This window comes from Mycobacterium zoologicum, assembly GCF_020181635.2.
GTDB classification, from domain to species: Bacteria; Actinomycetota; Actinomycetes; order Mycobacteriales; family Mycobacteriaceae; genus Mycobacterium; species Mycobacterium zoologicum.
On record NZ_JAYJJS010000012.1, the window covers coordinates 1 to 112,587 of the forward strand.

114 protein-coding genes and 2 tRNA genes (1 of these 116 only partly in view) are annotated in these 112,587 nt (G+C 68.4%); 74 read left to right on the plus strand and 42 right to left on the minus strand.

What is annotated here, in order from left to right; translation table 11 throughout:
* Positions 1–356: 356 nt before the first annotated feature.
* Positions 357–1,337 (minus strand): outer membrane porin GjpA, encoded by a 981-nt coding sequence (gjpA, locus tag K6T84_RS11510; RefSeq protein WP_224861406.1) that lies wholly within the window; start codon positions 1,335–1,337, stop codon positions 357–359.
* A gap of 255 nt (positions 1,338–1,592) precedes the next feature.
* Positions 1,593–2,714, minus strand: coding sequence for a PQQ-dependent sugar dehydrogenase (locus tag K6T84_RS11515; protein WP_224861404.1), 1,122 nt, complete (start codon positions 2,712–2,714; stop codon positions 1,593–1,595).
* A gap of 158 nt (positions 2,715–2,872) precedes the next feature.
* Here K6T84_RS11515 and K6T84_RS11520 point away from each other — a divergent pair, with 158 nt between their 5' ends.
* The 6 genes from K6T84_RS11520 (at position 2,873) to ilvC (ending at position 8,856) form a co-directional block, all read left to right on the plus strand.
* Positions 2,873–3,673 (plus strand): DoxX family membrane protein, encoded by an 801-nt coding sequence (locus K6T84_RS11520; protein ID WP_224861402.1) that lies wholly within the window; start codon positions 2,873–2,875, stop codon positions 3,671–3,673.
* A 71-nt stretch (positions 3,674–3,744) separates the two neighbouring features.
* The gene (locus K6T84_RS11525; RefSeq protein WP_224861400.1) at positions 3,745–4,404 is read left to right on the plus strand and encodes a TetR/AcrR family transcriptional regulator; all 660 of its coding nucleotides are present in this window, start codon (positions 3,745–3,747) and stop codon (positions 4,402–4,404) included.
* Positions 4,401–5,255, plus strand: a complete 855-nt coding sequence (locus K6T84_RS11530) for a metal-dependent hydrolase (RefSeq protein WP_224861398.1) — start codon at positions 4,401–4,403, stop codon at positions 5,253–5,255. The genes K6T84_RS11525 and K6T84_RS11530 overlap by 4 nt, the downstream gene beginning before the upstream one ends.
* Before the next feature lie 196 nt (positions 5,256–5,451).
* Positions 5,452–7,302, plus strand: coding sequence for an acetolactate synthase large subunit (locus tag K6T84_RS11535; protein WP_224861396.1), 1,851 nt, complete (start codon positions 5,452–5,454; stop codon positions 7,300–7,302).
* Complete coding sequence (ilvN, locus tag K6T84_RS11540; protein ID WP_224861394.1) at positions 7,302–7,808, plus strand: acetolactate synthase small subunit; 507 nt, start codon at positions 7,302–7,304, stop codon at positions 7,806–7,808. The genes K6T84_RS11535 and ilvN overlap by 1 nt, the downstream gene beginning before the upstream one ends.
* A gap of 34 nt (positions 7,809–7,842) precedes the next feature.
* Positions 7,843–8,856, plus strand: coding sequence for a ketol-acid reductoisomerase (gene ilvC, locus K6T84_RS11545; RefSeq protein WP_526025540.1), 1,014 nt, complete (start codon positions 7,843–7,845; stop codon positions 8,854–8,856).
* Positions 8,857–8,939: 83 nt separating this feature from the next.
* Here ilvC and K6T84_RS11550 read toward each other — a convergent pair whose 3' ends face one another.
* Entirely contained in the window at positions 8,940–9,584 is a 645-nt protein-coding gene (locus K6T84_RS11550) for a hypothetical protein (RefSeq protein ID WP_225400332.1), read from the minus strand.
* A 260-nt stretch (positions 9,585–9,844) separates the two neighbouring features.
* On the opposite strand from K6T84_RS11550, the gene serA reads away from it, so the two are divergent.
* Both serA and K6T84_RS11560 read left to right on the plus strand, forming a co-directional pair.
* Complete coding sequence (gene serA / locus K6T84_RS11555) at positions 9,845–11,431, plus strand: phosphoglycerate dehydrogenase (RefSeq protein WP_224861381.1); 1,587 nt, start codon at positions 9,845–9,847, stop codon at positions 11,429–11,431.
* 2 nt (positions 11,432–11,433) lie between these two features.
* Entirely contained in the window at positions 11,434–12,444 is a 1,011-nt protein-coding gene (locus K6T84_RS11560; protein WP_224865858.1) for a 3-isopropylmalate dehydrogenase, read from the plus strand.
* A gap of 76 nt (positions 12,445–12,520) precedes the next feature.
* Here the strand turns inward: K6T84_RS11560 and K6T84_RS11565 are convergent, their stop codons facing one another.
* The 6 genes from K6T84_RS11565 to K6T84_RS11590 all read right to left on the minus strand — a co-directional run bounded on the left by K6T84_RS11565 (position 12,521) and on the right by K6T84_RS11590 (position 18,337).
* Positions 12,521–13,678 (minus strand): MFS transporter, encoded by a 1,158-nt coding sequence (locus K6T84_RS11565; protein ID WP_224861379.1) that lies wholly within the window; start codon positions 13,676–13,678, stop codon positions 12,521–12,523.
* A 118-nt stretch (positions 13,679–13,796) separates the two neighbouring features.
* Positions 13,797–14,687 (minus strand): ectoine hydroxylase, encoded by an 891-nt coding sequence (gene thpD, locus K6T84_RS11570; protein WP_224861377.1) that lies wholly within the window; start codon positions 14,685–14,687, stop codon positions 13,797–13,799.
* Complete coding sequence (locus K6T84_RS11575) at positions 14,684–15,091, minus strand: ectoine synthase (RefSeq protein WP_224861375.1); 408 nt, start codon at positions 15,089–15,091, stop codon at positions 14,684–14,686. Before K6T84_RS11575 ends, thpD begins: the two co-directional genes overlap by 4 nt.
* A complete protein-coding gene (ectB, locus tag K6T84_RS11580) occupies positions 15,088–16,365 on the minus strand; it encodes a diaminobutyrate--2-oxoglutarate transaminase (RefSeq protein ID WP_225400331.1) in 1,278 nt (425 codons plus the stop codon). Before ectB ends, K6T84_RS11575 begins: the two co-directional genes overlap by 4 nt.
* Positions 16,366–16,553: 188 nt before the next feature.
* Positions 16,554–17,060: a diaminobutyrate acetyltransferase gene (ectA, locus tag K6T84_RS11585; RefSeq protein ID WP_225400330.1), complete on the minus strand. Its 507-nt coding sequence runs from the start codon at positions 17,058–17,060 to the stop codon at positions 16,554–16,556.
* Positions 17,057–18,337: an MFS transporter gene (locus tag K6T84_RS11590; protein ID WP_225400329.1), complete on the minus strand. Its 1,281-nt coding sequence runs from the start codon at positions 18,335–18,337 to the stop codon at positions 17,057–17,059. The genes ectA and K6T84_RS11590 overlap by 4 nt, the downstream gene beginning before the upstream one ends.
* Before the next feature lie 67 nt (positions 18,338–18,404).
* Between K6T84_RS11590 and K6T84_RS11595 the strand changes: the two genes are divergently transcribed.
* The 4 genes from K6T84_RS11595 to K6T84_RS11610 all read left to right on the plus strand — a co-directional run bounded on the left by K6T84_RS11595 (position 18,405) and on the right by K6T84_RS11610 (position 20,989).
* Positions 18,405–19,193, plus strand: coding sequence for a fumarylacetoacetate hydrolase family protein (locus K6T84_RS11595; protein ID WP_225400328.1), 789 nt, complete (start codon positions 18,405–18,407; stop codon positions 19,191–19,193).
* Positions 19,190–20,653: a glutamate--tRNA ligase gene (gene gltX / locus K6T84_RS11600; protein WP_225400327.1), complete on the plus strand. Its 1,464-nt coding sequence runs from the start codon at positions 19,190–19,192 to the stop codon at positions 20,651–20,653. The genes K6T84_RS11595 and gltX overlap by 4 nt, the downstream gene beginning before the upstream one ends.
* Positions 20,654–20,771: 118 nt before the next feature.
* A tRNA-Gln gene (locus tag K6T84_RS11605) sits at positions 20,772–20,843 on the plus strand.
* Positions 20,844–20,916: 73 nt separating this feature from the next.
* A tRNA-Glu gene (locus K6T84_RS11610) sits at positions 20,917–20,989 on the plus strand.
* A 455-nt stretch (positions 20,990–21,444) separates the two neighbouring features.
* On the opposite strand, the gene K6T84_RS11615 is transcribed toward K6T84_RS11610, so the two are convergent.
* The 4 genes from K6T84_RS11615 to K6T84_RS11630 form a co-directional block, all read right to left on the minus strand.
* Entirely contained in the window at positions 21,445–22,539 is a 1,095-nt protein-coding gene (locus tag K6T84_RS11615; RefSeq protein WP_224861364.1) for a hypothetical protein, read from the minus strand.
* Entirely contained in the window at positions 22,539–22,844 is a 306-nt protein-coding gene (locus K6T84_RS11620; protein ID WP_224861362.1) for a hypothetical protein, read from the minus strand. The genes K6T84_RS11615 and K6T84_RS11620 overlap by 1 nt, the downstream gene beginning before the upstream one ends.
* An 88-nt stretch (positions 22,845–22,932) precedes the next feature.
* A complete protein-coding gene (locus K6T84_RS11625) occupies positions 22,933–23,433 on the minus strand; it encodes a pyridoxamine 5'-phosphate oxidase family protein (RefSeq protein WP_224861360.1) in 501 nt (166 codons plus the stop codon).
* A 35-nt stretch (positions 23,434–23,468) separates the two neighbouring features.
* Positions 23,469–24,170 (minus strand): IclR family transcriptional regulator, encoded by a 702-nt coding sequence (locus K6T84_RS11630; RefSeq protein ID WP_225400326.1) that lies wholly within the window; start codon positions 24,168–24,170, stop codon positions 23,469–23,471.
* A 56-nt stretch (positions 24,171–24,226) separates the two neighbouring features.
* On the opposite strand from K6T84_RS11630, the gene leuC reads away from it, so the two are divergent.
* The 3 genes from leuC to K6T84_RS11645 all read left to right on the plus strand — a co-directional run bounded on the left by leuC (position 24,227) and on the right by K6T84_RS11645 (position 27,108).
* Positions 24,227–25,657 carry a 3-isopropylmalate dehydratase large subunit gene (gene leuC / locus K6T84_RS11635; protein ID WP_224865856.1) on the plus strand — a complete coding sequence of 477 codons (1,431 nt, stop codon included), beginning with the start codon at positions 24,227–24,229 and terminating at the stop codon, positions 25,655–25,657.
* 29 nt (positions 25,658–25,686) lie between these two features.
* Entirely contained in the window at positions 25,687–26,283 is a 597-nt protein-coding gene (leuD, locus tag K6T84_RS11640; protein ID WP_224861357.1) for a 3-isopropylmalate dehydratase small subunit, read from the plus strand.
* A gap of 189 nt (positions 26,284–26,472) precedes the next feature.
* On the plus strand, positions 26,473–27,108 hold the full coding sequence (locus tag K6T84_RS11645) for an HU family DNA-binding protein (RefSeq protein ID WP_329786683.1): 636 nt from the start codon (positions 26,473–26,475) through the stop codon (positions 27,106–27,108).
* A gap of 51 nt (positions 27,109–27,159) precedes the next feature.
* Here K6T84_RS11645 and mutT1 read toward each other — a convergent pair whose 3' ends face one another.
* Genes mutT1 through cofC form a run of 3 tightly spaced genes read right to left on the minus strand, consistent with a single transcriptional unit; the run spans position 27,160 to position 31,048 of the window.
* On the minus strand, positions 27,160–28,092 hold the full coding sequence (gene mutT1 / locus K6T84_RS11650; protein ID WP_304621268.1) for an 8-oxo-(d)GTP phosphatase MutT1: 933 nt from the start codon (positions 28,090–28,092) through the stop codon (positions 27,160–27,162).
* A gap of 50 nt (positions 28,093–28,142) precedes the next feature.
* Positions 28,143–30,371, minus strand: coding sequence for an RNA degradosome polyphosphate kinase (locus K6T84_RS11655; RefSeq protein WP_224861353.1), 2,229 nt, complete (start codon positions 30,369–30,371; stop codon positions 28,143–28,145).
* A 32-nt stretch (positions 30,372–30,403) separates the two neighbouring features.
* Positions 30,404–31,048 (minus strand): 2-phospho-L-lactate guanylyltransferase, encoded by a 645-nt coding sequence (gene cofC, locus K6T84_RS11660; RefSeq protein ID WP_224861351.1) that lies wholly within the window; start codon positions 31,046–31,048, stop codon positions 30,404–30,406.
* 85 nt (positions 31,049–31,133) lie between these two features.
* Here cofC and K6T84_RS11665 point away from each other — a divergent pair, with 85 nt between their 5' ends.
* Together K6T84_RS11665 and K6T84_RS11670 are read left to right on the plus strand one after the other, a co-directional pair.
* Positions 31,134–32,162 carry an NAD(P)H-dependent glycerol-3-phosphate dehydrogenase gene (locus K6T84_RS11665; RefSeq protein ID WP_224861349.1) on the plus strand — a complete coding sequence of 343 codons (1,029 nt, stop codon included), beginning with the start codon at positions 31,134–31,136 and terminating at the stop codon, positions 32,160–32,162.
* 92 nt (positions 32,163–32,254) lie between these two features.
* Positions 32,255–33,373, plus strand: a complete 1,119-nt coding sequence (locus K6T84_RS11670) for a D-alanine--D-alanine ligase family protein (RefSeq protein ID WP_224861347.1) — start codon at positions 32,255–32,257, stop codon at positions 33,371–33,373.
* Here the strand turns inward: K6T84_RS11670 and K6T84_RS11675 are convergent.
* Positions 33,370–33,933 (minus strand): DUF3515 domain-containing protein, encoded by a 564-nt coding sequence (locus K6T84_RS11675; protein ID WP_224861345.1) that lies wholly within the window; start codon positions 33,931–33,933, stop codon positions 33,370–33,372. The genes K6T84_RS11670 and K6T84_RS11675 overlap by 4 nt on opposite strands.
* Before the next feature lie 60 nt (positions 33,934–33,993).
* Here K6T84_RS11675 and K6T84_RS11680 point away from each other — a divergent pair, with 60 nt between their 5' ends.
* Positions 33,994–34,905 (plus strand): thiamine-phosphate kinase, encoded by a 912-nt coding sequence (locus K6T84_RS11680; RefSeq protein ID WP_255612540.1) that lies wholly within the window; start codon positions 33,994–33,996, stop codon positions 34,903–34,905.
* A gap of 19 nt (positions 34,906–34,924) precedes the next feature.
* Positions 34,925–35,605 carry a uracil-DNA glycosylase gene (locus K6T84_RS11685; RefSeq protein ID WP_225400324.1) on the plus strand — a complete coding sequence of 227 codons (681 nt, stop codon included), beginning with the start codon at positions 34,925–34,927 and terminating at the stop codon, positions 35,603–35,605.
* A gap of 97 nt (positions 35,606–35,702) precedes the next feature.
* Here the strand turns inward: K6T84_RS11685 and rpmB are convergent, their stop codons facing one another.
* Positions 35,703–35,894, minus strand: coding sequence for a 50S ribosomal protein L28 (rpmB, locus tag K6T84_RS11690; protein ID WP_085266574.1), 192 nt, complete (start codon positions 35,892–35,894; stop codon positions 35,703–35,705).
* Positions 35,895–36,069: 175 nt separating this feature from the next.
* Here rpmB and fakA point away from each other — a divergent pair, with 175 nt between their 5' ends.
* From fakA to K6T84_RS11710, 4 genes are read left to right on the plus strand one after another with little or no spacing between them, the layout of a single operon-like run.
* Positions 36,070–37,713 carry a fatty acid kinase ATP-binding subunit FakA gene (gene fakA, locus K6T84_RS11695; protein ID WP_225402036.1) on the plus strand — a complete coding sequence of 548 codons (1,644 nt, stop codon included), beginning with the start codon at positions 36,070–36,072 and terminating at the stop codon, positions 37,711–37,713.
* Positions 37,714–37,715: 2 nt separating this feature from the next.
* Complete coding sequence (gene recG, locus K6T84_RS11700) at positions 37,716–39,959, plus strand: ATP-dependent DNA helicase RecG (protein WP_225400323.1); 2,244 nt, start codon at positions 37,716–37,718, stop codon at positions 39,957–39,959.
* A complete protein-coding gene (locus tag K6T84_RS11705) occupies positions 39,956–40,669 on the plus strand; it encodes an HNH endonuclease family protein (RefSeq protein ID WP_224861336.1) in 714 nt (237 codons plus the stop codon). Before recG ends, K6T84_RS11705 begins: the two co-directional genes overlap by 4 nt.
* Positions 40,670–40,692: 23 nt before the next feature.
* A complete protein-coding gene (locus tag K6T84_RS11710; RefSeq protein ID WP_224861334.1) occupies positions 40,693–41,340 on the plus strand; it encodes a GNAT family N-acetyltransferase in 648 nt (215 codons plus the stop codon).
* 7 nt (positions 41,341–41,347) lie between these two features.
* Here the strand turns inward: K6T84_RS11710 and K6T84_RS11715 are convergent, their stop codons facing one another.
* Together K6T84_RS11715 and K6T84_RS11720 are read right to left on the minus strand one after the other, a co-directional pair.
* Positions 41,348–42,187: an aldo/keto reductase gene (locus K6T84_RS11715; RefSeq protein WP_225400322.1), complete on the minus strand. Its 840-nt coding sequence runs from the start codon at positions 42,185–42,187 to the stop codon at positions 41,348–41,350.
* 1 nt (position 42,188) lies between these two features.
* Positions 42,189–43,010, minus strand: coding sequence for an aldo/keto reductase (locus K6T84_RS11720; protein WP_408066098.1), 822 nt, complete (start codon positions 43,008–43,010; stop codon positions 42,189–42,191).
* A gap of 22 nt (positions 43,011–43,032) precedes the next feature.
* On the opposite strand from K6T84_RS11720, the gene K6T84_RS11725 reads away from it, so the two are divergent.
* The 6 genes from K6T84_RS11725 to coaD all read left to right on the plus strand — a co-directional run bounded on the left by K6T84_RS11725 (position 43,033) and on the right by coaD (position 49,992).
* Positions 43,033–44,133, plus strand: a complete 1,101-nt coding sequence (locus K6T84_RS11725) for an alpha/beta hydrolase (RefSeq protein ID WP_225400320.1) — start codon at positions 43,033–43,035, stop codon at positions 44,131–44,133.
* 65 nt (positions 44,134–44,198) lie between these two features.
* Positions 44,199–44,945, plus strand: a complete 747-nt coding sequence (locus tag K6T84_RS11730) for a DsbA family protein (protein WP_304621267.1) — start codon at positions 44,199–44,201, stop codon at positions 44,943–44,945.
* Positions 44,946–44,989: 44 nt separating this feature from the next.
* The gene (locus K6T84_RS11735; RefSeq protein ID WP_225402034.1) at positions 44,990–45,547 is read left to right on the plus strand and encodes a vitamin K epoxide reductase family protein; all 558 of its coding nucleotides are present in this window, start codon (positions 44,990–44,992) and stop codon (positions 45,545–45,547) included.
* Positions 45,548–45,557: 10 nt separating this feature from the next.
* On the plus strand, positions 45,558–48,941 hold the full coding sequence (locus tag K6T84_RS11740) for a pyruvate carboxylase (RefSeq protein WP_225400319.1): 3,384 nt from the start codon (positions 45,558–45,560) through the stop codon (positions 48,939–48,941).
* On the plus strand, positions 48,938–49,492 hold the full coding sequence (rsmD, locus tag K6T84_RS11745) for a 16S rRNA (guanine(966)-N(2))-methyltransferase RsmD (RefSeq protein WP_224865850.1): 555 nt from the start codon (positions 48,938–48,940) through the stop codon (positions 49,490–49,492). The genes K6T84_RS11740 and rsmD overlap by 4 nt, the downstream gene beginning before the upstream one ends.
* Before the next feature lie 23 nt (positions 49,493–49,515).
* On the plus strand, positions 49,516–49,992 hold the full coding sequence (gene coaD, locus K6T84_RS11750; RefSeq protein ID WP_224861324.1) for a pantetheine-phosphate adenylyltransferase: 477 nt from the start codon (positions 49,516–49,518) through the stop codon (positions 49,990–49,992).
* Positions 49,993–49,995: 3 nt separating this feature from the next.
* Here coaD and K6T84_RS11755 read toward each other — a convergent pair whose 3' ends face one another.
* Positions 49,996–50,655 carry a TetR/AcrR family transcriptional regulator gene (locus K6T84_RS11755; RefSeq protein ID WP_224861322.1) on the minus strand — a complete coding sequence of 220 codons (660 nt, stop codon included), beginning with the start codon at positions 50,653–50,655 and terminating at the stop codon, positions 49,996–49,998.
* A gap of 73 nt (positions 50,656–50,728) precedes the next feature.
* Here K6T84_RS11755 and K6T84_RS11760 point away from each other — a divergent pair, with 73 nt between their 5' ends.
* Genes K6T84_RS11760 through K6T84_RS11770 form a run of 3 tightly spaced genes read left to right on the plus strand, consistent with a single transcriptional unit; the run spans position 50,729 to position 54,029 of the window.
* Positions 50,729–51,463, plus strand: coding sequence for a DUF1989 domain-containing protein (locus K6T84_RS11760; protein ID WP_224861321.1), 735 nt, complete (start codon positions 50,729–50,731; stop codon positions 51,461–51,463).
* Positions 51,457–52,062 carry an urea amidolyase associated protein UAAP2 gene (locus K6T84_RS11765; RefSeq protein WP_224861319.1) on the plus strand — a complete coding sequence of 202 codons (606 nt, stop codon included), beginning with the start codon at positions 51,457–51,459 and terminating at the stop codon, positions 52,060–52,062. Before K6T84_RS11760 ends, K6T84_RS11765 begins: the two co-directional genes overlap by 7 nt.
* Entirely contained in the window at positions 52,059–54,029 is a 1,971-nt protein-coding gene (locus K6T84_RS11770) for a 5-oxoprolinase/urea amidolyase family protein (protein WP_225400318.1), read from the plus strand. The genes K6T84_RS11765 and K6T84_RS11770 overlap by 4 nt, the downstream gene beginning before the upstream one ends.
* On the opposite strand, the gene K6T84_RS11775 is transcribed toward K6T84_RS11770, so the two are convergent.
* A complete protein-coding gene (locus K6T84_RS11775; protein ID WP_225400317.1) occupies positions 54,026–54,580 on the minus strand; it encodes a DUF4334 domain-containing protein in 555 nt (184 codons plus the stop codon). The genes K6T84_RS11770 and K6T84_RS11775 overlap by 4 nt on opposite strands.
* A 44-nt stretch (positions 54,581–54,624) precedes the next feature.
* Positions 54,625–55,530: a formyltetrahydrofolate deformylase gene (purU, locus tag K6T84_RS11780; RefSeq protein ID WP_225400316.1), complete on the minus strand. Its 906-nt coding sequence runs from the start codon at positions 55,528–55,530 to the stop codon at positions 54,625–54,627.
* A 142-nt stretch (positions 55,531–55,672) separates the two neighbouring features.
* On the opposite strand from purU, the gene sepIVA reads away from it, so the two are divergent.
* The 4 genes from sepIVA (at position 55,673) to mutM (ending at position 58,637) form a co-directional block, all read left to right on the plus strand.
* On the plus strand, positions 55,673–56,410 hold the full coding sequence (gene sepIVA / locus K6T84_RS11785) for a cell division protein SepIVA (protein WP_224861311.1): 738 nt from the start codon (positions 55,673–55,675) through the stop codon (positions 56,408–56,410).
* A gap of 92 nt (positions 56,411–56,502) precedes the next feature.
* Positions 56,503–57,087, plus strand: a complete 585-nt coding sequence (locus K6T84_RS11790; protein WP_224861309.1) for a YceD family protein — start codon at positions 56,503–56,505, stop codon at positions 57,085–57,087.
* Entirely contained in the window at positions 57,084–57,794 is a 711-nt protein-coding gene (gene rnc / locus K6T84_RS11795) for a ribonuclease III (protein WP_225396568.1), read from the plus strand. Before K6T84_RS11790 ends, rnc begins: the two co-directional genes overlap by 4 nt.
* A 6-nt stretch (positions 57,795–57,800) precedes the next feature.
* Positions 57,801–58,637 carry a bifunctional DNA-formamidopyrimidine glycosylase/DNA-(apurinic or apyrimidinic site) lyase gene (gene mutM / locus K6T84_RS11800; protein WP_224861305.1) on the plus strand — a complete coding sequence of 279 codons (837 nt, stop codon included), beginning with the start codon at positions 57,801–57,803 and terminating at the stop codon, positions 58,635–58,637.
* Between the two features lie 156 nt (positions 58,638–58,793).
* Here mutM and K6T84_RS11805 read toward each other — a convergent pair whose 3' ends face one another.
* The gene (locus tag K6T84_RS11805) at positions 58,794–59,570 is read right to left on the minus strand and encodes a PIG-L deacetylase family protein (protein ID WP_224861303.1); all 777 of its coding nucleotides are present in this window, start codon (positions 59,568–59,570) and stop codon (positions 58,794–58,796) included.
* A 38-nt stretch (positions 59,571–59,608) separates the two neighbouring features.
* Between K6T84_RS11805 and K6T84_RS11810 the strand changes: the two genes are divergently transcribed.
* The 3 genes from K6T84_RS11810 to smc are packed head-to-tail and all read left to right on the plus strand — an operon-like array spanning position 59,609 to position 63,900.
* Positions 59,609–60,019 (plus strand): OsmC family protein, encoded by a 411-nt coding sequence (locus tag K6T84_RS11810; protein ID WP_224861302.1) that lies wholly within the window; start codon positions 59,609–59,611, stop codon positions 60,017–60,019.
* Positions 60,012–60,287 carry an acylphosphatase gene (locus K6T84_RS11815; protein ID WP_224861299.1) on the plus strand — a complete coding sequence of 92 codons (276 nt, stop codon included), beginning with the start codon at positions 60,012–60,014 and terminating at the stop codon, positions 60,285–60,287. The genes K6T84_RS11810 and K6T84_RS11815 overlap by 8 nt, the downstream gene beginning before the upstream one ends.
* A gap of 19 nt (positions 60,288–60,306) precedes the next feature.
* Positions 60,307–63,900 carry a chromosome segregation protein SMC gene (gene smc / locus K6T84_RS11820; protein ID WP_225400315.1) on the plus strand — a complete coding sequence of 1,198 codons (3,594 nt, stop codon included), beginning with the start codon at positions 60,307–60,309 and terminating at the stop codon, positions 63,898–63,900.
* Here smc and K6T84_RS11825 read toward each other — a convergent pair.
* Positions 63,897–64,466, minus strand: coding sequence for a Uma2 family endonuclease (locus K6T84_RS11825; protein WP_224861295.1), 570 nt, complete (start codon positions 64,464–64,466; stop codon positions 63,897–63,899). The two genes, smc and K6T84_RS11825, sit on opposite strands and share 4 nt — an antisense overlap.
* 122 nt (positions 64,467–64,588) lie before the next feature.
* Between K6T84_RS11825 and ftsY the strand changes: the two genes are divergently transcribed.
* From ftsY to K6T84_RS11845, 4 genes are all read left to right on the plus strand, one after another.
* Complete coding sequence (ftsY, locus tag K6T84_RS11830; RefSeq protein WP_224861293.1) at positions 64,589–65,812, plus strand: signal recognition particle-docking protein FtsY; 1,224 nt, start codon at positions 64,589–64,591, stop codon at positions 65,810–65,812.
* A 62-nt stretch (positions 65,813–65,874) separates the two neighbouring features.
* Entirely contained in the window at positions 65,875–66,846 is a 972-nt protein-coding gene (locus tag K6T84_RS11835; RefSeq protein ID WP_224861291.1) for a glycoside hydrolase family 6 protein, read from the plus strand.
* Between the two features lie 40 nt (positions 66,847–66,886).
* The gene (locus K6T84_RS11840; RefSeq protein ID WP_224861289.1) at positions 66,887–67,606 is read left to right on the plus strand and encodes an NUDIX hydrolase; all 720 of its coding nucleotides are present in this window, start codon (positions 66,887–66,889) and stop codon (positions 67,604–67,606) included.
* A gap of 36 nt (positions 67,607–67,642) precedes the next feature.
* Positions 67,643–68,035, plus strand: a complete 393-nt coding sequence (locus tag K6T84_RS11845) for a DUF4267 domain-containing protein (protein ID WP_224861287.1) — start codon at positions 67,643–67,645, stop codon at positions 68,033–68,035.
* Positions 68,036–68,273: 238 nt separating this feature from the next.
* Here K6T84_RS11845 and K6T84_RS11850 read toward each other — a convergent pair whose 3' ends face one another.
* Positions 68,274–69,050, minus strand: coding sequence for an SDR family NAD(P)-dependent oxidoreductase (locus tag K6T84_RS11850; RefSeq protein ID WP_224861285.1), 777 nt, complete (start codon positions 69,048–69,050; stop codon positions 68,274–68,276).
* A 370-nt stretch (positions 69,051–69,420) separates the two neighbouring features.
* On the opposite strand from K6T84_RS11850, the gene K6T84_RS11855 reads away from it, so the two are divergent.
* A complete protein-coding gene (locus K6T84_RS11855; RefSeq protein WP_224861283.1) occupies positions 69,421–70,560 on the plus strand; it encodes a PE-PPE domain-containing protein in 1,140 nt (379 codons plus the stop codon).
* Positions 70,561–70,577: 17 nt separating this feature from the next.
* Entirely contained in the window at positions 70,578–72,089 is a 1,512-nt protein-coding gene (locus K6T84_RS11860; protein WP_225402094.1) for a hypothetical protein, read from the plus strand.
* Here K6T84_RS11860 and K6T84_RS11865 read toward each other — a convergent pair.
* Positions 72,086–72,928, minus strand: a complete 843-nt coding sequence (locus tag K6T84_RS11865; RefSeq protein ID WP_225400314.1) for an enoyl-CoA hydratase/isomerase family protein — start codon at positions 72,926–72,928, stop codon at positions 72,086–72,088. The genes K6T84_RS11860 and K6T84_RS11865 overlap by 4 nt on opposite strands.
* Positions 72,925–73,503, minus strand: a complete 579-nt coding sequence (locus tag K6T84_RS11870; RefSeq protein ID WP_224861279.1) for a TetR/AcrR family transcriptional regulator — start codon at positions 73,501–73,503, stop codon at positions 72,925–72,927. Before K6T84_RS11870 ends, K6T84_RS11865 begins: the two co-directional genes overlap by 4 nt.
* A gap of 96 nt (positions 73,504–73,599) precedes the next feature.
* Here K6T84_RS11870 and K6T84_RS11875 point away from each other — a divergent pair, with 96 nt between their 5' ends.
* The 5 genes from K6T84_RS11875 (at position 73,600) to K6T84_RS11895 (ending at position 79,763) form a co-directional block, all read left to right on the plus strand.
* Positions 73,600–75,009: a phytoene desaturase family protein gene (locus tag K6T84_RS11875; protein ID WP_224861277.1), complete on the plus strand. Its 1,410-nt coding sequence runs from the start codon at positions 73,600–73,602 to the stop codon at positions 75,007–75,009.
* A gap of 185 nt (positions 75,010–75,194) precedes the next feature.
* Positions 75,195–76,616, plus strand: coding sequence for an ammonium transporter (locus tag K6T84_RS11880; protein ID WP_408066099.1), 1,422 nt, complete (start codon positions 75,195–75,197; stop codon positions 76,614–76,616).
* Entirely contained in the window at positions 76,522–76,860 is a 339-nt protein-coding gene (locus K6T84_RS11885) for a P-II family nitrogen regulator (RefSeq protein WP_224861273.1), read from the plus strand. Before K6T84_RS11880 ends, K6T84_RS11885 begins: the two co-directional genes overlap by 95 nt.
* Positions 76,861–76,892: 32 nt before the next feature.
* Complete coding sequence (locus tag K6T84_RS11890; RefSeq protein WP_225400312.1) at positions 76,893–79,238, plus strand: [protein-PII] uridylyltransferase; 2,346 nt, start codon at positions 76,893–76,895, stop codon at positions 79,236–79,238.
* Positions 79,239–79,418: 180 nt separating this feature from the next.
* A complete protein-coding gene (locus K6T84_RS11895; protein ID WP_329786684.1) occupies positions 79,419–79,763 on the plus strand; it encodes a hypothetical protein in 345 nt (114 codons plus the stop codon).
* Here K6T84_RS11895 and K6T84_RS11900 read toward each other — a convergent pair.
* A complete protein-coding gene (locus tag K6T84_RS11900; protein ID WP_225400311.1) occupies positions 79,726–80,883 on the minus strand; it encodes a PPE family protein in 1,158 nt (385 codons plus the stop codon). The two genes, K6T84_RS11895 and K6T84_RS11900, sit on opposite strands and share 38 nt — an antisense overlap.
* Positions 80,884–80,918: 35 nt before the next feature.
* Complete coding sequence (locus K6T84_RS11905) at positions 80,919–81,740, minus strand: PPE family protein, SVP subgroup (protein ID WP_225400310.1); 822 nt, start codon at positions 81,738–81,740, stop codon at positions 80,919–80,921.
* A 229-nt stretch (positions 81,741–81,969) separates the two neighbouring features.
* Between K6T84_RS11905 and ffh the strand changes: the two genes are divergently transcribed.
* Together ffh and K6T84_RS11915 are read left to right on the plus strand one after the other, a co-directional pair.
* Positions 81,970–83,532 (plus strand): signal recognition particle protein, encoded by a 1,563-nt coding sequence (ffh, locus tag K6T84_RS11910; protein WP_225400309.1) that lies wholly within the window; start codon positions 81,970–81,972, stop codon positions 83,530–83,532.
* Between the two features lies 1 nt (position 83,533).
* Entirely contained in the window at positions 83,534–84,601 is a 1,068-nt protein-coding gene (locus K6T84_RS11915) for an amidohydrolase family protein (protein WP_225400308.1), read from the plus strand.
* Positions 84,602–84,671: 70 nt separating this feature from the next.
* On the opposite strand, the gene K6T84_RS11920 is transcribed toward K6T84_RS11915, so the two are convergent.
* Positions 84,672–85,547: a D-alanyl-D-alanine carboxypeptidase family protein gene (locus K6T84_RS11920; RefSeq protein WP_225400307.1), complete on the minus strand. Its 876-nt coding sequence runs from the start codon at positions 85,545–85,547 to the stop codon at positions 84,672–84,674.
* A gap of 38 nt (positions 85,548–85,585) precedes the next feature.
* On the opposite strand from K6T84_RS11920, the gene K6T84_RS11925 reads away from it, so the two are divergent.
* The 5 genes from K6T84_RS11925 to trmD all read left to right on the plus strand — a co-directional run bounded on the left by K6T84_RS11925 (position 85,586) and on the right by trmD (position 88,115).
* Complete coding sequence (locus K6T84_RS11925; RefSeq protein WP_224861259.1) at positions 85,586–86,005, plus strand: nuclear transport factor 2 family protein; 420 nt, start codon at positions 85,586–85,588, stop codon at positions 86,003–86,005.
* A 124-nt stretch (positions 86,006–86,129) separates the two neighbouring features.
* Positions 86,130–86,642, plus strand: a complete 513-nt coding sequence (gene rpsP, locus K6T84_RS11930; RefSeq protein WP_224861257.1) for a 30S ribosomal protein S16 — start codon at positions 86,130–86,132, stop codon at positions 86,640–86,642.
* 8 nt (positions 86,643–86,650) lie between these two features.
* Entirely contained in the window at positions 86,651–86,893 is a 243-nt protein-coding gene (locus tag K6T84_RS11935) for an RNA-binding protein (RefSeq protein WP_083024146.1), read from the plus strand.
* A 10-nt stretch (positions 86,894–86,903) separates the two neighbouring features.
* Positions 86,904–87,425 carry a ribosome maturation factor RimM gene (gene rimM, locus K6T84_RS11940; RefSeq protein WP_224861255.1) on the plus strand — a complete coding sequence of 174 codons (522 nt, stop codon included), beginning with the start codon at positions 86,904–86,906 and terminating at the stop codon, positions 87,423–87,425.
* Positions 87,426–87,428: 3 nt separating this feature from the next.
* The gene (gene trmD / locus K6T84_RS11945; protein WP_224861253.1) at positions 87,429–88,115 is read left to right on the plus strand and encodes a tRNA (guanosine(37)-N1)-methyltransferase TrmD; all 687 of its coding nucleotides are present in this window, start codon (positions 87,429–87,431) and stop codon (positions 88,113–88,115) included.
* Here the strand turns inward: trmD and K6T84_RS11950 are convergent.
* Positions 88,112–89,008, minus strand: coding sequence for a serine hydrolase (locus K6T84_RS11950; protein WP_224865848.1), 897 nt, complete (start codon positions 89,006–89,008; stop codon positions 88,112–88,114). The genes trmD and K6T84_RS11950 overlap by 4 nt on opposite strands.
* Before the next feature lie 339 nt (positions 89,009–89,347).
* On the opposite strand from K6T84_RS11950, the gene rplS reads away from it, so the two are divergent.
* The 9 genes from rplS to dprA all read left to right on the plus strand — a co-directional run bounded on the left by rplS (position 89,348) and on the right by dprA (position 96,377).
* Positions 89,348–89,689, plus strand: coding sequence for a 50S ribosomal protein L19 (rplS, locus tag K6T84_RS11955; RefSeq protein WP_224861251.1), 342 nt, complete (start codon positions 89,348–89,350; stop codon positions 89,687–89,689).
* A gap of 50 nt (positions 89,690–89,739) precedes the next feature.
* Positions 89,740–90,564, plus strand: coding sequence for a signal peptidase I (gene lepB / locus K6T84_RS11960; RefSeq protein ID WP_224861250.1), 825 nt, complete (start codon positions 89,740–89,742; stop codon positions 90,562–90,564).
* Between the two features lie 2 nt (positions 90,565–90,566).
* Complete coding sequence (locus tag K6T84_RS11965; RefSeq protein WP_224861248.1) at positions 90,567–91,226, plus strand: ribonuclease HII; 660 nt, start codon at positions 90,567–90,569, stop codon at positions 91,224–91,226.
* Positions 91,223–91,528 carry a DUF2469 domain-containing protein gene (locus K6T84_RS11970; protein ID WP_012393608.1) on the plus strand — a complete coding sequence of 102 codons (306 nt, stop codon included), beginning with the start codon at positions 91,223–91,225 and terminating at the stop codon, positions 91,526–91,528. The genes K6T84_RS11965 and K6T84_RS11970 overlap by 4 nt, the downstream gene beginning before the upstream one ends.
* Before the next feature lie 51 nt (positions 91,529–91,579).
* Entirely contained in the window at positions 91,580–92,239 is a 660-nt protein-coding gene (locus tag K6T84_RS11975; RefSeq protein WP_224861246.1) for a GNAT family N-acetyltransferase, read from the plus strand.
* Between the two features lie 9 nt (positions 92,240–92,248).
* A complete protein-coding gene (locus tag K6T84_RS11980) occupies positions 92,249–93,289 on the plus strand; it encodes a putative PII-like signaling protein (protein ID WP_224861244.1) in 1,041 nt (346 codons plus the stop codon).
* Between the two features lie 72 nt (positions 93,290–93,361).
* On the plus strand, positions 93,362–93,730 hold the full coding sequence (locus tag K6T84_RS11985) for a YraN family protein (protein ID WP_224861242.1): 369 nt from the start codon (positions 93,362–93,364) through the stop codon (positions 93,728–93,730).
* Positions 93,730–95,241, plus strand: a complete 1,512-nt coding sequence (locus K6T84_RS11990; RefSeq protein ID WP_224861241.1) for a YifB family Mg chelatase-like AAA ATPase — start codon at positions 93,730–93,732, stop codon at positions 95,239–95,241. The genes K6T84_RS11985 and K6T84_RS11990 overlap by 1 nt, the downstream gene beginning before the upstream one ends.
* Positions 95,238–96,377, plus strand: a complete 1,140-nt coding sequence (dprA, locus tag K6T84_RS11995) for a DNA-processing protein DprA (protein WP_224861239.1) — start codon at positions 95,238–95,240, stop codon at positions 96,375–96,377. The genes K6T84_RS11990 and dprA overlap by 4 nt, the downstream gene beginning before the upstream one ends.
* Positions 96,378–96,447: 70 nt before the next feature.
* Here dprA and K6T84_RS12000 read toward each other — a convergent pair whose 3' ends face one another.
* Positions 96,448–96,648: a hypothetical protein gene (locus K6T84_RS12000; RefSeq protein WP_225400306.1), complete on the minus strand. Its 201-nt coding sequence runs from the start codon at positions 96,646–96,648 to the stop codon at positions 96,448–96,450.
* Positions 96,649–96,698: 50 nt separating this feature from the next.
* On the opposite strand from K6T84_RS12000, the gene K6T84_RS12005 reads away from it, so the two are divergent.
* The 4 genes from K6T84_RS12005 to K6T84_RS12020 are packed head-to-tail and all read left to right on the plus strand — an operon-like array spanning position 96,699 to position 100,503.
* Entirely contained in the window at positions 96,699–97,547 is an 849-nt protein-coding gene (locus K6T84_RS12005) for a siderophore-interacting protein (protein ID WP_225400305.1), read from the plus strand.
* 4 nt (positions 97,548–97,551) lie between these two features.
* Positions 97,552–98,712, plus strand: a complete 1,161-nt coding sequence (locus tag K6T84_RS12010; protein ID WP_224861233.1) for a lactate 2-monooxygenase — start codon at positions 97,552–97,554, stop codon at positions 98,710–98,712.
* 31 nt (positions 98,713–98,743) lie between these two features.
* Positions 98,744–99,643, plus strand: a complete 900-nt coding sequence (locus K6T84_RS12015) for a tyrosine recombinase XerC (RefSeq protein ID WP_224861231.1) — start codon at positions 98,744–98,746, stop codon at positions 99,641–99,643.
* Between the two features lie 2 nt (positions 99,644–99,645).
* The gene (locus K6T84_RS12020; protein WP_224861229.1) at positions 99,646–100,503 is read left to right on the plus strand and encodes an alpha/beta fold hydrolase; all 858 of its coding nucleotides are present in this window, start codon (positions 99,646–99,648) and stop codon (positions 100,501–100,503) included.
* A gap of 29 nt (positions 100,504–100,532) precedes the next feature.
* Here the strand turns inward: K6T84_RS12020 and K6T84_RS12025 are convergent, their stop codons facing one another.
* Positions 100,533–101,024, minus strand: a complete 492-nt coding sequence (locus K6T84_RS12025; protein ID WP_224861227.1) for a M23 family metallopeptidase — start codon at positions 101,022–101,024, stop codon at positions 100,533–100,535.
* Between the two features lie 232 nt (positions 101,025–101,256).
* Between K6T84_RS12025 and rpsB the strand changes: the two genes are divergently transcribed.
* The 3 genes from rpsB (at position 101,257) to K6T84_RS12040 (ending at position 104,392) form a co-directional block, all read left to right on the plus strand.
* Complete coding sequence (gene rpsB, locus K6T84_RS12030) at positions 101,257–102,087, plus strand: 30S ribosomal protein S2 (RefSeq protein ID WP_225400304.1); 831 nt, start codon at positions 101,257–101,259, stop codon at positions 102,085–102,087.
* 16 nt (positions 102,088–102,103) lie between these two features.
* Positions 102,104–102,919, plus strand: coding sequence for a translation elongation factor Ts (gene tsf, locus K6T84_RS12035; RefSeq protein ID WP_224861223.1), 816 nt, complete (start codon positions 102,104–102,106; stop codon positions 102,917–102,919).
* A 66-nt stretch (positions 102,920–102,985) separates the two neighbouring features.
* Entirely contained in the window at positions 102,986–104,392 is a 1,407-nt protein-coding gene (locus K6T84_RS12040; RefSeq protein WP_225400303.1) for an amidase, read from the plus strand.
* 4 nt (positions 104,393–104,396) lie between these two features.
* On the opposite strand, the gene K6T84_RS12045 is transcribed toward K6T84_RS12040, so the two are convergent.
* The 8 genes from K6T84_RS12045 to K6T84_RS12080 are packed head-to-tail and all read right to left on the minus strand — an operon-like array spanning position 104,397 to position 112,173.
* Positions 104,397–104,816: a MarR family winged helix-turn-helix transcriptional regulator gene (locus K6T84_RS12045; RefSeq protein WP_224861219.1), complete on the minus strand. Its 420-nt coding sequence runs from the start codon at positions 104,814–104,816 to the stop codon at positions 104,397–104,399.
* A 37-nt stretch (positions 104,817–104,853) separates the two neighbouring features.
* The gene (locus tag K6T84_RS12050) at positions 104,854–106,332 is read right to left on the minus strand and encodes a hydrogenase large subunit (RefSeq protein ID WP_225400302.1); all 1,479 of its coding nucleotides are present in this window, start codon (positions 106,330–106,332) and stop codon (positions 104,854–104,856) included.
* On the minus strand, positions 106,329–107,798 hold the full coding sequence (locus K6T84_RS12055) for a proton-conducting transporter transmembrane domain-containing protein (RefSeq protein ID WP_224861215.1): 1,470 nt from the start codon (positions 107,796–107,798) through the stop codon (positions 106,329–106,331). Before K6T84_RS12055 ends, K6T84_RS12050 begins: the two co-directional genes overlap by 4 nt.
* Positions 107,798–108,469 carry a hypothetical protein gene (locus tag K6T84_RS12060; protein WP_224861213.1) on the minus strand — a complete coding sequence of 224 codons (672 nt, stop codon included), beginning with the start codon at positions 108,467–108,469 and terminating at the stop codon, positions 107,798–107,800. The genes K6T84_RS12055 and K6T84_RS12060 overlap by 1 nt, the downstream gene beginning before the upstream one ends.
* Positions 108,466–109,419, minus strand: a complete 954-nt coding sequence (locus K6T84_RS12065) for a respiratory chain complex I subunit 1 family protein (protein ID WP_225402033.1) — start codon at positions 109,417–109,419, stop codon at positions 108,466–108,468. The genes K6T84_RS12060 and K6T84_RS12065 overlap by 4 nt, the downstream gene beginning before the upstream one ends.
* Positions 109,420–109,424: 5 nt before the next feature.
* Positions 109,425–111,380, minus strand: a complete 1,956-nt coding sequence (locus tag K6T84_RS12070; protein WP_408066097.1) for a proton-conducting transporter transmembrane domain-containing protein — start codon at positions 111,378–111,380, stop codon at positions 109,425–109,427.
* On the minus strand, positions 111,377–111,847 hold the full coding sequence (locus tag K6T84_RS12075) for an NADH-quinone oxidoreductase subunit B family protein (RefSeq protein WP_224861211.1): 471 nt from the start codon (positions 111,845–111,847) through the stop codon (positions 111,377–111,379). Before K6T84_RS12075 ends, K6T84_RS12070 begins: the two co-directional genes overlap by 4 nt.
* Positions 111,844–112,173: an ArsR/SmtB family transcription factor gene (locus tag K6T84_RS12080; RefSeq protein ID WP_224861209.1), complete on the minus strand. Its 330-nt coding sequence runs from the start codon at positions 112,171–112,173 to the stop codon at positions 111,844–111,846. Before K6T84_RS12080 ends, K6T84_RS12075 begins: the two co-directional genes overlap by 4 nt.
* Positions 112,174–112,378: 205 nt before the next feature.
* On the opposite strand from K6T84_RS12080, the gene pyrH reads away from it, so the two are divergent.
* Positions 112,379–112,587 carry the 5' portion of a UMP kinase gene (gene pyrH, locus K6T84_RS12085; RefSeq protein ID WP_224861207.1) on the plus strand. 535 nt of this gene lie beyond the right edge of the window, so 209 of the gene's 744 nt are visible here — the first part of the coding sequence; it begins with the start codon at positions 112,379–112,381; the stop codon falls past the right edge of the window.

Here is a 112,587-nt window from a genome sequence, read left to right on the forward strand (position 1 = left end):
TCGGCAACCCACGTTCACATGTGAGTGAGGCCCCAGCCCCCCATACCGTCTAGTCCTGCGCGGATCAGGCCGCGATGGCGGCGTACGGCTGCGGCTGCTGACGTGTCGAGTGGTGGCCCAGATGGTCCAAGATGTACTGCAGCCACCGAACGTCGATCAACATGGTGTCGTCATCCTTTTCGCTGGACGGTCGTTCTGTCGACCGCTCGATTCCCAACGTAAGGCTGATATTTAAGGCGCTCGGGCGGAGTCGGTAATGGTTTTGTGAGAACCGGCCGGGCGATGGGTGCCGCATGCCTCGCGACGCAGAAGTGGCCCCCTTCGTCAAGGGGGCCACTTCGCGGTCATCCGCAGATTCAGATGGAGCCGAGCAGACCGTCGAGCGGGTCGCTGGCACCGTCCCAGCCCAGCGCGGCGGCGATGATCTGGTCCAGGCTCTCCCAAGCGCCGATCGATCCGACGCCCTGGCCCTCAACCACCAGCGGGAAGCCCATGAGGCCGGTGGTCAGCCCCAGTCCGTTGATGATCGAGCCGCCGATGCCGGGGGAACTGCCGTCGGAGATCAAGTTGACGAAGCCCTCGACGTCGGTGCCGGTGACGCCGGGTGACAACAGCCCGCCGAACGTGTAGCTCAGTGCGGTGACGTCCAAATTCTCGGGGAGCAGGCCGGCTTCCGTCAGGGTCGGCAGCAGGGCATCGAGGTTGAGCGTCGCGCCGTTGAGGAGGCCGCCGACCATGTTGGCCGGGATGTTGACGATGTCCTGCAGGGCCGTGTTCCAGTCCGGGTCGTCGCCGGTCAGGGCGTTGCTGATGTCGGTGAAGCTGTTGCCCAGCGCTACCAGCGGAGCGATCGACGGGCCGATAGCACCCATCAGCACGCCGCTGAACGGGGAGGCCAGGAACGACAGGATCGGCGTGAGCTGCTCGGTGGTGAGGGGGAAGTCGCTGGGCATGAACTGCGGCATCACCAGCGTGATCAGCGCCTGCAGCGCGTCGTTGCTCAGCAGCAGCGGAGACATCGGCAGGTCGGTTGCCATGTTGGGTTGCACGATGGCGTCAACGACCGCCTGCGGATCGATCGACGTGCCGTTGACCAGGTCTGCGATCAGTTGCTGCCCGGCGACGAGCGAAGCGTTGTCCGACAGCGTGGTGATGTTTGCCTTGGCGGTGTCGAACACGTCCTGCCAGGCTCCGAAGACATCGATACCGGCGGTCAGTGCGACCGCGGGCGAGTCAAGCCGGGTGGGCAGCGCGGCGACCGGAGTGGCGGCGATGGCGCCGGCGCCGATGAGCGCGATTCCGGCGGCAACCCAGGGGGCGGGGGCGAGGTGTTGCATGGGTCTCCTTGTTACTAGCGCGTGACGGTTGACACGGCGGATGGAATGCTACGTGAAAGTAAGTTGTGAATCCACAAATAGCTCTATAGCAATAAGACGAGGTCGAGATGGCTTTTTCCGAACTTTGCGACGACTTCGCGCTACGGACCGTTAAGAAATTGACAGGAAAGTCTCAGAGATAAGTGGATTTACGGTGGAGCGTCGGGGTGATCTGGTGGACCGGGGTCCAGCTGGCTGGCAGCCGGTCCCGCTCGATCAGTCCTTGTCGTCGTTGGCCCGCGGGAAGCCGCCGCCGGACGGGAACAGCGGGAACACAACGTCGTCGAGCTTCTCGGCATCGCCGGCGGTCTTGTTCACCGTCGCGCCCCAGACGTTGCCGTCGGGAGACATCTTCACCGCCCAGACGTGGCCGTGGGTGTCCTGGCGCATGACCTCGGGCTCGCTGCTGACCGAACCGGTGCCGGCGGCCAACCGGACCGCCACGGTCTGCTTGGTGTTGACCAGGTTGACCAGCACGATCCCGTCCATCGCGGCGCAGCCGGCCACACCGGGCTTGTCCGGCCAGGTCCACACGGTCGAGACCTGGGAGTCCTTGGTGATGCGCTGCAGGCGGTCGCCGCCGGGGCTGCGGTCGGTGACGTAGAGCGAACCGTCGACGTGGTCGACGCACATCCCGCCGCCGGCGCCCAGCCCGCTCAGCGCGGTGGTGGGGGCGGCCTGTCCGACCGTGGTCGGCTGCTCGATGCGCAGCACCTTGCCTGCTGTGGATCCGGGATCGGCTGCCGCCGCCGGGTTGCCCGCGTCACCGGTCTGCACCACCAGCGTGGTGGGGCTGGTGAAGATCAGCGCGCCGGTGTTGCCGGTCGCCCCCTTGGGGATTCCGGTCAGGATGTCTTTGGGGACGTCGCCGTCGGCGACCCGAACCACCCGGTTGTCGGTCGGGGTGCTGATGTAGGCGTACATCAGCCGGTCCTGCGCGTAGGTGGGGGACAGCACGATGTCCATCAGCCCGCCGTCGCCGGCCGGATCGACGCCGATGACCGTCTTCACCTTGGGCTCGGCGCTCAGCGAGACCTCTTTGACCGCACCGGTGGTCCGCTCGGCGACCAGGGCGGATTTGCTGTCGGCGTGCATGATCAGGCCGCTGGTGCTCTCCAGGCAGCCCTGCATCACCCCGGGTGCCGGGCATTGCTTGGGGAACGGATTCGCCGGCAGCGGTGGGGGAGGCGGGGGCGTGGTGGCTGGCGCCATCCCGCGGCGGGGCACGGTGGTGAACGGCTGCGACTGTGCGTCGTCGAAATGCGCGCAGCCGGTCAGCGTCAGGAGTGCCGTGCACAGGACAACTGGCATCCGCTGAACCGCCCCGCGCATACGCATGCCCGTCAGGTTACGGACCCCCGGTCCGTTCTCGCCAGGAAGTCCGCTCCGGGCGAAGACTCCCGCGGCGTTGTCCGGGCTGTACCGGGCCGGATTCGATTCGCTAACGAAGCCGTTCAAATCCCCAATCCGATCCGGGTTGCCCTTACCCTGGCTGGGTGACCAGTCAAGGTGAGGGCTCACGCTGGCGCAAGCCGGATGAGACTGCCGACGCAGGCAAAAGGCGTCCCAAATCGGCACGTCTGGTAGATCCGGAGGACGACATGCCATCACCGACCTATACCGGTGATTTCGAGACCGCAGCCATTCCGCCCTACGACCCCACCGGTGCCCGCGGCATCGGCGGCGATTACCACCCGTTGCCGTATGCCGAGCCGCAGCCCGCCGGCGGACGGCTGGCCGGGGCTGTCGACGCCGACGAGCCGTTTCGTGCGGTGGACCGTCGCGGCACCCAGGACCTGGGCCTGCTGATCCTGCGGTTGGGTCTGGGCATCCTGCTGGTGGCGCACGGGCTGCGCCAGCTGTTCGGCTGGTGGGGCGGTGCGGGCCTGAACGGGTTCCAGGACTCGATCTCGGCCGCCGGCTACCAGCACGCCGACATCCTCACCTACGCCGCGGGCGGGGGTCAGATCGCCGCCGGCCTGCTGCTGGTGCTCGGGTTGTTCACCCCGTTGGCCGCCGCCGGCGCACTGGCCTACCTGATCAACGGCGTGCTGGCCGGTGTCTCGCACGAGCAGGGCCGCTTTGCGGTGTTTCTTCCCGAGGGCCACGAGTTCCACCTCATGCTGATCGTCGTCGCGGTGGCGATCGTGCTGGTCGGTCCGGGCCGGTACGGGCTGGACGGCGACCGTGGCTGGGCTCGGCGGCCGTTCATCGGATCGGTCGCGGCTCTGCTCCTCGGCATCGCCGGCGGCGTGGCGATGTGGGTGTTCCTCAACGGGGCGAACCCGCTGGGCTGATCTACACGGCGGCGGGGTCCGCACAAAGAATAAATATTGACTACTTATTTTTAGTTCATAATGATGAGCGGGTGACGCCCACCCAACCCACTAAGCCCCGCCGCACCCAGGCGGAGCGCACTGCCGAGACCCGGCGTGCGCTGCTGGACGCCACCCTCGACGCCCTGGTAGAGGTCGGATTCAAGGGCACGACGACCACCGAGGTGGCCCGCCGTGCCGGGGTCTCGGTGGGGGCGCTGCAAGGTCACTTCCCTTCGAAGATCGGCCTGCTGACCGCGGCCATCGAGTTCTCGCTGAACCGGCGCATCGAGGAGTTCGAGGTGTTGATGGCAGGACTCGATCCCGCCGCCGACAAGCTTGACGAGGCCTTCGACCTGCTGTGGTCGATGTTCTCCGGTCCGACCTTCACCGCGACACACGAACTGTGGGTGGCGGCGCGCACTGACCCGGACCTGGCGCCGGCGGTCATCGAAACCGATCGGCAGTTCGCGGAAGCCTGCGAGCGCGTCTACGACCAACTGCTCGGCCCGGCCGACCCCGCTGGTGTCGCCGCCCCACGGTCGCGCATCGGCCTGCAGATGGCTTTCGTGTTGATGAACGGCCTTGCGATGTCGCGGTCGATAGAGGGCCATGAACCGGTGGCCACCAACGACGTTCTCAACACTTTCAAAATGCTGGTTCGGCCACTGGTGACCGGCCCTACAGACCCACCACCCGAGAGGGAGTCATGACCGCCAACGAGAACCACCACCCGGCGGTACAGCCGCGCCGCATCCGGTTCAGCTACCCGGTGGCGGCGCTGGATCGTCACTTCGTCGCCGGCGACCTGGTGATGAGCCACATGATCGCGCACCTGTCGGCGGTGTTCCCCGAGGGTGAGGACTTCTTCATTCGTTCGGTGCGCCGCTACGCCGATCAGATCACCGACCCCGATCTCAAAGATCAGGTCAAAGGATTCATCGGCCAGGAGATGACCCACGGCCGCGAGCACCGTGCGCTCAACGAGCGGCTGCACGAGATGGGTTACCCGACGCGCAGGATCGACCGGCTGGTGGCCCGCCGGCAGGCCGCCGTCGAACGCCGGTTCTCGCCGCTGACCTGCCTGGCCATCACTGCGGCGCTCGAACACTTCACCGCCGTATTCGCCGAGACGCTGCTGTCCGACGAGCGGGCCCAGGCCCTGCTCGGCACCACCGAAGTGCGGTCCATGCTGCTGTGGCACGCCATTGAGGAGTCCGAGCACCGTTCGGTGGCATTCGACGTCTATCGCGCGGTCGGCGGTGACGAGACCCGGCGCATCCGCACGATGCGGATCATCCGGTTCACTTTCCCGCTCGCCGTCGTGGTGAACACCATCATCTCGCTCTTCGCCGACCGGGCCTCCTATCACCCGGTACGGCTCGTCCGCAGTTTTGCCGCCCTGCGGCATTCGCCGTTCCTGACCCGCGCGGTCTTCCGCCGGTTGGGGGAGTACCTGCGGCCGGGTTTCCATCCCGATGACCAGGACAACGCGGCGCTGCTGGAGCACTGGGAGGCGGAGCTCTTCGGCGAGCAGGGCGCCCTGGTCGATCATCTGCACTGACCAGGGTTTGACTGCCGGTCGGTGCAGCGACTACCGTCATCGGCTATGGACAACGGCATGCTCGTAGTAGCCCCCTGCGCGTTGGTTGTTGCCTGAGCTTTCAACCACCAACGCGCAACCCTCGTGCAGCAGCTGAGCTGGCGGGGGTTTTTTGTTGCCACCAGTCCAGAGCACCAGCGGAATCGAAGAGGAAATCGTGAGCGCACCCACCACACGACCGCCCGAGCGGTCGGCAGCGCAGCAGTCAGCCAACGGGACGGAAACCAAGTCACCCGCCAAGCGCGTCGCGCCCGAGCAGATGACCGGCGCCCAGTCGGTGATCCGGTCGCTGGAGGAACTCGACGTCGACGTCATCTTCGGCATCCCCGGCGGTGCCGTGTTGCCGGTCTATGACCCGTTGTTCGACTCGAAGAAGCTGCGCCATGTGCTGGTGCGCCATGAGCAGGGCGCCGGCCATGCCGCCAGTGGCTACGCGCACGCCACCGGCCGGGTCGGGGTGTGCATGGCCACCTCGGGCCCCGGTGCCACCAACCTGGTCACCCCGCTGGCCGACGCGCAGATGGACTCCATCCCGGTGGTCGCGATCACCGGGCAGGTCGGTCGCCAGCTGATCGGCACCGACGCCTTCCAAGAGGCCGACATCTCCGGCATCACCATGCCGATCACCAAGCACAACTTCCTGGTTCGCAACGGCGACGACATCCCGCGGGCGCTGGCCGAGGCGTTCCACATCGCGGCAAGCGGGCGGCCCGGAGCAGTTCTGGTCGATATCCCCAAGGACGTGCTGCAGGGCCAGTGCACGTTCGCCTGGCCGCCGCGGCTCGACCTGCCCGGCTACAAGCCCACCATCAAGCCGCACAATCGGCAGGTCCGCGAGGCCGCCAAGCTGATCGCCGCGGCACGCCGCCCGGTGCTCTACGTCGGCGGCGGCGTGATCCGCGGCGACGCCTGCGCCGAGCTGCGTGAGCTGGCAGAGATGACCGGCATTCCGGTGGTCACCACCCTGATGGCCCGTGGCGCCTTCCCGGACAGCCACCGCCAGCACCTCGGCATGCCCGGCATGCACGGCGCCGTGTCGGCCGTTGCCGGCCTGCAGAAATCGGACCTGCTGATCACCCTGGGCGCCCGGTTCGACGACCGGGTCACCGGCCAGCTGGACTCGTTCGCCCCGGACGCCAAGGTGATCCACGCCGACATCGACCCGGCTGAGATCGGCAAGAACCGGCACGCCGACGTCCCGATCGTCGGCGACGTCAAGGCCGTCATCACAGAGTTGATCGCCGCCCTGCGTCACGACAAGGCAGATGTCGGCCTGGACCTCGCCGACTGGTGGGCCTACCTGGACGACCTGCGCTCGACCTATCCGCTGAGCTACGGGCCGCAGAGTGACGGCAGCCTGTCGCCGGAGTTGGTGATCGAGAAGCTGGGCCGCATCGCCGGACCTGACGCGATCTATGTCGCCGGCGTGGGCCAGCACCAGATGTGGGCCGCGCAGTTCGTCTCCTACGAGAAGCCCCGCACCTGGCTGAACTCCGGGGGACTGGGCACCATGGGATTCGCCATTCCGGCGGCGATGGGTGCCAAGATGGGCAGCCCGGAGGCCGAGGTGTGGGCCATCGACGGCGACGGCTGCTTCCAGATGACCAACCAGGAGCTGGCCACCTGCGCCATCGAGGGAATCCCGATCAAGGTGGCGCTGATCAACAACGGCAACCTGGGCATGGTGCGCCAATGGCAGACCCTGTTCTACGGCGAGCGGTATTCGCAGACCGACCTGGCCACCCACTCGCACCGCATTCCGGACTTCGTGATGCTGGCCGAGGCGCTGGGCTGTGTCGGATTGCGTTGCGAGCGTGAAGAAGACGTTGAAGACGTGATCAATGCGGCCCGGGCGGTCACCGACCGTCCGGTGGTGATCGACTTCATCGTCGGTGCCGACGCGCAGGTGTGGCCGATGGTGGCCGCCGGTACCAGCAACGACGAGATCCAGGCCGCTCGCGGAATTCGGCCGCTGTTCGACGACAACGACAACGAAGGACACGCCTGATGTCTTGGAAGACGCATACGCTGTCGGTGCTGGTCGAAGACAAACCCGGTGTGCTGGCTCGGGTTGCGGCACTGTTCTCCCGGCGTGGCTTCAACATCGAGTCGCTGGCCGTGGGCGCCACCGAGACCAAGAACATGTCCCGGATGACGATCGTCGTCTCGGTGGAGGACACCCCGCTCGAGCAGATCACCAAGCAGCTCAACAAGCTGATCAACGTCATCAAGATCGTCGAGCAGGAAGACGACAATTCGGTGGCCCGCGAGATCGCCCTGATCAAGGTCCGCGCTGATGCCGGGACCCGCGGGCAGATCGTCGAGGCCGTGAATCTGTTCCGCGCCAGGGTGATCGACGTTTCGCCGGAGTCGTTGATCATCGAGGCCACCGGCACCCCGGCCAAGTTCGAGGCGCTGCTACGGGTGCTGGAGCCCTACGGCATCCGCGAGATCGTCCAATCGGGTCTCGTATCGTTGGCGCGCGGTCCGCGCGGCATCGGTACGGCCAAATAGTTTCCCAACGAAGAGATAGTAAGGAAGAAAACCAGTGGCAGTTGAGATGTTCTACGACGACGACGCCGACCTGTCGATCATCCAGGGCCGCAAGGTCGGTGTGATCGGCTACGGCAGTCAGGGCCACGCGCACTCGTTGAGCCTGCGCGACTCCGGTGTGCAGGTGAAGGTGGGTCTCAAGGAGGGCTCCAAGTCGCGGGCTAAGGTCACCGAGCAGGGCCTGGAGGTCGACACCCCGGCCGAGGTCGCCAAGTGGGCCGACGTGATCATGCTGTTGGCACCCGACACCGCGCAGGCCGAGATCTTCACAAACGACATCGAGCCCAACCTCAAGTCTGGTGACGCGCTGTTCTTCGGCCACGGCCTCAACATCCACTTCGGTCTGATCAAGCCGGCCGCCGACATCACCGTCGGGATGGTCGCGCCCAAGGGCCCGGGTCACCTGGTGCGCCGGCAGTTCGTCGACGGCAAGGGCGTGCCCTCGCTGATTGCGGTCGCCCAAGACCCGACCGGCACCGGCGAGGCGCTGGCGCTGTCCTACGCCAAGGGCATCGGCGGCACGCGGGCGGGCGTCATCAAGACCACCTTCAAAGAGGAGACCGAGACCGACCTCTTCGGCGAGCAGGCCGTGCTCTGCGGCGGCACCGAGGAACTGGTCAAGGCCGGCTTCGAGGTGATGGTCGAGGCGGGCTACGCCCCGGAGATGGCCTACTTCGAGGTGCTGCACGAGCTCAAGCTGATCGTCGACCTGATGTATGAGGGTGGGATCGCCCGGATGAACTACTCGGTGTCCGACACCGCGGAGTTCGGCGGCTACCTGTCCGGGCCGCGGGTGATCGACGCCGACACCAAGCAGCGGATGCGCGACATCCTGTCCGACATCCAGGACGGCACCTTCGTCAAGCGCCTGGTGGCCAACGTCGAAGGCGGCAACAAGGAGCTGGAAGGTCTGCGTAAGGCCAACGCCGAGCACCCGATCGAGGTCACCGGCAAGAAGCTGCGCGACCTGATGAGCTGGGTGGACCGGCCGATCACCGAGACCGCCTGAGGTTCGCCGCTGGTATCAGCGGGCAGAAAGACGAGTGGCCCCTTCCTTTGGGAAGGGGCCACTCGTCTTCAGTATCGGCAGGACTACAGGTCGAGCAGGCCACCGAGCAGGCCACCCATCAAGCCGTCGAGCAGGCCGGACGCGTTCAGGCTTTCCAGCAGTGCGGTCAGGTGCAGGTCGGAGACCAGGCCGGGTACGTCGAAGTCGGTCAGGAAGTCGCCGACGCTGGCGAAGACGTTGGACATGTCGAAGTTGGTCAGGAAGTCGGTGAGGCCGTTGAGGATTCCGGTCAGATCCAGGCCACCCAGCATGTCGCCCAGTCCGTCGAGGAATCCGGACAGGTCCAGGCCGCCCAGGAAGTCGCCGAGGCTGTTGAGCAGGCCGGTGAAGTCGAAGGTGCTCAGGAAGTCGTTGAAGCTGTCGAAGATCGCCGAGAAGTCGATGTTGCCGAGCAGCTGGCTGAACTCGCCGAAGATCTCGGACAAGTCGATGTTGCCGAGCAGTCCGTCGAAGATGTCGGACAGGTTGAGGGTGTTCAGGAAGTCGGTGAGGCCGTTGAGGATCCCGGACAGGTCGAAGTTGCCCAGGATGTCGCTCACGTCGGCAGTGAGCTCGATGGCCGGCATCGGCACGTTCGCCGGGGCCACCAGTACAGGGGTGGCGGCGATGGCACTGGCGCTGATCAGCGTGGCGCCCGCGAGGGCAAGGGGTCGGAGTGTAGTACGCATGGGAATCCTCCTCTGAGTGTGAACTGTGACACGCCTATGAAGTTTTGTGACAAACAACACACATAAGCTGAAGCTACACTGAGCCTGGCAACTTGTCAGCAAATATCTGGTAATAACCTGTGCGGATGACGCAATGCATTGACGTATCGCGTCCAGTCGAATAAATTGCGCCGTCTCTGGAGGGGCAGGCCGCACTCGGGTGTGGGGCATGCGGGTTGCCCGGCTCCGCCGCGCTCGCGACCGCCCACTACGCTGTCCGGGTGACTCTGCCCGTGGTTCTGATCGCTGACAAACTCGCCCAATCCACCGTTGCCGCCCTCGGTGACCAGGTCGAAGTGCGCTGGGTGGATGGCCCGGACCGAGAGAAGCTCCTGGCCGCGGTTCCGGAAGCCGACGCACTGCTGGTGCGGTCGGCCACCACCGTCGACGCCGAGGTGCTCGCGGCCGGAACCAAACTCAAGATCGTGGCCCGCGCCGGGGTGGGCTTGGACAACGTCGACGTTGACGCCGCCACCGCGCGCGGGGTGCTGGTGGTCAACGCCCCGACGTCCAACATCCACAGCGCCGCCGAGCACGCGATCGCGCTGATGCTGGCCGCCGCGCGGCAGATCCCCGCCGCCGACGCCACCCTGCACAACCATGAGTGGAAGCGCTCGTCGTTCTCGGGCACCGAGATCTTCGACCACACCGTCGGCGTGGTCGGCCTGGGCCGGATCGGACAGCTGGTCGCCGCGCGGCTGGCGGCCTTCGGCGCCCACATCGTGGCCTACGACCCCTACGTGTCGGCCGCACGAGCGGCGCAGCTCGGCATCGAACTGCTGTCCCTCGACGACCTGTTGGCCCGCGCCGACTTCATCTCGGTTCACCTGCCCAAGACGCCGGAGACTGCCGGGCTGATCGGCAAGGAGGCACTGGCCAAGACCAAGCCGGGGGTGATCATCGTCAACGCCGCCCGCGGCGGGCTGATCGACGAGGCCGCGTTGGCCGAGGCCATCACCAGCGGCCACGTCCGCGGCGCCGGCCTGGATGTGTTCGCCACCGAGCCGTGCACCGACTCGCCGCTGTTCGACCTGGCGCAGGTGGTGGTGACTCCGCACCTGGGTGCCTCCACCGCCGAGGCGCAGGATCGCGCCGGTACCGATGTCGCCAAGAGCGTGAAACTGGCGCTCGCCGGGGAGTTCGTTCCCGACGCGGTCAACGTGGGCGGCGGTGCGGTCAATGAGGAAGTGGCGCCCTGGCTGGATCTGGTGCGCAAGCTCGGGCTGCTGGCCGGAGTGCTATCCGACGGACTGCCGGTGTCTTTGTCGGTGCAGGTGCGCGGTGAGCTGGCCGCCGAAGACGTGGCGATACTGCGACTTTCGGCTCTGCGCGGACTGTTCTCGGCCGTCATCGAAGACCCGGTGACCTTCGTCAACGCTCCGGCCCTGGCCGCCGAGCGCGGGGTGGACGCCGAGATCGGCACCGCCACCGAAAGCCCCAACCACCGCAGCGTCGTCGAGTTGCGGGCGGTCACCGCCGACGGGTCGGTGGTGACGGTGGCCGGCACGCTGTCGGGTCCGCAGCAGGTGGAGAAGATCGTCATGATCAACGGGCGCAACTTCGATCTGCGGGCTCAGGGCGTCAACCTGATCATCAACTACTCCGACCAGCCCGGTGCGCTCGGCAAGATCGGCACGTTGTTGGGGTCCGCCGAGATCAACATCGCGGCCGCACAGCTCTCCGAAGACGCCGAGGGTCCCGGGGCGACGGTGTTGCTGCGGGTGGACCGTCCGGTGCCCGCCGATGTCGCCTCGGCGATCAGCGCGGCGGTCAAGGCGAACAAGATCGAAGAGGTCGACCTGTCATGAGCCTGAAACTCGCGGTCATCCCAGGCGACGGGATCGGCCCGGAGGTCATCGCTGAGGCCGTCAAGGTGCTCGACGCGGTGCTGCCCGGTACCGAGAAGACCGGTTATGACTTGGGCGCCAAGCGTTATCACGCCACCGGCGAGGTGCTGCCGGACTCGGTTCTCCAAGAGATCCGCGGCCACGACGTGATCCTGCTCGGTGCGATCGGCGACCCGTCGGTGCCGCCCGGTCTGCTGGAGCGCGGGCTGCTGCTGCACGCCCGGTTCGCGTTGGACCATCACGTGAACCTGCGTCCCAGCCGGCTGTATCCGGGGGTGGCCAGTCCGCTGGCCGACCCGGGCGAGATCGACTTCCTGGTGGTGCGGGAAGGCACCGAGGGGCCCTACACCGGCAACGGCGGCGCGCTGCGGGTCGGCACCGAGCACGAGGTCGCCACCGAGGTCAGCGTGAACACCGCCTACGGCGTGGCCAGGGTGGTGCGTTTCGCGTTCGAGAAGGCCCGGGCCCGGCGTAAGCACCTGACCCTGGTGCACAAGAACAACGTGCTGGCCTACGCCGGCTCACTGTGGACCCGTACGGTGGCCGAGATCGCCCACGACTACCCGGACGTCGAGACGGCCTACTGCCACGTCGACGCCGCCACCATCTACCTGGCCACCGACCCCGGCCGGTTCGACGTGATCGTCACCGACAACCTGTTCGGCGACATCATCACCGACCTGGCGGGCGCGGTGTGCGGTGGGATCGGGCTGGCGGCGAGCGGCAACATCGACGCCACCGGGGCCAACCCGTCGATGTTCGAGCCGGTGCACGGCAGCGCGCCCGACATCGCCGGGCAGGGCATCGCCGACCCGACTGCCGCAGTGATGTCGGTCGGCTTGCTGCTCAACCACATCGGCGAGCGTGACGCCGCCGCCCGGGTCGACGCGGCTGTCGAACGGCACCTGGCCACCCGGGGTGGCCAGAAGTTGTCCACCGCCGCGGCCGGTGATCGGATTCTGGGCCTGCTCTAGGGTTCTCCTTCCCCGCGACCGTGCGCAAACATCCGCTAAAACCCCTGGTCGGGGCGGACACATCTGCACGGTGGCGCTAGGAATCAGCGTCGGCGGGTACCAGCGGCAGTGCGGCCAGTGGGAAGATCGCGCAGACCGCGAACGCCAGCGGATAGCCGGCCGCCCCGATCAGGGTTCCGAACAGGGGCGGCGCGAGCCCGGCCGCGAAGTGCTGGCTGGTGTTCTGGGTGCCCAGGGCGCGTCCGCTCCAGAACGGCCCGGCGATTTCGGCGATCGCGGTGAACGCCAATCCGTTGTCCGACACGGTGATCACCGAGGCCACCACCATCAGCGCGATACTGACCGGCCAGCCGGCCCAGGCGGCCGCCGCCAGAGCGATCATGGTCAGTGCGGCCGCGGCGGCGATGGTGCGGATCGGGCGCAGCCGCGATCCGACATGATCCGACCACCGCCCGGCGCTGATCCGGCCGGCCGCCCCCAGCAGTTGGCTCACCGTGACCAGAGTTCCGGCCGCGCCCGCCGTCCAGCCGCGTTCGGTCATCAGCCACACCAGCATGAACGTCCACACCATGACCTGCGGCACCACCAGCAGCACCGACATCGCGTGGATCCGCCACAGCAGTGTCGAACCGCGATACGGGTTGGCCAGATGTTCGGCAGGCGCTTCGGCGCGCGGCGGGCGTGGCGGATCGCTGATCCCCACCGCGCAGGCCAGGGCGGAGGCCGCACATACCGCCGCCGGGAACAGCAGTGCCGCGCCGATGCCGTGGTGCTCGGCCACGCGGGGAATCACCAAGGCGCCCAACCCAACCCCCAGTGGTTGAGCGGTCTGGCGAATACCCATCGCCAGGCCACGCTGATGCGCCGGGAACCAGCCGACCACCAGTCGCCCGCTGGCGCTGTTGCTGCTGGCCGCGGCCATCCCGCCCAACAGCAGGAACGCCCCGGTGGCGGTCAGCGAGCCGGCCGAGGATGCGCCGAATGCCGCCAGCGCGGTGAGCGCCGAGCCGGCCACCAGTACCAGGCGCTCGCCGAGTCGGTCCACCAGATAGCCCCAGGCGATCAGCGTGGCCACCAGGCCGAAGCTCGGCAGCGACGACAGCAGCCCGGCCTGGGCCAGATCCAGCCCGCGGTCGCTGTGCAGGGTGGGGATGAGGAAGGCGACACCGTTGATGAACACGTTGGCGCACAACGTCGCCGTCAGGGCCAGGCCCAGGATCGACCAGCGACGCACCCGCACTCCTCCTCCGGCGACCGTGCACATCAGTACGGCGTTTCGAGGGTAGCGACGTACCTTTGTGCACTCTCGCCGGGGGAGAGGCCGGGGAGAGGCCGGGGAGAGGCCGGCGGACCTACACCGGGTCGAAGACGCGGCTGGCGATGAACGTCGGCCGCGGTGCGGCGGCGCCGTAGGGCTGCGCCAGGGCGTTGTCCACGCTGTTGTAGACGATGAACACATTCGAGCGTGGATAGGGCGTGATGTTGCTGCTGGACCCGTGCATGCAGTTGCTGTCGAAGAAGACCGCCGATCCGGCCGGGCCGGTGATCTGGCGGATACCGTGCTGCTCGGCCAGCCACGACAGACTTTCGTCGTCGGGCGTGCCGATCTCCTGCTGCATCAACGATGATCGGTAGTGATCCGGCGGCGTCTGGCCCGGGCACGACACGAACCAGCGGTGCGAGCCCGGCATGATCATCAGCGAGCCATTGGTGTCGAGATTCTCGGTCAGGGCCACCGACACGCTGACCGCACGCGGGGCTGGCATGCCGTCTTCGGCATGCCAGGTCTCAAAGTCGGAGTGCCAGTAGAACTCTCGGCCGTTGAAACCCGGCTTGAAGTTCACCCGGCTCTGATGCACGTACACATCCGAGCCCAGTAGTTGGCGGGCCGGACCGACCAGGCGGGGGTCGGCCACCAGCGCGGCGAACGCCGAGCTGATCCGATGTACCTCGAAGATGGACCGGATCTGCCCGCTGTCGCGCTCGCGGATCGACCGCTCGTCTGCCGCCAGGACCGGGTCGGCGCGCAGCATGTCCAGCTCATGGCTCAGGTCTGCGACCACGTCGGCGTCGAGCAGGCTGTCGATCGCCAGGAACCCGTCGGCGTCGAACCTGCTGACACCGTTGGCATCCAATGGGCCTCCGCTGTTCTCGGGAGCCCAGACCACCGGGTCATGGCGTGGCTGGATACCGATCGTGACGTCGTTACGGGTGGGGTAGTGGTCGGCGACGGCGATCGTCACGGCACGGCCTGTTGTGGCTCTTCGATGAGCAGGGGATAGGCGCCCGTCTCATCGTGCACCTCCTGCCCGGTCACCGGCGGATCGAAGACGCACACCATACGCAGATCGGTGTGAGCCGAAACCCGGTGGTGCTCATGGCCGTCCAGCAGATACAGGGTGCCGTCTGTCAGTGGAAAGGTCTCACCCGTCTCGTCATTGATCAACTCGCCCTCGCCACCGACGCAATACACCGCCTCGACGTGGTTGGCGTACCACATCGCGGTCTCGGTGCCGGCGTACAGGATCGTCTCGTGCATCGAGAACCGCTGACCGTCGCGGGCGAGCAGCAGACGCTGGCTGTTCCAGGTCTTGGACTGCACGTCGCGGTCGGTGCCCTTGATCTCGGTGAGAGTACGAACGATCATCGATTGGCTCCTGAGGTTGTTCCGACGAGTTCCCTGGCGGCGACCGCCTCGATCGATTGGGCTGTGATGGTGAGTCCTTCGGCAAGATCGTCGTCGTCGATGGTCAGCGCCGGCATCAGTTTCACGACTTCGCCTTCGGGGCCGGAGGATTCCAGCAGCAGGCCCCGTTCGAACGCCTCTCGGCAGACTTCGCCGGCCAGTTCCGGGCGTTCGAAGGCCACGCCGCGGATCAGGCCGCGACCGCGGGTGCTGATCCCGTCCAACGGCTCCACCACCTCGGCCAGTGATTGCTCGATCAATTCGCCCTTGCGCAGCACGGACTTCTCCAGCCGATTGTCCGACCAGTAGTCCAGCGCTGCGGTGGCGGTGACGAACGACGGGTTCTGGCCGCGGAAGGTGCCGTTGTGCTCACCGGGATCCCACACATCGAGCTCCGGCTTGAAAAGGGTGAGCGCCATCGGAAGCCCGTAGCCGCTGATCGACTTGGACAGGCAGACGATGTCGGGGACGATCCCGGCCGCCTCGAAGCTGAAGAACGGGCCCGTTCGGCCGCAACCCATCTGGACGTCGTCGACGATCAGCAGCAGCTCGTGGCGCTGGCACAAATCGGCCAGGCCGCGCAGCCATTCCAGTCGGGCCACGTTGATGCCGCCCTCACCCTGAACGGTTTCGACGATCACCGCGGCCGGGTCGTTGAGGCCGCTGCCGCTGTCCTGCAGCAGTCGTTCGAACCAGATGAAGTCGGGGACGACACCGTCGAGGTAGTTGTCGTAGGGCATCGGGGTGGCGTGCACCAAGGGAATGCCCGCTCCGCCGCGTTTCATCGAATTGCCGGTGACACTCAGCGCCCCCAGTGTCATGCCGTGAAACGCGTTGGTGAAGCTGATGATCGACTCGCGCCCGGTGATCTTGCGGGCCAGTTTCAGCGCCGCCTCCACAGTGTTGGTTCCGGTCGGTCCGGGGAACTGGACCTTGTAGTCGAGCCCGCGTGGCTTGAGGATCACCTCCTCGAACCGCTCCAGGAACCGGCCTTTGGCCACGGTATTCATGTCGAGGCTGTGCACCACCCGGTCCGAACTCAGGTAGTCCAGCAACGGACCACGCAGTGCCGGGTTGTTGTGGCCGTAGTTCAGCGCACCGGCGCCGGCAAAGAAGTCCAGGTATTCCTTGCCGTCGACATCCCACATCCGGGAGCCGCTGGCCCGGTCGAATGTCACCGGCCAGGATCGGCAATAACTTCGCACCTCGGATTCGAGGGTTTCAAAAATGGTCATGGTTCCTCCGTCCGTCGATCACAAACAACGGAACGGAACGACAGGTCGATTTTCGGTGTCGCGGGCCTTCTCCCGCCCGACCCACCACCCCGCTCGGGATGCTCCGGCCACGGTCGGCCAGAGTTCACGTTTACGCGAACGCGACGTTACCGATATCAAACCGTTATCTCAACCGTGCCGGGCCGTGTCTAGCGGGTATTTGGTACCCGCAGTGGCCCGATCCGAAACAGGTCCTCGGACAGATGTGACTCGGGAAACAGCCTGGTCCCGAACAGTTCCGAGCAGTTCAACGTGGCGTCCCACCTGCGGGCGAAGGCGCTGAACAGCCGCCGGCTGGCGTCGTTGTCGGGTGTGATCGACGTCTCGATATGTGTGACGCCATTGGGCAGTTGCGCGGCCACCAGATGATCAAGCATACGGCCGGCCAGCCCGGCACCGCGGTGCGCGCCGTTCACCGCCACCTGCCAGACCATCAGGGTCTCCGGCTGCTGCGGGCGCCGGTAGCCGGTGACGAACCCGGCCGGAGCGCCGCCGCGCTCGGCGATCACCGATGTGGTGGCGAAATCGCGGCACCACAGCAGGTACGCGTACGGCGAGTTGACGTCGAGGGTGGTGCTGTCGACGGCCATCTGCCACAGGGCCTGGCCGTCGGTCAGCGTCGGTGTGCGCAGTCGGTAGTCACCGGTGTCAGTCATCTCTTCGACGGTACGGCCTGTCCCGGATGGCCGGGCGGGTCGGGAGGCGGTTGCGGCGGCACCCGCAGCGTGCGCAACGCCTCGAGCACCGAGCGGCCCTCGGGCTCGGCGTGCACCGGGACCAGCCCGGTCGCGGCAAGCGGGAACAGTCCGCACACCGCGAACGCCAGCGGATAACCGACCGCGCCGATCAGCGCACCGAAGAGCGGGGGAGCGATACCGGCGGTGAGCCGCTGGGTGGTGTTCTGGATGCCCAGCGAGCGTCCGCTCCAGTACGGTCCGGCGATCTCGGCGACGGCGGTGGACGACAGCCCGTTGTCCAGCACACTGATGAACGCCGCGATGACGATCGCGGTCGGGGCCAGTTGCCAGTGCAGATGATCGGTCACCGCCAGAGCCGACATGGCCAGCGCGCTGCCGACGGCGATACTGCGGACCGGTCGCAGCCGCGATCGAACTCGGTCCGACCATCGCCCGGCCAGCACCCGGCCGATCGCGCCCAGCAACTGCGAGACAGTGACCAGCGAGGCGGCCGCGGCGATCGACCAGTTGGTGTCGACGATCAGCCACACCAGCATGAAGGTGGCGAGCATGCACTGCGGAACCATCAGCAGTGCCGACGACAGATGGATGCGCCACAACACCTTCGAGTCGGCGTAGGGGTTGGCCAACTCGGAAACCGTTGCGGCCGAACGTGGCCGGCGCGGAGGATCGACGATCCCGATGGCGCAGGCCACCGCCGCCACCGCGCACAGTGTCGCCGGGAACATCAATGCCCGGGACAGGCCGTGCTCGGCCAGGTCCGGTATCACCTCGGCGCCCAATGCGATTCCCAGCGGCTGCGCGGTCTGGCGGATCCCCATCACCAGCCCGCGCTGGTGCGGCGGGAACCAGCCGGTGACCAGCCGGCCGCTGGCGTTGTTGGCGCTGGCGGCGGCCATCCCGCCCAGGAACAGGAAGGCGCCCACTCCGACCAGTGAGCTCATCGACGCGGCGCCGAAGGTGGCCAGCGCGGTCAGCGCCGAGCCGGCGGCCAGCACGATCCGTTCGCCGACCCGGTCCAGCAGGGCTCCCCAGGCGAACAGTGTCAGCACCATGCCGAAGCTGGGCATCGAGGCCAGCAGACCGGCGACCGCCAGATTGGTGTCGCGTTTGGTCTCCAGCATCGGGATGACGAACGCGATGCCGTTGATGAAGACGAACGAGCACATGGTCGCCAGCAGCGCGACGATCATCACCGACCAGCGTGCGGCCGTACTGATCGGCTCCGCGGACATCCGACCATGGTTCCACAGACCTACCTGCTGGTGAGGCAGCCCGCGCCGCGCTGGTTAGGCTTGCCGAATGCGTCTAGGTCGAATTGCCAGCCCGGACGGTGTCGCCTTCGTCAGTCTGGAGGGCGATGCCGGCCGGCCCCATGAGATGACGGCTCGCGAGATCGCCGAACACCCCTTCGGAACACCGGAGTTCACCGGACGCTCGTGGCCGCTGGCCGACGTGCGTCTGCTGGCCCCGATCCTGGCGTCCAAGGTGGTCTGCATCGGCAAGAACTACGCCGCGCACATCGCTGAGATGGGTGGCGCCCCACCGGCCAACCCGGTGATGTTCCTCAAGCCCAACACCGCGATCATCGGGCCGAACGTTCCGATTCAGCTACCTGCCGACGCCTTCCCGGTCCACTTCGAAGGTGAACTGGCCGTGGTGATCTCGCGGCCCTGCAAGGACGTCCCGGCCGCTCGGGCCCGCGACAACATTCTGGGCTACACCATCGGCAACGACGTGTCGGCGCGCGAGCAGCAGGCCTCCGACGGGCAGTGGACCCGGGCCAAAGGCCACGACACCTTCTGCCCGATCGGGCCGTGGATCGTCACCGACCTCGACCCGGGTGACCTGGCTATCCGCACCGAGGTCAACGGCTCGGTCAAGCAGGACAGCCGGACTTCGCTGATGATGCACGACGTCGGTGCCATTGTGGAGTGGATCTCCGCGGTGATGACCCTGCTGCCGGGCGACATCATCCTCACCGGCACCCCCGACGGCGTCGGCCCGATCGAGCACGGCGACACCGTGTCGGTGTCGGTCGAAGGCATCGGCGCTTTGACAAATCCGGTTATCCGCAAAGGAAAGTCGTGACCGAATCTGCTGTTCGCGTCCGGTTCTGCCCGTCACCGACGGGCACCCCGCACGTCGGGCTGATCCGCACCGCGCTGTTCAACTGGGCCTACGCGCGGCACACCGGCGGGACGCTGGTGTTCCGGGTCGAGGACACCGACGCCGAGCGCGACAGCGAGGAGAGCTATCTGGCGCTGCTGGACGCGCTGCGCTGGCTGCAGCTGGACTTCGACGAGGGCCCGGAGGTGGGTGGGCCGTATGGCCCGTATCGGCAGTCGCAGCGCGCCGAACTCCACCGGGACGTGGTGGCGCAGTTGCTGGCCGCGGGGGAGGCCTACGAGGCGTTCTCCACGCCGGAGGAGGTCGAGGCCCGGCACCTGGCCGCCGGGCGCAACCCCAAGTTGGGCTATGACAACTTCGACCGTGACCTCAACGAGGAGCAACGCGCCGCGTACCGCGCGGAGGGGCGCAAACCGGTGCTGCGGCTGCGGATGCCCGACACCGACCTGGGCTGGGACGACCTGGTCCGCGGGCACACGTCGTTTCCCGCCGGCACCGTTCCCGACTTCGCGCTGACCCGCGCCAACGGCGACCCGCTGTACACGTTGGTCAACCCGGTCGACGACGCGATGATGAAGATCACCCATGTGCTGCGCGGTGAGGACCTGTTGCCGTCGACGCCGCGTCAGATCGCGCTGTATCAGGCGTTGATCCGCATCGGTGTGGCCGACCGGATTCCAGAATTCGCCCATCTGCCCAGTGTTTTGGGCGAGGGGACCAAGAAGCTGTCCAAGCGCGACCCGCAGTCGAATCTCTTCTTGCACCGCGACCGCGGCTTCATCCCGGAGGGCCTGCTGAACTATCTGGCGCTGCTGGGCTGGTCGATCGCCGAGGACCGTGACGTGTTCAGTATGACCGAGATGGTGGCGGCGTTCGACGTGGCCGACGTCAACTCCAATCCGGCCCGGTTCGACCAGAAGAAGGCCGACGCACTCAACGCCGAGCACATCCGGCTGCTGGACGCCGACGACTTCACCGCGCGGCTGCGCGCCTACTTCGACACCCACGGGCATGACACCGGCCTCGGCGACGCCGACTTCGCGACGGCCGCGGGCCTGGTACAGACCCGGGTGGTGGTGCTCGGGGATGCCTGGGGACTGCTGAAGTTCTTCAACGACGACGAGTACGCGCTGGACCCGCGGGCCGCCGCCAAGGAGCTGGGGCCCGACGCGGCGCCCACCCTGGATGCGGCCATCGCCGCGCTGGACGGCGTGGCGAACTGGACCACCGCCGGCATCGAGGCCGCCCTGAAAGCCGCGCTGCTGGATGGACTCGAGCTCAAACCGCGCAAGGCGTTCGGTCCGATCCGGGTGGCCGTCACCGGCGGAACGATCAGCCCGCCGCTGTTCGAGTCACTGGAGCTGCTGGGTTCGGGGCGCAGTCTGGACCGGTTGCGGGCGGCCCGCGACGGGCTGCGCTAGGCGCGATGCGAACTTCGCGGGAGAAGTTTGGTAGTCTGCTCGTCGGCCCGAAGCGGCTGGCCCGAAGTGCCCGACCGGCACTGTGACCAGCGGTTATGGCCAGGCCTGACGAGGCCAATGGGGTATGGTGTAATTGGCAACACAGCTGATTCTGGTTCAGCCATTCTAGGTTCGAGTCCTGGTACCCCAGCAAAACTGGTCCGCCGCAAGCGATTAGGCGGGCCGTTTGGGTTGGGCTATGCTGACAACCCGGAATTGTTCTAGCCCCCGTCGTCTAGCGGCCTAGGACGCCGCCCTCTCACGGCGGTAGCGTGGGTTCGAATCCCATCGGGGGTACAAGTGTGATCGATGATTTGACGTCGTCGCGCATTCCTGACCACACCCCGCGGATAGCACGGCGTCGACCTTCGGCGTCGGCGTCTCCAAGGGTCCCTGATCCACTCCGGCCAACTTCAAGGCCCAATCAACGCACTCTGAATCGGGAAGAGCCGGTAAATTGGATCGGTCAGTAACGGGAGAATGCGAGCACTACTATATAGGCCGATGTGATCGACGGTAGCAGTGGGGCGAACCAGTAGGCGAAGGCTATTGCCCTACCCTTGCATTTTCGGGCCCGGAAAAATGCGGCCGAGGTGAGAATAATAAGAGTTACGGCGGCAACGGTGACCCACCAATAATAAATCGGAGTTAGTAAGATTATTGCCATAAGGATTACTGACCACACCAGATATCCAAGGATCATGCCCGTCAATGCGAAGGCAAGCGGCTTCGGTTGTAGACGTCTCATTGGTTCACCAGTCCGAGGTGGCGGTCGGCGGAAGGCTCGGAAGCCTAGCGTTCAGGTTGTTTGCGAAAACTTGCCATATAGCTTTGTTTGCCCAGCTGGCTCCAGGGATGAGACTTCCCTTGGACAACGGCCCCGACGCGGCAACTTGCAGTTCCCAGTTGAGTTGACCGGGGATTGGACTAGCCGGCGCTGGCACGATGTCGAACCTGATGACGCGTCCGGCTCCTTCGCTGTGACCGGGAAGTGAGACAAACGAGAAACTGTTGGGTGTAACGCTCGTTACCTGGACGGGTTCGTATTCCCCGAATGGTCCTTTCAAGTTTATTTTGGCGCCGTTCATTATCTCACTTTTATCCGCGGTAAACGTGAAGTATTTATTGAAATTATGTTGCACTTCTGACATTACCTGGTCGTTGGTCCAACCTTCGGGGGTGCTGAATTCATAGCCGTAGTGGTAGCTTCCGTATCCGCCCCCGGGTTGGTGCGGTCCGTCCTGCCTCCAATCAACCAGCTGTATGCCGTCGCGTCTCCCACTGGTCGTACCGGGCGTCTCGTCGAATTTCAGGTTGCCGAAATCAGCGGTGGCCGTTATCAGTTGGGAGGCGACAGTGGCGTCGTTGGCAACGAGGTTGGCGACGCGGTGGCGGATGAAACTCGAATGCGCGTCGGCCTGGGTCTGGCGTTCGATGAGTTGTTCTTGGGTGAGCACCGGCCGGGTGTCGACGACCCGGTACTCGCCGCTGACCATGAAGCCGTCTCGCTCGGCGTCGTCGACCGCATCAAGCACTAACCGCTTGCTGGCCTCCAGGGTTTCCTGGCCTCGTCGGGCGACCGCGGCGGCATCCTGGTGAGCCCATCCCCAGCCGCGCAGCTTCCGGACGTCGGCGTCGGCGTGGTGGATCGCCGCGTTGGCTGCGCTACCTTCCCAGTTGGTACCGCCGGGGGTGCGTACCTGTTGGGCGATCTCGGCGAACTGCGTCTGTGTCTTCGCGGAGATGCTTTCGCACCAGTCAGCGAATGAGCCGAGATGGTCGAATGTCGCCGACCGCACCTCCGGCAGTGTCGGCAACCCGGCCGGCATTGCGCTCAGTGCGGACATCAGCGCCTTACGAGGACGGTGAACTGCGCTGCGGCGTGCTGGTCGTCGATGGCGTAGTCGGTGCCGGCTTTGGCGTACGTCTGGGCGCGGGTGTTCAAGTGGTTGGCCGCGCTGGCCAGGTCTGCGCACGCGGCGGTGCGTGCGGCGTGTACCGCGGTCGCGTTGGTCTGCCAGGTGGTTGCGGTCATCGGTGGAGCAGCGGCCTCCGCGGCCAGCTCGGTGCCCACAGCCCCGCAGTGAGCGCTCAGCTGGCGCAGACCGGCAGCCAGCACCTTGACGCGGCGACCGGGCGCCTCTGATGGCATGGGTGGAACATTAGCGCGTCGGCATCAGGAGGGTACGCGACAAGAGTTCGACGAAGAATCCCCGCCGCAGAGCATGGATCGTGCAGTCTTAGTCCTCCACCGGCGCGGTGGACCCGGCCAGCGGCATCGCCGGCAGCCCCAGCTTGCGGTGATCCCAGGACCGGGTGCGGCGTGTGACGATCCGCACAGCGACCCGGTTGTTCATCATCGCGTCGACGCCCGGCTTCATCTCCTCGGAGTAGGGGCCGGTGTAGCGCTCCCAGACGCTGACGCCCACCCGGAAGATGGTGTCCGGGTCGTCGACGATCTCGGCGACTCCCTCGAAGGACGCCCCGCGCAGGGTGTCGTAGGTCTGGCCGGCCTCGAGCAGAAAGCTGACCCGCGGGTCGCGCTTGAGGTTGACCGCCTTCTGGGACTTGGCCTTGGTCTCCAGCCAGATCTCGCCGTCGAGCACCGCGTACCACATCGCGGTCAGGTGCGGCTGGCCGTCGGGCCCGATGGTGGCCAGTGTTCCGGTGCGGTGGGTGGTGACGAAGTCGGCGACCTCGGCGTCGGTCATGACGATCTGTGCGCGCTGCTTGGTTCCCATGCCTGCAGTCTGTCAGGTGCGGCGCCGACGTGGTCCTACAGCCGGTCGGTGAGTGCTTCGGCGGACGCGAGCAGGTCGGCGGCCCAGCGCGCCCCGGGGCGTCGCCCCATCCGGTCGATGGGACCCGACACCGAGATCGCCGCCACCACCGTGCCGCGCCGATCGCGCACCGGCGCCGACACACTGGCCACGCCCGGCTCGCGCTCGGCGACGCTCTGCGCCCACCCCCGCCGACGCACCTCGGCCAGCGTGCGAGGCGTGAACTTGGCCTGCGCCAGCACTTCCTGCTGCACGGCGGGCTCGGCGTAGGCCAGCAGGACCTTGGCGCCCGAGCCGGCAGTCATCGGCAGTCTGGCGCCGACGGGAACCGTGTCGCGCAGTCCCGCAGGAGGTTCGAGTGCGGCGATGCAGACCCGCGCGGAGCCCTCGCGGCGGTAGAGCTGCACGCTCTCTCCGGTGATCTCGCGCAGCCGGGGCAGCACGGTGGCGCTCACGCTGCGCAGCGGATCGTCGGCGCGGGCCGCCAGTTCGGTGACCGCCGGCCCGATCTGCCAGCGGCCGTCGTCGTCGCGGCCGAGCAATCGGTGGGACTCCAGTCCGGCGGCCAGCCGGTGCGCGGTGGCCCGGGGGAGGCCGGTGCGCTCACACAGTTCGGCCAGACCACAGGGCGATTCGGCAATCGTGTGCAATACCGCCAGGGCTTTGTCCAGAACTCCGATGCCGCTATGCTGTCCCATATACAGATACTAACGTCTCACAATGTGAGATCAACCAGATTTTGGGGATGGCAGTGATGTCCAAGACGCAGCAGCCTCGCACCCTGGCCGAAAAGGTCTGGGCCGACCATGTGGTGGTGTCCGGCGGCGAGGCCGAGCCCGACCTCATCTACATCGACCTGCACCTGATCCACGAGGTCACCACTCCGCAGGCCTTCGAGGGCCTGCGCCTGGCCGGCCGCAGGGTGCGCCGGCCCGATCTGACCATCGCCACTGAGGACCACAACGTCCCGACGATCGACATCGACAAGCCGATCGCCGACCCGGTGTCGCGCACCCAGGTGGAGACGTTGCGGCACAACTGTGCCGAGTTCGGCATCCGGTTGCACCCGATGGGCGACGACGAGCAGGGGATCGTGCACATCATCGGGCCGCAGCTGGGTCTGACCCAGCCGGGCATGACCGTCGTCTGCGGTGACAGCCACACCTCCACCCACGGCGCGTTCGGCGCACTGGCAATGGGTATCGGCACCTCGGAGGTCGAGCACGTGCTGGCCACCCAGACGCTGCCGCTGCGGCCGTTCAAGACCATGGCGGTCAACGTAGAAGGGGGAGCCGGAGGTGGGTTGCCGCCGGGGGTCACGGCCAAAGACATCATCTTGGCGGTGATCGCCCAGATCGGCACCGGCGGCGGCCAGGGCTACGTCATCGAATATCGGGGCAGCGCCATCGAGTCGCTGTCGATGGAGGCCCGGATGACGATCTGCAACATGAGCATTGAGGCCGGTGCCCGGGCCGGCATGGTCGCCCCCGACGCGACCACCTACGACTATCTGCGCGGGCGCCCGCATGCGCCCGAAGGCGCGGACTGGGACGCCGCCGTCGCCTACTGGGACAGCCTGCGCACCGATCCCGGCGCGGTGTTCGACGCCGAGGTCTACCTGGACGCCGGCGAACTGACGCCGTTCGTCACCTGGGGCACCAACCCCGGCCAGGGGGTGCCGCTGGGTGCGGAGGTCCCCGACCCGGAGTCCATTCTCGACGAGGCCCAGCGCCGCGCCGCCGAGAAGGCGTTGGCCTATATGGATCTACGTCCGGGCACCCCGATGCGCGACATCGCCGTCGACACGGTGTTCGTGGGGTCGTGCACCAACGGCCGCATCGAGGACCTGCGCGCGGTCGCGGAGGTGCTGCGCGGGCGGCAGGTGGCCGACGGCGTGCGAATGCTGGTCGTGCCGGGGTCGATGCGGGTGCGTCAGCAGGCCGAAGCCGAAGGCCTGGCCGAGGTTTTCACCGCTGCGGGTGCCGAGTGGCGCCAGCCCGGCTGCTCGATGTGTCTGGGCATGAACCCCGACCAGCTCGCTCCCGGCCAGCGCTGTGCGTCAACCTCCAACCGCAACTTCGAGGGCAGGCAGGGCAAGGGCGGACGTACCCATCTGGTGTCTCCGGTTGTCGCGGCGGCCACCGCGATCCGCGGGACCCTATCCGCCCCGGCCGACTTGAACTGACCCGCAACGGTATTTAAAGGAGCTAAGTCATGGATGCTTTTCACACCCATACCGGGATCGGGGTGCCGCTGCGGCGGTCCAATGTCGACACCGACCAGATCATTCCGGCCGTTTACCTCAAGCGCATCACCCGGACGGGATTTGAGGACGGCCTGTTCGCGACCTGGCGCACCGATCCGTCATTTGTACTCAATACCAGTCCCTTCGACCGGGGTTCGGTACTGGTGGCCGGACCCGATTTCGGCACGGGATCGTCTCGCGAACACGCGGTGTGGGCGCTGATGGACTACGGCTTCCGGGTGGTGATCTCATCGCGGTTCGCCGACATCTTCCGGGGCAACGCGGGCAAAGCGGGGTTGCTGGCGGCCCAAGTGGCTCAAGACGACGTCGAGTTGCTCTGGAAACTCATCGAGAGTAGCCCTGGGCTGGAAATCACTGTCAATCTTCAAGATCGGAATATCACCGCCGGAACGGCGGTGGTGGCGTTCACTATTGACGACTACACCGCCTGGCGGCTGTCCGAAGGACTCGACGATATAGGTCTTACGCTGCGGAAACTGGATCAAATCGATTCCTTTGAGGCGGGCCGTCCGAACTGGAAACCGCGCACCGTTCCCGCTCCTTGACGGCGGTCACCCATAGCGAATTCGGGGAGATTCAACACCGGCCGCCAGCTCCCTAGGGCGGTAACCGGTTTGCCGCATTTGCCGATAATCTCACCTGAAATTGCGCGTGGCTCTTGGAAATCAGTGGTACCAGGGTTTACCGTGTGCTCTAGTCGGCTCAAGTAGGGCCACTGGTCTCGGAGGGATTGGATGAACAAAGCAGAGCTCATCGAGGTTCTCACAAAGGAATTGGACACCGACCGCCGGTCGGCGACCGAAGCCGTCGAGCACTTCGTCAATGCCATTGTGCGCGCCGTCCACAAGGGTGAGAGCGTCACCATCACCGGGTTCGGTGTCTTTGAACGCCGTCGCCGCGCTGCGCGCGTCGCCCGCAATCCCCGCACCGGTGAAACGGTCAAGGTGAAGCCGACGTCGGTTCCCGCCTTCCGGCCCGGCGCGCAGTTCAAGGCGATTGTGTCTGGCGCGCAGCGTGTCCCGTCGGACGGGCTGGCCGTCAAGCGCGGTGCCGGTGCCGCCGGCGGTGGCACCGCCAAGAAGGCCGCGAAGAAGGCTCCGGCCAAGAAGGCGGCTGCCAAGAAGACCGCGGCCAAGGCTCCGGCCAAGGAGGCCGCCGCCAAGAAGGTGGCCGCCAAGAAGGTCGCCGTCAAGAAGGCTCCGGCCAAGAAGGTGACCGCCAAGAAGGTCGCTACCAAGGCTCCGGTCAAGAAAGCCGCGGTCAAGAAGGCTCCGGCCAAGAAGGCCGCGGTCAAGAAGGCTCCGGCCAAGAAGGTCGCCGCCAAGAAGGCTCCGGCCAAGAAGGCCACGGCCCGAAAAGGCCGTAAGTAACAACATCACTGGCCGAGCGCCGCGGGGGATACCCTCGCGGCGCTCGGTTTTTCACACCGGTACCGGCGCCGCCAGCGGACTGCCGAGATGGTCGGCGGCGATCAGTCGACCACCGGACAGTGACAGCACCCACGTGCTGCCCTTGCGGTTACGGGACTTATCCGGGCTCACTCCGTCGCGCGCGCACCACCAGGCGATCAGATCCGGAATCACCTTGCCCTGCGTACAGATCACCGGGGTACCGCCCTGGCGGGCGATCTTGAGTACTCGGTGACGCGCGGTCTTCGGGTCGCGGGAGTAGGCCTCCTCGGTCAGCGCCGGCTCGTTGTGTACCGGCACCCCCAGTTCGGCGGCCAGCGGCTCCATCGTCTGGTGGCATCGCGTCCGATCGCCCGCGTAGACCTCGGCGGCGCCGAACGCCATCAACTGAGAGACCAGGGCCTCGGCCTGCGCCCGGCCCTTCTTGTCCAGCGGGCGCAGGGTGTCATCACCGGAGAACCGGGCCCGGCGGCCGGCACTGCCGTGCCGCACGATCAGCACCGTCTGGGTATCGGCTGGCGCCTTGGTGAACCGCCGCAAGATCTTCCGGTCGTAAGGGTACTGCAGCTCCTTCATCGCGTGCTCGGGCGAGAGCCAGACCAGATCGTCGACTTCGTGATTCGGCACGAAGTCACCGCCCAGGGCGCGCGCATTCCAGTAACACACCTTTTTCACGCCCTGCTGCACCGGATAGCTGACAGATCCCAACCGGCGCCCCAGGCAGGCGAACTGGCCGGTCTCCTCGAGGATCTCCCGTACCGCCGTCACCGGTGCGGTCTCACCGGGGTCGACTTTGCCCTTGGGCAGTGACCAGTCGTCGTAGCGGGGGCGGTGAATCAGCGCCACCTCAACGGCCTTGCGACGACGCCGCCAGAGCACAGCGCCGGCAGCGTGAACGATCCGATCCTCCGGCGCCGAGCCGTTCGACGACGAGTGGTTGGGCACCTTGCAACTCCTGCCGGTCAATTCGGGCCTGCTGGACGGCGTTTGGTGAATCAGGGGTTGCGATGCCGCTCCATCAGCGACGCCTGGTGATCACGCACCGTTGCACCTGCCCGAGGCCGGGCTGTCCACTGACCATCGGGGCCGAGCTCCCAGCAGCGAGTCGACGGATCCATGGTGGAGTCGAACACCTCGCCGAGTTGCGCGGTCAACCGCGGATTCTTCACCTGGGCCATCACTTCCACCCGCCGGTCCAGGTTGCGGTGCATCATGTCGGCGCTGCCGATCCAGTACTCGTCGAGAGCTTGGAAGTGGATGATCCGGGAGTGTTCCAGGAACTGGCCCAGAATCGAACGCACGACGATGTTCTCGGAGAACCCCTCGACTCCCGGTCGCAGCGCGCAGATCCCGCGCACCACCAACTCGACCCGGACGCCGGCCCGCGACGCCCCATAGAGTGCGTCGATCACCTGCTCGTCGACCAGCGAGTTGAGTTTGAGCCGGATCCGGCCCTTGCCCGCCCCGGCGCCGGCGCCTCGATGCGCGGCGATCTCACGGTCGATGCGTTCGATGATCCCCGCCCGGACGCCGTGCGGGGCCACCAACAGGTTGCGGTAGGCGACCTTGCGCGAATATCCGGTCAGGGAGTTGAAAAGGTCGGTGAGGTCGGCGCCGATGTCCGGGTCGGCGGTCAGCAACCCGACGTCCTCGTAGAGCCGGGCGGTTTTGCTGTTGTAGTTGCCGGTGCCGATGTGGCAGTACCGTCGGATCGCCGAGCCCTCCCGGCGCACCACCAGAGCGACCTTGCAGTGGGTCTTGAGCCCGATCAGCCCGTACACCACGTGCACGCCGGCCTTCTCCAGCTTGCGCGCCCACTTGATGTTGGCCTGCTCGTCGAACCGGGCCTTGATCTCAACGAGTGCCACCACCTGCTTGCCGGCCTCAGCGGCGTCGATCAGCGCGGTGACGATCGGTGAATCACCCGAGGTGCGGTACAGCGTCTGCTTGATCGCCAGCACGCCCGGGTCGGCGGCGGCCTGTTCGAGGAACCGCTGCACGCTGGTGGCGAACGAGTCATAGGGATGGTGCACCAGCACATCGCCCTCCCGCAGGGTGGCGAAAATGCTTTTGGGCGTTTCCCGTTCGGCGAACGCCGGGTGAGTGGCCGGCACGAAGGTGTGGTCCTTGAGGTCCGGACGGTCCTGGCCGTAGACCTGCCACAGCGCCGACAGATCCAGCAGCCCGGGCACCTCGACGACGTCGCCAGGGTCCACATCGAGTTCACGCAGCAGCAACTCCAGCATGTTCTCGGTCATGTCGTCGGCGACCTCGAGACGAACCGGTGAACCGAACCGGCGCCGCGCCAACTCGCGCTCCAGGGCCTGCAGCAGATCCTCGTCGCGGTCCTCCTCGACCTCGAAATCGGCGTTGCGGGTGATGCGGAACGCATGATGCTCGACGATCTCCATGCCGGGGAAGAGCACCGGCAGGAACGCTGCGATCAATTCCTCCATCGGCAGGAAGCGGACCTCGCGCGCCCCGTCGCCGCCGTCGGCGCGTGCCTCGAGCACGACGAAACGGTCGACGTTGTCGGGGACCTTGACCCGTGCGAAGTGGCTGCCGCCGTCCTCGGGGCGCTTGACCGTGACCGCCAGGTTCAGGCTGAGGCCGCTGACGAACGGGAACGGGTGCGCGGGATCGACCGCCAACGGCGTCAGGACCGGAAACACCTGCTCGGTGAAGTACGTCGACAGTTGGTCGCGTTCGGCCGGCAGCAGGTCGGCCCAGGTGACGATGTGGATGCCCTCGGCGGCCAGCGCCGGGCGCACCGAATCCAGGAACACCCGGGCATGGCTGGTGGCGATCTGCTGGGTCTGCTCGCCGATCCGGCGCAGTTGTTCGCGCGGGGTCAGCCCGTCGGCCGAGCGCACTGACAGGCCCATCTCGTCACGGCGTTTGAGCCCGGCGACCCGGACCATGTAGAACTCGTCGAGGTTCGAGGCGAAGATCGCCAGGAACTTGGCCCGCTCCAACAACGGCAGCGACGTGTCGGCGGCCAGGGCCAGCACGCGGGCGTTGAAGTCCAGCCAGCTCAGTTCGCGGTTGAGGTAGCGATGCGCGGGCAGTTCGTCGTCGGCTTCGGCCGGTTGGGTGGCGGCGGCCGGGGTGGCCGCGGGAGGTGCCGCAGGGGCGACGTCACTGGGATGCCAGTCGACCTCGTCGATGCTGGGCTCGGCGAGTCTGCCGGCTTCGATTTCGTCCACTCCGAAATCATGGCGCATCGGCGATCCTGCCGCTACCGGGTCCATTCGGACTAATGGCGAGCCAACGCACGTGAAGTCGCGGGCCCGACGCCGAGCTGCCGGGCAACCGCCAGGTCATCGGGGGTGTCGATGTCGCAGCGCAGTCCGGGCCAGGCCCCGGTCAGTTCCAGCGCACCCGATTCCCGGTGTCGCGTAGATGAATTCCTGCCGAACATCGGGTGCAGCGGGGCGCCGAACGCGAACAGCGCCGCGGTGCCCATTCCGTGCCGGTCGGAAACGAAACTGCGCGGGTGGGCCCGCGCCGCGTTGATCGCCTCGTCGAGTTCATACGTTTGCAGTGCCGGCAGATCACCCTGCAAGACAACGATATTCGGAACCGAGGAAGCCACCGCTCGTTCGGCGATGGCCAGTGCGTTGTTCAGCGGATCGGCGTGACCGTCCGGAGTCGGATCGGCCAGCACCTCAGCGCCCAGCTCGGCGGCGGCTGCAGCGGCGGCCTCATCGGGGGTGACCACGGTGATGTGCGCCAGCCCGCGGGCGTGAAGTGCCGCGCTGATGGTGTCGACCAGCATGGCCAAGACCACGGCCTCGCGCTGCGGTGCCGGAAATGCCGGCGCCAGCCTGGTCTTGGCAACGCCGAGTTGCTTGACGGCGATGATCAGGCCGATACCGGTTTCCTCGGCCACAGAGTTCACAACTCACATCCTGCCAGCGTCGGGTTCGGCGGCTGGAGTGTCCGCACCGAGTTAGGGTGATGCGCCTAGAGGGAGGTGGTGCGAAATGGTCGGGACCGAGGGCACCGTCGCGGTGATGGGGGCCGGAGCGTGGGGTACCGCCCTGGCCAAGGTGCTCGCCGATGCGGGCAGTGACGTCAGGCTGTGGGCACGCCGGTCCGACATCGCCGCGCAGATCAACGAGACTCGCCGGAACCCGGACTATCTGCCGGGTTTCGTGGTGCCCGATCGGGTGCGTGCCACCACTGACGCGGCCGAGGCGCTCGACGGGCTGACCACCGTGGTGCTGGCCGTGCCGGCACAGACCATGCGGACCAATCTCGAGGGGTGGACGCCGCAGGTGGCCGACGGCGCCACCCTGGTCAGCGTCGCCAAGGGCATCGAACTGGGCACCCTGATGCGGATGAGCCAGGTGATCGCCGCGGTGACCGGGGTCGACACCAGCCAGGTCGCGGTGGTGTCGGGCCCCAACCTGGCAGCCGAGATCGCCGCCGAGCAGCCCGCCGCAACCGTGGTCGCCTGCACCGACTCCGGCCGCGCGGTGGCACTGCAGCGGATGCTCAACACCGGATACTTCCGGCCGTACACCAACGCCGATGTGATCGGCACCGAGATCGGTGGTGCGTGCAAGAACGTCATCGCACTGGCCTGCGGGATGGCCGCCGGGGTGGGCCTGGGGGAGAACACGGCGGCGGCGATCATCACCCGCGGCCTGGCCGAGATCATCCGCCTGGGTGTCGCACTCGGCGCCAAGGGCGCCACGCTGGCCGGACTGGCCGGGGTGGGCGATCTGGTGGCCACCTGCACGTCGCCGCACTCGCGTAACCGATCGTTCGGCCAACGGCTCGGTCGCGGCGAGGTCATGCCCCCGGCTCCGGGAGCGACCGGGCTGGCCAGTACCGCAGACGGTCACGTGGTCGAAGGCGTGACATCGTGTCAGTCGGTGCTGGCGCTGGCGTCGAGCTATGACGTGGAGATGCCGCTGACCGACGCTGTGCACCGGGTCTGCCACAAGGGCTCGTCGGTCAACGAGGCGGTGGCGCGCCTGCTGGGGCGCAGCACCAAGCCGGAGTAAGCGGGCGCGGCGGGCCGGCCGGACCTGATGGGGCGGTCCAGCTGCGCCTCTCCTTCGTCGAGCCTTGCTGACCGGCCGGTACCCTCTGGCGTGTGAATTCCCACGAACGCATCCGGGTGGCCGTAGTGTTCGGCGGCCGCAGCAGCGAGCACGCCATCTCCTGCGTGTCGGCGGGCAGCATCCTGCGCAACCTGGACCCGGCCCGTTTCGAGGCCATCACGGTGGGCATCACCCCGGAAGGCGCCTGGGTGCTCACCGACGGCGATCCCGCCGCGCTGGCGATCAACGACCGGCAGTTGCCGGCGGTCACCAATGCCTCCGGAGCCGAGCTGGCGCTGCCGGCCGATCCGCAACGGGCCGGCCAGCTCATCGCGCTGCCGGCCGGGACGCCGGGGCCCACCGCGGTGCTGGGCTCGGTGGACGTGGTGTTCCCGGTGCTGCACGGACCCTACGGCGAGGACGGCACGGTGCAGGGGCTGCTGGAGCTGGCAGGGGTGCCCTACGTGGGTGCCGGAGTGCTGGCCAGTGCCGCCGGGATGGACAAGGAGTTCACCAAGAAGCTGCTGGCCGCCGAGGGCCTGCCGATCGGCCCCTACGCCGTGCTGCGGCCCGGGCAGTCGACGCTGTCGACCGCCGACCAGCAGCGGCTGGGGTTGCCGCTGTTCGTCAAACCGGCACGCGGCGGGTCATCGATCGGGGTGAGCCGGGTGGCCGATCTCGCCGATCTGCCGGCCGCGATCGCCGAGGCGCGCCGGCACGACCCGAAGGTGATCGTCGAGGCCGCGATCATCGGCCGCGAACTCGAGTGCGGTGTGCTCGAATTCCCCGACGGCACGGTGGCGGCGAGCACGGTGGGGGAGATCCGGGTGGCCGGCGTGCGGGATCGCGACGACACGTTCTACGACTTCGCCACCAAGTACCTCGATGACGCCGCCGAGCTCGACGTGCCCGCCAAGATCGATGACGATACCGCAGAGGAGCTGCGGCACTTGGCTATTCGGGCGTTTGCGGCGCTGGACGGGCAAGGCCTGGCCCGGGTCGACTTCTTCCTCACCGACGACGGCCCGGTGATCAACGAGATCAACACCATGCCCGGGTTCACCACCATCTCGATGTACCCGCGGATGTGGGCGGCCAGTGGTGTCGACTACCCGACGCTGTTGGCGACCATGGTCGACACCGCGTTGGCGCGCGGCGTGGGCCTGCGTTAGCGCGCCGGCCCCGGCTTGATCGGCACCGCGGGCACCGAAGCGGCGATCAGATCCGACAGCTCCTGGATCGGTGCCGGACCCGATCCCGGCGGCAGCGTCAACGCCAGATACACCGGTCGATCGACGGTGTACCAGGTGGCGCGGTCACCTTCGCGGACCTCGAACCACTGCACCGCGTCGACGACCTGGATCGGTGAGCCGACCACGAAGTCGGCCGGCCGGTCCAGCCCGCAGCGCAACACCACCGACCGGCCACCGCCGGCCGTCCAGGCCGCCGCGCCCGCCGGTGCCGGCTCCAAGAGTTCGGCACGGGAAAAGTCGCCGAGCTGCGGCGGCAGGCCGTCCAGCACGGAGCGGCAGGCCGCGCCTTCGGCGTGCGGGGCGGGCACCGTGGCCAGCGGGATCGGCCCGGTGGGTGGTTCGCCGGACTGGCGCGCCGCCGCATACGCCAGCGCGGCACCCACCGCGACCACGGCCACCACCAGCGCGGCGATCAGCACGGCGCGCGGTGGCCCGTCGGTCTCCGGATTGCTCAAGGCCTGCGTTCCCTTCGGTCGCATCTAAACTCGGTGGCTGTGCGCGGTAACGAGCCCACGCTGGGTCAGCTTGGTGAGTTTCCCATGATCGACCGGCTGGTGTCCGGCCGCCGCCAGCCCACCACCACCGAGTTGGGTCCCGGTGACGACGCAGCGGTGGTGCGCTGCGCCGACGGACGCGCCGTCATCTCCACCGACATGCTCGTCGAGGGCCGGCATTTCCGGCTGGACTGGTCGACCCCGCACGACATCGGCCGCAAGGCGATCGCGCAGAACGCCGCCGATATCGAGGCGATGGGTGCGCGTCCCACCGCGTTCGTCGTCGCTTTCGGCGCCCCGGCGCACACCCCGGCCGGCGACGCCGCCGCACTGGCCGACGGGATGTGGGCCGAAGCCGGTCGGCTGGGCGCGGGCGTGGTCGGCGGTGACCTGGTGCAGGCCGATTCCTGGGTGGTCTCGGTGACGGTGCTCGGGGATCTGGCCGGCCGGGCGCCGGTGCTGCGGTCCGGGGCGCGGGCCGGGTCAACGGTGGCGGTCACCGGTGAGCTGGGACGTTCGTCGGCCGGATATGAGCTGTGGCGCAATGACATCGGTGGCTTCGACGAACTGCGGCGGCGTCATCTGGCCCCGGCGCCGCCCTACGGGCAGGGGGCGATCGCCGCGGCCGCGGGTGCGCAGGCCATGACCGACGTCTCCGACGGCCTGATCGCCGATCTGGGGCACCTGGCCGTCGCGTCGGCGGTGACCATCGACGTGTCCACCGCGGGGCTGGCCGACGATCACCGGGCACTGGCCGCGGCCGGCGCCGCAGCCGGTGCGGACCCGTGGTCATGGGTGCTGGGCGGGGGAGAAGACCATGCGCTGGTGGCGGTGTTCCCCGCCGCGGTGCCCGATGGCTGGCGGGTGATCGGGCGGGTGACCGACGGGCCGGGGCGGGTGCTGGTCGACGGGACCGCGTGGGGCGGCGCCACCGGTTGGCAGTCGTTCCACGGCTGAGCCGCTAGGCTCAGCGGCGATGACCGCACGCCCGCTCAACGAACTCGTCGAAGAGGGCTGGGCCGCGGCCCTGGCTCCGGTAGCCGATCAGGTCGCCGTCATGGGGAAGTTCCTCCGTGAGGAGATCGCCGCGGGCCGGGGCTATCTGCCCGAGGGGCAGAACGTGCTGCGCGCCTTCACGTTTCCGTTTGATGCGGTCCGGGTGTTGATCGTGGGCCAGGACCCGTATCCGACCCCAGGACACGCCATGGGGCTGAGTTTCTCGGTGGCGCCGGACGTGCGTCCGCTGCCGCGCAGCCTGGACAACATCTTCCGCGAATACGCCCAGGACCTCGGGCATCCGGCGCCGGCGTGCGGTGACCTGAGCCCGTGGGCGAAGAGTGGCGTGATGATGCTCAACAGGGTGCTGACCGTGCAACCCGGCAAGCCCGCCGCGCACCGCGGTAAGGGTTGGGAGGCCGTCACCGAGTGCGCGATCCGGGCGCTGGTGGCCCGGCCGCAGCCGCTGGTGGCGATCCTGTGGGGTCGTGACGCGGGGACGCTCAAGCCGATGCTGAACGAGAACTGCCGCACGATCGAATCACCGCATCCATCGCCGCTGTCGGCGTCGCGGGGGTTCTTCGGGTCGCGGCCGTTCAGCCGCGCCAACGAACTGCTGGGGCGGCTGGGTGCCGAGCCGATCGACTGGCGGCTGGATTAATCGTCAATCGAGCGTGCGCAGCGGTACCGTCGCGCCCGGCGTGTCGCGGACAGACACGCACGCTGAGCCCGAGGGAAGACCCGAGGGAAGAACGGTCCTAGCCGCGGGTGACCTTGCCGGCCTTGATGCACGAGGTGCAGGCGTTGAGGCGCTGCTTGTTGCCACCGGGACGGGCGGCGTGCACGACCTGGATGTTCGGGTCCCACCGACGGCTGGTCCGACGGTGCGAGTGGGACACCGACTTGCCGAAGCCCGGGCCCTTTCCGCAGATATCGCACACGGCAGCCATATGTGACACTCCTCAAAACTCTTGCTTGAGGGCCAACGACCGAAAGTGGGTGGCCCGACAACCTGATCAGGATACCCGCCGGGCCGCGCAACAACCAAAACGCCCTACTCGGGCCCGTCGGCGGCAGTGATTAGGCTGGCGGCACCGGAGGTGCCGGCAGGAAGGTTGGGTGGCGGTGGGCAACCTCGATCGTCGGCTGGACGCGGCCGCCCTGCGGGACTGGGCGCACACGGCCGTCGGCGACCTGATCACCCACACCGACGAGATCAACCAGCTCAACGTCTTCCCGGTCGCCGACTCCGACACCGGCACGAACATGCTGTTCACCATGCGTTCGGCCCTGGCCGAGGCCAACACTGTGGCCGCCGCCGGCGAGGTGTCCCGAGTCGCGGCCGCCCTGTCGTCGGGGGCGCTGCACGGGGCGCGCGGCAACTCCGGGGTGATCCTGTCGCAGATTCTGCGCGGCCTGGCCGACGTGACCGCCCCGGACAACCGTGACACCGCCGTCACCGCCATCGATGCCGTGCTGCTCGGCGCCGGGCTGCGGCACGGGGTCGAGCTGGTGGTCGCCTCGATGGGTGGCCGGGAGGTGCCGGGCACCATCGTGTCGGTGTTGGCCGCCGCCGCCGCGGCCGCCGACCGTACCGCGGCCGACGGGCTGGGCGTGGCGATCACCGCTGCCACCGACGCCGCCGCCGACGCGCTGGACAAGACCACCGAACAGCTCGATGTGCTCGCCGACGCCGGGGTGGTCGACGCGGGCGGCCGCGGCCTGCTGGTGCTGCTCGACGCGCTGCGCTCCACGATCACCGGTCAAGCCCCGGTGCGGCCGGTCTATCAGGCGTCGCCGCGGCCCCGCACACCGGCGGCCTGCACGGAACAACCCGCACCGCAGTTCGAGGTGATGTACCTGCTCGGCGATTGCGCGCCCGAAGACACCGAGATGCTGCGGGAACGGCTGTGCCAGCTCGGTGAATCGGTGGCGATCGCTACGTCTGGGGTGGTCGGCGGGTATTCGGTGCACGTGCACACCGATGACGCCGGGGCCGCGGTCGAGGCCGGCCTGGAGTTCGGCCGGCCGCGGCGCATCCAGGTCTCGGCGCTGGCCGGCGCCACCGGGCCGCCGCCGGGCAGCTGGGCTCGCGAACGTGCGGTGCTGGCCGTCGTCGACGGCGACGGGGCCGAGGGATTGTTCGAGTCCGAGGGCGCCTGCGTGCTGCGGCCCGACCCGCACACTGCCGATCCGGCCATGATGATCACCGCTCAGCAGCTGCTGCGGGCCGTGGTGGACACCGGGGCGGCCCAGGTGATGCTGCTGCCCAACGGCTACGTCGCCGCCGAGGAACTGGTGGCCGGCTGCACCGCGGCCATCGGCTGGGGAATCGACGTGGTGCCGGTCCCGACCGGGTCGATGGTGCAGGGCCTGTCCGCGCTGGCGGTGCACGATCAGGGCCGCCCGGTGGTGGACGACGGTTACACGATGGCCCGCGCGGCGGGCACCACCCGGCACGGTTCGGTGCGGGTGGCCACCGAGCAGGCGCTGACCTGGGCCGGCACCTGCCGCCCCGGTGACGGATTGGGCATCGCCGGTGACGAGGTGCTGATCGTGGCTCGCGATGTCGCCTCGGCCGCCATCGGCCTGATCGATCTGCTGCTGGCGGCCGGCGGCGACCTGGTGACGGTGCTGTTCGGAGCGGGCTTCGACGGCGAGCTTGTCGATGTGTTGACCAAGCACGTGCACGATGAGCACCCCGGCATCGAACTGGCGGTCTACTTCACCGGGCATCGGGGGGACGCACTGCTGATCGGGGTCGAGTAGCGATGGTGACGCTGCGCGATCGACTGGATTTCATCCTGGGCTCCGAGGCCGCCGACAAGCTCGACGATGCGTTCGGCATCCGTACCGTCGGCGACCTGTTGGGGCACTACCCGCGCAGCTACGTCGAGGGGACCGGGGTGCGCGGCGCATCCGACAGCCGTCCCGTCGAAGGCGACCACATCACCATCGTCGACACCATCGAGACCGCACAGCTGGTGGAGATGCAGCGCCGCAAGGGAAAATTCCTCGCCGTCACCGTCGGCACCGGCCGCAATAAGGTCAGTGCGACGTTCTTCAACCCCAAAGGCCTGCGCTGGCGGCTGACCAAGGGCACCCGGGTGATGCTGTCCGGCGAGGTGAAGCTGTATCGGGGCGCCATCCAGCTCACCCATCCGGACTTCCTGGTGCTCAAGGAAGCCGACGGTGGGGAACAGCAACGCAATTTTGGCAGTGACTCGCTGCGCAACATCGCCGATGCCTCCCAGAAGATCAGCGGCGAAGTACTGCAGTCGGAGTTCGAGCGCAGCTGTTATCCGATCTATCCGGCGACCGCCAAACTGCAGAGCTGGGAGATCTTCAACTGCGTGCGCCAGGTGCTCGATGTCCTTGAGCCGGTACCCGATCCGCTGCCGGCCGTGGTGCGCACCGAGCGCGGGCTGATCGGCGAGGACGAAGCGCTACGGGCGATCCATCTGTCGGAGAGCGCGGCCGAACGCGACCGAGCGCGCGATCGGCTGGCCGTCGACGAGGCCTTCGGCCTGCAGTGGGCGCTGGCGATGCGGCGCAACTCCGAACTGTCGGAGTCCGGCCCGCCGGCCGTCGCGCGCACCGACGGCCTGGCGGCGGAGATGCTGGGCCGGTTGCCCTTTGAGCTGACCGCCGGGCAACGTGAGGTGCTCGGTGTGCTGGGCACCGAGCTGGCGGCGTCCCGCCCGATGAACCGGCTGCTGCAGGGGGAGGTGGGCTCCGGCAAGACGGTCGTTGCGCTGCTGGCCATGTTGCAGATGGTCGATGCCGGCTATCAGTGCGCGCTGCTGGCGCCCACCGAAGTCCTTGCCGCCCAACATGCCCGGTCGATACGCGACATGCTGGGCCCGCTCGCGCTCGCCGGTCAGCTCGGCGGTACCGACCACGCCACCGGGGTGGCGCTGCTCACCGGGTCGATGTCGGCGGCCGCCAAGAAACTCACCCGGGCCGAGATCGCCGGCGGCCGAGCCGGCATCGTCGTCGGCACCCACGCCCTGCTGGTCGACGCGGTCGAATTCGACAACCTGGGCCTGGTGGTCGTCGACGAACAGCACCGGTTCGGCGTCGAGCAGCGAGATCAGTTGCGCGCCAAGGCCCCGGCGGGTATCACACCGCACCTCTTGGTGATGACGGCGACTCCCATCCCGCGGACCGTCGCGCTGACCGTCTACGGCGACCTGGAGACCTCCACGCTGCGTGAGCTGCCGCGCGGCCGCAGGCCGATCGCCAGCTCGGTGATCTACGCCAAGGAGAAACCGGTCTGGCTGGGCCGGGCGTTGGCGCGGGTGCGCGACGAGGTGGCGGCCGGGCGGCAGGCCTACGTGGTGGCGCCGCGCATCGACGAGGCCGACGAGGTGCCCAAGCCCGACGCGGCCGTCGAGGGCGGCCAGGCCGAGGGCGGCCGAACCTCGGAGACCGCGGTGGGACTGTTCGACAAGCTGCGGGCCGGGCCGTTGTCGGGGCTGCGGCTGGGCTTGATGCACGGCCGGCTCACCGGCGACGAGAAGGATGCGGTGATGACGGCGTTCCGTACCGGCACGGTCGACGTGCTGGTCTGCACCACGGTCATCGAAGTCGGCGTCGACGTACCCAACGCCACCGTCATGCTGATCTCCGACGCCGACTGGTTCGGCATCAGCCAGCTGCACCAGCTGCGTGGCAGGATCGGCCGGGGCGAACACGCCAGCCTCTGCGTGCTGGTGACCTCCAGCCGGCAGGGCTCCAAAGCCGGAAGGCGACTGGAGGCGGTCGCGGCGACCCTGGACGGGTTCGCCCTGGCCGACTTGGATCTGCGAGAACGCGGCGAGGGAGATGTTTTGGGGCGTAACCAGTCCGGATGGCGAGGAGGTTTGAAGCTGCTGTCGGTGGCCGACCACGGCGAGGTGATCGAGGCGGCGAGGTCCTTCTGTACCCACGCCTGGGACATCGATCCCACCGATCCCGGACTGGCTGCGCTGGCAGCACCTTTCACCGACATCGAATACCTGGACAAGGCATGACGAACCGCAAGGCCCTGGTGTGGCTGGCCGTTGCCGCGGTGCTGGCCGTGATCGTGGCGTACCAGACCGTGTCGGCGGTGGTCAGGAGCAACCACACCGCCGCCGCGATGGCCGGCATGCCCACCGTGGCAGCCGGCACCGACGTGCTGGCCGGGATCACCGTGGTTCCGGTCCGCACGCACCGCTTCGACTACCGGCGCTCGGTGTTCGGCGATGCCTGGGACGACGACAACGACGCGCCGGGCGGGCACAACGGCTGCGACACCCGCGACGACATCCTCAACAGGGACCTCGTCGACATCACCCACGTCTGGACCAAGCGCTGCCCCGAGGCGGTGGCCACCGGCACCCTGCACGACCCCTACACCAATGCCACGGTCTCCTTCACCCGCGGCGCCAAAATCGGTGAGGCAGTACAGATCGACCACATCGTCCCGTTGTCCTACGCCTGGGATATGGGCGCTTCGGCATGGCCGTATCGCCAGCGGTTGCGCTTCGCCAACGACCCGGCCAACCTGCTGGCGGTCGCCGGGCAGGGCAACCAGGACAAAGGAGACGCCGGGCCCGGACAGTGGATGCCGCCGAATAAATCATTCGCGTGCCAGTACGCCGTCGCCTACATTGCCGTCGTGCGGGGCTACGGGTTACGTCTCGATCAGCCGTCGGCCGAGGAGCTGCGCCGGGCCTCGGCGACATGTCCGACGGGATAGCTGCCCGACCGAACGGGGAATGCATGGCGATCGACCACTGGACCACCACGCCGACCCTGCGCGGTGAACGGGTGCTGCTGCGCCCGACCGTGCTCGCCGACGTCGACGGCCTGGCACGGGCCTACGACGTCGAGACCACCCGGTATTTCCTCTACGGCAGCCAATCCGGCCCGCCCACCGAAGAATCCGTGGCCGAAGCACTGGGTTTGAGCAGCGGTCCCAGCTTCGCCTCTCCTTCGTCGAGGCTCGCTGAACCGCTGGCATCCGGCCGGCAGGTGCTGACCCAGATCGAGATCGGAACCGGCGAGATCGTCGGGACCACGTCGATCTACAACATGAGCGAGGTGCACCGCCGGGTGACCGTCGGCTACACCTGGTTGACCTCCCGGGTCCGCGGGTCGGCGATCAACTCCGAATCCAAACTGCTGCTGTTCGACCACTGCTTCGAGCGCCTCGGTGCGGTTCGGGTGGAACTCAATGTGGACGAGAAGAACGAGCGTTCCCGGCGTGCGGTGCAAGCCATCGGGGCGACCGAGGAGGGTGCGCTGCGCCGCCATGCCCGCCGCGCCGACGGCTCGTGGCGGACCACGATGGTCTACTCCGTGATCGACCAGGAGTGGCCGCAGGTACGGGCCCGGCTGGTGGAGCGGATCAACCGCCGAACCCGCTGAGCGCCGATCAGATACCGGTGTAAGTCAGCGGGTCCTCACGCACCCGGGTGCCGTCGTTGAGCCCGTTGAGGGTGCTCATGTGCTCGTCGGCGAGTTCGAACCCGAACACGTCCAGGTTGGAGGCGATGCGCTCCGGGGAGGCCGAGCGGGGGATAACCGAGTTGCCCAACTGCAGGCTCCACCGGATCAGCACCTGCGCCGGTGTCTTGCCGTACTCGCCGGCGATTGCGGTGACGGTCGGGTGGTCGAGCAACCGGCCCACCGCGAGCGGGCTGTAAGCCTGCGTGACGATCCCGCGCTCGGCGTGGAAGGCCCGCAGCTCGGCCTGGTTGAGCAGCGGGTGCAGCTCGATCTGGTTGACCGACGGGGTCTCGAAGGCCAGGTCGGTGACGTCGCTGAGGTGCTCCGCGGTGAAGTTGCACACCCCGATCGAGCGGGCCCAGCCCAGTTCCTTGGCCTGGATCAGCCCGCCGAAGCTGTCGACGTAGAGGCCCAGCGCCGGAGCCGGCCAATGGATCAGATACAGGTCCACGTAGTCCATGCCGAGCCGCTCCAGGCTGGACTGGCAGGCCGCGATGGCGGCGTCGACGCCGTGGTCGGCGTTGGCCAGCTTGGTGGTGATGAACAGTTCGTCACGCGGGACGCCCGACGCGGCGACGGCCCGGCCCACGGCCTCCTCGTTGCCGTACACCTTGGCGGTGTCGATCAGCCGGCACCCCGCTTCAAGTGCGGCCGAGACCGACCGCTCGGTCTCGGCCTCCGAGAGCTCGGCCACCCCGATGCCCAGAGTCGGCATCGTGTGCTCGTCGTTGAGGGCGACGGAGGGGATCGAAGTACCCGGCGTCATCTCACCTACCTGTGTAATCGAACGTGCGTGGATCCGGTCCCAATCGGGTGCCGTCGTCGAGCGAGGATATCGCGGCCATCTCGGCATTGCCGAGTTCGAAGTCGAAGACGTCGAAGTTACTCACGATGCGCTCAGGGCTGACTGATTTCGGAATCACGATATTACCCAGCTGAAGATGCCAGCGGATCAGCACCTGCGCCGATGTCCTGCCGCAACGCTGCGCGACCTCGGTCACCGTCGGGTTCTCCAGCAGTGCGCCCTGCCCCAGCGGCGCCCACGCCTCGGTGGCGATGCCCAACCGGGCGTGCACTTCCCGCAATTCGGCCTGGCTGAAGCGGGGGTGCAGTTCGACCTGGTTGACCACGGGCACGATGCCGGTCCCGTCGATCAGCGTTTGGAGATGTTCGGGTGCGAAATTGCTGACCCCGATCGAGCGGATCCGGCCCTGATCGCGCAGGTGGGCCAGCGCCCGGAAGGTGTCGACGAATTTGCCGCTCGCCGGCAGCGGCCAGTGGATGAGGTAGAGATCCAGGTAGTCCAGGCCCAGGCGCGCCATGCTCTTGTCGAACGCCGCCAGCGCCGTGTCGTAGCCCTGATCGGCGTTCCACACCTTGGTCACCACGGAGATCTCCTCGCGTGGCACCCCGCTGGAACGCACCGCGGCGCCGACCTCACGCTCATTGCCGTATATCGCCGCTGTGTCGATGTGGCGGTACCCGGCGGCCAGTGCCGTGGCGACCGCCTGCTCGGCGTCGGCGGCCGGAATTTGGAAAACCCCGAAACCCAGGCGGGGTAGCGAATTACCGTCGTTGAGCGTGACCATGCGCAAATCATTTCGAGCAGTCATGTCAGGCAGTCTGCCAGGCGACTCGGGTCCCGCTCCGCGGTGGACTCACCGGCTCAAGAGCACCGCCATGAATGTCGGGATGAAGGCGATGCCGTGGCTGCCGATCGGAGTGCAGCGGCTGATGACCGGCGTGCGGTCGGTGACCGTCGACGGCAACACCTTGGATCCCACGCTGCAGCTGACCCTGGTCGCGCAGCGCGCCATGGGTGTCAACGGCCTCGTCGTCGGCGACGACGTAGCGGCCTCGCGGGCCCAATTGGGTGAGTTGGCCGTCGGGCTGGGCGGCGGTGGCATCCGCGGCGTCGAGGTGCGCGACATCACACTGCCCGGCCCGGCCGGTGAGATCGCCGCCCGGCACTACCGGCCGGCCGGCGGCGGCGCCAAGGCACTGCTGGTCTTCTACCACGGCGGCGGGTTCGTACTCGGTGACCTCGAGAGCCACGATGCGGTGTGCCGGCTCACCTGTCGGGACGCTGACGTCGTGGTGCTGTCGATCGACTACCGGCTGGCGCCTGAGCATCCTGCACCCGCGGCGGTCGACGACGCCTACGCGGCGTTTCGCTGGGCCTACGACCACGCCGAGCAGCTGGGCGGCCTGCCCGGACAGGTGGCGGTGGGCGGGGACAGTGCCGGCGGCAACCTGGCCGCCGCGGTGGCGTTGCTGGCACGCGACGACGCCGGCCCGGCGCCGATTCTGCAGTGGCTGCTCTACCCAGTGACCGACTGCACCGCAGTAACCCGCTCGCGCACCCTGTTCGGCGAAGGTTTCCTGCTGACCAAGCACGACATCGACTGGTTCACCGCCCAATATCTCGACGGCTCACAGGTGGATCCGACCGACTCTCTGGTGTCACCGTTGCTGGCCGGCGACTTGTCCGGACTGCCGCCCGCGCTGGTTGCGGTCGCCGGATTCGATCCGCTGCACGACGAAGGAAAACAGTTCGCGACGGCGCTGCGTGAGGCCGGGGTTGAGGTCGACCTGCGCCAGATGAGGTCGATGACGCACGCTTTCATGAACCTGTTCCCGCTCGGCGGTGGCAGCGCGGCGGCAACCGCCGAGCTCATCTCGGCGTTGCGGGCACACCTCAGCCGCAGCTGAGACCTCTGGCACGCGCCGGTAGGCTGAACCGCAAACCCACCACCGAAGACGAGGACCAACCGACAGTGGCCAGCAAACCCAAACGCCCCGGAGCCTCCGGCCTGCGGGCCAACGACCACAAGCGCAACCTCGCCATGCAGATCGGTCTCATCGCCGTCGTGGTGATCTTCGCGGTCGGCCTGATCAGCTACATCGTGCTGTCCAACAACCACAAGCGCGACGGCGCCAACCAGGCTATTCGGGTGACCTCGGCCAAGCTGGTCACCAAGGACGGCACAGGCGAGCCCAAGGCCGTGCTGGAGTTCTACGAGGACTTCCTCTGCCCGGCGTGCGGCAACCTGGAGCGGGCGTTCGGCCCGACCGTGTCGCGGCTGATCGACAGCGGCGCCATCGCCGCGGACTACCACATGGTCGCGATCGTGACCGGCCGTGACGACTACTCGATGCGCGCCGGTGCCGCGGCCTACTGCGTGGCCGACGAGAGCAACGACGCGTTCCGCCGGTTCCACACCGCGCTCTACACCAAGGAAATGCAGCCCGAGGAGACCGACACCACCTTCCCGGACAACAACCGTCTGATCGAGCTGGCCCGCCAGGCGGGCGCCGGCGGCAGCGTTCCGGCCTGCATCAACAGCGGTAAATACCTCAAGCTGGTCGACGGCATGGCCCGGGCCGGCGGCATCCACGCCACGCCCACGCTGCGGATCAACGGCGAGGACTACCGGCCGTCGACCCCGGAGGATCTGGTCGCCAAGATCCGGGAGATCGTCGGAGATGTGCCGGGTATGGAAGCTACGGCCAAGGAGTCGTGACCATCGCGGCACCGCCGGTCGAACCGTCACTGTCGCCGGCCCCGATGGGCCGCGCCTGGGCGGTGCTGATCGCCGGGGTCATCGGCCTGGTGGCCTCGCTCACGCTGACCGTGGAGAAGATCCGGCTGCTGGCCGATCCGGGGTACGTACCGTCGTGCAATCTCAACCCGGTGCTGTCCTGCGGGCCGGTGATGGCCACCCCGCAGGCATCGGTGTTCGGTTTCCCCAACCCGCTGATGGGGATCGTGGCGTTCACCGTGGTGGCGGTCACCGGGGTGCTGGCGGTCGCGAAAATCGAGTTGCCGCGGTGGTATTGGTTCGGCCTGACGCTCGGGACGCTGGCCGGTGCCGGGTTCGTGCACTGGCTGATCTTCCAGAGCCTGTACCGGATCGGCGCAGTGTGCCCGTACTGCATGGTCGTCTGGGCGGTCACCATGGCGCTGCTGGTGGTATTCGCAGGATTTGCACGCCGGCCCGATGCGCAACGCTTTAATTCGCAGCATTTACACCGATGGCGGTGGACCCTTGTTGCGTTATGGTTTATCGCGTTATTCCTGTTGGTATTCATCAGATTTCAGGACTACTGGTTGACGCTGTTGTAAGGGGTGCCCTGTGATCTCCAAAGTGTTGGTGGCTAACCGCGGGGAGATCGCTATCCGGGCGTTTCGTGCTGCTTATGAGCTCGGGATCGAGACGGTTGCGGTCTATGCCTATGAGGACCGTAATTCGGTGCACCGGCTCAAGGCTGATGAGTCTTATCAGATCGGCGAACCGGGCCATCCGGTGCGCGGCTATCTGTCGGTGGAGGCGATCGTCGGCGCGGCCAAGCGATGCGGCGCCGACGCGGTGTATCCCGGGTACGGTTTCCTTTCGGAGAACCCACGGCTGGCGCAGGCCTGCGCCGAAGCCGGCATCACCTTCGTCGGTCCGAGCGCGGCGGTGCTGGCGCTGGCCGGCAACAAGTCCCACGCGGTGGCCGCCGCACGCGAGGCCGGTCTGCCGGTACTGGTGTCCTCGGAGCCGTCCCGGTCGGTTGCCGAATTGGTTTCCGCCGCAGCCGATATGACCTTCCCGCTGTTCGTCAAGGCGGTCGCCGGCGGGGGTGGCCGCGGAATGCGCCGGGTGGCCGACTTCGACGGGCTGGCCGAGGCCGTCGAAGCCGCCAGCAGGGAGGCAGAGTCGGCGTTCGGCGACGCGACGGTCTATCTTGAACAGGCGGTGATCAACCCGCGCCATATCGAGGTGCAGATCCTGGCCGACACGCACGGCAGCGTGGTGCACCTATACGAGCGGGACTGCAGCGTGCAACGCCGGCATCAGAAGGTCGTCGAACTGGCTCCCGCGCCGAACCTGGATCCAGTTTTGCGGGACCGGATCTGCGCCGACGCCGTCGCGTTCGCCCGCCACATTGGTTACAGCTGCGCGGGTACCGTGGAGTTCCTGCTCGACGAGCGCGGCCACTACGTCTTCATCGAGATGAATCCGCGAATCCAGGTGGAGCACACCGTAACCGAGGAGATCACCGACATCGATCTGGTGTCGGCTCAGCTGCGGGTCGCGGCCGGGGAGTCCCTGGCCGATCTGGGTCTGCGCCAAGACGACATCGTGGTGCACGGCGCGGCGTTGCAGTGCCGGATCACCACCGAGGACCCGGCGAACGGTTTCCGGCCCGACACCGGTCGCATCACCGCCTACCGCAGCCCGGGCGGCGCGGGCATCCGGCTCGACGGCGGCACGAACCTGGGTGCGGAGATCAGCCCGCACTTCGACTCGATGCTGGTCAAACTGACCTGCCGGGGCCGGGATTTCTCCATCGCGGTCAAGCGGGCCTGCCGCGCGATCGCGGAGTTCCGTATCCGCGGGGTGTCGACGAACATCCCCTTCCTGCAGGCGGTTCTCGACGATCCGGACTTTCGTGCCGGGCACCTCACCACGTCGTTCATCGATGAACGTCCGCAGCTGCTGACCGCGCGTTCCTCAGCGGACCGCGGCACCAAGATCCTGACCTTCCTGGCCGACGTCACCGTCAACCAGCCGCACGGCGCGCGGCCGTCGGCGGCCTACCCGCGCGACAAGCTACCCCCGGTGGACTTGTCCGCCCCACCGCCGCCCGGTTCCAAGCAGCGGTTGGCCGAACTCGGACCAGACGGCTTCGCCCGCTGGCTGCGGGAGTCGCCGGCTGTGGGGGTCACCGACACGACGTTCCGGGACGCGCACCAGTCACTGCTGGCCACCCGGCTGCGCACCAAGGGGCTGCTCAACGTTGCGCCCCACATCGCCCGGACTACCCCGCAACTGCTGTCGATGGAGTGCTGGGGTGGTGCGACTTACGATGTGGCGCTGAGGTTTTTGAAGGAAGACCCGTGGGAGCGGCTGGCGGTGTTGCGGGAGGCACTGCCCAACATCTGTCTGCAGATGCTGCTGCGGGGCCGCAACACCGTCGGCTACACGCCGTACCCGGAACTGGTGTGCTCGGCGTTCGTGGCCGAGGCCACCGCGACCGGTATTGACATCTTCCGGATCTTCGACGCACTCAACAATGTCGACTCGATGCAAGCGGCGATCGACGCGGTACGCGAAACCGGCAGTGCGATAGCCGAAGTCGCCATGTGCTACACCGGCGACCTGACCAATCCGGCCGAGAATCTCTACACCCTGGACTACTACCTGCGGCTGGCCGAGCAGATCGTGGCCGCCGGCGCGCACGTGCTGGCCATCAAGGACATGGCCGGGCTGCTGCGGCCCGCGGCGGCGACCACTCTGGTGCGGGCGCTGCGCAGCCGCTTCGACCTGCCGATCCATGTGCACACCCATGACACCCCAGGCGGTCAGCTGGCCACCTATGAGGCGGCCTGGCACGCCGGCGCCGACGCCGTGGACGGGGCGTCGGGGCCGCTGGCCGGCACCACCAGCCAGCCCGCGCTCAGCTCGATCGTGGCCGCCGCGGCGAACACGGCCTATGACACCGGCCTGTCGCTGGAGGCCGTGTGCGATCTGGAGCCGTACTGGGAAGGCGTGCGAAAGGTATACGCGCCGTTCGAATCCGGGCTGGCCGGGCCGACCGGCCGGGTGTACCGCCACGAGATCCCGGGCGGCCAGCTGTCCAATCTGCACCAGCAGGCCAAAGCACTCGGTCTGGCGGATCGATTCGAGGAGATCGAGGCCAACTACGCCGGAGCCGATGCGGTGCTGGGCAGGCTGATCAAGGTCACCCCGAGCTCCAAGGTGGTCGGCGATCTGGCTCTGGCGCTGGTAGGGGCCGGCGTCACCGCGCAGGAGTTCGCGACCGACCCGGGGCGGGTGGACATCCCCGACTCGGTGATCGGATTCCTGCGCGGCGAACTGGGCGAGCCGGCTGGCGGCTGGCCGGAACCGTTGCGCACCAAGGCGCTGGAGGGCCGCGACCCGGCCCGAGGGGTGCAGCCATTGTCGCCGGAGGACGAATCCGTGCTCATGCTGTCCGGGCCGAAGCGCCAGGCGACGCTGAACCGGCTGCTGTTTCCCGGTCCCACCAAGGAATTCGAGGCGCATCGCGAACTCTACGGCGACACCTCGCAGCTCTCGGCGAATCAGTTCTTCTACGGGCTGCGCCAAGGGGAGGAGCACCGGGTCCGGCTGGAGCAGGGGGTGGAGTTGCTGATCGGGCTGGAGGCCATCTCCGAGCCGGACGAGCGCGGCATGCGCACGGTGATGTGCATCATCAACGGTCAGCTGCGCCCGGTGGAGGTGCGCGACCGTGCCATCGCCAGCGAGGTGCCGGTGGCAGAGAAGGCCGATCGCACCAAGGCCGGCCACATCGCCGCACCCTTCGCCGGGGTCGTCACCATCGGGGTGGCCGAAGGCGAGAAGGTCAGTGCCGGCCAGACCATCGCCACTATCGAGGCGATGAAGATGGAGGCCGCCATCACCGCACCGGCCGATGGCACCGTGGCACGGGTGGCGGTTTCGGGGACCGCGCAGGTCGAGGGCGGCGACCTGCTGGTGGTGCTGAGCTGACCCGCATCGTCGGCGGTGCGGCCGGTGGGCGGCGCATCGCGGTTCCTCCGCGCGGCACCCGGCCGACCACCGACCGGGTCCGCGAGGCGTTGTTCAACGTGCTCGACGCCCGCCTGGATCTGACCGGGATGACGGTGCTGGACCTGTATGCGGGCTCGGGGGCGCTGGGTCTGGAAGCGTTGTCGCGCGGCGCGTCGGCGGCGCTGTTCGTCGAATCCGACCGCCGGGCCGCCGAGGTGCTGGCCGGCAACATCGCCGCACTGGGACTGCCCGGTGCCACGCTGCGCCGTGGTGCCGTCGCAGCGGTGTTGGCCGGCGGGACACCGGCTCCGGTGGATCTGGTGCTGGCCGATCCGCCCTACGAAGTGGCTGCGGCCGACATCGACGCCCTGCCCGGGCTGTTGACGGCGGGCGGCTGGGTGGGGCCGGGCACCGTCGTGGTGATCGAGCGGGCGTCGTCGAGTCCCGCGGTGGGGTGGCCCGACGGCTGGCAGGCCTGGCCGGAACGGCGCTACGGCGACACCCGACTCGAGCTGGCTGAACTCGGCTGACGGTCCTGCTAGCGTCGTCGTCTATGAGTGGCGCGGTATGCCCCGGTTCCTTCGACCCGGTGACGCTGGGACACGTCGACATCCTGGAGCGTGCGGCCGCCCAGTTCGACGAGGTGGTGGCCGCGGTGCTGATCAACCCGGCCAAGCAGGGCATGTTCAGCCTGGACGAGCGCCTGGAGATGATCGGTGAGGCCACCGCGCACCTGCCCAATGTGCGCGCCGAATCCGGCCGCGGCCTGGTGGTCGACTTCGTCCGGGAGCGGGGACTGACCGCGATCATCAAGGGCCTGCGCACCGGCACCGACTTCGAGTACGAGCTGCAGATGGCGCAGATGAACAAGCACATCGCCGGGGTGGACACGTTCTTCGTGGCCACCGCGCCGCGGTATTCGTTCGTGTCCTCGTCGCTGGCCAAGGAGGTGGCGTCGATGGGCGGGGACGTCTCCGACCTGTTGCCCGAGCCGGTGAACCGGCGGCTGGCTGCCAAGCTGGGCTCCTAGGCCCTATCCGGGCGGGAGCTCAAGGCGCTCCGCGGTCGTCGCGCGCAGCCCGGCGAAACCCTTCGCGCACCCCAGCACCCGCAGCGCGGCCTCGGCGGTGGTCCACGGGTAGTCGGGCGGGCAGTCACCGTCGTCGGCGCGACGGTTGATCACGGCCTCGGTCAGCCGGAACGGTAGGTCGTCGGCGCCGGCAGCTCCGTCGTGCTCGGCGATCACCGCGGAAGCCAGCGTGCGGTAGTGGCTTCGCAGCTCTTCTCGGCACCGGTGGAACACCGCGAAGCGCTCGACGCGCAGGTCCGGCAGCAGATACAGAGTGCCCAGATTCCAAGTGCCGCCGCACAGTTGGGTGGCGTCGGCGACCACCAGTGTATGCAGCCGGGGAGCGGCGGGCCCGCCTTCGGCGAGCAGTTCGGCGGCCAGCTCCACCGAGGCGTCCACGGTGCCGGCCAACAATGCGTCGAGGATGTCGTCCTTGGCGGCGAAGTGGTGATACAGCGAGGCCTGCCGGATGCCGACACTCTCGGCGATGCGTCGCGTTGAGGTGGCGGCGTAGCCGACAGTGGTGAACAACTCCGCTGCCGCATCGAGGATCTCGTCACGCGCACTGCGCCCCGGCCGGCGAGATTCGACCAGCCTGGGCCGCCCACGTCGGTCGGTCTCCATAGCGCACCTCCTGGCATTTCTATCAAGTGATAGGTAACCATGTTAGGGTGCTGGCTGTCGAGAGGAGACGCCTGTGAACACCGATTCGGCCAGCGGCGCCCGGTCGCATGCCCGCGCCCAGGCCCGCCAGGCCGACATGCGGATGCCCGAGCCTCCCGACGGCGTTGACCCGGCGGCGCTGAGCTGGGCCGAGTCGATCCCGGCGAACGGCTACGCCACCAAGGTGCTCGCCCGCGGCAGCCGGATCCGGCTGATCGACGTCGACGGCGGCGCGTGCGCGCATCTGCTGCTGTACCGAGCCGAGTCGTCATGGGAGCGGCTGAATGTCGCCGACACCATGAAGGTGCCGTGGCAGGCATACCTGGGCACCGGGCATCCGCTGCTGTCCGATCAGGGCAGGGTGCTGGCCACCGTCATCGCCGATTCCTCGGGCCACCACGACATGCTGTGCGGGCCGAATGCCACCGGTCGGCAACTGCTGCTGTTGGGTGCGCTCAAACACGGCATGGACATTCGCGACGTTGCGCCGTCGCTGTCGCTGTTCCGCGGCGTGCGCGTCGACCCGGCAAGCGGCGCACTGGAATTCACCGGATCGGCCGGCCCGGGCGCGGTGGTCGACCTGCTGATCCACCTTCCGGTGCTGATGGTCATCGCTAATGCCGCGCACCCCCTTGATCCCGATCCGCCCGCCGCAGCATTGGACGTGCTGGCGTGGAAGTCGCCCGAGCAGTTGGCGCAGTTGTCCAACCACGACCCGGAATACCTGCGCGCCGTGGCGAACACCGAAGCGGTGGTGGCGGCATGGTGATCATCTCCGACGACGTGGTCCCCGCCCGCGCGCCGTGGTCGGCGGTGGTGGACGCCGGTGACCGGCTGGAGATCATCGACCTGAACGGCAACCAGGCCGTGGACTGCCTGCTCTACGACGCCGCCGACCACACCCGCCGCTACAGTGCCCAGGCCACCGTGGCCGCCCAGCGCAACATCTTCCTGACCACCGGCTCGGTACTGCGTACCGCCGACGGCACCGCGCTGATGACCGTCGTCGCCGACGACGTCGGCAATCACGACACCATCGCCGGAGCCTGCTCGCAGGAGTCCAACACGCTGCGCTACGGCCACCACACCGCCCACCAGCACGCCTGCGTCGAGAACTTCCTCGCCGAAGGCTCCAAACACGGCCTGGGCAAGCGCGACATCGTCTCCAACATCAATTGGTTCATGAACGTCCCGGTCGAAGCCGACGGCACGCTGGGCATCGTCGACGGGATCTCCGCGCCGGGCAAGAGCCTGACGTTGCGGGCCGAGACCGACACCTTGGTGCTGGTGTCGAACTGCCCGCAGATCAACAACCCGTGCAACGGTTTTGACCCCACCCCGGTTCGGACGGTGATCACCCGACCATGATCGGCATCGAGGTGGTCGCCCCGGGGCCGCTCACCACGGTGCAGGACTGGCCCGGACGCATCGGCTACTGGCATGTCGGGGTGCCGCCGTCGGGTCCGATGGACGACCTGTCGTTCCGTGTCGGCAACCAGGTACTCGGCAACCCCGAGGGCGCGGCCGGGCTGGAATGCACCCGATCAGGACCCGCCCTGCGCTTTTCGAGCCCGGCGTGGGTCTGTGTCACCGGCGCCGCGGTACCGGTTCACCTGGACGGCGTCCCGGTGCCGCAGTGGCACTCCGTGCGGGTACCCGCCGACGGGCTGCTGGAGATCGGCACCATCCCCGGACCCGGGACGCGCTGCTACGTTCTGGTCGCCGGTGGCATCGCGGAGACGCAATTCCTGGGCAGCGTAGCAACATTCACCCAGGGCGCATTCGGAGGACATCGGGGGAGAGCGCTGCGTGAAGGCGATCTGCTCAACGCCGCCGGCGGCGGCGCACCCGCGCTGTCCCGCGCCCCGTACGAGAGCCGGCCCAGCATCGGCCACCACTGGCAGCTGGCAGTCGCCGAGGGCCCGCACGCGGCGCCGGAGTTCCTGACCCGCGCCGATATGACAACCCTGTTCGCCACCGACTACACCGTGCACTTCAACTCCGACCGCACCGGCGTGCGGCTGGTCGGACCCAAACCGCGCTGGGCCCGCCCGGACGGCGGTGAGGCCGGCCTGCACCCGTCGAATATCCACGACACCCCGTACTGCGTTGGGACACTGGACTTTACCGGTGACACCCCGATCCTGCTCGGCCCCGACGGGCCCAGCCTGGGCGGGTTCGTCTGCCCGGTGACGGTGGTGCGCGGCGACCGCTGGAAACTCGGTCAGCTCGCACCGGGCGACACCGTGCGGCTGGTGCCGATCCGGGCCGGCCATGCCCCGCCGGTGGCGTCGCTGGGGCCGCGCCGCCGGGCGGCGATGCCGGTGGTCTCGGAATCCGGTGACGCCGACGACGGAGTGCTGACGCGCCACACCGGCCGAGATGGGACGGCGGTGACCATGCGCCGAGCCGGTGACGGCGGGATTCTGCTCGAATACGGCCCGATGACACTGGACCTGGCGTTGCGGGCACGGGTCCAGGTGCTCTACGACCAGGTCCGGGAGCGCGGACTGCCCGGGTTGGCCGAACTGACGCCCGGGGTGCGCTCGCTGCAGATCCAGTTCGACACCGAGCGGTCCTCGTGCGCCGAGGTTGTCGAGGAACTGGCCGCGATCGACGATGCGTTGCCGCCGTGCGATGAGCTCGTGGTGCCGAGCCGGTCGGTGCGCCTGCCGTTGAGCTGGGACGACCCCGGTACCCACGAGGCGATCCGCCGCTACATGTACGGCGTGCGGGCCGACGCGCCGTGGTGCCCGTCGAACATCGAATTCATCAGGCGCATAAACGGACTCGACGACATCTCGCAGGTGCACGACATCGTCTTCGGCGCCCAGTACCTGGTGCTGGGCCTCGGCGACATCTACCTCGGCGCGCCGGTGGCCACCCCGCTGGATCCGCGGCACCGGTTGGTGACGACCAAGTACAACCCGGCCCGCACCTGGACCCCGGAGAACGCCGTTGGCATCGGCGGCGCCTACCTGTGCATCTATGGCATCGAAGGACCGGGTGGCTATCAGTTCGTCGGGCGCACCACCCAGGTGTGGAACCACCAGCACGCCACCGCCGGCCTATTTGATACCGAAACGCCTTGGCTGCTGCGCTATTTCGACCGAATCAGCTTCTATCCGGTGAGCGCCGGGGAACTGCTGGAGTTACGCGCCGAAACCGCCGCGGGCCGCGGTGCGGTCGACATCACCGATGGTGAGTTCTCGCTGCCAGCCTACCGGAAGTTTCTCGACGGCAATGCCGAGAGCATCGACGGATTCCGCCGGCAACAGCACGCCGCGTTCACCGCCGAGCGCAGCGCGTGGCGCCGGTCCGGAGAGATCGGTTAAAGCAGTCTCAGTGAGTCGTCGCGGTACAGCACGAAGAAGTACGGCCGGTCGGAGCCCCGCAGGTCCATCGCCCCGATCACCGCGTCGGCGGATATCCGCCGGAAGACGTCGTTGACCGGCGCCTGGTCGTAGACCATTGTCGCGCTGTCGGTTCCGCGGTAGCGCGTGGTGCGCAGCCGAGCCCGGGCCGTCCGGGTCCGCAGCAGCGGCTGCATCAGGTTGATCGGCCCGAGGAACGACCGGGTCTTGAGCACCGGAAGTTTCGTGGAGATGCCCAGCACACTGAACGCCAGCACCGGGTTGAACGCCCACAGCGCGGACCCGTCCCGGGTGGGGAACAGCAGCGGGTGGACCGTCTCGGCGTCGACGAACTGCTTGCCCCACCAGCCGGTGGCGGCCAGCAGCCCGTCCAGCGGGTGTCCGGTCGGCAGCTCGGCGCCGTGCCAGGTGTCGATCATGAAATCGGGGTCGACCGCCTCGGCGGCGTCGAAGATCTCCAGCGCCTCGTCGGTGGTCGTCGGTACCGCCGGGAAAAGATCCGAAACGAGCATGTCGATCACCGTACTTGACAAGTGTCAACGAAGGCGAGTCCCGTTCAGAACACCACGGTTTCGCCTGCGACCCGCAGCACCCGGTCCTGGCAGTGCCACTGCACCGCCCGGGACAGCACGGCCCGCTCGACGTCGGCGCCCAACCGCATCAGGTCGGTCACGCTGTGGGTGTGGTCCACGCGCACCACGTCCTGTTCGATGATCGGCCCCTCGTCGAGCACCTCGGTGACGTAGTGCGCGGTGGCGCCGATCAGCTTCACGCCGCGCTCCCGCGCCCGTTGGTAGGGCGCCGCACCGATGAATGCGGGCAGGAAGGAGTGGTGGATGTTGATCAGCGGGCAGCCCAGCGTCTCGATGAACTCGCCGCTGATGATCTGCATGTAGCGCGCCAGCACCACCAAATCGACGTTGTCGCAGAGCAGTTGCAGCTGCCGCTGCTCGGCTTCGGATCGGATGTCGCGGGTGGCGGGGATGTGGAAGAACGGCACCCCGAACGGGCGGACCTGCTCGGCCAGGTCCGGGTGGTTGGAGATCACCATCGCGACGTTCATCTCCAGTTCCCCGCGACGGTTGCGCCACAGCAGATCCAGCAGGCAGTGATCCGTCCGGGAAGCCATGATCGCCACCCGTTTGGGTTTGGCCGCCTCGGCGAAGCGGTAGTCCATCGCGAAGCGGTCGGCCACCGTGGCGCCGAATCGTTCCCGCAGCCCGTCGATGGCGGCCGGCAGGCCGGGAAGGTGGAAGATCGCCCGCTGTACGAACGTCCCGTCTTCGGGGGCGGTCGAATGCTGGTCCAGCGAGATGATGTTGCCGCCGGCTTCGGCGAGGAAGGCGCTGACCGCGGCGATGATGCCGTGACTGTCGGGGCAGCGCAGCAGCAGTCGCCCGATGTTGGCCGTCGCGGCGTCCGGCGCGCCCGTACTGCCCGGACTCCCGGAAGTACTCGCCATGGCCGCCCTTCGCCGATCCGGATGTCAACGGCTCAGGGTACCGGTGTAGTGGACCAATATCCGACACACCGAGCAGCTAACGCAGTCACACACGCAACACCAGGCACACTAGTCACAACAACTAGGCCTGGAGGGTGCTGCCGTGTACCGAGTGTTTGAAGCCCTTGACGAGCTGGGCTCCATTGTTGAAGAAGCACGTGGCGTGCCCATGACGGCCGGTTGCGTGGTACCCCGCGGCGATGTCCTCGAGTTGATCGACGACATCCGCGACGCCATCCCCGGCGAGCTGGACGACGCGCAGGACGTTCTCGACGCCCGCGACTCGGTGCTCAACGAGGCCAAGGAGCACGCGGACTCGATGGTCAGTTCCGCCACCGCCGAATCCGGCTCGATGGTCAGCCACGCCCGGGCCGAGGCCGACCGATTGCTGGCCGACGCCAAGGGCCAGGCCGACCGGATGGTGGCCGAAGCCCGCGGGCACAGCGAGCGGATGCTCACCGAGGCCCGCGAGGAGGCCGGCCGGCTGACCGCTACCGCCAAGCGCGAATTCGAGACCGCCACCACCCGTGCCCAGGCCGAATGCGACCGATTGGTCGAGAACGGCAACGCCGCCTACGAGAAGGCCGTGCAGGAGGGCATCAAGGAGCAGCAGCGGCTGGTCGGGCAGAACGAGGTGGTGGTCTCGGCACGTGCCGAAGCCACCCGGCTCATCGACTCCGCCCACGCCGAAGCCGATCGGATGCGCGGCGAATGCGACATCTACGTCGATGCCAAACTGGCCGAGTTCGAGGACTTCCTCAACGGCACCCTGCGTTCGATCAACCGCGGGCGCCACCAATTGCGTACCGCCGCCGGGACGCACGACTACGCAACACGCTGACCGCCGGGTCTGATCGGCGGTCCAGCTTCGCCTCTCCTTCGTCGAGCCTTGCTACCGCCGGCGCGGGCTCGCCCGCTGCGTAGAATCGCGCCATGGCGAGACACCCGAACGCAGGAAAGCGGCAGCGGTCTTCGCCGTTCGTGGTCAACATCGCCCGGCTGGGCCGGCGCCCCGGCTCGATGCTGTCGCTTCGGGAGCAGCGTTGCAGTGTCGCGTCCATCGGTCTGGATCTGATGGCGATCCCCGCCGACGCCGAGGTGGACCTGGATCTGCGGATCGAGTCGGTCTCCGAGGGCGTGTTGGTGACGGGCTCGGTCTCGGCGCCCACCGCGGGTGAATGCGCGCGGTGCCTGCGGCCGATCGCCGGCGACATCGACATCACGCTGACTGAGCTGTTCGCCTATCCCGACAGCGCCACCGACGCCACCACCGACGACGACGAGATCGGCCGCGTCGTCGACGACTCGGTGGATCTGGAGCAGGCCATCGTGGACGCGATCGGTCTGGCGCTGCCACTGTCACCGCTGTGCGACCCGGATTGTGCGGGGCTGTGCCCGGACTGCGGGGTGGTGCTGGCAGAGGCGGAGCCGGGACATCATCACGACAAGATCGACCCGCGCTGGGCCAAACTCGCCGAGCTGGCCGGGCCGCCGGCGAACGACGACGGGGACAGGTGAGCCGTCCCCGCCGCGCCGTGCTCGATGCACTGGGCGTGGATCTGACCGATGAACTGCTCACGCTGGCGGTCACCCACCGCAGCTATGCCTACGAGCACGGCGGGCTGCCCACCAACGAACGGCTCGAGTTCCTCGGCGACGCCGTACTCGGGCTGACGATCACCGACGAGCTGTTTCACCGTCACCCGGACCGGCCGGAGGGCGACCTGGCCAAACTGCGCTCCAGCGTGGTCAACACCTCGGCGTTGGCCGATGTCGCACGGGGACTGACCGCCGACGGCCTGGGCGCCCACCTGTTGCTCGGCCGCGGCGAGGTCAACACCGGTGGGGGCGACAAGTCCAGCATCCTGGCCGACAGCATGGAGTCGCTGCTCGGTGCGGTGTATCTGCAGCACGGTATCGACACGGTGCGCGAGGTGATCCTGCGACTGTTCGGTCCGCTGCTCAACACCGCCGCCACCCTGGGCGCCGGACTGGACTGGAAGACCAGCCTGCAGGAACTGACCGCGGCGCGCGGTATCGGCGTGCCAAACTACCAAGTCAGCTCCACCGGGCCTGACCATGATCGGGAGTTCACCGCGACCGTCGTCGTCGCGGACACCGAATACGGCACGGGAGTCGGCCGGTCCAAGAAGGAAGCCGAGCAGAAGGCGGCGGCCGCGGCCTGGACGGCGCTGGACGCGCTGGACGCCGGCGCGCCCGGGTAGCAGCGCATGCCGGAGCTTCCCGAGGTCGAGGTGGTGCGCCGTGGCCTGGACACCCACCTGGTGGGCCACACCATCACCGGTGTGCGGGTTCATCACCCGCGTGCTGTGCGCCGCCATGAGGCCGGCCCCGCCGATCTGACCGGCCGTCTGCTGGGTGCGAAGATCACCGGCACCGATCGGCGCGGCAAGTACCTCTGGCTGCTGCTCGGTACCGGCGAGGCCCTGGTGGTGCATCTGGGCATGAGCGGGCAGATGCTGCTGGGAGAGTTGCCCGACAACAGGCACCTGCGGATCGCCGCGGTGCTCGACGACGGTACGAAGGTCAGCTTCGTCGACCAGCGAACGTTCGGCGGTTGGCAGCTCACCGATCTGGTCACCGTGGACGGAAGTCTGCTGCCGCTGCCGGTGGCCCATCTGGCCCGCGACCCGCTGGACCCGTGCTTCGATGTCGAATCGGTGGTGAACGTGCTGCGGCGCAAGCACTCCGAGATCAAGCGGCAGTTGCTGGATCAAACGGTGGTGTCCGGCATCGGCAACATCTACGCCGACGAGGCGCTGTGGCGCGCCGGAATTCGCGGCACCCGGATGGCCGACGCGTTGTCCCGGCCGCGGTTACGCGCGCTGCTCGGGGCGGCCGGGGCCGTGATGCGCGATGCGCTGGCGGCCGGGGGCACCTCGTTCGACTCGCTGTATGTCAACGTCAACGGTGAGTCCGGCTACTTCAGCCGGTCGCTGGACGCCTACGGCCGCGAAGACGAGCCATGCCGGCGATGCGGAACGCTCATCCGGCGGGCGAAGTTCATGAACCGCTCGTCGTACTACTGCCCGAAATGCCAGCGCTGACGCTGTCCCTTCCCCCGCCGAGCGTGCGGAAATGTTCGGTAAAACCCCTGGTCGAGGTGGACACTTCTGCACGCTCGGCATGGATGGCGGGCACGCTCGGCATGGATGGCGGGCACGCTCGGCATGGATGGCGGGCACGCTCGCCGCAGCTGGGCGTCATTCGAAGATGTCGCCGCACACCCGCCCCGGCGGCAGCGCCGGATCGACGAACCACTCCCGGCCCAAGAACGCACCGACCATCTGCGGGGGCAGCCACGACAGCGTGCCGAACAACACCGCCGCCACCCGGTTGTTTCCGACCTGCGAGCGATGCGCGGCGAACGCATCCCGCTTCTGCCGACCGTACCGAAACACGTTGATGCGGTGGGTGATTGCGGACCCCGGCGTGTAGGCGGTCGGCAGTATCTCGGGCTCATACGGCGCCGGCAGTCGCAGCGCCCGCGCGACCCTGCTGAGCCGGATCAGCATCTCCCGCGGCATGGTCGCCTCCAAAATCCGCGGTGTGCCCGCGAGTTCGGCGGCCCGCTTGCCGACGTGATGCACCTGCACATGATCGCGATGGCCGTAGCCGCCGTTGGCCTGGTAGCTGAGGAGCAGATCGGCGCTCTCGTCGCGCAGGATCGCGGCCAACCGCTGTGCGGCCTCCTCGACATCGGCGCGGGCGAAGCGGACCCGGCCCGGCGGGTCGGGATAGAACCGCGCACCGTAGCCGCTGTCGGCATAACCGAGGTGCTCGACCCGATGCACCCCGAGAGCGTCTGCGCTGACCCGTAATTCCTCGAGTCGCACGTCGTCGTCCTCGTTGTGGACGCGGCCGTCGGTGGCCACCACGAGCACCACCCGGTGCCCCTGGGCGACCGCCCGAGCCAGGGTTCCCCCGGTCAGCACCACTTCGTCGTCCGGATGGGCGTGGAAAGCGACGACAGTGGCCATGACCGCCCAGTATGCCCGGCGGCTGCCAAGATATCCCCATGACGAAGTTGTGGGTGGAACGCACCGGAACCCGTCGCTACACCGGGCGCAGTTCCCGGGGCGCGCAGGTGCTCATCGGCAGCGAGGACGTCGACGGCGTGTTCACCCCCGGGGAACTGCTCAAGATCGCCCTGGCGGCCTGCAGCGGCATGTCCAGCGACGCCCCGCTGGCGCGCCGGCTCGGTGACGACTACCCGGCGACGATCCAGGTCTCCGGTCCCGCCGACCGGGAGCAGGAGCGCTACCCACTGCTGGAGGAGACCCTGGAGCTGGACCTGTCCGGCCTGGACGACGCCGAGAGGCAACGCCTGCTGACCGTGGTGCATCGCGCCGTCGACCAGGTCTGCACCGTGGGCCGCACGCTCAAGTCCGGCACCGAGGTGCGGTTCGAGATCGCCCAACGTGACTGACGTTCGGCTGACGGCGTGGGTGCACGGTCACGTCCAGGGGGTCGGTTTTCGCTGGTGGACCCGCTCGCGCGCGCTGGAGTTGGGACTGACCGGATACGCCGCGAACCGCCCGGACGGCCGCGTCCAGGTCGTCGCGCAGGGCCCCCGCGAGGACTGCCGGCGTCTGCTGGATCTGCTGCAAGGCGGCGCCACACCGGGCCGGGTGGACACCGTGGTCGCGGACTGGATGGCCGCCGGGGACCCGATCGACGGGTTCGCCGAACGCTAGACCGGTAGTCTCACACCCCGTGCACCTCAAGAGTCTGACGCTGAAGGGCTTCAAGTCCTTCGCCGCGCCCACGACTCTGCGCTTCGAACCTGGCATCACCGCGGTGGTCGGACCCAATGGTTCGGGCAAGTCCAACGTGGTCGACGCGCTGGCCTGGGTGATGGGTGAGCACAGCGCCAAGACGCTGCGCGGCGGGAAGATGGAAGACGTCATCTTCGCCGGCACCTCCTCGCGTGCGCCGCTGGGCCGTGCCGAGGTCACCGTCACCATCGACAACTCCGACAACGCGCTGCCGATCGAGTACGCCGAGGTCTCGATCACCCGGCGGATGTTCCGCGACGGTGCCAGCGAATACGAGATCAACGGCGCCGGCTGCCGCCTGATGGACGTCCAGGAGCTGCTGAGCGACTCCGGTATCGGCCGCGAGATGCACGTCATCGTCGGCCAGGGTCGGCTGGCGCAGATCCTGGAGTCGCGGCCCGAAGACCGGCGGGCGTTCATCGAAGAGGCCGCGGGCGTGCTCAAGCACCGCAAGCGCAAAGAAAAGGCGGTGCGCAAGCTCGACGCCATGTCGGCCAACCTGGCTCGGCTGACCGACCTGACGACCGAGCTGCGTCGCCAGCTCAAGCCGCTGGGTCGCCAGGCTGAGGTGGCGCGCCGCGCCGCGACGATCCAGGCCGACCTGCGCGACGCGCGGCTGCGGCTGACCGCCGATGACTTGGTGTCCCGGCAGGCCGAGTTCGCCGGGGCCGGCAACGCCGAGGCGACACTGCGCCGCGAACACGATCAGATCACCGAACGCCTGACGGTGGCCGCCGACGAGCTGACCACCCACGAATCCGCCGTCGCCACTCTCACGCACCGTGCCGAAGCCGCCCAGCAGACCTGGTTCTCGCTCTCGGCGCTGGCCGAGCGGGTCAGTGCCACCGTGCGTATCGCCAGCGAACGTGCCCAGCATCTCGATGAGGAGCCGATCAGCACCGGCGGCGTCGACCCCGAGGCGCTGGAGGCCGAAGCCGAACAGGTGGCCGCCGCTGAACAGCAGCTGCTGGCCGAGCTCACGGACGCCGGTACCCGGCTGGAGGCCGCCCGCGCTGAGTTGGCCGAACGGGAGCGCCGCAGCGCCGAGGCTGAGAAGGCGCACCTGGCCGCGGTCCGCGCCGAGGCTGACCGGCGCGAGGGCCTGGCCCGCCTCACCGGCCAGGTGGAGACCATCCGGGCGCGAGTCGAGTCGATCGACGTCCACGTCGGGCAGCTGAGCCAGCGCATCGAGGAGGCCGCCGAGCGCGCCCAGGCCGCCCAGGCGGAGTTCGAGACGGTGCAGGGCCGGGTCGCCGAACTCGACCAGGGTGAGGTCGGCCTGGATGAACACCACGAACGCACGGTGGCCGCGCAGGTTCTCGCCGATCAGCGGGTGGCCGAGCTGCAGGCCGGTGAACGCGGCGCCGAACGTCAGGTGGCGTCGCTGCGGGCCCGTATCGACGCGCTGTCGATGGGGCTGGAACGCCGCGACGGTGCGGCCTGGCTCACCCAGAATCACAGCGGTTCAGGGCTGTTCGGGTCGATCGCCAAGCTGGTCAAGGTCCGCTCCGGTTACGAGTCGGCGCTGGCCGCGGTGCTGGGATCGGCCGCCGACGCGCTGGCCGCCGAGAATGCCGGTGCGGCCCGTTCGGCGTTGACCGCACTCAAGACCGCCGACGGGGGCCGGGCCGCGATCGTGCTGGGGGACTGGCCGATCCAGACGCCCCCCGAACACGCCGGTGGGCTGCCCGACGGGGCCCGGTGGGCCCTGGAGCTGATCGAGGCGCCGGATCGGCTGCGCGGCGCGATGACGGCGATGCTGGGGTCGGTGGCGGTGGTCGCCGACCTGCCGGCCGCGCTGGATCTGGTGGCCGCTCGTCCGGGGGTGCGCGCGGTGACCGTCGACGGTGATCTCGTCGGCGCCGGTTGGGTCAGTGGCGGTTCGGACCGCAAGCCTTCCACTCTGGAGATCAACAGCGAGATCGACAAGGCGCGCGCCGAGCTGGCCGGCGCCGAGACGCAGGCCGGGGAACTGGGTGCGGCTCTCTCCGGTGCTCTGACCGAGCAGGCCGCCCGCCAGGACGCCGCCGAGCAGGCACTGGCCGCGCTCAACGAGTCCGACGCCGCCATCGCCGCGACCCACGAGCAGTTGGGCCGTCTCGGGCAGGAGGCCCGCGCCGCGGAGACCGAATGGCACCGCCGCCTGCGCGAGCGCGAAGAGCTGGAGGCCGGCCGGGCGCAGACCGTCACCGAACTCGGCGAGCTGGAGTTCCGGCTGCGCAATGCCGAACAGGATCAGCCGGCAGACGCCGCCGAGCCGGTGGATCGCCAGCAGATCGCCGCGGCGGCCGAGGCGGCTCGCAGCGTCGAGGTGGAGGCGCGGCTGGCCGTGCGTACCACCGAGGAACGCGCCAATGCCGTTCGGGGGAAAGCAGATTCACTGCGCCGGGCAGCGGCGGCCGAACGTGAGGCCCGAGTGCGCGCCGAGCAGGCCCGCGCCGCCCGCGCGCTTGCGGCCGCCACGTCGGCTGCGGTGGCCGAGGCCGGCGTCACCTTGGCCCAGCGCCTGCAACTGGTCGTGGCCGCGGCCTCGCGCAGCCGGGATGCGCTGGCCGGCGAACGTCAGCACCGGTCTGCCGCGATGGCCGCCGTGCGCGACGAGGTGAACTCCCTGAGCACCCGCATCACCGCGCTCACCGAGTCGCTGCACCGCGACGAGGTCGCCAAGGCCCAGGCATCGCTGCGGATCGAGCAGCTAGAACAGAACGTGCTCGAACAGTTCGGGATGAGCTCGGCGGACCTGATCGCCGAATACGGGCCCGACGTCGCTCTGCCGCCCACCGAGTTGGAGATCGCCGAGTTCGAGCAGGCCCGTGAGCGCGGCGAGCAGGTCACCGCGCCGGCTCCCATGGCGTTCGACCGGCCCACCCAGGAACGCCGGGCCAAGCGCGCCGAACGTGAACTGGCCGAGCTGGGCCGGGTCAACCCGCTGGCACTGGAGGAGTTCGCCGCACTCGAAGAGCGCTACAACTTCCTGTCCACCCAGCTCGAAGACGTCAAGGCGGCCCGCAAAGACCTGCTCGACGTGGTGTCCGAGGTCGACGCACGCATCCTGCAGGTGTTCACCGACGCCTACGCCGATGTGGAACGCGAGTTCACCGAGGTGTTCGCGGCACTGTTCCCCGGCGGCGAGGGCCGGCTGCTGCTGACCGACCCCGGCGACATGCTCACCACCGGGGTCGACGTCGAAGCCCGCCCGCCCGGCAAGAAGGTCAAGCGGCTGTCGCTGCTGTCCGGTGGCGAGAAGTCACTGACCGCGATCGCCATGTTGGTGGCGATCTTCCGGGCCCGCCCGTCGCCGTTCTACATCATGGACGAGGTAGAGGCCGCCCTCGACGACACCAACCTGCGCCGTCTGCTGGCGTTGTTCGAGATGCTGCGGGCCCGCTCGCAGCTGATCGTCATCACCCACCAGAAGCCGACCATGGAGGTCGCCGACGCGCTGTACGGGGTGACCATGCAGGGTGACGGGATCACCGCGGTGATCTCGCAGCGCATACGCGGCGAGGAGCTGGTCGCCAGCCCGAGTTAGCCGGTCAGCTCGCCCAGGGTGAACCGCACCTCAGCGGGCTCGTGCACAACGGCGTGATCGCCGTCGAGCGCAGCGACCGGCCGGTATACGTCGCCGTCGAGGCGGTAGGCCAGGAACCACTCTCCGGTCGGGGCCTCGGCGTCGACGATCCAGTAGTGCTCGATGCCGGCCTTGGCGTACTCGTACAGCTTCATCACGTGGTCCATGCTGCGTGAGCCGGGCGAGACGATCTCGACGACGAGCACAACGTCGGCCGCTGGGACCCGCGTGGCGCTCGGCTTGAATGCGGCTTCTCGAATCACCGTGATGTCCGGGTCACGCACGCTGGGCGGAAACGATGTACTCGTCGTGACCTCGATTTCGGGAAGCGTTCGCATTCCACCCGGTAGGTGATCATCGAGGAGGCGGGTGAATCGTTTCGAAATTTCCTGATGTATCAGCGGTGGTCGCGGCGACATGATGATGGACCCCTCACTGAGCTCCCACCGTCGCGCATGGGCGATCTCCAGCGCATCCCACTGCTCCAGGGTCATCAAGTCAAACGGCCCATCCAACAGCTCGGACACGGTCCACCTCCTTCCGATGGCAGCTCAGGTAGTTGCAGATTACGCCCGAAGGCGTCTTGGTCGCAGTCTGCCGAACACCACCGACAACCCGTGCCCGCCGAGGCCCTGAAACAATGGCGGGCGTGTCTGAAGGTCTCTGGATCGCCCTAGCGGTCGCCGTCGCCCTCGTCGTCATCGCCGCGCTGGTCTTCGGCCTGGTGCGCCAACGGCGCCGGCGCATCAGCCTGTCGGGCGCAACACGCCCAGAACAGCAGAGCCTGGACCGCTCCGGCGGCTACACCGCGTCGACGGGAATCGAGTTCAGCCGCACCGAGACCCCGGTCGTCGGCGACGACGCCACCGTGCCCCGCGACGCCCCCCGGCGCACGATCACCGACGTCGCACTGCCCGAAGCACCCGCCGAGGCCGTTCGCGAACCCGACATCGAACCGGTTGACGGCCGGATGCAGCGCCTGCGCGGCCGGTTGGCCAAATCGCAGAATGCGTTGGGGCGCAGCGTGCTCGGGCTGCTCGGCGGTGGCGACCTGGACGACGACTCCTGGCAGGACATCGAGGACACCCTGCTGGTCGCCGACCTGGGGCCCGTCGTCACCGAGTCGGTGGTCGCCCAGCTGCGGGAACGGCTGGCCGGTGGTCAGGTGCGCACCGAAGCCGAGGCCCGCGCCGTGCTGCGTGACGTGCTGATCGGCGAGCTGCAGCCCGGCCTGGACCGCGCGATCAGGGCGCTGCCGCATGACGACCATCCCTCGGTGCTGCTGGTGGTGGGGGTCAACGGCACCGGCAAGACCACCACGGTAGGCAAACTGGCCCGGGTGCTGGTGGCCGACGGCCGGCGGGTGGTGCTCGGCGCCGCCGACACGTTCCGGGCCGCTGCCGCCGACCAGTTGCAGACCTGGGCGGCGCGGGTCGGGGCGGAGGTCGTGCGCGGCCCCGAGGGGGCAGATCCGGCCTCGGTGGCTTTCGACGCCGTCGACACCGGTGTGCGATCCGGTGCCGATGTCGTCGTCGTGGACACCGCCGGGCGGCTGCACACCAAGACCGGGCTGATGGACGAACTCGGCAAGGTCAAGCGGGTGGTGACCAAGCGCGCAGCCGTCGATGAGGTGCTGCTGGTGCTCGACGCCACCATCGGGCAGAACGGCCTGGCGCAGGCCCGGGTGTTCGCCGACGTCGTCGACATCACCGGGGTGGTGCTGACCAAGCTCGACGGCACCGCCAAGGGCGGGATCGTCTTCCGGGTGCAGCAGGAGCTGGGAGTCCCGGTCAAGCTGGTGGGGCTCGGCGAGGGACCCGACGACCTGGCCCCGTTCGAGCCGGAGGCGTTTGTCGACGCGTTGCTGGGCTGAGCGAAATGCGCCGATCGTGACCGTCCTGTGACCTCGCGGCGATCGTAAGGTAATTTTTCCCTGTGACCCCCGCACTCTTTGGCGCTGTTGCGCGCTGCCTTACCCCGTTTTTGGCTGTTGCCGCACTGGCCGGCGCGAGTCCGGCCCAGGCCGACGGGGACAACCCGCTGGCCGGTAGGCCGTTCTATGTCGACCCGATCTCGAAGGCGATGCATGCCTCCAGCGCGCAGCCGGACAGTGCCGAGCTGGCTCGGGTAGCCAACACCCCCCAGGCCTACTGGCTTGACCAGGCCTTCTCGCCCGGCTCGGTCGGTGCGACCGTGGCCCGCCACACCGGTGCGGCGGCTGCGGCCGGGGCCACGCCGGTGCTGGTGCTCTACGCGATCCCGCATCGGGACTGCGGCAGCTACGCCGCCGGCGGATTCTCCTCAGGCGCGTCCTACCGCGCCTGGGTCGACGGCGTCGCCGACGGAATCGGCGGCAACCCGGCCGCGATCATCCTCGAGCCCGATGCGCTGGCGATGGCCGACTGCCTCTCCGGTGACGCGCGCCAGGAGCGCTTCGATCTGATCAGCTACGCCGTGGACACGCTGAGCCGCAACCCGGCCACCGCGGTCTACGTCGACGCAGGGCACTCCCGCTGGGTCAGTGCCGGCGAGATGGCGAACCGGCTCAACCAGGCCGGTGTGGGCCGCGCCCGGGGCTTCAGTCTCAACTCGACGAACTACTTCACCACCGAAGAGGAAACCGGTTACGGCGAAGAGATCTCGGGTATGACGGGCGGAGCGCACTACGTCATCGACACCTCCCGCAACGGTGTCGGTCCGGCCGAGGGCGACCCGTTCGGCTGGTGCAACCCCAGCGGTCGGGCCCTGGGCACACCGCCCACCACCGACACCGCCGGACAGCACGCCGACGCCTACCTGTGGGTCAAGCGGGTGGGGGAGTCCGACGGCAGTTGCGGCTCGGGTGAGCCCGCGGCGGGGCATTTCGTCAGCGAGTACGCGATCAACCTGGCGCGCAACGCCGGCTGAGCGCGGCCCACTGAAAGCGGAACTGCCTAGGGCCCAGCGGGTGACGATCAGCTATGACGAGGCGTTGCGAGAGCGGATCCGGGCACGCCTGGACGCTCATGACCGCCGCGCGGTGACGGACCCGTCGAAGCGGCACGCGGCCGTCGCGGTGGTGATCGTGGACTCCGAGATCGGTGAAGACCGAGTCGACCCTGCGCCCGTGGACGACTGGATCGGCGGGCGGCCCATGCCGGAGGCGGGACTCGACGGCCGCATGGTCGACGTGTCCGGAGGTGCTGCTTTCCTCTTGTGCCGCAGAGCTTCTCGTCTCACCTCGCATGCCGCTCAGTGGGCGTTGCCCGGGGGTCGCCTGGATCCCGGCGAAACCGCCGTCGACGCTGCGCTGCGGGAGTTGGATGAGGAGGTCGGCATCAGGCTGCCCGGCTCAGCCGTGCTGGGTCTCCTCGACGACTACCCGACACGCTCCGGATACGTCATCAGCCCGGTGGTGATCTGGGGCGGTGGGCGGCTCGACCCGCGGCCCGCGCCCGACGAGGTGGTCGCGGCCTACCGGGTCGGGCTGCACCAATTGCAACGCGACGACTCCCCGCGCTTCATCTCGATCCCGGAGAGCTCGCGTCCGGTCGTGCAGATCCCGTTGGGCAACGACCTCATCCACGCGCCGACGGGCGCGGTGCTGCTGCAATTGCGGTGGCTGTGCCTGGAGGGTCGAGGAGACCCGGTCGATGAACTCGAGCAACCGGTGTTCGCCTGGAAATAACTCCGGGCACCGATGCCCCGCATTAGGCTGCGGTCCATGGCGAAGGACCGCGCTGCGCTTGTCGCCGGCAGCATCCGGCTGGCCTCGGGCGTATCTTTCCTGGTCGACCCCCTGCGGGCGAACAGGATATGGGGAGAACCGGATGACCCCGGGCCTTCCGCACGTCTGCTTCTCCGGTCGATGGGCTACCGCGACGCCCTGATCGGGGGCCTGTTGCTGTATGCAGCCGTGCGTGGCCGAGATACCCGCGGCTGGTTCCTGGCTTCCGGTGGTGCAGACGCGGCCGATCTGCTGGGCGGGATGAGCGTGCACGCCGACCTCAAGCGCGGCCAGCAGATCATCGGCCTCGGTGGAGCGATCGTCGGCATCGGCGTTGGGCTCTGGGGCGCCACCCGTCACGCCGGTCAGGGTGTCCAGCGTCGCGGGTAGCCGCGAAGTGCGGACGTGATCGAGCTCCGGTCGTGGTAGAACCGGAAGTCATGAGTGGTCTTGCGGCTCAGACCCGGTGGATGGACGCCACTGCGCAGGCGGAGCTGGTCGCCAAGGCGAGGTCAGCCCGAGCGAGCTGCTGGAAGCGGCGGTCGAGCGGATCGAACAGTCGAATCCGACTCCCTGACACCCAGAAGGCCCCCGTCGAAACGGGGGCCTTCGGCTAGACGGAAAGCTGCTACTTGGGTGGCATCCGGATACCGCCGTCCACGCGGACGACTTCGGCGTTCATGTAGGAGTTGGTGATCAACTCGATCACCATGGACGCCAGTTCGTCGGGCTTGCCCAGTCGGTGCGGGAACAGCACGGACTGACCGAGCTTGGCCTTAAAGGCCTCGGAGGCTTCACCTTCCCCGTAGATCGGGGTGTCGATCAGGCCGGGCGCGACGGTGTTCACGCGGATGCCGACCGCCGAAAGGTCCCGGGCCACCGGCAGGGTCAGGCCTACGACGCCGCCCTTGGACGACGAGTAGGCGGCCTGGCCGATCTGGCCGTCGAACGCCGCGACGCTGGTCATGTTGACGATCGCACCGCGTTCGCCGGTGTCGGTGAGCTCGTTGCGGCTCATCGCGGTGGCCGCGATCCGGATGCAGTCGAAGGTGCCGACCAGGTTGATGTCGATGACCTTCTTGTAGAGGTCCAGCTTGTGCGCCGACTCGAACTCGCCGTCCTTGCCGATGGTGCGCTGAGCCCAGCCGACGCCGGCCGAGTTCACCAGTGCCCGCAGCGGGCCGAGGTCGGCGGCTGTGTTGACGGCGTCGATGATCTGGTCGGTGCTGGTCACGTCGACCGGGACGAACACGCCGCCGATCTCGTGGGCCAGTGCCTCGCCCTTGTCCGCCTGCAGGTCGGCGACGACGACCCGGGCTCCCTTGGCAGCCAACTGACGCGCAGTTGCCGCACCGATTCCTGACGCGCCACCGGTGACGATCGCGCTCGCTCCGTTGATATCCACGCCGACACCTTACGCGGGCACGGTGCGGCATCCGGACGCGGGCGAGGGATGGGGCGGGGACATCGCGGGATTATCACGATGTCCGGCAGCATCGGGTTATGTCAGCTTGGTTGCCTTTCGGCGGAACGACTGACTAAAACTGTTGTGGGTGGTTCAATTTCGATTGAATAACGGTTCGGTCGCAGATCCGCCGTTAGCAGTTCTCTTGGAAGGCGTGGCTGCGATGACTGTCATTGATGGTGCGGCTGCGCTGCGCCGTGTTCGCGTATTGCTGAGCTGCCTAACCGCTCTAGCTGTGCTTGCCGGCGTGGCCGGAGTATTCCGCGCTTCGCCTTTGACCCCAACGGCATCCGCTGCATCGGCTTCGGCAGTGGAGCTGACCGGGGGCGGTACCGCGTTCGTGATGGGCGGCAGCGGTGTTCCGTTGCCGTCGGACGGTTATGTGAACGCCGCCAACCTGTTTTATCTGCAGCCGCACGGTTTCACCGGGACGCCACAATCGCTTTTCACGCCGCAGTTGTACTTTCCCGGAAACGTCTCCGAAGTCGAAGGGGCGCAGATACTTGCCGATGCGATCAGCAAAGAGATCGCCACCGGACAAGTGAACGCCGAAAATCCGGTGTACGTCTTCGGCTACTCGCAGAGCTCCGCGATGTCGTCGATGACCATGGAACAACTCCACCACCAAGGTGTGTCCGCCGAAGACGTTCACTTCGTGTTGGTCGGCAATACCGCCAACCCCAACGGCGGCCTGGTCGAAATGATGAATTTCACCGGCGGCGACGTCAGCTTCCTGACCGGGCTGACCCTGGGGCACCCCACGCCGGACTACTTCTCCACCGACGTCTACACGATGGAGTACGACGGGTACGCCGACTTTCCGAAGTATCCGCTGAACCTGCTGGCGACACTCAATGCCCTCGCCGGCATGCTCTTGCTGCACAACGGGTACCTGGGACTGAGCCCCAGTGACATCGCGAACGCGATCGAACTGGACACCACCGACCCCAGCAGCCCGACCAACTACTACATGATCCCCACCGAGAGTCTGCCGTTGCTGGATCTGTTGCGGCTCAACCCGTCCTGGGGCAGCCCGCTGGCCGCGTTGCTGGAACCGACCATGCGCATTCTGGTGAACCTGGGCTACGGCAGCCTGACCGAAGGCTGGAACCAGGGGCCCGCCAACGTGCCGACCACCATCAGCTGGAACCTGTTGCCCAGCAACATCAGCCTGTCGGACATCAGCTCCGCCCTGGCCAACGCCTGGAACCAGGGCGTTCAGGACGCGTTCAAGGAATTGGCTGACCCGAAGACCTACATTCCGGGCGGATTCCTGTCGGAGGAGCCGTTCTCCACCTTGTGGGCCGCGGCGGAGCGCGTCTTCTTCGACGTCCAGGACACCGGTTCGTGGTGGGGCGCACCGGCGATGGCCACCGACCCCCAGGGCGCTCCGTTGGACACCAACGTCGACCTGTCCCCGATCGCCGACGCCCTCGGCCTCGACTCCTGAAGAAAGGTCGTTCGACAATGAAGCGTCGTGATCGTGTGGGACGTGCGCTCGCCTGCGCCGTCGCCGCACTGGCCCTTGCGTTGACGCCACTCGCGGTGGCACCGTCGGCGCAGGCGGACTTCGACTTCCTGGACCCCAGCACCTGGTTTGATCCGGCCGCCTTCGAGCCCGCCGCTGTGGAACCGGCCAACTTCGACGCCGGTGAGATCGGCCTGGCCGCCGCCGAACCGTTCGACATCGGCTCGGTCGACTTCAATGCGTTCTCGCCGGGCGACTGGGCCGACCTCTACCAGGACTGGTTCTACACGCCGATCCACAGCATGGTGGAGGACTGGCTGCACGACGCCGGTAACCAGCTCACGATCGATCTGATCAACACCCCGTGGGTGCTGATGTTCGGTCGCGACCTGATCGGTGACGGCGTCGACGGCTTCACCGGCGCCAACACCTCGCTGTTCGGTTGGCTGGGCCTGGGCAACCTCGGTGACGGCGGCTTCCTGTTCGGCGACGGCGGCACCGGCGCGGCCGGGGTGGCCGGAGTCAACGGTGGCATCGGCGGGGCCGGCGGTGACGCCGGACTGTTCGGCAACGGAGGCATGGGCGGCCAAGGTGCCGCCGCCTACCTCGCCGCCGACGGCACCGTGATCGAGGCCGCTGACGGTGGCCAGGGCGGCAACGGTGGCCTGTTCTACGGCGATGGCGGCATCGGCGGTCAGGGCGGCACCGGCTTCCATGACACCTTCAACGGCACCAACCTGGTGGCGCACGACGGCGGCGACGGCGGCAGCGGTGGCAACGCGCTGGCCAGCTGGGGCTTCGGCGGCACCGGTGGTCAGGGCGGATCCGGCTGGGCGGGTGTCAACGGAAATCTCGTGACCGCGTTGAACGGCGGCAACGCCGGCAACGGCGGCGTCGGCGGCAACGCCGGGTGGTTCCTGGGATCCAGCGGAAACGGTGGTGACGGCGGTGTTGGCGGGGTCGGGGCGACCGGCAGCGACGGAACGGCTTCCCAGCCGATGGGCGGCAACGCCGGCGACGGCGGTAGCGGTGGAAGTGCCGGGGCCGCGGGCGCCAAAGCCGGATGGGTCGGCGCACTGGGGAAGGCTGGAGACGACGGTGATGGCGGCGCGGGTGGCGCAGGCGGCGCCGGCCTGACCAACCCGATGGGCACCGGAGGTGCCGGCGGCGACGGCGGCAACGGCGGGGCCGGAGGCACCGGTGCGACCGGCGGTAACGGCGGCGCCGGCGGTGCCGGTGGGGCCGGCGGCAGCGGCAGGGTCGGCGCTAACGGTGGCGACGGCGGCAAGGGCGGCGCTGCCGCCGACCAGGTGGGCAGCGTGGGTGGCCGCGGTGGCGACGGCGGCAACGGCGGTGACGCAAGCGTCGGCGCCGGCGGTGACGGCGGCCGTGGCGGCAACGGCGGGGCAACCGGTGGTGTAACCGGTGGCCCGGGGCTGCCCGGCAGCCCCAACGTCGACGGCACCGGCGGTGCCGGTGGGGCCGGCGGCACTCCGGGGGCGCCCGCTTAGCGCTGTCCGGCCAGCATGGTCCGCACGTTGTCGGCGAACGCGGCGGTGCTGAAACAGACGGGTTCGGCGAACTCCTCCAGCGCTAGGGCCTCGTTCCAGCCGGCGTCGGCGGCCGCGCGCAGCAGCGGTTTGACCATGGCCGTGGCGTGCGACGGCATCGCCGCCACCCGCGAACACCACTGGTCGGCGGCCGCCACGAGCTGGTCATGGGGGACGACTTCATGCACCAGGCCGAGCTGTTGCGCGCTGTGGGCATCGATCGGCTCGCCGCGCAGGTAGTAGGCCAACGCGCCCTGGTAGCCGAGCCGCCGGGTCAACGCCCAGCTGGTGCCCACCTCCGGAAGCAGGCCCAGGCGGCCGAAGGCGGGCACGATCACCGCACGATCGCCGGCGATGGTCAGATCGCAGGTCAGTGCCCACGCGAGGCCGACACCCGCGGCGGCACCATTGAGTGCGGCGATGAAGATGGTGTCCGATCCGGCGATGAGCCGCGCGACACCGCCGAACTCGCGGCGAATCCACCGCCACACGTCGGCGACGCCCTCCGGCGCCGGGTCATTTCGCCCCTCGGTGACCGCGGACATCATCTTCAGGTCGCCGCCGGCACTGAATCCGGGATCGGTGCCGGTCAGCACCACGGCGCGGACGCCGGGGTCGGCGTCCAAGGCGATCAGCGCGCGCCGCAGTTGGCGCACCAGCGGCGCCGATAGCACGTTGAGCCGGCCGGGCTCGTGCAACGTCACCACCGCCCGGTCACCACGATGCTCCACGTGGACCCGCACCGGCGCGTCCGGCGCATCGCCCTCGGCGATCAATCGGTCGTATAGGGATTCGGTCATGGATCCTCCTCCGGTTTGCCGCGCAACGTCGCCCACGCCGCGTCGGCGAAGGTGGTGATGGCGCCGCGCGGAAGTTTCGCCGCGTGGCCTGCCAGCCAGTGCCGGCTGAACTCCTGAGCCGGTCCGAACCAGAGCGCGGCGGTGATCGGGGTCTGCAGGGGCCGCAGCGCACCATAGCTCTGGTGGGGGCGCCACCAGTCCCGGACCGCGCCGAAGAATTCTGTGTTGGATTTCCGCAGCTCCGGGCTGTCGAGTCGGTCGCCCAGCAGCAGTTCGGCCTCGCCGCGGTGTGCCGCAACCCAGCGCAGATGGTGCTCGACGCCGCCGCGAATCCCTCCTTCGGCGGTCGCCTGCCTGCGCAGCATCATGAGGAACCCGGCCTGGTAGTCGGCCATCACCCGGGCGTACACCGCGGCCGCCAGTGCGGCCTTGTCCGGAAAGTGGTGGTACAGGGCGCCCACGCTGACGCCGGCCTGCTGCCGGATCTCTTCCAGGGTCGGGGTCAGTGTCCCGCTCGCGGCGAAGCGAATCCGTGCCGCTTCCAGCAGCCTGTCTCGCGCAGTAGGTCCCGCCACGAGGAATATTCTATTCGAACAGAGATATCCTCGGTAGAGGGTTTCGGGCGACTTCGATGGGGTCGATCGGTACGCTCCGAAAATCATGGGGACGACGTGAGTACGGCGATTGTGGTGGGCAGCGGGCCCAACGGGCTGGCCGCCGCCGTAACCCTGGCGCAGCAGGGCCTGCAGGTCAGCGTGCTCGAAGCCGCCGACCAGGTGGGTGGCGGCACCCGCAGCGGTGAGGCGATCCTGCCGGGCCTGTTGCATGACCACTGCTCGGCGATCCACCCGATGGCCGTGGGCTCACCGTTCCTGTCCGGGCTGGACCTGCAGCGCTACGGCTTGGCGTGGCGCTGGCCGCAGATCGACTGTGCCCACCCACTCGACGGCGGCTCTGCCGGGGTGCTCTACCGCTCGGTCGATCAGACCGCAGACGGGCTGGGCCGCGACGGCCGCCGTTGGCATGCGCTGTTCGACCGCCCGGTCGCCCGCTTCGATGCCCTCAACGACGACATCATGGGCCCGCTGCTGCGGGTGCCACACCACCCGCTGACCCTGGCCCGATTCGGCGCGCCCACCACGCTGCCCGCATCGGCCCTGGCCCGCTGGTTTCGGAGCGCCCAAGCCAGGGCCTTGTTCATTGGCGTTGCCGCACATGCCTTTCGGCCGTTGCACTACCCGATGACCTCGGCGATCGGGTTGGGCATTCTGACCGCCGGGCACCGGCACGGATGGGCGGTGGCCGCTGGTGGATCGCAGGCGATCGCCGATGCGATGGCCGCAGCGCTCACCGATCTGGGTGGCACCATCGAGACCGGGGTGCGGGTGGAGTCCGCCGCACAGTTGCCGCCTGCGGACGTGACGATGTTCGACCTGGCGCCTGAGGCGGTCGCGGGCATTCTCGGTGACCGGCTGCCCGCCCGGGTCGCGCGCGCCTACCGTCGCTTCCGGCGCGGACCCGGCGCCTTCAAAGTGGACTTCGCCGTCGAAGGCGGTGTGCCATGGGTCAATCCGGATGCCCGGCGGGCGGGGACGGTTCACTTGGCCGGGACGCACGCCGAGCTCGAAGCCACCGAACGCGATGTCCATGCCGGACGCATGCCGCAGCGGCCCTTCGTGTTGGTCGGCCAGCAGTATCTGGCCGACCCCCAACGATCCGTCGGCGACGTGCACCCGGTGTGGACCTATGCGCATGTGCCCACCGGCTACACCGGCGACGCCACCGCCGCGATCATCGCCCAGATCGAGCGGTTCGCACCAGGTTTCGCCGACCGCGTGGTCGGTCAGACGGTGCGCAACACCGCCGAGATGGCGGCATACAACGCAAACTACATCGGTGGAGACATCATGACCGGTGCAAAGGACCTCCGCCAGTTGATGTTTGGGCCGCGAGTGACCCTGTCGCCGTATGACACCGGAATCCCCGGCAGATACATCTGTTCAGCGGCAACCCCGCCGGGTCCCGGCGCGCACGGGATGTGCGGAGTCAATGCGGCGAAGCTGGCGCTGAGCCGGCTGTAGTCGCCGCCGTACCTGTGAGCAGCTTGTGACATGGCCGCAACAACGCGGCGCTGCAACCGAAACAACCTCTACGCATTGTATGAGCAACGTGGTCCGCGAAGCGGGCAGTCGCGTCGGCGAGAGGGGTTGGGCTCTTGGATGGTCATCCGCTTACCGGGGTGCCGGACACCGGCGATACCGCGTGGATGCTGATCAGCGCCACTCTGGTGCTGCTGATGACGCCGGGTCTGGCGTTCTTCTACGGCGGCATGGTGCGTGTCAAAAGCGTGCTGAACATGATCATGATGAGTGTCACCGCGATGGGTGTGGTGACCGTGCTGTGGGTGCTCTACGGATACTCGGTGGCCTTCGGTGACGACGTCGGCAATGTAATGGGGCGCCCGAGCGACTACTGGGGCCTCAAGGGCCTCATCGGAGTCAACGCGGTGCCCGCCGGCCCGGACGGAGGCGCTGCGGCCGTGCAGATTCCGATCGTCGGCACAGTGCCGGAGAACGTCTTCGTCGCGTTTCAGCTGATGTTCGCCATCATCACGGTGGCGTTGATCTCCGGGGCGGTCGCCGACCGGATGAAGTTCGGCAGCTGGCTGATGTTCGCCGCCCTGTGGGTGAGCATCGTGTACTTTCCGGTGGCGCACTGGGTGTTCGCGTTCGACGGCGCCACCGCCGCGCACGGCGGCTGGATCGCCAACAAGCTGCATGCCATTGACTTCGCCGGCGGCACCGCGGTGCATATCAACGCTGGCACCGCAGCACTGGTGCTCGCGATCATGCTGGGCCGCCGCCGCGGCTGGCCGATGGCGATGCGGCCCCACAACCTGCCGTTGGTGATGCTCGGTGCCGCTCTGCTCTGGTTCGGCTGGTACGGCTTCAACGCCGGTTCTGCGGTCAGTGCCAATGGAGTCGCGGGGTCGACGTTTCTGACCACCACGATCGCGGCCGCCGCGGCCATGCTCGGCTGGTTGTTGGCCGAGCGAATCCGCGACGGGCATGCGACATCACTGGGTGCCGCGTCGGGCATTGTGGCCGGGCTGGTGGGTATCACCCCGGCGTGTGCCTCGGTGAACGTCGTCGGCGCCCTGGCTATCGGCGCGGTGTCCGGCATCGCCTGCGCCTTGGCGGTGGGCCTGAAATACCGCTTCGGACTGGATGATTCGCTTGATGTCGTCGGTGTTCACCTGGTCGGCGGCGTCGTCGGCACGGGGCTGGTGGGTTTCCTGGCGGCTCCCGCCACCTCCGCCATCGCCGGTGGGTCCGGCGTGTCGCCCGGGCTGCTGTACAGCGGGGGTGCCCAGCAGTTGTGGCGTCAGATCATCGGCGCGTGCAGCGTCGCGGCCTATTCCGCGATCGGAACGGTCATCGTGGCGTGGATCGTCAAACTCACCGTCGGACTTAGGGTGGACGCCGAAGCCGAAGCCTCGGGTATTGACGAAGCACTGCACGCCGAGAGCGGTTATGACTTTGCGGTGGCCGCCAGCCCGGTATCAACCCACTTCGCCGAAGAGAGAAGAGAGTATGAAGCTGATCACCGCGATCGTGAAGCCGTTCACGTTGGAGGAAATCAGGACCGGGTTGGAGCAGGCGGGCCTGCAGGGCATGACGGTCAGTGAGGTCCGGGGCTACGGGCGGCAGAAGGGACACACCGAGGTCTACCGGGGAGCCGAGTACTCGGTCGACTTCGTACCCAAACTGCGGGTCGAGGTCCTCGTCGATGACGCTGCGGTGGAACGGATTCTGGACATCATCGCGCGTGCGGCCCGCACCGGCAAGATCGGCGACGGCAAGGTGTGGGTGACCCCGGTGGAGACCGTGATGCGGGTACGCACCGGTGAACTGGGAGTCGATGCCCTATGAGATTCGACCCGAGTTGATCGTGGCGAAACACGATGACGCGCGTGGATCTGTCGGAGGCGCGGGCCGCGTTTCGGTCGCAGGCCGCGGGCCGGCTGGATTCCGCAGCTTTGCGCGACGCCTGGCGGCACCTGCATGAGAACTGGCTGACCGCCAGGGCGGCCGAGATCGGCGTGGTGGCCGGCAGCGGTTTCGCGATCGTGGCGACCGGTTCGCTGGGGCGGTGCGAATTCCTCCCGCATTCGGACGTGGATCTGCTGCTGCTGCATGACGACAAGCCCGCCGGCGCCGTCGAGGACGTCGCCGCGCTGCTGTGGTACCCGCTGTGGGACGCCCGTGTTCGGCTCGACCACAGTGTGCGCACCGTGGCCGAGGCCGTCGAGGTTGCCGGTGCTGATCTACTCGCCGACCTGGGCATGCTCGACGCCCGCCACATCGCCGGAGACGAGCACCTGTCGGAGCAGCTCGTCCGGGACGTCCGCCACCAATGGCGGCACGGAATCGCTTCCCGCTTCGGCGAACTCGTCGAGACGACACACGCGCGCTGGCAGCGGAGCGGAGACGTGGCGCATCGCGGGGAACCCGATCTGAAAAGCGGACGGGGTGGATTACGCGACGTTCAGCTGCTCAATGCACTGGCACTGGCACAACTTGCCGACCGTGCGACCGTTCGCCGTGCCCAGATGCTCGGAGGCTCGGTGACTGAGGCCTATGTGCGTCTGCTCGATGTGCGCACCGAGCTGCACCGCATCTCGGGCAGTGGCCACGATCTGTTGCCGGCCCAGTACGCCGACCAGATCGGCGAGGCGCTACACATCGGCGACCGCTACGAGCTGTCCCGCAGCCTCTCCGATGCGGCCCGCACCATCAATTGCCGCGTCGACGCAGGCCTGCGCATCGCAGCCAACGCGCTTCCCCGACGCGGGATGTCGGCGGTGCGGCCACGGCTGCGGCGTCCGCTGGACGACGGCGTGGTCGAGTACGCCGGCGAGGTGATCCTGGCTCGCGACGTCCGGCCAGAGCGGGATCCGGGGTTGCTCCTGCGCGTCGCGGCCGCGTCCGCCGCCACCGGATTGCCCATCGCGGCAGACACCGTGAACCGGCTGGCCCACGAGGCACCCGAGCTGCCCGTACCGTGGCCGCGGGAGGCGCTCGACGACCTGTTGGTACTGCTGTCCGCGGGTCCGGCGATGGTGCCTACCGTCGAGGCACTCGATCGCGGGGGACTGTGGGGCCGGCTGTTTCCGGAATGGGCGGCGGTACGCGACCTGCCGCCGCGCGATCCCGTCCACATCTGGACCGTCGACCGGCATCTGATCGAGACGGCGGCCCGGGCTGCGGCGTTCACCACCGCGGTGGCGCGCCCTGACCTGCTGGTGCTCGCCGCCCTGCTACACGACATCGGCAAGGGCAGCGGTGCTGATCACAGCCTTGTCGGCGCCCAGCTGGTCACCGCGATCGGCGCCCGGCTGGGCCTGTGGCCGTGTGATGTCGCGATGCTCGCCACGCTGGTGACCCACCACCTGCTGCTGTGCGACGTCGCCGTCCGCCATGACCTCAATGACCCCGACGTCATCGCCGGTGTCGCCGCAGCGCTGGGCGGGGACGTGGTGCTGCTGGAGGTGTTGCACGCCCTGACCGAAGCCGATTCGGTGGCTACCGGGCCGGCGATGTGGAGCGACTGGAAGGCGTCGCTGGTCGCCGACCTCGTTCGACGGTGCCGCCTGGTGATGGCCGGCGAGCCGCTGCCGCAGGCCGACCCGATCCCCGCCGAATACGTGGCGACGGCGCGCGAGGTTTCTGTGGAGCTGCGCGCCGACGAAGGCGGGCGCGGCTATCGCGTGAACATGATCGCCCCGCACCAGCGCGGTCTACTGTCCAAGGCCGCCGGTGTGTTGGCGCTGAACTCGCTGTGCGTCCACGCGGCGACGGTCAACATCGCCCACGAGACGGTGGTCACCGAGTTCGTGGTGTCGCCGTACTTCGGCCCGCCGCCGGCTGCGGAGCTGATCTGCGAGCAGTTCGGTCTGGCCCTCGCCGACGGCATCGACGTCGCTGCCGCGCTACAACAGCGCCCACGCGAGTCCTGCCGGATGGCCTCCGGCGATGTCGCAGGGGTTCCGGCGAGCGACCTGACGGCCCCGCCTCGCATCGTGTGGTTCGACAGCGCCCCGGGCCGCTCCATCGTCGAAGTCCGCGCCGCTGATCGGCCCGGCCTATTGGCCCGGCTGGCGGCCGCACTGGAGGGGGCGGGAATCGACATCGTGTGGGCTAAGGCCACCACCCGGGGATCGACGGTCGACGACGTTTTCTGTGTGGTCCTGCCGCAGGCGGCTGATCGGGCGGTGGCCGAGAAATATTTACGTAGCGCGTTGGATTAAATCGCCGACGCTGTTATTCTCGCGTATTTTTGCGCTCAAATTGTTTTTCGTTTTAAATTGCGTGTCGATTAATTTGTCCCGAATTGGCATCTCAGGGTCCGGCCAGGAACTCAGGGTGCTGCCAGGGTGGCGGCGTAGCGTTGCCAGCAAGACGTAACATGAACGAAACACTTGGGACAAGTGATGAAGCATTTCGGCAGGATGGCGTCCGCGGGGCTCGCCGTCGGCGCGGTTTTGGCGGTTGGGCTCGGTGGTTTCGGTCCGTTTCCGGCGGGCATCACCGAGGTGACCGCTCCCGTCAGTCAGGTGCTCTCTGCGCCCGGTCCGCAGGCCTGCATCGTCGGCCTCAACTGCGGCTGCATCCGTTACCGCACCTGCCCGGGGCACAAGCGTCCACCGGCACGCGTTCCGGAGGCCCGGCCGGACGGCGAAGTCCCCGCCGTCAGCGGCGAACTGGGCAGCGGCCCGGGCGCGGCCCCGGCAGCGGTTACACAAACACCTGTTTGGGCATCACTGTCGGTTTGACGCCGTAGCGGGGGGTGCCCAGGCCGAGGCCGGAACGTCCCGCCGCGCCCGCCGACCCCATCCCGGCCGGTACCGCGTGCAGCGGAGCGGCCTCTTCTGTGACGCCCGTCCAGCCCGATCCGCTCGATGCCGCGACCTCGGTTCCTGCTGCGGCCGACCAGGCACCCGGTACCGACACCCCGCCGACTGCAGACGCCTGACCGAGGCTTGCCAGCACCGGTGCCGCACCGGATGCCACCGCGCCGGCCGGTTGCACCATGCCTGCCAGCACCCCCGAACCCAACCCGGCCGCAAGTCCCTCGACACCCGTGACATCGGATGCCAGGGTGGCCGGACCCGCCAGCGCCAGGGTGTGGCCCAGCGAGACCGCCGTCGGGATGGCGGTGCAGACGAACCACGCCGCGGTGTTCACGCCGCCGTTGATGGCGTTGCCGATCAACGGGGTGCCGAGCAGCAGGTCGAGTGTGCTCCCGGATCCCACCGGTGCGGCGGCCGTCTGCAGGGTGCCCTGTAGCGCCGTGATGGCCTGGGCCAGCTCCTCCTGGAATCCGCCGGCGGCAGTGGCGCTGGCGACGGCCGATCCGATCGGGTTGGAGGGTTGCGGCGCCGGAGTCATCGGCGACAGCTCGGCCGCCATCGCCGACGAGCTGCTGTAGCCGAACATGGCCAGGGTGTCCTGTGCCCACATCTGCATGTAGTGGGCCTCGGTGGCGAGGATCGCCGGGGTGTTCTGCCCCAACAGGTTCGACGCCACCAGCATCGCCAGCTGGCTTCGATTGGCGACGATCACCGGTGGGGGCACGACCGCTGCGCGGGCGGCCTCGAATGCGCCGGCTGAGGCCATCGCCTGCGAGCTCGCTTGTTGCGCGGCTGCGGCGGTGGTCTGCAGCCAGGCCAGATAGGGCGTGACGGCGGTGGTCATCGCCGCCGAAGCCGGCCCGGTCCACTGCTCGCCCGACAGTTCCGAGATCACCGAGTGCGCCGCCGCCGCCGTCGACTCCAACTCGGCGGCCAGGCTGTTCCAGGCCGAGGCCGCCGACATCAGCGGAGCGGAACCGGCTCCGCTGTACATCCATGCGGACACGATCTCCGGCGGCAATGCTCCGAAATCGAAAGGCATCTTCGTCTATCCCGTTCTGGTCGGTGGTCGGGCCGCTAGACGGCGGTCGGCTTGGGCATGACGGTGGGCTTGTCGCCGTAGCGTGGCGTGCCCAATCTCCCCACGCCGCCGCCCGATCCCGCAGACGGCATGACTGCAGGTACGGCCGCCATGCCCGCCGCGGGGTGCGCGGTGACCATGCTCGCGGCGGCCAGGCGAGCGGCGGGTGCGGCCGCCACGCCCTCGCCCGCCCAGCCAGGCGGGACCGACATGGCGCCGAGCGTGCCGGCCTGCGCAACGCCGGCTGCCACCGGCGCGACACCCATAGCGGCAGGTGCGACGGCCCCGGCCAGCATCGCCTGGTCGAATCCGACCAGGCCGGCGCCGGCCTCGGCGGCGACTTCCTCGGGAAAGTCCAGGAGACCACCACCGGCCATGCCGAGCAGGGCCGAGCAGGCCGACGCCCAGTTGCCCGTCCCGATGTTTCCGATGTTGGCCAGGTTGCCCGACAGCAACGAACTGCTGCCGCTGGTCGGCACACCGAGGATGTCGGTCAACAGGCTCTGGATCGCGGTGTCCAGCGACGTCGTGGTCTGGTTGGTCGCCTCGGCCGAGGAGTAGGCACCGGCGTTCTGCCCCAGAACCGTCACCAGCTGCTGGTGGACGGCGGCCGCCTGGTCGCTGATCGACTGGTAGAGGTTGCCGTAGGTGGAGAACAGCGTGGCCTGCAGCTGCGAAATCGGGTCAGTGCCGGCCGGCGCGATCACGGTGGTCGGGGCCAGCGCAGAGCCGTTCGCGGCGGTCAGTGCTTCGCCGATGCCCGCCAGTTGGGTCGCAGCGGATGTCATTGCCTCGGGGAGCGCTTTTACAAAAGACATGCATCCTCCTTGCTGGAAGCCGTACCGATGCCGTGAAGCATGGCAGGAATTCCACAGAGAAAGTCGGTCGGTAACGCTTTTTTAGCGGCCGGGAGCCAATCCTTAACGGAATTCGATATCCCGTGAAAGGTCGGCAACATTTCTTTAACCGAGGTGAATCTCCGGCTTAACTGAGTAATTTATCTAACGTGGCGGGTACACGTCGGCGGCCGTGGATTAGGCTGGCTGCGTGTTTGAATCGCTCTCCGACCGCTTGACCTCCGCCCTGGCGGGCCTGCGCAGCAAGGGACGTCTCACCGACGCCGACATCGATGCCACCGCCCGGGAGATCCGGCTGGCGCTGCTGGAGGCCGACGTCTCGTTGCCGGTGGTGCGGGACTTCATCGGCCGGATCAAGGACCGTGCCAAGGGTGCAGAGGTCTCCGGCGCGCTCAATCCGGCCCAGCAGGTCGTCAAGATCGTCAACGAGGAGCTCATCGGCATCCTCGGCGGGCAGACCCGCACCCTGTCCTTCGCCAAGAACCCGCCGACGGTCGTCATGCTGGCCGGTCTGCAGGGCGCGGGCAAGACCACGCTGGCCGGCAAGCTGGCCACCTGGCTGCGCGGCCAAGGTCACACGCCGCTGCTGGTGGCCTGCGACCTGCAACGGCCCGGCGCGGTCAACCAGCTGCAGGTCGTCGGGGAACGCGCCGGCGTCGCGGTGTTCGCCCCGCACCCGGGCACCTCACCGGCCGGCGATGCGCTGGCGGCCGGTGCCGGGGATCCGGTCGCCGTCGCAGCGGCGGGCCTGGCCGAGGCCAAGGCCAAGCACTTCGACGTCGTCATCGTCGACACCGCCGGCCGCCTGGGCATCGACGAGGAGATGATGGCCCAGGCCGCCGCCATCCGCGACGCCGTCCAGCCCGACGAGGTGCTGTTCGTCCTCGACGCGATGATCGGCCAGGACGCGGTGACCACCGCCGACGCGTTCCGCGAGGGAGTGGGCTTCACCGGCGTGGTGCTGACCAAGCTGGACGGTGACGCCCGCGGTGGCGCGGCGCTGTCGGTGCGTGAGGTCACCGGCGCCCCGATCCTGTTCGCCTCCACGGGAGAGAAGCTGGAGGACTTCGACGTCTTCCACCCCGACCGGATGGCCAGCCGCATCCTGGGCATGGGTGACGTGCTCAGCCTGATCGAGCAGGCCGAGCAGGTCTTCGACGCGAGCAAGGCCGAGGAGGCCGCGGCCAAGATCGGCTCCGGCGAGCTCACCCTGGAGGACTTCCTGGAGCAGATGCTGGCGATCCGCAAGATGGGTCCGATCGGCAACCTGCTGGGCATGTTGCCCGGCGCCGGACAGATGAAGGACGCGCTGGCCGCCGTCGACGACAGCCACCTGGACCGGCTGCAGGCGATCATCCGCGGCATGACCCCGGCCGAGCGGGCCGACCCGAAGATCATCAACGCCTCGCGCCGGCTGCGCATCGCCAACGGCTCCGGGGTCGCCGTGTCGGAGGTCAATCAGCTCGTCGACCGGTTCTTCGAGGCCCGCAAGATGATGTCGTCGATGATGGGCGGCCTGGGCCTGCCCGGGATGGGACGCAAGAGCGCCACCCGAAAAGCCAAGGGCAAGAACGCCAAGAAGGGCGGCAAGAAGCGGGGGCCGACCCCGCCGAAGGGGGCGCGGGGCATGTTCGGGCCGGGCATGCCCGCCGGTTTCCCCGACCTGTCGCAGATGCCGACGGGCCTCGACGAGCTGCCGCCGGGACTGGCCGACTTCGACCTGTCCAAGCTGAACTTCCCGGGCCAGAAGTAATTTGGCGCTGCACATTTCCGGTCGCGGGCTGCCCGATGAGCAGCCCGTCGAGTACTGGATCGCCGACGGTGCGATCAGCCTCGAGCCGGTGGCCGGCGCGCAGACCGTCTTCTCCGACGGCTGGATCATTCCCGGCCTGGTCGATGCGCACTGCCATGTCGGTATCGGGCCCGGCGGACCGGTCGACGCCGACGAGGCGCTGCGCCAGGCCGAGACCGAGCGCCGCGCCGGGGTGCTGCTGATCCGCGACGCCGGATCGCCGATCGACACCCGCGGTTTCGACGACCGGGCCGACGTGCCGCGCATCATCCGCGCCGGGCGGCACATCGCGAAGACCAAACGCTACATTCCCGGGCTCGGCCTCAACGTCGACGACGAGGCGCAGTTGCCGGAAGCTGTTGCGGCCCAAGCCTGCCGGGGTGACGGCTGGGTGAAGTTGGTCGGTGACTGGATCGACCGGGGGATCGGCGACCTGGCTCCGCTATGGTCCGACGACGTGCTGAAGCCGGCCATCGACGCCGCCCACGCCAACGGCGCCCGGGTCACCGCGCACGTCTTCGGTGAGGACGCGCTGCTGGGCCTGATCAACGCCGGCATCGACTGCATCGAACACGGCACCGGTATCACCGACGACATCATCGCGCTGATGCTCGACCACGGCACGGCGCTGGTACCGACGCTGATCAACATCGACAACTTTCCCGGGATCGCCGATTCGGCGGCCAAGTATCCGACCTACGCCGCGCACATGCGGGCGTTGTACGCCGGTTCCCGGGCGCGGATCGGTGCCGCTCGCGAGGCCGGGGTGCCGATCTACGCCGGCACCGACGCCGGCGGCATGATCGCGCACGGCCGGATCGCCGACGAGGTGGCCGCGCTGACCGGTGTCGGGCTCAGTGCCACCGACGCCCTCGGTGCGGCCTGCTGGAATGCCCGGGGTTGGCTGGGCGCGCCGGTGCTGCAGCAGGGCGCCTCTGCGGACCTGTTGTGCTTCACCGAGGATCCGCGCAGCGGCCCGGAGGTACTTGGGCATCCCGATCTGGTGATGCTGCGCGGTCGGGTGTACTAACTCCCCGCCGAGCGTGCAGAATCGTTCGGGCCCACCTGGGGAAATGCCGGACCGCCCTGCACGGTCGCGGCTAAAGCGAGCCGATGCCCGACGCCAGCGGGCCCTGCCCGAAGCCCCAGTCCAGCAGCGCCATCGCCTGGTCCCAGTAGTTCGGGCCGCCCTCGTGGATCAGGCCGTACATCATCGCGACCACCAGGTGCCGACCGTTGCGTTCCGCCCCGCCGACGTAGGTCTTGCGAGCGGCGTCGGTGAAGCCGGTCTTGCCGCCGAAGGCGCCCGGGTAGCGGGTCAACAGCTCGTTCATGTTCACGATCGGCCGCTCACCGGACTCGGTGGGGAACATCGCCGAATGTTGCGCGGTGATCTGGGCGAACACCGGGTTGGCCATCGCCGCCCGGAAAATGACCGCCAGGTCGTGCGGAGTGGTGCCGCCCGAACCCCCCGGGCCGTCCAGCCCGGACGGAGTGGACGCGTGAGTGTCGGTCGCGCCGACCTCGCCGGCCTTGGCGTTCATCTTCGCCACCGCCGCCTCGGGGCCACCGAGCATGCCGGCCAGCGCATTGGCGGCATCGTTTCCCGACACCAGCAGCAGGCCCTCGAGCAGTTGCCGGGCGGTGTAGGTGTGGCCGGCCTTGAGCCCGGCGCAGTTGCACTCCACCGCGGTGTCGGCCCCGGTGGCGACCACCGTGTCGTCGACGTTCAGCTCGTCGAGCACCGTCAGCGCGAGCAGTACCTTGATGGTGCTGGCGGGTGGAGTGACGGCGTAGCCGTTCTGTTCGGCCAGTATCTGCCCGGAGTCCATGTCGGCGATCAGCCAGTTGGGGGCCGGGCCCCCGGGGATCGGTGCTGATCCGAAGGGCTGCGCGACATCGGCGGAAGTGGTCACCGCGGGAGTCGCGAACAGGGCTGCTGCGACCACGGCCGTCACGGCCAGAATCTTCCGCATGGCCGGTCACCTTACCGCCCGTGGTGTTGAATCGAGGAATGCTGAGCCAGGCTGAGATGTCCGATCGGTGGCAGATCCAGCAGTTGCTGGTCGACTACTCCACCGCGATCGACACGCGAAACTTCGACGACCTCGACGCGATCTTCACCGCCGACGCCTACATCGACTATTCCGCGATGGGCGGCATCGACGGGCACTACCCGCAGGTCAAGACCTGGCTCGCGGAGGTCCTGCCGAACTTCGCCGGCTACGCCCACATGCTGGGTCTGCCCTCGATCCGGGTGGACGGCGACACCGCCACCGCGCGCACTTTCTGCTTCAACCCGATGGTATTCGGCGGTGAGACCCCGGCCACCATGCTGCTGGGCCTCTGGTACCACGACGACTTCGTCCGCACCGCCGACGGCTGGCGGATGTGCCGCCGGGTGGAGACCAAGTGCTTCGAGAAGCTGCCCTGAGGCGATTTCTGCTGACCGGGCCGGTTCTGGCACAATGGGCGGCTGCAACACGCGAGGCAAAACCGGATGTGGGCAAATCCGCCCGTATCGCTGAATTGCAGCGTGAAACGCCCAGGAGTAATTCATGGCTGTCAAGATCAAGCTCACCCGGCTCGGCAAGATCCGCAATCCCCAGTACCGCATCTCGGTCGCCGACGCCCGCACCCGCCGCAACGGCCGGGCCATCGAGGTCATCGGCCGCTACCACCCCAAGGAAGAGCCCAGCCTGATCGAGGTGGACTCGGAGCGCGCCCAGTACTGGCTGTCGGTCGGTGCTCAGCCCACTGAGCCGGTGCTCAAGCTGCTGAAGATCACCGGTGACTGGCAGAAGTTCAAGGGCCTGCCGGGCGCCGAGGGTCGCCTGAAGGTCAAGCCCGCCAAGCCCAGCAAGCTGGAGTTGTTCAACGCCGCGCTGGCCGAGGCCGAGGGTGGCCCGACCACCGATGCCACCACCGCCAAGAAGAAGAAGGCGCCGGCAAAAAAGACTGAGCAGGCCGACAAGGCCGAGGCCAAGGCCGAGGAGCCCAAGGCCGACGAGGCTCCGGCCGCCGAGACCGAAGCTGCCGCCGAGGCCGCCGAGCCGGCCACCGAGAGCTGACCGCCGCCATGAGTGCAGTGGTGGCAGACGCCGTCGAGCACCTGGTGCGCGGCATCGTCGACAACCCCGATGACGTCCGGGTCGACATGGTGACCAATCGGCGTGGCCGCACCGTCGAGGTCCACGTCCACCCCGAGGACCTGGGCAAGGTGATCGGTCGCGGCGGTCGCACGGCCACTGCGTTGCGCACCCTCGTCGCCGGAATCGGCGGACGCGGCATCCGCGTAGACGTGGTGGACACCGACCGGTAGCAGGCCGGTCATGGAGCTGACCGTCGGACGGGTGGTCAAGGCCCACGGCATCACCGGCGAGGTCGTCGTCGACGTCCGCACCGACGATCCCGAACTCCGGTTCGCGCCGGGAGCTACGTTGCACGCGCGGAAAGCCGGTGCGCCGCAGCGTGACTATGTCGTCGAGGCGGCGCGGCCGCACGGAGCCCGACTGCTGGTGCGGCTGGCCGGAGTTGGCGACCGCGACGGCGCCGACGCACTTCGGGGAAGCGTCTTCGTGGTCGACTCCGCCGACCTTCCGCCGATCACCGAAGCCGACACCTACTACGACCACCAGCTCGAAGGTCTGCGGGTGCGCACCGGGGCGGGGGAGGAGATCGGCACCGTCACCGAGGTGTTGCACACCGCCGCCGGCGAACTGTTGGCGATCAAGCGGACCGACGGACGTGAGTTGCTGGTCCCGTTCGTCGCGGCGTTCGTGCCGTCGGTGTCGCTGGCCGAGCAGACCCTGGTCATCGATCCGCCCGACGGTCTGCTGGATCTGGAAGGCTGAGGCGTGCGCGTTGACGTCCTGACCATCTTCCCCGACTATCTCGATCCGATCCGTCAATCGTTGCCGGGCAAGGCCATTGAATCCGGCGCCGTCGACCTCGCGGTCCACGACCTTCGGCGCTGGACCCGCGACGTGCACCGCTCGGTGGACGACTCGCCGTACGGCGGGGGGCCCGGAATGGTTATGAAGGCCCCGGTGTGGGGTGCTGCGCTCGACGAAATCTGTTCGGAGCAGACCGTTCTCGTCATACCCACCCCGGCCGGTGTGCGCTTCGACCAGGCCACCGCGCAACGGTGGAGCCACGAGGGTCATCTGGTGTTCGCCTGCGGGCGTTATGAGGGCATCGACCAGCGGGTCGCCGACGATGCCGCCCGGCGGATGCGCGTCGAAGAGGTGTCGATCGGTGACTACGTGCTGGCCGGCGGCGAGGCCGCCGTGCTGGTGATGTTGGAGGCGGTCTTGCGGCTGATGCCTGGAGTCCTGGGCAATCCGCTGTCCCCGCAAGATGATTCGCACTCCGCCGACCGTGACGGACTGCTGGAGGGGCCGAGCTACACCCGCCCGCCGGTCTGGCGCGACCTACCGGTTCCCGAAGTACTGCTCTCCGGTGACCACGCCCGGATAGATGCCTGGAGACGTGAGGCGGCGCTGCAACGCACCCGGGAACGCCGCCCGGATCTACTCGGCTAGATCCGGCCGCCGGGGAAGATGGTCTTGACGGCCTGGGTGATCGTGGTGCGCGCGGTGGCGTCATCGCTGGGCTGCAGCGACTCGATCACCACTACGTAGCGGCGGTCCGCGCCGACCACACCGGTCGACAGGTGCATCCAGTTGTTGCCGATGCAGCACATCCAGCCCTGCTTGACCGCCACCGGCTCGTTGTAGAGGCCCTCGGGGATGCCGAACCGCTGGGGGTACCCGTCGATGCCGGTCGGCGTGGACTGGGCCAGGTTGTTGATGATGATGTTGGCCTTGTCGACCGGCAGACCGCCGGAGCCGTTGAGCAGCATGTCGTAGTAGCGCGCCAGGTCCGGCGCGGTGCTGATGGTGTTCCACCAGGCGCCGTTGGACGGCGGCCAGGTGCCGGACAGGCCGTAGCGGCTGGCCACCCGGGAGACGATCGCGTTGCCGCCGCCCGAGTTCCAGAACGTCTCGGCGGCGCCGTCATCTGATGACTGCAGCATCGCGTCCACGGCGGCGCGGTCGTCGGCGGACAGCGGGTTCTCCGACGACGTCCGCATCAACAGGTCGTCGGCGATGAACAGCTTGACCACCGAGGCGGTGGCGATCGGCCGGGTGTTGCCGTTGGTGACCAGCTGATGCGTGGTCCGGTCCAGCACGGCCACCGAGATGTTGGCGCCGGTCTTGGCGGCATCTTCGGTGGCGTCCTGCAGCCGCGAGGCCAGGGTGTCGACCACCGCGGCCGGCTGGATGGCGGGCGCGCGCGGGGCTTCGATGGCCGTGGCCACCGGGGTGACCTCCGGGGCGCGGTACTGGGGCCGGGCGTCGGCGGCGCCGTACACCTTCTCGTCGCAGCCGAAAATCACCGTCGACATCACCATGACGATGGTCAGCAGGAGCATCGATGGCCGCACGGCGGTTGGCCTCCTCAGCAGGCAATAGGGCAGATATGAATACCGACGTGGGATTACGGGCTCGCCGCAAAAGACGCCATCGGCTCGGCGGATAGATTACCGCGTGGACGCCCGGATTGCGCAGTTCGGTTGCGGCGATTTGCGCGATTTCGCCGAATCCGCGGCGTCTGGCACAATTGAGCAGTTGTCGCCCGACGGGTGGGCCTGGCGTCCCGGTCACCGCGCAGTGCGACAGCAGGCCCGAACCCATCGGCTCGGCTACCGTCTGCACGCGTACTGCGCGTGCCGGCCGGTCGGCAGCCGCGAACCACGAGGAAGTGTTTCCCCATGAACACGCTGGACATCGTCGACAAGGCGTCGCTGCGCGACGACATCCCGGCCTTTGCCCCCGGTGACACCGTCAACGTGCACGTGAAGGTGATCGAGGGCACCAAGGAGCGCATCCAGGTGTTCAAGGGCGTGGTCATCCGCCGCCAGGGTGGCGGCGTCCGCGAGACCTTCACCGTGCGCAAGGAGAGCTACGGCGTGGGTGTGGAGCGCACCTTCCCGGTGCACTCGCCCAACGTCGACCACATCGACGTGGCGGTGCGCGGTGACGTCCGCCGGGCCAAGCTGTACTACCTGCGTGAACTGCGCGGCAAGAAGGCCAAGATCAAGGAAAAGCGCTGAGCTTGCCCGTCGGTCAACGGCGCCGCTGATGCGGTCACTACCCTGATCTCGTGACCGACACCACGGGCTCGTCGCCCGAGAACTCCCCTGAGGCCGAGCAGCCCGAGGCGGTTGACTCCACGCCGGATTCCGGTGACGGCAAGAGCACCACGCTGCGTGAGTCGACCATCCTGGTCGCGATCGCGCTGCTGCTGTACTACCTGATGCTGACGTTCGTCGCGCGTCCGTATCTGATCCCGTCGGAGTCGATGGAGCCGACCCTGCACGGCTGCCACGGCTGCGTCGGCGACCGGATCATGGTCGACAAGGTCACCTACCGGTTCAGCAAGCCACAACCCGGCGACGTCGTCGTCTTCCAGGGCCCGCCTTCCTGGAACATCGGTTACAAGTCGATCCGGTCGTCCAACACCGCGATCCGGTGGGTGCAGAACGCTCTCTCCTTCATCGGGTTCGTCCCGCCGGACGAGAACGACTTGGTCAAGCGAGTCATCGCGGTGGGTGGCCAGACCGTGCAGTGCCGCAACGACACCGGGCTGACGGTCGACGGCAAGCCGCTCGAGGAGCCGTACCTGAACCCGGCCACCTTGATGGTCGACCCGATTGTCTATCCCTGCCTGGGCGCTGAGTTCGGCCCGGTGACGGTGCCGGCCGAGCGACTGTGGGTGATGGGCGACAACCGGACCCACTCGTCGGATTCGCGGGCGCACTGCGACAACAGCCCGGCCGACATCCAGAACCGGCTGCTGTGCACCGGTGACGACCCGAACCTGGGCACCGTGCCGGTGGCGAACGTGATCGGCAAGACCCGATTCATCGCCTGGCCGCCGTCGCGCTGGGGACCGGTCAGGGCGATCAACCCGCAGCAGGGCCCCTAGCCATGGCTCCGGCCTGGCCGCCGCGCGCGGTGATCCGGCGTTCGCCGGGGCTGCGCACACTGGAGTCCGCGCTGTACCGCAGCGGGCTGGGGCCGGTCGCCGGGGTCGACGAGGTGGGCCGTGGCGCGTGCGCCGGACCGCTGGTGGTGGCCGCCTGCGTGCTCGGGCCGGGCAAACCCGCCGCCCTGGCGGCACTCGACGACTCCAAGAAGCTCACCGAGGCCGCGCGCGAGCGGTTGTTTCCACTGATCCGCCGGCATGCGCTGGCCTACCACGTGGTGTTCATCCCGTCGGCCGACGTCGACGTGAGCGGTGTGCACGCCGCCAACATCGAGGGCATGCGGCGCGCCGTGGCCGGGTTGGCAGTGCGGCCGGGGTACGTGCTCTCCGACGGATTCCGGGTGCCGGGGCTGGCGATCCCGTCGCTGCCGGTGGTCGGCGGCGACGGCGCAGCGGCCTGCATCGCCGCGGCAAGCGTGCTGGCCAAGGTCAGTCGCGACCGCTACATGGCGACGCTGGACGCCGACCACCCCGGCTACGGTTTCGCCGTGCACAAGGGGTATTCCACCGCCGCACATACCGCGGCCCTCACGGCGCTGGGGCCGTGCAGCCAGCATCGATACTCGTTCGTCAACGTACGCAAGGTGGTGAGTGCCAGATGAGCGCTGAGGATCTCGAGAAGTACGAAACCGAGATGGAACTCTCGCTGTACCGCGAATACAAGGACATCGTGGGGCAGTTCAGTTACGTCGTGGAGACCGAACGGCGTTTCTATCTGGCCAACAGCGTGGAGATGGTGCCGCGCAACGCCGACGGCGAGGTGTACTTCGAGCTGCGCCTGGCCGACGCCTGGGTGTGGGACATGTACCGTCCGGCCCGGTTCGTCAAACAGGTACGCGTGGTCACCTTCAAAGACGTCAACATCGAAGAGGTCGAGAAGCCCGAGCTGCGGCTGCCGGAGTAAACACCGCGACGCCGGTGCGCAGTCCCTGCGCTTCGGTCTAGGCTGACAGCTATGACCGCTGTCGACCGTGCCGTCTCCCGTCGTGAAATCGCAGATGCTCTGCTCAAGGCCATGGAACGCCGCCATGAGGTGCTCGACGTGATCGTCGATTCCGACGACCGCGCCTCAGCGGTGCTGGCGATCGCGGACCTGCTCGGCACCTCACCGGCGGGCTGCGAAGCGGTTATCGGGATGTCACTCGATCAGCTCACCAAAGACTCGCGCGACCGGATCGCCGACGAGCTCAACGACCTGAACAACGAGTTGACCTTCACCCTCGGTGAGCGGCCGGCCAGCTCCGGGGAGACCCTGCTGCTGCGCCCGTTCGCCGGCGACCCGGACCGCGACATCTTCGCGTTGCGGACAACCGATGTCGGCGCCAGCGGCGACGGTTCGGGTGGCCCGGCCGGTGGCCTCGACGACGAGATCCGGGGGCTGCTGGCCCGGATCGACGACGAGGACGCCGCGCTGTTCGTCGCTATCGACGGCGCGGAGAAGATCGGGATGGTCTTCGGCGACCTCAACCACGGCGAGGTGAACGTGCGGATCTGGATTCATCCCGAACACCGCAAGAAGGGCTACGGTACCGCCGCGCTGCGCCGAGCGCGCTCCGAGCTGGCGGGCTATTTCCCCGGTGTGCCGCTGGTGGTTCGGGCGCCGGCACATCCGTAATTCGCCGCGGTGAGCCAGGACTTCCTCAAACTCACGGCCTACTTCGATGAGCGGCAACGCAGCGGCGGCCGTTTCCTGTCGGCGCAGATGCTCGACCTCTTCGGTCGGCGTTCGATCGCGGCCAGCGTGGCGTTGCGCGGGGTCGGCGGGTTCGGGGCGCGCCGGCACCTGCGCAGTGATCGCTCCCTGAGCCTGTCGGAGGACCCACCGGTCGTCGTCGCCGCTGTCGACGCCAAGCCGGCGATCGAGGCGTTGCTGGATCCGTTGCGTGCGATGCCCAAACGGGCGCTGGTCACGCTGGAGCGGGCACGGTTGCTGGAGGATTCCGACGCCGTCGAGGGCACCACCAAGCTGACCGTCTACCTCGGGCGCAAGGAGCGGATCAACCGGTTTCCCGGCTACATCGCGGTCTGTGATCTGCTGTACCGCAACGGTTTCGACGGCGCATCTGCGTTCCTCGGCGTCGACGGCACCATCCACGGCCGTCGCGAACGGGCGCACTTCTTCGGCGGTAACGCCGACGTCCCGGTGATGATCATCGCCGTCGGCCGTGCCGAGTGCGTGAATGCGGTGCTGCCCGAGCTGCGTCGGATGCTGCGCCGTCCGCTGATCACCGTCGAACGGGTCACGGTCTGCAAACGCGACGGCCAGTTGCTGGAGCACCCGGACGCGGTGGCGGGTGTGGACGAACACGGAATGAAACTGTGGCAGAAGCTGATGGTCTACACCGGCGAACCCGACCTGCACGGCGGCGTCCCCATCCACCGCGCCCTGGTGCATCGGCTGTGGGAGCACCGATCATTGGGCGGTGCAACGGTATTGCGGGCCATCTGGGGCTACCAGGGCGGGCGTGCGCCGCGCGGGGACCGGCTCCTGCAGGTGACCCGGCGGGTGCCGGTCGCCACGATCATCGTCGACACACCGCGCAACATCGCCGAATGCTTCGAGGCCGTCGACGAACTCACCGACACCCACGGTCTGGTGACCAGTGAGACGGTGCCCGCTTTAGCCGCGACTGACGGCTGTGGATACTCGCCGGACTGGGGATAACCGGGGAGTTCACCGGGGTTTCGGTTATCGGGCGGGGGCGCGCTGTCGGGGGTGCCGCAGAACCTGACCGGCATGACAACGATGACGAGAGCGCAACTGGGTGCGCTAGGCGAACAGACCGCCGTCGACTATCTGAGCGGACAGGGCTGGGAGATCCTGGCGCGCAACTGGCGCTGCCGATACGGGGAGCTGGACGTGATCGCCGCCGACCCGGCAACCGCGACACTGGTCTTCGTCGAGGTGAAGACCCGCAGCGGTGACGGGTTCGGCGGCCTGGCGTATGCGGTCCCGGAACGCAAGGTGCGTCGGCTGCGGCGGCTGGCCGGGATCTGGCTGGGGGATCAGGACACCCATTGGCCGCGGGTGCGCCTGGACGTCATCGGTGTGCGGGTAGGCCGCAGTGCCACACCCGAGATCAGTCACCTGCCCGGAGTGGGCTGATGGCGCTGGGACGGGCGTTCTCGGTGGCCGTGCGCGGCCTGGACGGGCTGATCGTGGAGATCGAGGCCGACATCGCCTCGGGTCTGCCCGGGGTGCATCTGGTCGGGCTTGCCGACGCCGCACTGCAGGAGTCGCGGGACCGGGTGCGCGCGGCGATCACCAACAGTGGGCAGAGCTGGCCGGCGGCCCGGCTGACCCTGGCGCTGTCCCCGGCTACCTTGCCCAAGGGCGGATCCGTCTATGACTTGGCCCTGGCCTGCGCCGTACTCTCGGCCGACGGTGAAACAGCGTGGTCGCGGCTGGAAAAGACGGTGCTGCTCGGTGAGCTGGCGCTCGATGGGCGGGTGCGGCCGGTGCACGGCATCCTGCCGGCGGTGCTGGCCGCCAAGCATCAGGGCTGGGCAGCGGCGGTGGTACCGGTCGACAACCTCGCCGAAGCCAGCCTGGTCGACGGCATCGACGTCTACGGGGTGTCAACGCTCACGCAGCTGCTGGGCTGGCTGGAGGGATCGTCGCGCCTGCGGGGCCGGATCGCCGCGGTGGCGCCCGCGCCCGAGACGGCCGCGGATCTGGCCGAGGTGGTCGGTCAGGCCCAGGCCCGCTTTGCCGTAGAGGTGGCCGCGGCCGGCTCACACCACCTGATGCTGACCGGACCGCCGGGCATCGGAAAAACGATGCTCGCCCAACGGCTTCCGGGCCTACTTCCGCCGCTGACCGAACCCGAGTCGCTGGAGGTCACCGCGATCCACTCGGTGGCGGGCTTGCTGTCGGGCCGTGCTCCGCTGATCACCCGGCCACCGTTCATCGCCCCGCACCACAGTTCCAGCGTCGCGGCTCTGGTCGGTGGCGGCTCCGGAATGGCCCGACCTGGCGCGGTGAGCCGGGCCCATCGCGGGGTGCTGTTCCTTGACGAGTGCGCCGAGATCAGGGTCAGCGCCCTGGAGGCGTTGCGAACTCCGTTGGAGGACGGGGAGATCCGGTTGGCGCGTCGCGACGGGGTGGCCTGCTATCCGGCTCGCTTTCAGCTGGTGATGGCGGCCAACCCCTGCCCGTGCGCACCCGCCGATCCGCGGGACTGCACCTGCAAATCGATGGTGAAGCGACGCTACCTCGGCCGACTGTCCGGGCCGCTGCTGGATCGGGTGGATCTGCGGGTCGAGATGCATCCGGTGCGCGCCGGGGCGTTCTCCGCCGACGACGGGGAGTCCACCGCGGTGGTGCGGGCCAGGGTGGCGCGGGCCCGCGCCGCGGCCGCGCACCGGTGGGGGCCGCACGGCTTTTGCACCAATGCCGAAGTCGGCGGGGCGTTGCTGCGCCGCAGGTTCCGGTTGGGCGTCGAGGCGATGGCGCCGCTGCGCACCGCGCTGGACCGGGGCCTGCTGTCTATTCGCGGGGCCAATCGCACGTTGCGGGTGGCGTGGACGCTGTCGGATCTGGCGGGCCGCACCTCGCCGGGTCTCGATGAGGTGGCCGCGGCACTGAGTTTTCGCCAGGCGGGAGCGGACCGATGAACACCGACGACTGCACGCTGCGGGCCTGGGCGTATCTGTCTCGGGTGGCCGAACCGCCGCGTGCGGATCTGGCCGCACTGGTCAGCCGCGTCGGGCCTCTCGAGGCGGCCGACCGCATCCGGCGCGGTGCCGTGGATGCCGACCTGGCCCGTCACACCGAGGCCCGCCGCGAGATCGACCAGGCCGCCGCGGATCTGGAGTTGCTGGACCGCCGCGGCGGCCGGCTGATCACCCCCGGCGATGACGAGTGGCCGGCCCTGGCGTTCGCCGCCTTCGGCGGTACTTCGGCCACCGGCAAGCCGGACTGTCGCCCGCCGATGGCACTGTGGGCGCTGGGCCCGGTGTGCATCGACGAGGCCGCCGAACGCGCCACCGCCATCGTCGGAACGCGGGCCGCCACCGCCTACGGTGAACTCGTGGCCGCCGATCTGGCGGCGGGGCTGGTCGAACGGGATGTGGCGGTGGTGTCCGGCGGGGCCTACGGCATCGACGGGGCCGCGCATCGTGCCGCGCTGGCTGCCGACGGCATCACCGTGGCGGTGTTGGCCGCCGGAATCGACGTCCCTTATCCGGCAGGGCATTCCGCGCTGCTGCATCGCATCGGCGCGAACGGTCTGCTCGTCACCGAGTACCCGCCGGGGCTTCGACCGACCCGGTACCGGTTTCTGACCCGCAACCGGCTGGTGGCAGCGCTGGCGGGAGTCACGGTGGTCGTGGAGGCCGGCCTGCGCAGCGGGGCGGCCAACACCGCGGCGTGGGCGCGGGCGCTGGGCCGGCCGGTGGCCGCGGTACCCGGGCCGGTCACCAGTTCGGCGTCGGCGGGCTGTCACGTGCTGCTGCGCGGCGGCGCCGAACTGGTGACCCGCGCCGACGAGGTGCTCGAGCTGGCAGGCCGGATCGGGGAGCTGGCGGCCGATCAGCCGCACCCGGCCACTGCGCTCGACGGGCTCAGCGAGGCCGAGCGCCTGGTCTACGAGGCGCTACCGGGCCGCGGTGTGGTCACCGTCGATCAGATCGCGGTCGCCTCCGGGCTGCCGCCGGCGCAGGTGTTCGGTCCGTTGGCGCTGCTGGAGGTGGCGGGCCTGGTGCAGCGGCGCGACGGCAGCTGGGGGATAGTCCGGGCCAAGCGGTACTGACGTTCTCTCCGAGCTGCACCTTGCTGTGTCGGCCGATCTGCCATCGCCGGGGCGTCGTCGCTGGTGACGTTCAGGCGGGCGAGTTCGAGGTCGCCGCGATCAGCGTCATTGAGGTCGCCCGGTATCCGCTGACGACATCGACGAACTTGAACGGTTGTCCGCCCAGTTCGACTGGGTTGACCGGCCGATCGCTGAACGTGTGATCGCAAAGCGTCGCAAGGAAATCGCGGCCGCCACCTGATTGCCGCGGCAGCGCCGAGCCGTGTGCCACGCCGGGCGCCTCGTATAGTCGGCGGAGGTAAGCCGAAATCAGGAGGCAGCGTGGCGGGACGGCCGGTACACACCTTCGAAGTCGTCCGTACCGAACAGCGATCGCCGCACCTGATCCAGGTGGTGTTGGGCGGTAGCGGATTCGACACGTTCACCCCGGGTCCCCACACCGACTCCTACGTCAAGATCGTCTTCGTCGCGTACGAGGTCGACGTGGCGGCCATGCCACAGCCGTTGACCCTGGACAGCTTCGATGCACTGCCCGCCGAACAGCGGCCGGTCATCCGGACCATGACCGTGCGCCATGTCGACCCGGTGGCCCGTCAGATCAGCATCGGTGTGACCGTGCACGGTGACCACGGCGTCGTCGGCCCGTGGGCCACCAGTGCGCAGCCCGGCCAGCCGGTGTATCTGATGGGCCCCGGCGGGGCGTACTCGCCCGACCCGGCCGCCGACTGGCATCTGCTGGCCGGTGATGAGAGCGCCCTGCCGGCGATCGCCGCCGCCCTGGAGGCACTGCCGTCCGACGCGGTCGGCAAGGCGTTCATCGAAGTCGCCGATCCGGCTGACGAGATCGCACTGACCGTCCCGCCGGGAGTCGAGTTGACCTGGCTGTACCGCGGCGGACGTGCCGACCTGGTCTCCGACGACCGCGCCGGTGACCACGCGCCGCTGATCGCAGCGGTCACCGGCGCCGAGTGGCTGCCCGGACAGGTTCAGGTGTTCATCCACGGTGAGGCGCAGGCCGTCATGCACAACCTGCGGCCGTATGTCCGCAAGGTGCGCGGCGTCGACGCGAAGTGGGCGTCGATCTCGGGCTACTGGCGACGCGGACGCACCGAAGAGACCTTCCGGCAGTGGAAAAAGGAACTCGCCGCGTCCGAAGCTGCGGCAGGCTAGCGCCATGGCTTACGGCGACTACCAGTTCGAGATCTACCTGCAGGGCCTGGCCGGAGTGGTGCCGTCATGGCCGATGACCTACTCGGAGTTGGAGGCCAAAGCCGCCGCCGCGATGCCCCCGTCGGTCTGGTCGTATGTGGCCGGCGGGGCCGGTGACGAGCGCACCCAGCGGGCCAACGTCACCGCGTTCGATAGCTGGGGGCTGATCCCGCGCATGTTCGTCGGCGCCGCCGAGCGAGACCTGTCGATCGAGATGTTCGGGTTGCGGCTTCCCGCACCGGTGTTCATGGCGCCCATCGGCGTCATCGGCATCTGCGCCCAGGACGGCCACGGCGACCTGGCCTCCGCGCGCGCGGCCAAGGCCACCGGTGTCCCGATGATGGTGTCCACCCTGACCGCCGACCCGCTGGAGGACGTCGCCGCCGAATTCGGAGACACGCCAGGGTTTTTCCAGCTCTACACGCCCAAGAACCGGGAACTGGCCGCCAGTCTGGTGCACCGCGCCGAGACCTCCGGGTACCAGGCCATCGTCGTCACGCTGGACACCTGGGTCCCGGGCTGGCGTCCCCGGGACCTGGCGACGTCGAACTTCCCGCAACTGCGCGGACACTGCCTGTCCAACTACTTTTCCGACCCGGTGTTCCGCGCGGGCCTGGCTCAGCCGCCCGAGGAGAACCCGCAAGCCGCCATCTTGTCCTGGATACAGACCTTCGGGAACCCGCTGACCTGGGATGACCTGCCGTGGCTGCGGTCGCTGACCGACCTGCCGCTGATCGTCAAGGGCATCTGCCACCCCGACGACGCCCGCCGCGCCCGCGACGGCGGGGTGGACGGCATCTACTGCTCCACCCACGGCGGGCGTCAGGCCAACGGTGGTCTGCCGGCCCTGGACTGCCTGCCCGACGTGGTGGCGGCCGCCGACGGATTGCCGGTGTTGTTCGACTCCGGAATCCGCACCGGCGCCGACATCGTCAAGGCGCTGGCACTGGGCGCCACCGCGGTCGGAATCGGCCGCCCGTACGCCTACGGGTTGGCGCTCGGCGGGGCCGACGGGATCGTGCATGTGCTGCGCTCGCTGCTGGCCGAAGCCGACCTGATCATGGCCGTGGACGGCTATGCGTCACGGGTTGATCTCACCCCGGACACACTGCGGCGCGTCACCTGAGCCGCGTGGCGCCATCTGTCACGGTGGGCCGGTGGACGCGATTCTCGAGGACTTCGACGAGTACCTGGAATTGGAGCGCGGCCGCTCGGAGCACACTCGGCGGGCCTACCTGGGGGACCTGCGGTCACTGTGGGCGTTCCTAGCGGAGCGGGGTTTTCAAGGCGTCGACGGGCTGAGCCTGCCGTTGCTGCGCGGTTGGCTGGCACAGCAGGCCGGCAATGGCGCGGCCCGCAGCACCCTGGCGCGCCGCACCTCGGCGGTCAAGACCTTCACCGCGTGGGCGGTCCGGCGCGGTCTGCTGGATTCCGATCCGGGTGCGCGTCTGCAACTGCCCAAGGCCCACCGGACACTGCCCACGGTGCTGCGCCGCGATCAGGCCTGCGATGCGCTCAACGCAGCCGAAGTCGGTGCGCAGCAGAAGGATCCACTGGCATTGCGGGACCGGCTGATCGCTGAACTGTTGTACGCCACCGCGATTCGGGTCAGCGAGCTGTGCGGCCTGGACATAGATGAGGTCGACGTGTCCGCCCGGCTGCTGCGGGTGCTCGGCAAGGGCAACAAGCAACGGACGGTGCCGTTCGGCAAGCCGGCCGCCGAGGCGCTGCGGGCGTGGCTGGCCGACGGGCGGCCGGCGCTGGCGACGGCGGAGTCCGGTCCGGCGCTGCTGCTCGGAGCTCGCGGCGGGCGCCTCGATCCGCGCCAGGCCCGCACCGTGGTGCACCAGACCGTCGCCGCGGTCGGAGGAGCCCCCGATATGGGTCCGCACGGGCTGCGCCACACCGCGGCCACCCACTTGCTCGAAGGCGGCGCGGATCTGCGCATCGTGCAGGAGTTGCTGGGGCACTCCAGCCTGGCCACCACCCAGCTCTACACCCACGTCACCGTCGCCCGACTGCGCGCGGTGCACGACCAGGCCCACCCGCGGGCGTGAGGGTGCGGTCCGCTCTCGAGCTGTCGTCGGGACCGGTCTCCTACCTCGATTTTCGTCCCGACGACGCGGTCGGCACCGTGGTCCTGCTGCACGGTGGCGGGGTGGACAGCGCCTCGCTGTCCTGGGGTGACGTTGGTCCACGGTTGGCGGCGGCCGGTTTCCGGGTCATCGCTCCCGATCATCCCGGCTGTGGACAGAGCCCGCTGCCGGCCTGGCGGGTGACCCAGCAACGACTGGTGACCTACGTCGGGGAGTTCGTCGATGCGCTCGGTCTGGATCGCTACGCCATCGGTGGGTTGTCCCTCGGTGGTGGACTGTCGCTGGGGCATGTGCTGGACCGGCCCGAGCGGGTCACCGCGGCGGTGCTGTTGGACAGTTACGGGCTGATGCCGCGCCTGCCCGGCGGCCGGCAGCTGCTGGCCTGGGCGATGCAGCGCACCGGCGCTCTCGACGCCGCCACCCGCTGGATGGCGACCAACCGGGCCGCCCTGACCTGGAGCCTCAAATCGTTGATCCGCGATCCGGCGCAACGAACTCCCGAACTGGTCGCCGAGATCATCGCGGCCGCAAGACAACCCGGTCTGACCGCGTTCGAGCAGTGGCAGCACGACGAGATGTCGTGGAACAGACTCAAGACCGACTACACGGCGCGGCTTCGGTCATTCCCGCGCCCCGCCATGATCGTCCACGGTGACAAGGACACCGGCGTGCCCATTGCCCGCGCCCGTAACGCCGCCGCATTGATCCCCGAAGCTGAACTGAAAGTCATTGCCGGAGCGGGACATTGGGTCCAACGAGATCAGCCCGAGGCCGTCGTCGCCGCCATGCTGGACTTCCTGCGCCGCCGGGTCCAGGCTTAGCTCAACAGGCCGGCGCAATCAGCATCACCTCACCCGCCCAGCGGCTTGAGTCGGACCGGCGTCGACGCCAGCAGCCCCAGCGGGTCGACGTAGTCCGCGTGTGACGCCGGGCCCCACATCGCGCCCCAGTGCAGGCAGGCCGCGGCGCCACAGCCGGGGTGTCCTGGCTCCACCGAGCCGATCATCGTGCCGGCCGAAACCCGCTGACCGGGCCGCACCACCGCCCGCACCGGCTCATAGCTGGTACGCAACCCGCCCGGATGAGCCAACGACACCACCGGCACTCCGCCGGCCGAACCGGCGAACACCACGGTCGCCTCGCCGGCGGCATACACCGGCTGGCCGGGCGTCCCGGCCAGGTCCACGCCCCGGTGGCCGCGCTGCCAATCGGGCCTCGGAGCGTCGAATCCCCGCGCCACCGCCGGTCGCGGGCGCAGCGGCCAGTCCAGCCGGAAATCGTCGGCGCCCGCCGTCGCAGCCGTGACCAGGGTCAACACCACCAGCACCGCGGTCCATCGCATCCGGCCAGTGGACCGCAGCGCCGGCGAATCCGGCCAGTCACCGCTGTGGACAAAGCACCAGCTCCCAGCGTGTAAACTCATCGGCGCAGTTCGCGTAAGCGGGCTGACTTCACGTGTCTGCACCACAACGTAGATGTCGGGTGGTCCCCAAGGGGTCCGGCATCACAGCAGACACCAGGGCCCGGCCTCACCCGACGCCGGGCGTCAACCGAAAAAAAGGAACCATGGACTCATGGCTGTTGTAACCATGAAGCAGCTGCTTGACAGCGGCGCTCACTTCGGGCATCAGACCCGACGCTGGAACCCCAAGATGAAGCGGTTCATCTTCACCGACCGCAACGGCATCTACATCATCGACCTGCAGCAGACGCTGACCTTCATCGACAAGGCCTACGAGTTCGTGAAGGAGACCGTCGCGCACGGCGGGTCCATCATGTTCGTCGGTACCAAGAAGCAGGCGCAGGAGTCGGTTGCCGAAGAGGCCACCCGGGTCGGGATGCCCTTCGTCAATCAGCGCTGGCTGGGCGGCATGCTCACCAACTTCTCCACCGTCCACAAGCGTCTGCAGCGCCTCAAGGAACTCGAGGCCATGGAGCAGACCGGTGGCTTCGAGGGACGCACCAAGAAGGAAATCTTGATGCTGACCCGCGAGAAGAACAAGCTGGAGCGCAGCCTCGGCGGTATCCGCGACATGGCCAAGGTGCCCTCGGCCATCTGGGTCGTCGACACCAACAAGGAGCACCTCGCCGTCGCGGAGGCTCGCAAGCTGAACATCCCGATCATCGCGATCCTGGACACCAACTGCGACCCCGACCTGGTCGACTACCCGATCCCGGGTAACGACGACGCCATCCGCTCGGCAGCGCTGCTGACCAAGGTGATCGCCTCCGCGGTCGCCGAGGGCCTGCAGGCCCGGGCCGGTGCCGGCGCTGGCGCGGGCAAGGCCGAGGCCGAGGCCGTCGAGCCGCTGGCCGAATGGGAGCAGGAGCTGCTCGCCGGTGCCACCGCTTCGGCGCCCGACGCCGCAGCCGGCACCGACACCCCCACCACCGACGCATCGTAGGAAAGGCAACACAACAGTGGCGAACTACACCGCTGCCGACGTAAAGCGGCTTCGGGAGCTCACCGGCGCAGGCATGTTGGACTGCAAGAACGCGCTGAGCGAGAGTGACGGCGACTTCGACAAGGCCGTCGAGGTGCTCCGTATCAAAGGTGCCAAGGACGTCGGCAAGCGCGCCGAGCGTGCCACCGCCGAAGGTCTGGTGGCCGCCAAGGACGGCGCGCTGATCGAGATCAACTCCGAGACGGACTTCGTCGCCAAAAACGACGAGTTCAAGGCGTTGGCCGACGAGATCGTGGCGGTGGCCGCCGCCGGCAAGATCGGCGACCTCGACGCGCTGAAGGCCGCCAAAGCCGGCAGCGGCACCGTCGAAGAGGCCATCGCGGCACTGTCGGCCAAGATCGGCGAGAAGCTCGAACTGCGCCGGGTCGCCTACTTCGGCGGCACCGTGGAGACCTACCTGCACAAGCGGGCATCCGACCTGCCGCCGGCGGTGGGTGTGCTGGTGGAGTACACCGGCTCCAGCACCGAGGCGGCTCATGCCGTGGCGCTGCAGATCGCCGCGCTCAAGGCTCGCTACCTCACCCGCGACGACGTGCCCGCCGACCTGGTGGCCAACGAGCGCCGCATCGCCGAGGAGACGGCCAAGGAGGAGGGCAAGCCCGAGGCTGCCCTGCCCAAGATCGTCGAGGGCCGGGTCACCGGTTTCTTCAAGGACGTCGTGCTGCTGGAGCAGTCGTCGGTGTCCGACTCGAAGAAGAGCGTCAAGGCGCTGCTCGACGAGGCCGGCGTGACCGTGACCCGCTTCGCGCGGTTCGAGGTCGGCCAGGCCTGAGTGATTTCGGCGCGGTTATCGTCGCTCAGCGCACATAACCGCGCCGAAATCGCATAGTTTCTAGGCATGCGACATGTGCACGCTTTCGGTGACGACGCGCTCGGCGACTCCGACACGGTCGGCCTCGTCGAAAGACTCCGATCAGGCGATGTGTCGCCCGCCGAGGTCGTCGACGCCGCGATCGCCCGCACCGAAGCGGTCAACCCTGAGCTGAACGGGCTGGCCTACCGGGCGTTCGATCGCGCCCGGGCCGAAGCGGCCGCACCCCGCCCCGGCTTCTTCTCCGGGGTGCCCACATTCGTCAAGGACAACGTGGCCGTCGCCGGGATGCCCACCATGCAGGGCACCGACGCGTGGCAGCCGCATCCGGCCGCCGCCGACGGTGACTTCGCGCGGACGTATCTGGGCACCGGGCTGATCCCGCTGGGTAAGACGCAGTTGAGCGAGTTCGGGTTCAGCGCCTCCGCGGAGCATCCGCGATTGGGGGCGGTGCGCAATCCATGGAACACCGACCACACCGCCGGGGCGTCGTCGTCGGGGTCGGCGGCGTTCGTGGCGGCCGGGGTAGTGCCGATCGCGCACGCCAACGACGGCGGCGGGTCCATCCGAATTCCCGCCGCCTGCAACGGACTTGTCGGTCTCAAGCCGTCTCGGGGCCGGTTGCCGCTGGACAAGGACCTGCGGGCCATGCCGGTGCGCATCGTCTACAACGGGGTCGTGACCCGCTCGGTGCGCGACACCGCCGCCTTCTTCCGGGAGGCCGAACGTATCTGGCCCAGCTCCAAGTTGCCTGCGATCGGTGACATCCGGGAGCCGGGACGCCGGCGCCTGCGGGTCGCCGTCATCACCGCGTCGCTCAAACGTGAGACGTCGGCGGAGATGCGCGAGCTGACACTCAAGACCGCCGCGCTGCTCGAAGAACTGGGCCACCGTGTCGAATATCTGGACAGTGCACCGGTTCCGGCGCATTTCGTCGACGACTTCCTGCTCTACTGGGCGTTCTTGGCCACCGCGCTGGTTCGGGGTGGACGGCGGATGTTCGGCCCCACGTTCGACCGCACCAGGTTGGACAACCTGACGCTGGGTCTGGATCGCCACGCCACCCGCCACCTCTACCGGCTGCCGTTGGCGGTGGCTCGGCTGGCGGCTGTGCGTCGCCGGCACACGTCGAGGTTGTACGGCGACTACGACGCGGTGCTCACCCCGACGCTGGCGCACGAAACACCGCGGATCGGTCACCTGGACCCGACGGCCGACTATGAGCAGATCATCGACCGGCTGATGGACTGGGTGGCGTTCACCCCGCTGCAGAACGTCTCCGGGGAGCCGGCGATCTCGTTGCCGCTGGCCGAATCTGCCGCTGGACTGCCGGTCGGGATGATGTTCAGCGCCCCGCTGGGGGCCGACGCCCGGCTGCTGGAGTTGGCCTACGAGCTGGAGGCGGCCAAACCCTGGCGTGTCATCCGGGCCTGAGCCGTCACTGCACGCCGATCCGTTCCAGCATCAGCCGCAGCTGATGCTGCTCATCTGCACTCAGGACGGACAGCACGCGGCGGTCGGCGATCCGCACCTCGTCCTCGGCCCGCTTGAGCAGCTCGCGCCCGGACTCGGTCAGCGTTGCCGGCAGAGAGCGCCCCGACGACACGGTTTCGGGTCTGGCCACCGCACCTCGGTTCTGGAGCCGGTGCAGCACGGTGTTCATGGCCTGCGGGGTGACGCTGGTGTGTCGCGCCAACTCGGCACTGGACAGTCCGGGGAACACCGAAAGCACACGCATGCAGACGAATTCGGGAAGTGTCAGTCCCAGCGGTGTGAGTGCCGCGGTCGCGTGCGGGCGCAGCGCGGAATTCACCCGGTACAGCAGATATCCCAGCGGAGCGTCGTCCACAGCACCCATATCAAATATCCTGACATACCGCACACCGGTGTGCGCGCTATAGGTCGTTCCCGGCGTAGGACAGGTTGAAGCTCTTATTGGTCAGCGGGAAGTCCGGAACGATGGTGTCGGTCATGGACATCGGCAGGGCCGGCCAGTTGAACCAGGACGGGTCGACGATCTTGGCGCGGGTGAAGGTGCCCTCGGCGCCGATCTCCACCCGGTGCACGATGCTGCCGCGCCAGCCCTCGGCGATACCGACGCCGCTGACGGCGCGAGTCGTGGCGGGCAGTTCCACGCCCGCCTCGATGGGGCCGCGGTGTTCGCCGATCAGTCTGCGGCACAACGCCACCGATGCCACGAACTCGTCGCGGCGCACGGTGTAGCGTGCCAGCACGTCACCGGCTGTCTCGCCCACCTCGTGGATCGGCAACTCGGTGGTGGGATGGTCCAGCCGCGCGTCGGTGACGATGCCGCTGGCGCGCGCCACATAGCCCAGCGTGCCCAATGCCTCGGCGTCCTGACGGCTCAACACCGATGTGGTGGTGAACCGGTCGTAGATCACCGAGTTGCCCAGGGTCAGCTCGGCGATCTCGGCGACGTCGTCGGCCAGCTCCTGCAGCCGCACCGGATCCGGAAGTGCTTGCAGTGCAACACCCCCGGGGCAGATCGCCCCGCGAAGCAGGCGGTGCCCGGTCACCTGCGCGTTGATTCGCAGGAGTTGTTCGCGGACGTGCTGGGCGTGCGCGTTGGCCAAGCCGAAGCCGACATCGTTGGCCAGGGCGCCCATATCTGCGACGTGGTTGTAGAGCCGCTCGAGTTCGACCAGCAGTGTCCGCAGCCGGTGCACTTCGTCGGGTAGTTCGACGCCGAGCGCGTCTTCGACGGCCAGGGCGTGTGCCAGCGCATGACCGGCGGAGGTGTCACCACTGATCCGTTCGGCCAGATCGACCGCCGCGCCGGCCGGCCGGTCGTGAAACAGCCGCTCGATTCCGCGGTGCACGAACCACAGTCGTGCCTTGAGCCGCAGCACCGATTCACCGACCACCGAGAAGCGGAAGTGGCCCGGTTCGATCAGACCGGCGTGCACCGGCCCGACCGGGATCTCGTAGACGCCGGCCCCCTCTACGTTCAAGAACGGGAACCGTCCCGCCGCAGCGAATTCCGGGGGCCGACCGGCATCGGTGCGCATCGGGTGCCAGTTCTGCGGCCAGTGCGCGTGCCGCACCAGGCGACGTGGCTGCGGATGGCCCACCGGGGTGATCCCGTACAGGTCCATCATCTCGCGCTCGAAGCGACTGGCGGGGAACGACAGTTCGGCCAGCGTCGGGACTTTCGGCTGTTCGGCGGGCACGGTCAGGGTCAACTCGGTGCGGCGATCCGGGCGGCCCGCGAGGAACAGGTACACCACCCGCAGGCTGTCGCCGTCGTCATGGGCCGCCACCAGGGCCAACCGGAACCCGTCGGCCAGCAGGGCCGCGGCGGCACCGGTCAGCTCGGCCTCGGAGACCGACTGTTCGTGCGTGAGCGGACTCATCTGTGTGCCCCGAGTTGGCCTGCGGCGGTTGCGAACAGGTCGGAGAGCGGGCCGGCGGTCACACCCAGGGCGATTGAGACCAGCAGGCCGGTGACCAGTGCTGCGGCGACCGTCAGCGGCACCCGGATCGCCGGAGCGTCGGAGCTCGGTGAGCCCAGCAGGATCCGTCCCGAGTTGCGGACCAGCGCGGCGAACGCCACCACCAGCGCCGTCAGTGCCAGGCCCAGCGCCCATGTCAACCGGGTGTCGACCAGCGAGATCGCGATCGCCAGTTCACTGGCGAACATCGCGAACGGCGGCAATCCGAGCAGCACCACCATCCCGACCGCGAACGCGCCACCGACCAGTCGTGATCGGCGCAGCACCGCGGTGATCTCGCCGATCGCCGTCGAATCATGGGCGGCCTGCAGCTGCCCGCCGGCCAGGAACAGCACCGTCTTGCCGACGCCGTGGGCCAGGATGTGCAGCAGCAGTGCAGCGATCGCCAGACCGGTTCCTGCCGCGGCGGCGACCGCCATCAGGCCCATGGTCTCCATCGATGAGTAGGCCAGCATCCGTTTGAGATCGCCTGTCACGGTCAGCAGCAGCGCGGCGATGAACAACGTGGTCAACCCGGCGCCCAGCAACGCGGTCCGCAGAAAGCCGGGGCCCACCGCGACATCGATGATCGGCTTGATCCGGATGATCACTGAGAACGCGACCGACAGCAGCACGCCGCTCATCAACGCCGACACCGGGGCGGGTGCCTGGCTGTGCGCGTCGGCCAGCCAGGTGTGAAACGGCGCCAGGCCCATCTTGGCGCCGTAGCCGATCAGCAACAGGGCACCGGCCAGCCGGGTGACCGCCGGGTCCAGGGCGGCGGCGTGCGCGGCCAGGATGTCGAGGTGCAGCGCATCTTCCGGGCCCGCGCCGGCGTGGCGCGCGGCGAAGTGCAGCAGCACAGTGCCCAGGAACGCGATGGTGATTCCCACCGAGCACACCATCACGTACTTCCAGGTGGCCTCCAGGGCGGCCCGGCTGCGATGGTGGCCGACCAGGAACGCGGTGACCACCGTGGTGGCTTCTACCGCGATCCAAACCACACCGATGTTGTTGGCCGACACCGCAAGAGCCATCGCTGCCAGGAACGCCGGGGTGAGGATTCCGTACAGCCGGGCGCCGCGCGCATCGGTGTGCCCGTGTACCAGCTCGGCGTCGAGGTAACCGATGCTCGCCCAGGTGGCCAGGCTGCCCACCACCCCGATGACGATCAGCATGGTCGCCGACAGCGCGTCGGCGCGCAGCAGGCCGGACAAGCCCAGGTAAACCTGGTCGTCGACCCGAAGCCCCAGGGCCACACCGCATCCGAGGATGGCCAGCGCCGAGGCCAGCGTGATGATGGCGCTGATCCGGCGCCACCCGACCGCTAGGCAGAACAGTGACGCCGCAACGGGCGCCAGCAGCGAGAGCAGGATCACCGGTGTCATCAGTCCCGCAACTCCCGCAGCAGGTCCAGGTCCACGCCACCGAAGGCGTTGCGCAGTTGTCCGGTGAGCACGCCGAGCACGATCAAAACGAACAGCACATCCAGCGACGCGCCGAGTTCGACGATCAGCGGGACACCGGCGGTCAGCAGGAACGCCGTGGCGGCGATTCCGTTGTCCAGCATGAGCAGTCCGACCGCCTGCGAGATGGCGTTGCGGCGGGTCGCCATCATGAACAGCGCGATCAGCACTGTTGCGATGGCCGCCGGGGCGGCGTTGGTTGCGGTACTGGGCGCCAGCGCGATCACCGGCTGGGTGATGGTGAACGCCGCGACCACCAGAGCGGTGACCACCAGCAGCGACGCGCCGTTGCTGACCAGGGGAGCGGCCTCGCGGCGCTCTTTGCGTTCGGCGCCCAGTGCCCGGGCCAGCAGCCACGGCAGTAGGACCGCGCGCACGGCCAGCACCGCAATCCCGACCATGACCAGGGCCTGATCCTGGTCGTGCACACCGCGAATCATCGGGATGGCGGCCAGCGCCAGGCCTTGGGCGACCAGCAGTCGGCGCACGATCGCCGACAGGTCCCGGCGCCAGACGGCCAACACGGCGGCCAGCAGCACCCCGCCGGCGGCCAGATCCAGCATGTTGACGTAGTCGATCCAAGCGTCGTTCATCCGGCGCCTCCCGAGAAGAAGTTCGCCGCGGTGACGGCCAGCAACGCCAACAGGAATGAGCCGGCAAGCAGTTCGGGTACCCGGAACAGCCGCAGTTTGGCGAGGAACACCTCGGCGCCGGCCAGCGCGACGGCCAGCACCGCCACCTTGATCGCGATCGCGCCCGCGCCCAGGAACACCTCGAGCAGGCCCGGGTCGGTGCCGGCGATGCCCCACGGCACGAACAGGTTCGCCAGCAGTGCGAGCAGCACCGTCAACCGCATGCCGGCCGCCCACTCGACCAGGGCCAGTTTGGGGCCGGCGTATTCCAACACCATCGCCTCGTGCACCATCGTCAGCTCCAGGTGGGTGGACGGGTTGTCCACCGGCAGCCGGCCGGTCTCGGCGACGATCACGATCACCAGGGCGACGAACGCCAGGGCGCTGGCCAGCGAAATGACCTGTCCCGGATGCTCGATCGTGTCGGCGACGATGGCGCCCAGGTTGGCCGAACCCGCCGGAACCGAGCACGCGAATACCGCCAGCAGGATGGTCGGTTCGACCAGTGCGGCGATGGTGATCTCCCGGCTGGCGCCCATGCCGCCGAACGCCGTCGCGGTGTCGATCCCGGCCAGGGTGAGTGCCACCGTGCCCAGGAACAGCAGACCCACCACGGTGACCAGATCGGCGACCGGATCCAGCGGCGAGCCGGCGGCCACCAGCGGTGCGGTCGCGACGATCACCAGTGTGGTGGCCGCCAACGCGGCCGGGGCCGCGGCGAACACCCAGGTGGTGCCCAGCGGCTTGAGCACCTGCTTGCCCAGCAGCTTGCGGGTGTCGCGCCACGGCTGCAGCACTCCCGCGCCGACGCGGCCCTCGGCTCGGGCCCGGACCTGGCGCATCAGTCCGATCACCAGCGGGGCACCGAGGATGACACCGGCGACCTGCACGAAACCGGCCAGGTAGGCCATCGCGTTCATCGCGCCACCAACAGGGCGATCAGCACACCGACGGCGCCGTAGGCCAGATAAAGGTGCACGCTTCCGGTGTGGGCGCGGCGGACCAACTGCGCTGCCGCGGCGATGCTGCGCAGCACCGGCGCGTACCAGCGGTCCTCAATGACATCGGCGACGCGTGCTCGATAGGCGATCCGCTCCACCACGTAGGTCGAGCTCGCCTGGCGGGTCACCTCGACGTCGGTATCGGTGCGTAACACGTCGTCGAAGACCTGCTGAAGGGGCTGGGCGAAAGACGTTGCGGTGTACTGCATGCGGTGTGTCAGGTCGTCGGCGCCGCAGGCCCACAGCGGCACCGTCGCCGGCGCGGGACGCCGTCCCGAACGCCAGCGCGAACCGACCAGGACCAGTGCCGCGGCGGCGGCTACCGCGCCCGCCAGTAGGCCGGGCGACATCGATACGGGCAGACCCGGAATGCGCAGCACCAGTCCGAGCGTCGGGGCGTTCCCGGCGACCGGCAGGGTGTCGAGCGCCCGGTTGATCATGGGCGCAACCGCACCCGGGGCCAAGGCCAGCACCAGGCAGGCCAGCGCCGGCAGCGTCATCCCCGCGATCATCGTGCGGGGCGCCTCGCGCGCGGCCGCCGCGGCATCCGAGCGCGGGCGTGCCAGGAAGCCGATCCCGAACGCCTTCACCATGGCGGCCACCCCCAACCCTGCGGTCAGGGCGACCGCCGCCACCGCCAGCGGTGTCAGCAGCGCGATCGTGGCGTCGTGGTCGGGCTGGGCGTGCATCAGCGACTGGATCAACAGCCACTCGCCGGCGAAGCCCGCACCCAGCGGCAGCCCGGCGGCGCCGAGCGCGGCAAAACCGAAAAACGCTGTGGTGACCGGCATCCGGCGAGCCAGGCCGCCGAGCCGGTCCAGATCGCGCAATCCGGTGGCGGTCAGCACCGACCCGGCGGCGAAGAAACCGAGGCTCTTGAACGCACTGTGGGCGATCAGGTGCAGCAACGCCGCAGTCATGGCGACAGCCGCCGCCTGGCGGGATCCCGAGCCCGACAGCAACATCGCTGTGCCTAGTGCCAGGGTGATCAGCCCGATGTTCTCGGTCGTCGAATAGGCAAGCAGTCTTTTGAGATCGGTTGCCACCGATGCCTGCAGCACCCCGTACACCGCGGACACGCCTCCGACGATCAGGAGTGTCAAGGCCCACCACCGCGGGCCGGGGCCCAACAGCTGCAGGTCGATACGGATGATCCCGTAGATGCCGAGGTTCACCATGGCACCGGACAGCAACGCCGAGATCGGACTCGGCGCCTCCGGATGTGCCCGGGGCAACCACGCGTGCAACGGCAGCAGACCGGCCTTGGAGCCGAAACCGATCAGCGTCAACACGAAGACCGTGTTACGCGCGCCGTCGGGCAGCACGCCGATTCCCGCGAAGTCATCGCCGGCAGTGGCCGCCAGCACCACCATTCCCAGCATCAGCGTCACGAAGCCCAACTGCGTCATCACCGCGTAGACCAGGGCGGCTGAGCGCACCTCGCTGCGCTGCTGGTCGGTGAGCACCAACACCAGTGAGGTCAACGCCATCAGTTCCCACGCGAACAGGAACGTGGTGACCGACCCGGCCGCCGGAACCGCCAGCAGGGCGAGCACGAACAGGGGCAGTGTCACCAGCGGGACAGTGCCGAACTTCTCGTGGCGCGCATAGCCGATCCAGTACAGTCCGGCCGCGACGGCCACCGCGCCGGTCAGCACCATGAAGAATCCGCCGACCGGCTCTACGCGCAGCTGCATACCCAGCAGGGGGATAAGCCATCCGATCCGGACCGCCGGTAGGGCGCCGGCCAACCCCGCCAGGCCCACGCCGATGCCGGCCGCGCCGATCCCGGCCGTCACCGCACCGCTGAGCAGCGCTGCCAGCGCGTTGCGGCGCAACGATTCCGGGGGAGCCGGCGTCGGTGTGCTCACTTGCCGGTGACCGACCGTAGTGCGGCGAGTATCTGCTCCGGCGTCGGTGGGCAGCCGGCGATCTCCACGTCGACGGGAACGACATCGCCGACGGCGCCGACGGTTCCGTACGCCTGGGCGAACACCCCCCGGTTGAGTGCGCAGTCGCCGCAGGCGATGATCCGGCGTGGCTGCGGGGTGGCCTCGACGGTGTTGCGCAGCGGCTCGGCCATGTTGCGGGTGACCACCCCGGTGACCAGCAGCGCGTCGGCGTGCCGGGGTGATGCGACGAGCCGGGCGCCGAATCGTTCGGCGTCATAGACCGGGCCGAAAGCCCCGGCGATCTCGATCTCGCAGCCGTTGCATGATCCGGCGTCGACATGACGGATCTGTACCGAACCGCGCGTCATCGCCGCCGCGCCGTCGGGCCGGTCCTCGGCCGGTTCGGTGATGCGGCCGAGGGTGAAGATCCGTCTGAGCCAGCTCATCGCTGGGTCTGCAAGTCGTCGAGGATCGCGGCCTGTTCGGTGAGCAGACCGGCCAGCGCCTTGCGGGCCACTGTCATCAGTTCGCCGATCACCGGTGAGGCGATCGAGTAGATCACCGTGTTGCCGTCCTTGGTGGCCGTCACGACACCGGCCCGCCGCAGGACGCCCAGTTGCTGGGACAGGTTGGAGGCTTCCAGCCCGATCTCGCCCAGCAACTCGGCGACGGTGCGGTCGCGCTCGGCCAGGAGTTCCAGGACCCGGATCCGGGCCGGGTGGCCAAGCGTCTTGAAAAACTCAGCCTTCACCTGGTGTAGCGAGTTCGGCACGGACCGACCCTAGCAAAGAGTTCATCAATTGAAAATAGTTTCATAAGCGAAAGGGGTTGGTCGTTCGAGGTGGATATTGGAAAGCGGTCACCCCCGCAACGGTTTGACCAGCCCGATAGGGCAGGATGGGACGTGCCGTCGCGGATGATTTTCGCGATGGCGCCCTCATGCGCGGACCCCGAGGAGCCAGATGACGGAGCCCCAGATGACGGAGCCGACTCCCGACCGACCCAAGGCCGACCGCCCCCATTACTCCCGGGTGCTGCTCAAGCTGGGTGGCGAGATGTTCGGCGGCGGCCAGGTGGGCCTCGACCCCGACGTCGTCGCACAGGTCGCCCGACAGATCGCCGAAGTTGTGCGCGACGGGGTGCAGGTGGCCGTCGTGATCGGCGGCGGGAACTTCTTCCGCGGCGC

Excerpts from the sequence above, each read along its gene's own strand:
- K6T84_RS11865 (WP_225400314.1), bottom strand. The coding sequence starts at position 72,928 with ATGACCGAATCCCTATACGACCGATTGATCGCCGAGGGCGATGCGCCG.
- K6T84_RS11950 (WP_224865848.1), bottom strand. The coding sequence starts at position 89,008 with ATGCTCCTGCTGACCATCGTCATGGTGATGTCGACGGTGATTTTCGGC.
- rimM (WP_224861255.1), top strand. The coding sequence starts at position 86,904 with ATGGAGCTGACCGTCGGACGGGTGGTCAAGGCCCACGGCATCACCGGC.
- K6T84_RS11705 (WP_224861336.1), top strand. The coding sequence starts at position 39,956 with ATGACGAACCGCAAGGCCCTGGTGTGGCTGGCCGTTGCCGCGGTGCTG.
- leuC (WP_224865856.1), top strand. The coding sequence starts at position 24,227 with ATGTCCAAGACGCAGCAGCCTCGCACCCTGGCCGAAAAGGTCTGGGCC.
- K6T84_RS11770 (WP_225400318.1), top strand. The coding sequence starts at position 52,059 with ATGATCGGCATCGAGGTGGTCGCCCCGGGGCCGCTCACCACGGTGCAG.
- K6T84_RS11805 (WP_224861303.1), bottom strand. The coding sequence starts at position 59,570 with ATGGCCACTGTCGTCGCTTTCCACGCCCATCCGGACGACGAAGTGGTG.
- K6T84_RS11765 (WP_224861319.1), top strand. The coding sequence starts at position 51,457 with ATGGTGATCATCTCCGACGACGTGGTCCCCGCCCGCGCGCCGTGGTCG.
- K6T84_RS11595 (WP_225400328.1), top strand. The coding sequence starts at position 18,405 with ATGCGTCTAGGTCGAATTGCCAGCCCGGACGGTGTCGCCTTCGTCAGT.
- K6T84_RS11550 (WP_225400332.1), bottom strand. The coding sequence starts at position 9,584 with ATGCGTACTACACTCCGACCCCTTGCCCTCGCGGGCGCCACGCTGATC.
- dprA (WP_224861239.1), top strand. The coding sequence starts at position 95,238 with ATGAACACCGACGACTGCACGCTGCGGGCCTGGGCGTATCTGTCTCGG.
- K6T84_RS11735 (WP_225402034.1), top strand. The coding sequence starts at position 44,990 with ATGGGCCGCGCCTGGGCGGTGCTGATCGCCGGGGTCATCGGCCTGGTG.
- K6T84_RS12045 (WP_224861219.1), bottom strand. The coding sequence starts at position 104,816 with ATGGGTGCTGTGGACGACGCTCCGCTGGGATATCTGCTGTACCGGGTG.
- K6T84_RS11975 (WP_224861246.1), top strand. The coding sequence starts at position 91,580 with ATGACCGCTGTCGACCGTGCCGTCTCCCGTCGTGAAATCGCAGATGCT.
- K6T84_RS11665 (WP_224861349.1), top strand. The coding sequence starts at position 31,134 with ATGGTCGGGACCGAGGGCACCGTCGCGGTGATGGGGGCCGGAGCGTGG.
- K6T84_RS11880 (WP_408066099.1), top strand. The coding sequence starts at position 75,195 with ATGCTGATCAGCGCCACTCTGGTGCTGCTGATGACGCCGGGTCTGGCG.
- K6T84_RS11575 (WP_224861375.1), bottom strand. The coding sequence starts at position 15,091 with ATGATCGTTCGTACTCTCACCGAGATCAAGGGCACCGACCGCGACGTG.
- K6T84_RS12025 (WP_224861227.1), bottom strand. The coding sequence starts at position 101,024 with ATGCGATGGACCGCGGTGCTGGTGGTGTTGACCCTGGTCACGGCTGCG.
- K6T84_RS11710 (WP_224861334.1), top strand. The coding sequence starts at position 40,693 with ATGGCGATCGACCACTGGACCACCACGCCGACCCTGCGCGGTGAACGG.
- gjpA (WP_224861406.1), bottom strand. The coding sequence starts at position 1,337 with ATGCAACACCTCGCCCCCGCCCCCTGGGTTGCCGCCGGAATCGCGCTC.
- K6T84_RS11720 (WP_408066098.1), bottom strand. The coding sequence starts at position 43,010 with ATGGTCACGCTCAACGACGGTAATTCGCTACCCCGCCTGGGTTTCGGG.
- K6T84_RS11890 (WP_225400312.1), top strand. The coding sequence starts at position 76,893 with ATGACGCGCGTGGATCTGTCGGAGGCGCGGGCCGCGTTTCGGTCGCAG.
- K6T84_RS11775 (WP_225400317.1), bottom strand. The coding sequence starts at position 54,580 with ATGCTCGTTTCGGATCTTTTCCCGGCGGTACCGACGACCACCGACGAG.
- rpsP (WP_224861257.1), top strand. The coding sequence starts at position 86,130 with ATGGCTGTCAAGATCAAGCTCACCCGGCTCGGCAAGATCCGCAATCCC.
- K6T84_RS11715 (WP_225400322.1), bottom strand. The coding sequence starts at position 42,187 with ATGACGCCGGGTACTTCGATCCCCTCCGTCGCCCTCAACGACGAGCAC.
- K6T84_RS11920 (WP_225400307.1), bottom strand. The coding sequence starts at position 85,547 with ATGCGGAAGATTCTGGCCGTGACGGCCGTGGTCGCAGCAGCCCTGTTC.
- K6T84_RS11810 (WP_224861302.1), top strand. The coding sequence starts at position 59,609 with ATGACGAAGTTGTGGGTGGAACGCACCGGAACCCGTCGCTACACCGGG.
- K6T84_RS11590 (WP_225400329.1), bottom strand. The coding sequence starts at position 18,337 with ATGTCCGCGGAGCCGATCAGTACGGCCGCACGCTGGTCGGTGATGATC.
- ectA (WP_225400330.1), bottom strand. The coding sequence starts at position 17,060 with ATGACTGACACCGGTGACTACCGACTGCGCACACCGACGCTGACCGAC.
- K6T84_RS11625 (WP_224861360.1), bottom strand. The coding sequence starts at position 23,433 with ATGGGAACCAAGCAGCGCGCACAGATCGTCATGACCGACGCCGAGGTC.
- K6T84_RS11990 (WP_224861241.1), top strand. The coding sequence starts at position 93,730 with ATGGCGCTGGGACGGGCGTTCTCGGTGGCCGTGCGCGGCCTGGACGGG.
- K6T84_RS11860 (WP_225402094.1), top strand. The coding sequence starts at position 70,578 with ATGAAGCGTCGTGATCGTGTGGGACGTGCGCTCGCCTGCGCCGTCGCC.
- K6T84_RS11645 (WP_329786683.1), top strand. The coding sequence starts at position 26,473 with ATGAACAAAGCAGAGCTCATCGAGGTTCTCACAAAGGAATTGGACACC.
- K6T84_RS11970 (WP_012393608.1), top strand. The coding sequence starts at position 91,223 with ATGAGCGCTGAGGATCTCGAGAAGTACGAAACCGAGATGGAACTCTCG.
- rpmB (WP_085266574.1), bottom strand. The coding sequence starts at position 35,894 with ATGGCTGCCGTGTGCGATATCTGCGGAAAGGGCCCGGGCTTCGGCAAG.
- K6T84_RS11725 (WP_225400320.1), top strand. The coding sequence starts at position 43,033 with ATGTCAGGCAGTCTGCCAGGCGACTCGGGTCCCGCTCCGCGGTGGACT.
- K6T84_RS11790 (WP_224861309.1), top strand. The coding sequence starts at position 56,503 with ATGGCGAGACACCCGAACGCAGGAAAGCGGCAGCGGTCTTCGCCGTTC.
- purU (WP_225400316.1), bottom strand. The coding sequence starts at position 55,530 with ATGGCGAGTACTTCCGGGAGTCCGGGCAGTACGGGCGCGCCGGACGCC.
- K6T84_RS12010 (WP_224861233.1), top strand. The coding sequence starts at position 97,552 with ATGGCTTACGGCGACTACCAGTTCGAGATCTACCTGCAGGGCCTGGCC.
- K6T84_RS11885 (WP_224861273.1), top strand. The coding sequence starts at position 76,522 with ATGAAGCTGATCACCGCGATCGTGAAGCCGTTCACGTTGGAGGAAATC.
- K6T84_RS11630 (WP_225400326.1), bottom strand. The coding sequence starts at position 24,170 with ATGGGACAGCATAGCGGCATCGGAGTTCTGGACAAAGCCCTGGCGGTA.
- recG (WP_225400323.1), top strand. The coding sequence starts at position 37,716 with ATGGTGACGCTGCGCGATCGACTGGATTTCATCCTGGGCTCCGAGGCC.
- ectB (WP_225400331.1), bottom strand. The coding sequence starts at position 16,365 with ATGACCATTTTTGAAACCCTCGAATCCGAGGTGCGAAGTTATTGCCGA.
- mutM (WP_224861305.1), top strand. The coding sequence starts at position 57,801 with ATGCCGGAGCTTCCCGAGGTCGAGGTGGTGCGCCGTGGCCTGGACACC.
- K6T84_RS12060 (WP_224861213.1), bottom strand. The coding sequence starts at position 108,469 with ATGAACGACGCTTGGATCGACTACGTCAACATGCTGGATCTGGCCGCC.
- K6T84_RS12040 (WP_225400303.1), top strand. The coding sequence starts at position 102,986 with ATGCGACATGTGCACGCTTTCGGTGACGACGCGCTCGGCGACTCCGAC.
- K6T84_RS11615 (WP_224861364.1), bottom strand. The coding sequence starts at position 22,539 with ATGTCCGCACTGAGCGCAATGCCGGCCGGGTTGCCGACACTGCCGGAG.
- K6T84_RS12055 (WP_224861215.1), bottom strand. The coding sequence starts at position 107,798 with ATGACACCGGTGATCCTGCTCTCGCTGCTGGCGCCCGTTGCGGCGTCA.
- K6T84_RS11675 (WP_224861345.1), bottom strand. The coding sequence starts at position 33,933 with ATGCGACCGAAGGGAACGCAGGCCTTGAGCAATCCGGAGACCGACGGG.
- K6T84_RS12075 (WP_224861211.1), bottom strand. The coding sequence starts at position 111,847 with ATGAGCTGGCTCAGACGGATCTTCACCCTCGGCCGCATCACCGAACCG.
- rplS (WP_224861251.1), top strand. The coding sequence starts at position 89,348 with ATGAACACGCTGGACATCGTCGACAAGGCGTCGCTGCGCGACGACATC.
- K6T84_RS11905 (WP_225400310.1), bottom strand. The coding sequence starts at position 81,740 with ATGTCTTTTGTAAAAGCGCTCCCCGAGGCAATGACATCCGCTGCGACC.
- K6T84_RS11655 (WP_224861353.1), bottom strand. The coding sequence starts at position 30,371 with ATGCGCCATGATTTCGGAGTGGACGAAATCGAAGCCGGCAGACTCGCC.
- K6T84_RS11935 (WP_083024146.1), top strand. The coding sequence starts at position 86,651 with ATGAGTGCAGTGGTGGCAGACGCCGTCGAGCACCTGGTGCGCGGCATC.
- K6T84_RS12065 (WP_225402033.1), bottom strand. The coding sequence starts at position 109,419 with ATGGCCTACCTGGCCGGTTTCGTGCAGGTCGCCGGTGTCATCCTCGGT.
- K6T84_RS11530 (WP_224861398.1), top strand. The coding sequence starts at position 4,401 with ATGACCGCCAACGAGAACCACCACCCGGCGGTACAGCCGCGCCGCATC.
- K6T84_RS11685 (WP_225400324.1), top strand. The coding sequence starts at position 34,925 with ATGACCGCACGCCCGCTCAACGAACTCGTCGAAGAGGGCTGGGCCGCG.
- K6T84_RS11900 (WP_225400311.1), bottom strand. The coding sequence starts at position 80,883 with ATGCCTTTCGATTTCGGAGCATTGCCGCCGGAGATCGTGTCCGCATGG.
- leuD (WP_224861357.1), top strand. The coding sequence starts at position 25,687 with ATGGATGCTTTTCACACCCATACCGGGATCGGGGTGCCGCTGCGGCGG.
- K6T84_RS11620 (WP_224861362.1), bottom strand. The coding sequence starts at position 22,844 with ATGCCATCAGAGGCGCCCGGTCGCCGCGTCAAGGTGCTGGCTGCCGGT.
- ilvN (WP_224861394.1), top strand. The coding sequence starts at position 7,302 with ATGTCTTGGAAGACGCATACGCTGTCGGTGCTGGTCGAAGACAAACCC.
- K6T84_RS11845 (WP_224861287.1), top strand. The coding sequence starts at position 67,643 with ATGGCGAAGGACCGCGCTGCGCTTGTCGCCGGCAGCATCCGGCTGGCC.
- K6T84_RS11515 (WP_224861404.1), bottom strand. The coding sequence starts at position 2,714 with ATGCGTATGCGCGGGGCGGTTCAGCGGATGCCAGTTGTCCTGTGCACG.
- K6T84_RS12050 (WP_225400302.1), bottom strand. The coding sequence starts at position 106,332 with ATGAGTCCGCTCACGCACGAACAGTCGGTCTCCGAGGCCGAGCTGACC.
- coaD (WP_224861324.1), top strand. The coding sequence starts at position 49,516 with ATGAGTGGCGCGGTATGCCCCGGTTCCTTCGACCCGGTGACGCTGGGA.
- rpsB (WP_225400304.1), top strand. The coding sequence starts at position 101,257 with ATGGCTGTTGTAACCATGAAGCAGCTGCTTGACAGCGGCGCTCACTTC.
- K6T84_RS11925 (WP_224861259.1), top strand. The coding sequence starts at position 85,586 with ATGCTGAGCCAGGCTGAGATGTCCGATCGGTGGCAGATCCAGCAGTTG.
- K6T84_RS11755 (WP_224861322.1), bottom strand. The coding sequence starts at position 50,655 with ATGGAGACCGACCGACGTGGGCGGCCCAGGCTGGTCGAATCTCGCCGG.
- K6T84_RS11965 (WP_224861248.1), top strand. The coding sequence starts at position 90,567 with ATGGCTCCGGCCTGGCCGCCGCGCGCGGTGATCCGGCGTTCGCCGGGG.
- K6T84_RS11680 (WP_255612540.1), top strand. The coding sequence starts at position 33,994 with ATGATCGACCGGCTGGTGTCCGGCCGCCGCCAGCCCACCACCACCGAG.
- K6T84_RS11985 (WP_224861242.1), top strand. The coding sequence starts at position 93,362 with ATGACAACGATGACGAGAGCGCAACTGGGTGCGCTAGGCGAACAGACC.